95 protein-coding genes, 1 tRNA gene and 1 pseudogene (2 of these 97 only partly in view) are annotated in these 115,343 nt (G+C 46.2%); 41 read left to right on the forward strand and 56 right to left on the reverse strand.

Features of this window, described 5'->3' with window-relative positions; all coding sequences use genetic code 11:
- The 12 genes in view from F461_RS0107350 to F461_RS0107405 are tightly spaced (at most 12 nt apart) and all read left to right on the forward strand, a layout consistent with a single transcriptional unit that may run on beyond the window.
- Nucleotides 1-1,532 carry the 3' portion of an ATPase, T2SS/T4P/T4SS family gene (locus tag F461_RS0107350; RefSeq protein WP_020000509.1) on the forward strand. 55 nt of this gene lie to the left of the window's left edge, so the window shows 1,532 of its 1,587 coding nt (coding positions 56-1,587); its start codon lies off the left edge, out of view; the stop codon is at nucleotides 1,530-1,532.
- Nucleotides 1,532-2,605 carry a type II secretion system F family protein gene (locus F461_RS0107355; RefSeq protein ID WP_020000510.1) on the forward strand — a complete coding sequence of 358 codons (1,074 nt, stop codon included), beginning with the start codon at nucleotides 1,532-1,534 and terminating at the stop codon, nucleotides 2,603-2,605. Before F461_RS0107350 ends, F461_RS0107355 begins: the two co-directional genes overlap by 1 nt.
- Before the next feature lie 9 nt (nucleotides 2,606-2,614).
- On the forward strand, nucleotides 2,615-3,160 hold the full coding sequence (locus F461_RS0107360) for a type 4 pilus major pilin (RefSeq protein WP_020000511.1): 546 nt from the start codon (nucleotides 2,615-2,617) through the stop codon (nucleotides 3,158-3,160).
- Nucleotides 3,161-3,169: 9 nt separating this feature from the next.
- Nucleotides 3,170-4,441 (forward strand): ATPase, T2SS/T4P/T4SS family, encoded by a 1,272-nt coding sequence (locus F461_RS0107365; protein ID WP_020000512.1) that lies wholly within the window; start codon nucleotides 3,170-3,172, stop codon nucleotides 4,439-4,441.
- Nucleotides 4,438-4,866, forward strand: coding sequence for a type IV pilus biogenesis protein PilM (gene pilM / locus F461_RS0107370; protein WP_020000513.1), 429 nt, complete (start codon nucleotides 4,438-4,440; stop codon nucleotides 4,864-4,866). Before F461_RS0107365 ends, pilM begins: the two co-directional genes overlap by 4 nt.
- A 9-nt stretch (nucleotides 4,867-4,875) precedes the next feature.
- Nucleotides 4,876-6,045: a shufflon system plasmid conjugative transfer pilus tip adhesin PilV gene (gene pilV, locus F461_RS0107375; RefSeq protein ID WP_020000514.1), complete on the forward strand. Its 1,170-nt coding sequence runs from the start codon at nucleotides 4,876-4,878 to the stop codon at nucleotides 6,043-6,045.
- 9 nt (nucleotides 6,046-6,054) lie between these two features.
- Nucleotides 6,055-6,717, forward strand: a complete 663-nt coding sequence (locus tag F461_RS18585) for a phage tail protein (protein WP_020000515.1) — start codon at nucleotides 6,055-6,057, stop codon at nucleotides 6,715-6,717.
- 8 nt (nucleotides 6,718-6,725) lie between these two features.
- Nucleotides 6,726-7,961, forward strand: coding sequence for a TrbI/VirB10 family protein (locus F461_RS0107385; RefSeq protein WP_020000516.1), 1,236 nt, complete (start codon nucleotides 6,726-6,728; stop codon nucleotides 7,959-7,961).
- Nucleotides 7,962-7,964: 3 nt separating this feature from the next.
- A complete protein-coding gene (locus F461_RS0107390; protein ID WP_020000517.1) occupies nucleotides 7,965-10,013 on the forward strand; it encodes a type IV secretory system conjugative DNA transfer family protein in 2,049 nt (682 codons plus the stop codon).
- On the forward strand, nucleotides 10,001-10,513 hold the full coding sequence (gene traF / locus F461_RS0107395; RefSeq protein WP_020000518.1) for a conjugative transfer signal peptidase TraF: 513 nt from the start codon (nucleotides 10,001-10,003) through the stop codon (nucleotides 10,511-10,513). The genes F461_RS0107390 and traF overlap by 13 nt, the downstream gene beginning before the upstream one ends.
- A gap of 12 nt (nucleotides 10,514-10,525) precedes the next feature.
- Nucleotides 10,526-10,738 carry a hypothetical protein gene (locus tag F461_RS17355; RefSeq protein ID WP_020000519.1) on the forward strand — a complete coding sequence of 71 codons (213 nt, stop codon included), beginning with the start codon at nucleotides 10,526-10,528 and terminating at the stop codon, nucleotides 10,736-10,738.
- Nucleotides 10,739-10,744: 6 nt separating this feature from the next.
- Entirely contained in the window at nucleotides 10,745-13,072 is a 2,328-nt protein-coding gene (locus tag F461_RS0107405) for a zincin-like metallopeptidase domain-containing protein (protein ID WP_020000520.1), read from the forward strand.
- Nucleotides 13,073-13,264: 192 nt separating this feature from the next.
- Here the strand turns inward: F461_RS0107405 and F461_RS0107410 are convergent.
- The 10 genes and pseudogenes from F461_RS0107410 to F461_RS19485 form a co-directional block, all read right to left on the reverse strand.
- Nucleotides 13,265-14,427, reverse strand: a protein-coding gene (locus F461_RS0107410) for an IS3 family transposase (RefSeq protein ID WP_412779037.1) whose coding sequence is annotated in 2 segments (ribosomal slippage) — nucleotides 13,265-14,149 and nucleotides 14,152-14,427 — 1,161 coding nt in all. Because the reading frame shifts where the segments join, the coding sequence is not laid out codon by codon here.
- Between the two features lie 261 nt (nucleotides 14,428-14,688).
- Nucleotides 14,689-16,410 (reverse strand): flagellar filament capping protein FliD, encoded by a 1,722-nt coding sequence (gene fliD, locus F461_RS0107420; RefSeq protein ID WP_020000523.1) that lies wholly within the window; start codon nucleotides 16,408-16,410, stop codon nucleotides 14,689-14,691.
- A 10-nt stretch (nucleotides 16,411-16,420) separates the two neighbouring features.
- The gene (gene flgL, locus F461_RS0107425; RefSeq protein WP_020000524.1) at nucleotides 16,421-17,617 is read right to left on the reverse strand and encodes a flagellar hook-associated protein FlgL; all 1,197 of its coding nucleotides are present in this window, start codon (nucleotides 17,615-17,617) and stop codon (nucleotides 16,421-16,423) included.
- 9 nt (nucleotides 17,618-17,626) lie between these two features.
- Nucleotides 17,627-19,639 (reverse strand): flagellar hook-associated protein FlgK, encoded by a 2,013-nt coding sequence (flgK, locus tag F461_RS0107430; protein WP_020000525.1) that lies wholly within the window; start codon nucleotides 19,637-19,639, stop codon nucleotides 17,627-17,629.
- A gap of 23 nt (nucleotides 19,640-19,662) precedes the next feature.
- Nucleotides 19,663-21,264, reverse strand: a complete 1,602-nt coding sequence (locus F461_RS0107435; protein ID WP_020000526.1) for a flagellar hook protein FlgE — start codon at nucleotides 21,262-21,264, stop codon at nucleotides 19,663-19,665.
- Nucleotides 21,264-21,938, reverse strand: a complete 675-nt coding sequence (locus F461_RS0107440; protein ID WP_020000527.1) for a flagellar hook assembly protein FlgD — start codon at nucleotides 21,936-21,938, stop codon at nucleotides 21,264-21,266. Before F461_RS0107440 ends, F461_RS0107435 begins: the two co-directional genes overlap by 1 nt.
- Complete coding sequence (locus F461_RS0107445) at nucleotides 21,928-22,476, reverse strand: sigma-70 family RNA polymerase sigma factor (RefSeq protein ID WP_020000528.1); 549 nt, start codon at nucleotides 22,474-22,476, stop codon at nucleotides 21,928-21,930. Before F461_RS0107445 ends, F461_RS0107440 begins: the two co-directional genes overlap by 11 nt.
- Nucleotides 22,477-23,242: 766 nt before the next feature.
- The gene (locus F461_RS19640) at nucleotides 23,243-24,976 is read right to left on the reverse strand and encodes a flagellin N-terminal helical domain-containing protein (RefSeq protein ID WP_020000529.1); all 1,734 of its coding nucleotides are present in this window, start codon (nucleotides 24,974-24,976) and stop codon (nucleotides 23,243-23,245) included.
- Between the two features lie 333 nt (nucleotides 24,977-25,309).
- Nucleotides 25,310-26,365, reverse strand: coding sequence for a flagellin (locus F461_RS19645; RefSeq protein WP_428829647.1), 1,056 nt, complete (start codon nucleotides 26,363-26,365; stop codon nucleotides 25,310-25,312).
- Between the two features lie 111 nt (nucleotides 26,366-26,476).
- Nucleotides 26,477-27,052 (reverse strand): annotated as a pseudogene (locus F461_RS19485) (flagellin N-terminal helical domain-containing protein); the annotation flags it as partial.
- Between the two features lie 237 nt (nucleotides 27,053-27,289).
- On the opposite strand from F461_RS19485, the gene F461_RS0107465 reads away from it, so the two are divergent.
- Together F461_RS0107465 and F461_RS18600 are read left to right on the forward strand one after the other, a co-directional pair.
- On the forward strand, nucleotides 27,290-28,021 hold the full coding sequence (locus F461_RS0107465) for a response regulator transcription factor (protein WP_020000531.1): 732 nt from the start codon (nucleotides 27,290-27,292) through the stop codon (nucleotides 28,019-28,021).
- 38 nt (nucleotides 28,022-28,059) lie between these two features.
- Nucleotides 28,060-29,700 carry a sensor histidine kinase gene (locus F461_RS18600; RefSeq protein ID WP_082208190.1) on the forward strand — a complete coding sequence of 547 codons (1,641 nt, stop codon included), beginning with the start codon at nucleotides 28,060-28,062 and terminating at the stop codon, nucleotides 29,698-29,700.
- A gap of 203 nt (nucleotides 29,701-29,903) precedes the next feature.
- On the opposite strand, the gene F461_RS0107475 is transcribed toward F461_RS18600, so the two are convergent.
- The 7 genes from F461_RS0107475 to F461_RS17400 all read right to left on the reverse strand — a co-directional run bounded on the left by F461_RS0107475 (nucleotide 29,904) and on the right by F461_RS17400 (nucleotide 37,153).
- Nucleotides 29,904-30,991, reverse strand: a protein-coding gene (locus F461_RS0107475; RefSeq protein ID WP_162139290.1) for an IS3 family transposase whose coding sequence is annotated in 2 segments (ribosomal slippage) — nucleotides 29,904-30,739 and nucleotides 30,739-30,991 — 1,089 coding nt in all. Because the reading frame shifts where the segments join, the coding sequence is not laid out codon by codon here.
- A 382-nt stretch (nucleotides 30,992-31,373) separates the two neighbouring features.
- Nucleotides 31,374-32,942 (reverse strand): IS66 family transposase, encoded by a 1,569-nt coding sequence (gene tnpC, locus F461_RS0107485; RefSeq protein WP_020000535.1) that lies wholly within the window; start codon nucleotides 32,940-32,942, stop codon nucleotides 31,374-31,376.
- A 47-nt stretch (nucleotides 32,943-32,989) separates the two neighbouring features.
- A complete protein-coding gene (gene tnpB / locus F461_RS0107490; RefSeq protein ID WP_162139291.1) occupies nucleotides 32,990-33,307 on the reverse strand; it encodes an IS66 family insertion sequence element accessory protein TnpB in 318 nt (105 codons plus the stop codon).
- Nucleotides 33,308-33,342: 35 nt separating this feature from the next.
- Nucleotides 33,343-33,651, reverse strand: a complete 309-nt coding sequence (gene tnpA, locus F461_RS17385; RefSeq protein WP_020000537.1) for an IS66 family insertion sequence element accessory protein TnpA — start codon at nucleotides 33,649-33,651, stop codon at nucleotides 33,343-33,345.
- A gap of 149 nt (nucleotides 33,652-33,800) precedes the next feature.
- Complete coding sequence (gene traI, locus F461_RS18605; RefSeq protein ID WP_020000538.1) at nucleotides 33,801-35,546, reverse strand: TraI/MobA(P) family conjugative relaxase; 1,746 nt, start codon at nucleotides 35,544-35,546, stop codon at nucleotides 33,801-33,803.
- The gene (locus tag F461_RS17395) at nucleotides 35,543-35,929 is read right to left on the reverse strand and encodes a plasmid mobilization protein (RefSeq protein WP_020000539.1); all 387 of its coding nucleotides are present in this window, start codon (nucleotides 35,927-35,929) and stop codon (nucleotides 35,543-35,545) included. The genes traI and F461_RS17395 overlap by 4 nt, the downstream gene beginning before the upstream one ends.
- 327 nt (nucleotides 35,930-36,256) lie before the next feature.
- Nucleotides 36,257-37,153 carry a tyrosine-type recombinase/integrase gene (locus F461_RS17400; RefSeq protein ID WP_020000540.1) on the reverse strand — a complete coding sequence of 299 codons (897 nt, stop codon included), beginning with the start codon at nucleotides 37,151-37,153 and terminating at the stop codon, nucleotides 36,257-36,259.
- A gap of 196 nt (nucleotides 37,154-37,349) precedes the next feature.
- On the opposite strand from F461_RS17400, the gene F461_RS0107515 reads away from it, so the two are divergent.
- Nucleotides 37,350-37,426 (forward strand) — tRNA-Arg (locus F461_RS0107515).
- Between the two features lie 118 nt (nucleotides 37,427-37,544).
- Here F461_RS0107515 and F461_RS0107520 read toward each other — a convergent pair.
- Nucleotides 37,545-37,754, reverse strand: a complete 210-nt coding sequence (locus F461_RS0107520) for a hypothetical protein (protein ID WP_143154781.1) — start codon at nucleotides 37,752-37,754, stop codon at nucleotides 37,545-37,547.
- A 193-nt stretch (nucleotides 37,755-37,947) separates the two neighbouring features.
- Here F461_RS0107520 and F461_RS0107525 point away from each other — a divergent pair, with 193 nt between their 5' ends.
- A complete protein-coding gene (locus F461_RS0107525; protein WP_211211856.1) occupies nucleotides 37,948-38,757 on the forward strand; it encodes a hypothetical protein in 810 nt (269 codons plus the stop codon).
- Between the two features lie 31 nt (nucleotides 38,758-38,788).
- On the opposite strand, the gene F461_RS0107530 is transcribed toward F461_RS0107525, so the two are convergent.
- Together F461_RS0107530 and F461_RS0107535 are read right to left on the reverse strand one after the other, a co-directional pair.
- Nucleotides 38,789-39,271 carry a DUF4411 family protein gene (locus F461_RS0107530; protein ID WP_020000543.1) on the reverse strand — a complete coding sequence of 161 codons (483 nt, stop codon included), beginning with the start codon at nucleotides 39,269-39,271 and terminating at the stop codon, nucleotides 38,789-38,791.
- Nucleotides 39,272-39,274: 3 nt separating this feature from the next.
- Nucleotides 39,275-40,435 (reverse strand): ImmA/IrrE family metallo-endopeptidase, encoded by a 1,161-nt coding sequence (locus F461_RS0107535; protein WP_020000544.1) that lies wholly within the window; start codon nucleotides 40,433-40,435, stop codon nucleotides 39,275-39,277.
- A 702-nt stretch (nucleotides 40,436-41,137) separates the two neighbouring features.
- On the opposite strand from F461_RS0107535, the gene F461_RS18610 reads away from it, so the two are divergent.
- Entirely contained in the window at nucleotides 41,138-41,977 is an 840-nt protein-coding gene (locus F461_RS18610; protein WP_020000546.1) for a metallophosphoesterase, read from the forward strand.
- An 83-nt stretch (nucleotides 41,978-42,060) separates the two neighbouring features.
- Here F461_RS18610 and F461_RS0107550 read toward each other — a convergent pair whose 3' ends face one another.
- From F461_RS0107550 to F461_RS0107580, 7 genes are all read right to left on the reverse strand, one after another.
- Nucleotides 42,061-44,796, reverse strand: coding sequence for a PEP/pyruvate-binding domain-containing protein (locus F461_RS0107550; protein WP_020000547.1), 2,736 nt, complete (start codon nucleotides 44,794-44,796; stop codon nucleotides 42,061-42,063).
- A complete protein-coding gene (locus F461_RS18615) occupies nucleotides 44,793-47,669 on the reverse strand; it encodes a PEP-utilizing enzyme (protein ID WP_020000548.1) in 2,877 nt (958 codons plus the stop codon). Before F461_RS18615 ends, F461_RS0107550 begins: the two co-directional genes overlap by 4 nt.
- Nucleotides 47,670-47,733: 64 nt before the next feature.
- Nucleotides 47,734-48,141, reverse strand: coding sequence for a response regulator (locus tag F461_RS0107560; RefSeq protein WP_020000549.1), 408 nt, complete (start codon nucleotides 48,139-48,141; stop codon nucleotides 47,734-47,736).
- Nucleotides 48,089-50,710, reverse strand: coding sequence for a PEP/pyruvate-binding domain-containing protein (locus tag F461_RS0107565; protein WP_020000550.1), 2,622 nt, complete (start codon nucleotides 50,708-50,710; stop codon nucleotides 48,089-48,091). The genes F461_RS0107560 and F461_RS0107565 overlap by 53 nt, the downstream gene beginning before the upstream one ends.
- 12 nt (nucleotides 50,711-50,722) lie before the next feature.
- Nucleotides 50,723-51,502, reverse strand: a complete 780-nt coding sequence (locus tag F461_RS0107570; protein ID WP_020000551.1) for a TIGR02186 family protein — start codon at nucleotides 51,500-51,502, stop codon at nucleotides 50,723-50,725.
- A gap of 1 nt (nucleotide 51,503) precedes the next feature.
- Entirely contained in the window at nucleotides 51,504-52,439 is a 936-nt protein-coding gene (locus tag F461_RS0107575; protein ID WP_020000552.1) for a sulfite exporter TauE/SafE family protein, read from the reverse strand.
- Between the two features lie 20 nt (nucleotides 52,440-52,459).
- On the reverse strand, nucleotides 52,460-52,876 hold the full coding sequence (locus F461_RS0107580; protein WP_020000553.1) for a universal stress protein: 417 nt from the start codon (nucleotides 52,874-52,876) through the stop codon (nucleotides 52,460-52,462).
- A gap of 205 nt (nucleotides 52,877-53,081) precedes the next feature.
- Here F461_RS0107580 and F461_RS0107585 point away from each other — a divergent pair, with 205 nt between their 5' ends.
- Together F461_RS0107585 and F461_RS0107590 are read left to right on the forward strand one after the other, a co-directional pair.
- Nucleotides 53,082-54,578, forward strand: a complete 1,497-nt coding sequence (locus F461_RS0107585) for a sensor histidine kinase (protein ID WP_020000554.1) — start codon at nucleotides 53,082-53,084, stop codon at nucleotides 54,576-54,578.
- Nucleotides 54,578-55,918, forward strand: coding sequence for a sigma-54-dependent transcriptional regulator (locus F461_RS0107590; protein WP_020000555.1), 1,341 nt, complete (start codon nucleotides 54,578-54,580; stop codon nucleotides 55,916-55,918). Before F461_RS0107585 ends, F461_RS0107590 begins: the two co-directional genes overlap by 1 nt.
- Nucleotides 55,919-56,372: 454 nt before the next feature.
- Here the strand turns inward: F461_RS0107590 and F461_RS0107595 are convergent, their stop codons facing one another.
- The 3 genes from F461_RS0107595 to F461_RS18620 form a co-directional block, all read right to left on the reverse strand.
- Complete coding sequence (locus F461_RS0107595; protein ID WP_020000556.1) at nucleotides 56,373-57,173, reverse strand: EFR1 family ferrodoxin; 801 nt, start codon at nucleotides 57,171-57,173, stop codon at nucleotides 56,373-56,375.
- Between the two features lie 172 nt (nucleotides 57,174-57,345).
- Nucleotides 57,346-59,124: a sigma-54-dependent Fis family transcriptional regulator gene (locus tag F461_RS0107600; protein ID WP_020000557.1), complete on the reverse strand. Its 1,779-nt coding sequence runs from the start codon at nucleotides 59,122-59,124 to the stop codon at nucleotides 57,346-57,348.
- 18 nt (nucleotides 59,125-59,142) lie between these two features.
- Nucleotides 59,143-62,832: an ATP-binding protein gene (locus F461_RS18620; RefSeq protein ID WP_020000558.1), complete on the reverse strand. Its 3,690-nt coding sequence runs from the start codon at nucleotides 62,830-62,832 to the stop codon at nucleotides 59,143-59,145.
- Nucleotides 62,833-63,873: 1,041 nt separating this feature from the next.
- On the opposite strand from F461_RS18620, the gene F461_RS0107610 reads away from it, so the two are divergent.
- The 3 genes from F461_RS0107610 to F461_RS0107620 all read left to right on the forward strand — a co-directional run bounded on the left by F461_RS0107610 (nucleotide 63,874) and on the right by F461_RS0107620 (nucleotide 66,763).
- Nucleotides 63,874-64,872, forward strand: coding sequence for a TRAP transporter substrate-binding protein (locus F461_RS0107610; RefSeq protein WP_020000559.1), 999 nt, complete (start codon nucleotides 63,874-63,876; stop codon nucleotides 64,870-64,872).
- Between the two features lie 65 nt (nucleotides 64,873-64,937).
- Nucleotides 64,938-65,480, forward strand: a complete 543-nt coding sequence (locus tag F461_RS0107615; protein WP_020000560.1) for a TRAP transporter small permease — start codon at nucleotides 64,938-64,940, stop codon at nucleotides 65,478-65,480.
- A 2-nt stretch (nucleotides 65,481-65,482) separates the two neighbouring features.
- Nucleotides 65,483-66,763 carry a TRAP transporter large permease gene (locus F461_RS0107620; RefSeq protein ID WP_020000561.1) on the forward strand — a complete coding sequence of 427 codons (1,281 nt, stop codon included), beginning with the start codon at nucleotides 65,483-65,485 and terminating at the stop codon, nucleotides 66,761-66,763.
- Between the two features lie 334 nt (nucleotides 66,764-67,097).
- Here F461_RS0107620 and eutJ read toward each other — a convergent pair whose 3' ends face one another.
- The 10 genes from eutJ to F461_RS0107670 are packed head-to-tail and all read right to left on the reverse strand — an operon-like array spanning nucleotide 67,098 to nucleotide 74,457.
- The gene (eutJ, locus tag F461_RS0107625) at nucleotides 67,098-67,913 is read right to left on the reverse strand and encodes an ethanolamine utilization protein EutJ (RefSeq protein WP_020000562.1); all 816 of its coding nucleotides are present in this window, start codon (nucleotides 67,911-67,913) and stop codon (nucleotides 67,098-67,100) included.
- A 2-nt stretch (nucleotides 67,914-67,915) separates the two neighbouring features.
- The gene (locus F461_RS0107630; protein ID WP_020000563.1) at nucleotides 67,916-69,337 is read right to left on the reverse strand and encodes an aldehyde dehydrogenase family protein; all 1,422 of its coding nucleotides are present in this window, start codon (nucleotides 69,335-69,337) and stop codon (nucleotides 67,916-67,918) included.
- Nucleotides 69,338-69,354: 17 nt separating this feature from the next.
- A complete protein-coding gene (locus tag F461_RS0107635; protein ID WP_020000564.1) occupies nucleotides 69,355-69,639 on the reverse strand; it encodes a EutN/CcmL family microcompartment protein in 285 nt (94 codons plus the stop codon).
- 47 nt (nucleotides 69,640-69,686) lie between these two features.
- The gene (gene eutM, locus F461_RS0107640) at nucleotides 69,687-69,965 is read right to left on the reverse strand and encodes an ethanolamine utilization microcompartment protein EutM (RefSeq protein ID WP_026364683.1); all 279 of its coding nucleotides are present in this window, start codon (nucleotides 69,963-69,965) and stop codon (nucleotides 69,687-69,689) included.
- A 38-nt stretch (nucleotides 69,966-70,003) separates the two neighbouring features.
- Entirely contained in the window at nucleotides 70,004-70,357 is a 354-nt protein-coding gene (locus F461_RS0107645; protein WP_026364684.1) for a BMC domain-containing protein, read from the reverse strand.
- Between the two features lie 49 nt (nucleotides 70,358-70,406).
- Complete coding sequence (locus F461_RS0107650) at nucleotides 70,407-70,964, reverse strand: BMC domain-containing protein (protein ID WP_020000565.1); 558 nt, start codon at nucleotides 70,962-70,964, stop codon at nucleotides 70,407-70,409.
- 2 nt (nucleotides 70,965-70,966) lie between these two features.
- Nucleotides 70,967-72,304 carry a 4Fe-4S dicluster domain-containing protein gene (locus F461_RS0107655; RefSeq protein WP_020000566.1) on the reverse strand — a complete coding sequence of 446 codons (1,338 nt, stop codon included), beginning with the start codon at nucleotides 72,302-72,304 and terminating at the stop codon, nucleotides 70,967-70,969.
- 40 nt (nucleotides 72,305-72,344) lie between these two features.
- Entirely contained in the window at nucleotides 72,345-72,617 is a 273-nt protein-coding gene (gene eutM, locus F461_RS0107660) for an ethanolamine utilization microcompartment protein EutM (protein WP_020000567.1), read from the reverse strand.
- Nucleotides 72,618-72,673: 56 nt separating this feature from the next.
- The gene (pta, locus tag F461_RS0107665; RefSeq protein ID WP_020000568.1) at nucleotides 72,674-73,654 is read right to left on the reverse strand and encodes a phosphate acetyltransferase; all 981 of its coding nucleotides are present in this window, start codon (nucleotides 73,652-73,654) and stop codon (nucleotides 72,674-72,676) included.
- A gap of 14 nt (nucleotides 73,655-73,668) precedes the next feature.
- Nucleotides 73,669-74,457: a cupin domain-containing protein gene (locus F461_RS0107670; RefSeq protein ID WP_020000569.1), complete on the reverse strand. Its 789-nt coding sequence runs from the start codon at nucleotides 74,455-74,457 to the stop codon at nucleotides 73,669-73,671.
- Between the two features lie 863 nt (nucleotides 74,458-75,320).
- Between F461_RS0107670 and F461_RS0107675 the strand changes: the two genes are divergently transcribed.
- Nucleotides 75,321-76,238, forward strand: coding sequence for an amidohydrolase family protein (locus F461_RS0107675; protein WP_020000570.1), 918 nt, complete (start codon nucleotides 75,321-75,323; stop codon nucleotides 76,236-76,238).
- A 133-nt stretch (nucleotides 76,239-76,371) separates the two neighbouring features.
- Here F461_RS0107675 and F461_RS19170 read toward each other — a convergent pair whose 3' ends face one another.
- A complete protein-coding gene (locus F461_RS19170) occupies nucleotides 76,372-76,527 on the reverse strand; it encodes a hypothetical protein (protein ID WP_155881386.1) in 156 nt (51 codons plus the stop codon).
- Between the two features lie 206 nt (nucleotides 76,528-76,733).
- Complete coding sequence (locus F461_RS0107680) at nucleotides 76,734-77,921, reverse strand: iron-containing alcohol dehydrogenase (protein ID WP_020000571.1); 1,188 nt, start codon at nucleotides 77,919-77,921, stop codon at nucleotides 76,734-76,736.
- 897 nt (nucleotides 77,922-78,818) lie between these two features.
- Between F461_RS0107680 and F461_RS17420 the strand changes: the two genes are divergently transcribed.
- The 3 genes from F461_RS17420 (at nucleotide 78,819) to glpQ (ending at nucleotide 82,523) form a co-directional block, all read left to right on the forward strand.
- Nucleotides 78,819-80,090, forward strand: coding sequence for an O-antigen ligase family protein (locus F461_RS17420; RefSeq protein ID WP_020000572.1), 1,272 nt, complete (start codon nucleotides 78,819-78,821; stop codon nucleotides 80,088-80,090).
- Nucleotides 80,091-80,110: 20 nt separating this feature from the next.
- Entirely contained in the window at nucleotides 80,111-81,169 is a 1,059-nt protein-coding gene (locus F461_RS17425; protein ID WP_020000573.1) for a glycosyltransferase, read from the forward strand.
- A gap of 259 nt (nucleotides 81,170-81,428) precedes the next feature.
- On the forward strand, nucleotides 81,429-82,523 hold the full coding sequence (gene glpQ, locus F461_RS0107695) for a glycerophosphodiester phosphodiesterase (RefSeq protein ID WP_020000574.1): 1,095 nt from the start codon (nucleotides 81,429-81,431) through the stop codon (nucleotides 82,521-82,523).
- Nucleotides 82,524-82,691: 168 nt separating this feature from the next.
- Here the strand turns inward: glpQ and F461_RS0107700 are convergent, their stop codons facing one another.
- Nucleotides 82,692-83,624, reverse strand: a complete 933-nt coding sequence (locus F461_RS0107700; protein ID WP_020000575.1) for a DUF2333 family protein — start codon at nucleotides 83,622-83,624, stop codon at nucleotides 82,692-82,694.
- Nucleotides 83,625-83,860: 236 nt separating this feature from the next.
- Here F461_RS0107700 and F461_RS0107705 point away from each other — a divergent pair, with 236 nt between their 5' ends.
- Nucleotides 83,861-84,817, forward strand: coding sequence for an aldo/keto reductase (locus tag F461_RS0107705; protein WP_020000576.1), 957 nt, complete (start codon nucleotides 83,861-83,863; stop codon nucleotides 84,815-84,817).
- Here the strand turns inward: F461_RS0107705 and F461_RS0107710 are convergent.
- The 5 genes from F461_RS0107710 to F461_RS0107730 form a co-directional block, all read right to left on the reverse strand.
- Entirely contained in the window at nucleotides 84,814-85,977 is a 1,164-nt protein-coding gene (locus F461_RS0107710; RefSeq protein ID WP_026364685.1) for a metallophosphoesterase, read from the reverse strand. The two genes, F461_RS0107705 and F461_RS0107710, sit on opposite strands and share 4 nt — an antisense overlap.
- A 307-nt stretch (nucleotides 85,978-86,284) precedes the next feature.
- On the reverse strand, nucleotides 86,285-87,268 hold the full coding sequence (locus tag F461_RS0107715; protein WP_026364686.1) for a DUF2955 domain-containing protein: 984 nt from the start codon (nucleotides 87,266-87,268) through the stop codon (nucleotides 86,285-86,287).
- 10 nt (nucleotides 87,269-87,278) lie between these two features.
- Nucleotides 87,279-88,190: an efflux RND transporter periplasmic adaptor subunit gene (locus tag F461_RS17430; RefSeq protein ID WP_020000580.1), complete on the reverse strand. Its 912-nt coding sequence runs from the start codon at nucleotides 88,188-88,190 to the stop codon at nucleotides 87,279-87,281.
- Nucleotides 88,187-88,414: a hypothetical protein gene (locus F461_RS0107725; RefSeq protein WP_020000581.1), complete on the reverse strand. Its 228-nt coding sequence runs from the start codon at nucleotides 88,412-88,414 to the stop codon at nucleotides 88,187-88,189. Before F461_RS0107725 ends, F461_RS17430 begins: the two co-directional genes overlap by 4 nt.
- 236 nt (nucleotides 88,415-88,650) lie before the next feature.
- Nucleotides 88,651-90,744, reverse strand: a complete 2,094-nt coding sequence (locus F461_RS0107730; protein ID WP_020000582.1) for a methyl-accepting chemotaxis protein — start codon at nucleotides 90,742-90,744, stop codon at nucleotides 88,651-88,653.
- Between the two features lie 443 nt (nucleotides 90,745-91,187).
- On the opposite strand from F461_RS0107730, the gene F461_RS0107735 reads away from it, so the two are divergent.
- The 3 genes from F461_RS0107735 to F461_RS0107745 are packed head-to-tail and all read left to right on the forward strand — an operon-like array spanning nucleotide 91,188 to nucleotide 94,648.
- Entirely contained in the window at nucleotides 91,188-92,381 is a 1,194-nt protein-coding gene (locus F461_RS0107735) for an amidohydrolase family protein (protein WP_020000583.1), read from the forward strand.
- Nucleotides 92,382-92,426: 45 nt separating this feature from the next.
- On the forward strand, nucleotides 92,427-93,380 hold the full coding sequence (locus F461_RS0107740) for an aspartate carbamoyltransferase catalytic subunit (RefSeq protein ID WP_020000584.1): 954 nt from the start codon (nucleotides 92,427-92,429) through the stop codon (nucleotides 93,378-93,380).
- A 2-nt stretch (nucleotides 93,381-93,382) separates the two neighbouring features.
- Nucleotides 93,383-94,648, forward strand: a complete 1,266-nt coding sequence (locus F461_RS0107745) for a dihydroorotase (RefSeq protein ID WP_020000585.1) — start codon at nucleotides 93,383-93,385, stop codon at nucleotides 94,646-94,648.
- 43 nt (nucleotides 94,649-94,691) lie between these two features.
- Here F461_RS0107745 and F461_RS0107750 read toward each other — a convergent pair whose 3' ends face one another.
- The 3 genes from F461_RS0107750 to F461_RS0107760 form a co-directional block, all read right to left on the reverse strand.
- Nucleotides 94,692-95,090 (reverse strand): desulfoferrodoxin family protein, encoded by a 399-nt coding sequence (locus F461_RS0107750; protein WP_020000586.1) that lies wholly within the window; start codon nucleotides 95,088-95,090, stop codon nucleotides 94,692-94,694.
- A gap of 191 nt (nucleotides 95,091-95,281) precedes the next feature.
- On the reverse strand, nucleotides 95,282-96,598 hold the full coding sequence (locus F461_RS0107755; RefSeq protein WP_020000587.1) for a tRNA nucleotidyltransferase/poly(A) polymerase family protein: 1,317 nt from the start codon (nucleotides 96,596-96,598) through the stop codon (nucleotides 95,282-95,284).
- 288 nt (nucleotides 96,599-96,886) lie between these two features.
- Nucleotides 96,887-97,774 carry a LysR family transcriptional regulator ArgP gene (locus F461_RS0107760; protein ID WP_020000588.1) on the reverse strand — a complete coding sequence of 296 codons (888 nt, stop codon included), beginning with the start codon at nucleotides 97,772-97,774 and terminating at the stop codon, nucleotides 96,887-96,889.
- A gap of 237 nt (nucleotides 97,775-98,011) precedes the next feature.
- Between F461_RS0107760 and F461_RS0107765 the strand changes: the two genes are divergently transcribed.
- The 5 genes from F461_RS0107765 to F461_RS0107785 all read left to right on the forward strand — a co-directional run bounded on the left by F461_RS0107765 (nucleotide 98,012) and on the right by F461_RS0107785 (nucleotide 102,865).
- The gene (locus F461_RS0107765; protein ID WP_020000589.1) at nucleotides 98,012-98,629 is read left to right on the forward strand and encodes a LysE/ArgO family amino acid transporter; all 618 of its coding nucleotides are present in this window, start codon (nucleotides 98,012-98,014) and stop codon (nucleotides 98,627-98,629) included.
- 339 nt (nucleotides 98,630-98,968) lie between these two features.
- Nucleotides 98,969-100,207 (forward strand): molybdopterin molybdotransferase MoeA, encoded by a 1,239-nt coding sequence (locus tag F461_RS0107770; protein ID WP_020000590.1) that lies wholly within the window; start codon nucleotides 98,969-98,971, stop codon nucleotides 100,205-100,207.
- Between the two features lie 15 nt (nucleotides 100,208-100,222).
- The gene (locus F461_RS0107775) at nucleotides 100,223-100,996 is read left to right on the forward strand and encodes a TIGR00282 family metallophosphoesterase (RefSeq protein WP_020000591.1); all 774 of its coding nucleotides are present in this window, start codon (nucleotides 100,223-100,225) and stop codon (nucleotides 100,994-100,996) included.
- 99 nt (nucleotides 100,997-101,095) lie between these two features.
- The gene (tyrS, locus tag F461_RS0107780; RefSeq protein ID WP_026364687.1) at nucleotides 101,096-102,289 is read left to right on the forward strand and encodes a tyrosine--tRNA ligase; all 1,194 of its coding nucleotides are present in this window, start codon (nucleotides 101,096-101,098) and stop codon (nucleotides 102,287-102,289) included.
- A 213-nt stretch (nucleotides 102,290-102,502) separates the two neighbouring features.
- Nucleotides 102,503-102,865, forward strand: a complete 363-nt coding sequence (locus F461_RS0107785) for a MarR family winged helix-turn-helix transcriptional regulator (RefSeq protein WP_082208205.1) — start codon at nucleotides 102,503-102,505, stop codon at nucleotides 102,863-102,865.
- 36 nt (nucleotides 102,866-102,901) lie between these two features.
- Here the strand turns inward: F461_RS0107785 and F461_RS0107790 are convergent, their stop codons facing one another.
- Nucleotides 102,902-105,397: a glycogen/starch/alpha-glucan phosphorylase gene (locus F461_RS0107790; RefSeq protein ID WP_020000594.1), complete on the reverse strand. Its 2,496-nt coding sequence runs from the start codon at nucleotides 105,395-105,397 to the stop codon at nucleotides 102,902-102,904.
- Between the two features lie 352 nt (nucleotides 105,398-105,749).
- On the opposite strand from F461_RS0107790, the gene F461_RS17435 reads away from it, so the two are divergent.
- The gene (locus F461_RS17435) at nucleotides 105,750-107,141 is read left to right on the forward strand and encodes a DEAD/DEAH box helicase (protein ID WP_020000595.1); all 1,392 of its coding nucleotides are present in this window, start codon (nucleotides 105,750-105,752) and stop codon (nucleotides 107,139-107,141) included.
- Between the two features lie 232 nt (nucleotides 107,142-107,373).
- On the opposite strand, the gene F461_RS0107800 is transcribed toward F461_RS17435, so the two are convergent.
- A complete protein-coding gene (locus F461_RS0107800) occupies nucleotides 107,374-108,612 on the reverse strand; it encodes a peptidase U32 family protein (protein WP_020000596.1) in 1,239 nt (412 codons plus the stop codon).
- A gap of 11 nt (nucleotides 108,613-108,623) precedes the next feature.
- Nucleotides 108,624-109,490, reverse strand: a complete 867-nt coding sequence (locus F461_RS0107805) for a PHP domain-containing protein (RefSeq protein WP_020000597.1) — start codon at nucleotides 109,488-109,490, stop codon at nucleotides 108,624-108,626.
- A gap of 250 nt (nucleotides 109,491-109,740) precedes the next feature.
- On the opposite strand from F461_RS0107805, the gene F461_RS0107810 reads away from it, so the two are divergent.
- From F461_RS0107810 to F461_RS0107830, 5 genes are all read left to right on the forward strand, one after another.
- Nucleotides 109,741-109,944, forward strand: coding sequence for a Trm112 family protein (locus F461_RS0107810; protein WP_020000599.1), 204 nt, complete (start codon nucleotides 109,741-109,743; stop codon nucleotides 109,942-109,944).
- A gap of 98 nt (nucleotides 109,945-110,042) precedes the next feature.
- On the forward strand, nucleotides 110,043-110,456 hold the full coding sequence (locus tag F461_RS0107815; RefSeq protein WP_020000600.1) for an Hsp20/alpha crystallin family protein: 414 nt from the start codon (nucleotides 110,043-110,045) through the stop codon (nucleotides 110,454-110,456).
- A gap of 5 nt (nucleotides 110,457-110,461) precedes the next feature.
- A complete protein-coding gene (locus F461_RS0107820) occupies nucleotides 110,462-110,824 on the forward strand; it encodes an Hsp20/alpha crystallin family protein (RefSeq protein ID WP_020000601.1) in 363 nt (120 codons plus the stop codon).
- Between the two features lie 23 nt (nucleotides 110,825-110,847).
- On the forward strand, nucleotides 110,848-111,393 hold the full coding sequence (gene yfcE / locus F461_RS0107825) for a phosphodiesterase (protein WP_020000602.1): 546 nt from the start codon (nucleotides 110,848-110,850) through the stop codon (nucleotides 111,391-111,393).
- A gap of 8 nt (nucleotides 111,394-111,401) precedes the next feature.
- Nucleotides 111,402-112,424 (forward strand): tRNA dihydrouridine synthase, encoded by a 1,023-nt coding sequence (locus tag F461_RS0107830; RefSeq protein ID WP_020000603.1) that lies wholly within the window; start codon nucleotides 111,402-111,404, stop codon nucleotides 112,422-112,424.
- Between the two features lie 62 nt (nucleotides 112,425-112,486).
- Here the strand turns inward: F461_RS0107830 and F461_RS0107835 are convergent, their stop codons facing one another.
- Both F461_RS0107835 and F461_RS0107840 read right to left on the reverse strand, forming a co-directional pair.
- Nucleotides 112,487-114,922, reverse strand: a complete 2,436-nt coding sequence (locus F461_RS0107835; RefSeq protein ID WP_020000604.1) for an acetate--CoA ligase family protein — start codon at nucleotides 114,920-114,922, stop codon at nucleotides 112,487-112,489.
- Nucleotides 114,922-115,343, reverse strand: the 3' portion of a protein-coding gene (locus F461_RS0107840) for an IclR family transcriptional regulator (RefSeq protein ID WP_020000605.1). 358 nt of this gene lie beyond the right edge of the window; only the last 422 of its 780 coding nucleotides appear in the window; the start codon falls outside the window, past its right edge; the stop codon is at nucleotides 114,922-114,924. Before F461_RS0107840 ends, F461_RS0107835 begins: the two co-directional genes overlap by 1 nt.

A 115,343-nucleotide genomic window follows, 5' to 3' on the forward strand; every position in this document is an offset into this window, starting at 1 on the left:
TAGTGCACATTTCTGAAACACTGGCGCAGGATGACCACGAGCTGCTTTCCTATCTCAGCTTTGCAGCTCGTAAGGGATTTTCCGAAACCAAGTGGCACTCAATCAAAGAGTTTGCCGAGTTCTTCACCAAAAACAAGAAGGCCGTCAGCGAGAGCGAGGTTCAAAAAATGGCCGTTAAAATATTAGAAGATGCTCGTGAAGTCGGAGCATCCGACATTCACATTGCCGACTATGGCGCGTTTACCACCATTCAGTTCCGTAGAATGGGGATGCTCGAAGAACGTGAACAGCTTCCGGAAGGAGTTGGTCATAAACTTCTCAGTTCTATGTACACAACTATGACTGAAGGCGCGGATTCCAACTTCAGCAAAACCGAACGACAGGACGGCACACTCAAGAGTGAATATCTGCCAGCTGATGTGCAATCAGTTCGTCTCCACACAGAGCCGCTCCAAGCAGACATGGCAAAAGACAAGCAAGGCACATTCATGGCCATGCGCTTGCTCTATGACGTGACAGAAGCCACAGGCACGCTGGAAGAACGTATGCGGACCCTCGGCTACACTGAGCAACACGTTGCTCTCTTCAGATACCTTTCAACCCGTTCCGGTTGCGTGATTCTCTCCGGCCCAACCGGTTCCGGTAAAACCACGGCACTTAAACACGCAATGGAAAGTATGGCCGCTGAGAATCGCGATAAGTCGTACATGTCACTGGAAGATCCTCCAGAATTCGCCATGCATCTTGTTAAACAAATCCGCATTATCAGCGACTACACGGACGAACGGAAGCGTGCGACCGTATTCAGAGCTGCTCTTGGTGGTTTAATGCGTTCCGACATCGACGGCATCATGATCGGTGAAATGCGTTATCCTGAAGTTGTTATGGCTGTGCTGCGAGCTGCCCAGACAGGGCACAGCATTTGGACTTCCGTTCATGCTTCCAGTGCGCTGAACATCATCACGCTGCTGTCCACCATGCTCACAGATTATGGAATCCGCGAGCCTCGTAACTATCTTTGTGATCATTCCATTTGTTCCGGACTTATCAACCAGCGTCTTGTTCCTGTGCTTTGTGACCATTGCAAAAAACCGTTCACAGAAGTCGTCAAGCTTCCGGAAGATGATCCTGAACGTCTGCGTATTCTTCCACGCGGTGTCTTTAACCGCATGTTGGAAGTTATCGACACTGACAAGCTTAAGAATGTTCATTTCAAAGGAACCGGCTGCGAGCATTGCGACAATATGGGCATCATAAGTCAAACCGTTGTGGCCGAGGTAATAGCCACCGACTACACCTTACTTGAATACCTGCGGAACAACGACTTTATCAGTGCGCATAAGCATTGGATCAACGAACAGAACGGTAAAACGTATGTTGGTCACGCCATTGATCTCATCGGTGAAGGGAAAATCGATCCAACCATCGTTGAAAAGAAACTTGGTGTTCCACTCAACTATGACAAGGCGTTCGGACAATACAGCTTTAACGCTGCTGACCTTGCCCGTCTTTCAGGCTCCGGAGGCAAATAATGTTTGCCAAGGCTGACAGACTGCGCATTATCGCCGCCCTGTTCTTCTCAGGGAAAAAACGCTGCAAGTTCTACCAAAAACTTGCAGCGATGACTGAGAATGGCCTCGGGCTGAACGATGCGCTTGAATCCATGCAACGCCGTTTAGAGCGCAAGCATGACCCGCAACACCTCTTGCTGTCTGAAGCGCTAGTGCGAACACAAAGCGGGGATTCCCTTGCCGATGCATTCCACGGGTTTATTCCGGACGCTGAATACATGCTCATCAAAAGTGGTGTAGACGGCGGGGATCTGCCGAACGCTCTGGAACTGACATGCGGTTTGATCGATGCAAAAGAAAAAATCGTAAGCGCGATCGTTCAGGCATTGAGCTATCCAGTTCTACTTTGTTCTTTGCTGATGGTCTTCCTGCTTGTGCTCTCGCATTACGTCGTGCCTCAGCTTTCACTCATCGTAGATCCGGAAAGCTGGCGCGGCGGTGCTGCAATCCTCTACTCCGTGGCCGTATTTATCAGTTCACCGACTGGAGTACTGTTTTTAATCTCCACCTTCGGCGCTGTAGTTTTGTCCATGGCAACCCTTCCGCACTTTACAGGAAAACTCCGAATCAAGTGTGACAAGTTGCCACCGTGGTCGCTCTACCGTTTGATTCACGGTTCTATCTGGCTTTTCACATTGGCAACCATGCTCAAAGCGAATGTGCAGCTCTCTGTTGTCCTCGATGACATGCTTGAATCAAGCAAGCGCAACCGCTGGATGTCAGAACGTATTCAGGCAATCCGTGCGCAGCTCAATCTCGGTAAAAGTCTCGGTGAAGCGCTGGATGACAGCGGCTTTAACTTTCCGGATGAAGAGCTTGTCGAAGACATGCTGATCTACTCAACCCTTCCGGGTTTCGACTCCCGTCTATATACCATCGCCAAACAGTGGCTTGAACAAGGCATCGATCGCATCAAAGCACAGTGCAAAGCGCTCAATTTCGGGCTTCTCATTGCAATTTTAACCACTCTTTGTGGCATCGCTCTTGCCGTTTCTTCCCTGCAACAACAACTCGGTCAATCAATGACCCTCTAGGAACTTACTATGACTAAATTCCACCCTGCTAATACTGTTCAATGTCCACAAAAAGAAATTGAATTACGTAAACAAGCCGGCTGGCTTTCCATCGAAGTGCTTGGCGCGATCTTGTTTGTTCTCATTATGATTGCGGCCTCCGGTGTGAACTTCACTTCGCTCTTCTCCAGCAACAACCTTGCGGACACGGAACAGGCGCTTTCAACGCTGCGTATGCAGATTAAGCAGCTTTACACCTCATCTCCGGATTACACAGGGCTGACAAGCGCTAGTGCAATAAAATCTGCTATTATCCCTAACAAAATGATTAAAAGTAATAGGTTACGCAATGTTTGGAATGGGGCAGTAACAATTGAAGCTGGAACTAATCCAAACACCTTTGTGATCAGCCTCGCTGAAGTCCCGCAGGAGGCTTGCACCAAGCTTGCAACCTACCAGAGTGGTTCATGGGTAGATGTAAAAGTAAACGGCTCCACCCTCAGCCAGAACTCTATCGTGTCCGAAGCTGCCAACCAATGCACTGATACCAACACCCTCACGTTCACCTCAAACTAAGGAGCACGTATGCGTCTTAGTGAAATATCTTTCTCCAGCCTTCTCCTGTTCAGCACCGGACGTTTCGTACTTGTCGGTAAAAACGACTTTGTGGAAACCGATCCGGACGACGCGCAGTTCAAGGAGGACGTGGCAAAACTGACAGAATCAATTTCAGGCGTGTCCCCTTCTGGCCAGCAGGTATTCTCAGTCAATTTTGAGACCTACAAATACAACGTAATTTGTATTCCTAACCCTGCAACAGACGAGGTTCTTTACACAGTCTCAAAGGGAGATCCGATTTTAACTGATCCGGACAACATGCCGCAGACACTCAATGAACTGGAGTTCTCCGACATCCTGCTCAACAACGGCAGCACCTACCTTCGCGGTATGCGGGGTTTTGGCCGACAAGTTCTCCCGTCTCCAAGTGAGTTTCAGGAAGAAATTGACGAGCTGCGCACACAGGTCAACACGGAGTTTGAAAAACATAAGCGCCACTCCTTCCGGATCAACTTTAAGGGTCGTTCATACCGTGTGGCTGTGTTTGATGGGATTGCCTCCGGGAACGGACACGCCTTCTCACTTCGCAAAGGCATGGACACAATTCCGGACTTCTACAAGCTCGGTATGCCCGAAGGTCTTTCTGAATGGCTGACAGACGCCAATCAGCTCAAAGGGCTGATCTTGTTTTCCGGCGCTCAGGCTTCCGGAAAAACGACTTCAGCGGCCTCTTGCATATCCAAACGCCTCATAAAATTCGGCGGTCACGCCCTGAGCATTGAAATGCCGGCTGAAATGCCTCTCAGTGGAATGCACGGCGAACACGGAACATGCTGGCAGTGCGATCTTGATGGCGAAGCAGATCTTCCCGCTGTTCTTCAGGTCTCTCACCGTTCAACAGCAGACATTATCTATATTGGTGAGGTTCTGGGAAGCACGACCGCAAGCGAGCTGCTTCAAATCAGCCTCAGCTCAAGCCGTCAGCTCATTTTCAGCACCATCCACGGCACCGGAGTTGTTGCAGCACTTGATCGACTCTTAACCTGGGCAAAGGAAAGCGCTGGCGAAGCCGCAGCGCTCAACCTTTCCGAATGCCTCCTTGGAGTTATCCATCAGGAGTTAGTTCCAACTGAAAATGGCGGCTGGGAGTTGAATGTCCCTGAATTCCTGCTTTTGCCAAGTTCCCAACGCGCAAAAGCAACTCGCGCGATAATCAAGGACGGCAATCTCAAAGCGCTCAATGACGTGATCAAAGAGCAGCGCAGTATCATCGAATACCAAGGAGTACATGCACTATGAAGGCTCTGGCTGTGTTTGTAGTGCTCCTCGGTGTGATTGCAATGTATGCAACGCAAGCCCCGTTCGGCCAAAGTGACGAGTCCGCGCAATCTGTCGCAACCAACTATGTCATCTACCGAAACGCGGCCATAATGTGCGCTGTTAACACTCCCGCAATCACAGTATCACTTACTCCATCCATGCTTGGCCTGCCATCTGATTGGCGGGCCTTGCGGAACTGGAAAAACCGCATCGAAGGCAACACGCTCTACGTTTACGGCGAAGCGACCGCGCAAGAAGTCGTTGTCATAGAAAATATCCTTAAAGGCAGCTTTGCCGTGGGCGTGAACCAGCACAACCGCCTCGTCACCGCGCACGGCACAGGCGTAACGCTTCCAGCCTTTATTCCGGAAGGCAACGTTACAACCGTGATCTCCGTAAGATAGGTGGCTAACATGATAAAACCCCAAAAAGTTCCACAGCAGCAGGCACACCCTGAAGGTGGCTTTGCAACTCTCGACGTGCTCGCCGCGCTGCTCATGCTGCTGATCTTAATGCCGGTGCTCGTTCAATACATTGAAGATGGTTTGGAAAGTACCCAACAAAAGGCGATCGCAAGTCACCTTTCGACCGTCACCAAAGCCGTTTCTAAATACACCAAAGAACACCGCGCTGAGCTGCTTGCAGCGGCCACTGACTCCACAGCAAAAGAAGTAGCCTTCAACGATATCCGCTCTGCCGGCTTTCTTCCTGCATCTTTTTCGAACAAGAACGCATGGGGGCAGACATATCGAATCTTTGTCCTCGAACCTGATACTGACACGCTGCAAGCCGTTGTGCTCACCTACGGAGGTAGAACTTATACCGCGTCCAAACCGAAGTTTGCCAGCGCCACAGTGCCGGCGACTGCCGCAATGGTCGGTGCAAACGGTGGTTTCATCCCGACAGGTTTCCTTACCGGCCAAACCAATCAGGAACTTCGCGGTGCGTTCAGCGGTTGGGTACTCCCCCTCGCTGCAACCAACATCCCGATACCTCCTGCAGGACACCTTGGTTCACTCGTTTTCTATGACGATTACGACATCAGACAGGATTATCTCTACCGTTTCGCAGTACCAGGCAAGCCGGAACTGAACGAAATGCACACAGAGTTGGACATGACCACAAACGCGATCCGCAACGTAGGAGAAATCCAATTCGTCAAACACGACACAGTGCCGGTCAGCTTTTGTGATGCTCCGGAAGATGAAGGAACTGTATTCCTACACAAGGATTACGGCCTCTACATCTGCCGCGACCAAAAAGCGCAGACCATTGCAGACACCGGAAACACTGACCTCGTAAAAAACACAGCACTTGCAGCAAACGGTGACCGGTTCAAAAAGCCGAAGTGTCCAGAAGGAACTAACACCACTCCTGGTATCTTTGTCAGCCCGACAATCGTGGCAGAAGGTCCACTTGCAAAGCCGATGGTCACATTTCAATCGTGGGCGCTGGATCTAGGCGACGAATGGGAAGTGAAACTTCGTGTTAAAACAGACGAGGAAGAAGGCTACCGGTTCCCGACTGCCAATTACGCCCGAATGAATGTGCAGACATTTTGTGCCAACGATTCCAACAACTAGGAGAATATCATGCAAAATCGTTTAGTCCGAGCCTCAGCATACTTTTTAGCTTCATTAGTGATCTTTTTTGCTGTTTCCATCGCCAACGCCGGCGATTCTACAAGCTTTAATCCCACAGACGTTACCGTAGAAGTAAATTCCGTTGGCGGCATTCCTATTGGTGGTGTAATCCCTTGGTTTTCTGACACACCCCCTAAAGATTTTTTGATGTGTAACGGGCAGTCTTTTTCTACTTCAACGTATCCTAAATTAAGTTCGGCATTGAAAGGTTCTAGTAATGTTCCAGATTTACGGGGGGTATTTATTCGTGGTGCAGATGCGGGGAGGGGAATTGAGTCCGGCAGAGCTGTAAATACTTATAAGGCTGCACAAGGCTCTATGACACTTACTCGTCAAGTTGCTAATATTTCCAAGTATAAACGTCTATGGGGGAATGACGTGCCAGTCGGATCACTATACCCTGTCTACTCAACTACTTCAACGCGTGGTGACAACTGGTCTAATTGGGGAACAGTAGGCACCGTTAATCCTGCTCTAAATTGGGTGTCCGGTGGTAGCGCCGAGTATCCGAATACATCACCTTATACATATGCTGTTCGTTTTAGGGCAGCAGGTAACAACGCAGGTGGCCCTGCTAATGTGGCTGCTAATTATGTTATCCGCGCAAAATAGAGGCCGCCATGTCTGATGAAAATAATGATCCGAACGGCCTCGCACGACCGAAAGTAAAAGTAGTCAAGCTAAGCCGAAATCTGCTGTACGCAATCATTGCGGTGTTAATCGGCCTTCTCATCTTCCTCGCGATGGAAGTCGACAGGTCAACGACAAAAACAGCTGAAATCCAAGAACAGCAGGATGCTCCAGCGCCTCCGGACAACAAACTTCCGATTGAAAACCCCGGAAACTCTGCCGGCCTGTCTGTTCCTAAACCAACTCCAGAAGATCCTGATAAAAAAGCACAAGCCATCAGTTCAGAGCCGATTGTCATCGTTCCGACTTCAACCCGAAACCCTGCGCGCGAACGGAAAAACCGAGAGCTTATAAAGCTGCGCCAGTTAAAATGGCAGCAACAACAGCAAGCGTTCAACTCTCCTCTTCGTTTGAGTTCAACAAATCAAAACAACAACGGAGCTCAGCAGGCAAAAAGAGTGCAGCCTTTTAATGACAACGCGACGAATCCATTGGGTAACATGCAAATGCCGCTGCCAGTTCCGGAAGGAGCATACAACCCGGCAGACCAAAAAGACAAAGAAGCGTTCCTTTCAACACGCTCCTCCGGAACTGACGAATGGACGTTGAAACACTCACGAACTCAAGGCTCACCGTTTGAGTTGAAAACAGGTTCTGTTATTCCTGGCATCATGCTCTCCGGAATCAACTCGGACTTACCAGGGCAACTCATCGGCCAAGTCGCGCAGAACGTCTACGATTCTGCAACCGGTCAATATTTGCTGATTCCACAAGGCAGCAGAATGATCGGAATCTATGACTCGCGCGTTGTCGCCGGTCAGTCCCGAGTACTCGTTGCATGGAACCGCATCGTCTTTCAGGACGGCTCTTCCATCACGCTCGGCTCAATGCCTGGAACAGACATGGCAGGTTACAGCGGATTTTCAGATGATACCAATAACCACTACCTGCGTACCTTCGGTTCTGCCGCAATTATGAGTCTGATTTCTGGCATCGGTGCCTTTGCTTCAGACACATTCAAAAGTGACACTGCGCAAAATGATAAACCCTCCTTGCAGGACGAACTAGGCTCAGCCCTTTCAAGCCAGCTCGGCCAATCAAGTCAAAAATTGTTACAGCAAAACCTCAACATTCAGCCGACTCTCACCATTCGCCCTGGCTATCGATTCAACATGGTTGTGCGAAAGGATATTGTATTCGGCAGCCCCTATAAACCGTGGAGATAAGCCATGTCTGACAAAACGCAATATGGCCTCAACGAGTCAAAAGCCCGCTCCTACATCTGGCTCTATCCCATCATTCTCTGCCTGCTTGCAGTGGTCGCGCTCAGTGCGGCCACGCAGCAAGTAGCTGCTGCTTACGGATACCACCAAGCCCTTGAAGGCATGATCTGCAACAATTGGTACGTACCGTGGGCTATCATCAACTGGAGTCAACAATTCCCACAGGCCGCAAAAGTTATCGATGACGCGACAGTCACCGGTCAGCTCATTTTCGCCATACCGCAGTTCATCATATTCGGCCTATGGCAGCTCTTCATGCGTAACCCGAATCTGTACAAAAATCTGCATGGTTCTGCTCGATGGGCCAAAAAGAAAGATATCGAAAAAGCCGGACTTCTTGCAGACAAAGGTGTTTATGTTGGTGGCTGGCAGGACAAAAAGCAGCTTCGCTACCTTCGGCACAGCGGAGCAGAACATATTCTTGTGTTTGCTCCAACCCGTTCTGGTAAAGGTGTCGGGCTGGTCTTACCAACGCTGTTGAGCTGGAAGGAAAGCGCTCTTGTGCTCGATATCAAAGGTGAAAACTGGGCGCTGACTGCCGGCTGGAGACAGAAACAAGGGCATAGAGTCTTGCGGTTCGAACCTACTGACGAAACCGCAAGCGGCGCACGGTTCAATCCGCTCGAAGAAATCCGCTTGCACACAGCCCATGCCATTGCAGATACGCAAAACATTGCAAGTATGATTGTTGATCCGGACGGCAAAGGTCTCAAGGACTACTGGAACAAAGCAGCCTTTGCCCTTCTTGGTGGTGCTATTTTGCATTGCCTGATCGAAGTCCGGAAGAAAGAAAACAGAACTGCGAACCTGAGCGACCTTGGCTTGATGCTTGCGAATCCGGAGAAAGAAAACGACGTCCTTTTTCAGGAGATGCTTAATTCAGAACAAGCTGTCGTCCTTCAGGAGTTTCTTGGCGCAAGTAAAGAAGAGTCTCTCAGCGTTCAGCGCTTCATTGCCTCCTCTGCACGCGAGATGCTGAACAAGGCAGATAACGAACTGTCCGGTGTCGTTTCAACAGCCGTTGCCAACCTTGCGCTCTATCGAGATCCGATCGTTGCGGCCAACACTTCGCACTGTGACTTCCGCATTGACGACCTCATGAACTACGAAGCGCCAGTGTCACTTTACTTAGTTATTCGTCCTTCTGACATCGACCGCTTGAGGCCGTTGATCCGTCTTATCCTCAACCTCATTTTGCGCCGGCTGACTGAAGATATGGAATTTGAGGGTGGCCGCTCTGTTGCCAACTACAAATACCACCTGCTGCTCATGATGGATGAATTCACGTCCCTTGGCCGGCTTGAAATATTTGAACGCTCGCTTGCATTCATGGCCGGATTTGGCCTGAAGGCATACTTCATCGTGCAAGACTTAACCCAGCTCCACTCCGCGTACACCAAGGACGAGAGTATCATGAGTAACTGCCATATTCGAATAGCCTACGCACCGAACAAGGTTGAAACGGCGAAAGTCCTCTCCGACATGACCGGTAAAACAACGGTCGTAACAAAGAAAACGTCTCTCTCCGGAAGCCGTTCCGGACACTTAGGCCGCGCCAGTGTGAGTGTCGCCGAAACGGGCCGCGCTTTATTGACTCCAGACGAATGCATGAGACTTCCAGGCGCAAAAAAAGACGCCAACATGCAAATCATTGAAGCCGGTGACATGCTCGTCTTCCCTGCCGGCTTTCCGCCAGTGTACGGCAAGCAGATTCTCTATTTCCTTGACCCTGTATTCTCTGAACGCTCTCAAATTAAAACGCCTCTCAAGTCAGACAGGCTTGTTCCGGACGAACAGGAGACAACGAAAGACGATAGCCCTGCTGTCTACGCCGTTGAGCCGGAAAAGAAAGATTCTGAAGAAAAGAAACCTGACTCCGAAGTCCCTGCATATGGTGCTGAAGACGAACCTGACTTCGACGACGAGCCTGAGTATGACGGAGAGGAGCCAGACTTTGAAGAACCCGACTTCGAGGAGGAAACATGCTCAAGCTAGCCATCATCTTCTGTAACATTCTGGCAGTACTCATAACGGCTCATTGTGCCGGCTATCGGCTCAACCTCACTCGTTCAGAACCCTTAGGCTTGTACAAAATAGTTTCTGAAGCACCTAGTCGCGGGGATTTAGCAAGCTTCTGCTTCTCTCCGGAGAATGAATACAAAGATCTTACAGCTGACCGTAATTACCTTGGCACAAGTCTACTTTGCCCTTCCGGCCAGAAGCCTCTTTTAAAGGAAGTTGTTGGCGTGGCCGGCGATTCCATCACAGTCAAATTCAGCTCGATTAAGGTGAACGATACCATTTTCATACTGACGAGCCGGACTCACGACAGCAACGGGCGCAAGCTGCCGCACGAATTACGCTCAGGCACCATTCCAAGCGGCAAAGCACTCCTACTTTCTACACATCACAAAAACAGCTTTGACAGCAGATATTTCGGACTTGTGGATGCACTGGCGCTCCGCAAAGTCATCCCCGTTTTCACCTTTAACTAACAGGAGTCAATCATGACCATTACCACCAAAGAGTACTTACAAGAAGCCGCGCAACAAGCCGACGCAGACGCAACTGAGCTTGCCGAATTCAATGAAGGTGTTCCGGTTGATCCGGATGTAGCCGACCACATGGGTGCATTTGAAGAAGTCGCTTTGCGTTTCAAGAATCTTGATAAGCCGCTTAATCGCGAGTTGCTGGAAAAAACCCTCAAAGAAATGAGGTAAACACGTATGAAAGCCCAAAGGAAACCATTTCATCAGGAATTTGCAGAACAGATTATCGACGACTTGAAAAACGGCACAGCTCCTTGGCAAAAGCCGTGGAAAGCCGGCGAGTTCCATCCACCGTTCAATCCCGTCTCTGGCACAGTCTACAGCGGCGTTAACTTCGTATCGCTTGCCCGCGAGGGCATGGATGACCCGCGCTTTGTTACCTTCAACCAAGCCAATGCAGAAGGCTGGCGAATTAAGAAAGGATCTAAATCCCGCCCTGTGGTCTTCTGGCAGTTCACAAAAGAAGAAAACGTCCTCGATGACAACGGTAAACCCGTTTTAGACGACGAAGGCAAACCGCAAAAAGAAGAATTCCGGCTAGAGCGCCCTATCCTGCGCTTTGCCAGCGTCTTTCATGCAACGCAGGTCGAAGGAATTCCGGAATGGAAGGGACGGGATGTTAGCTGGAATCCACACGAACGTAGTGAAGCGATTCTCGAAGGCTCCGGCGCATCTATTACCCACGACCAGCGCGACCGCGCATTCTTTTCCTACACTTGGGATCAAATCAAACTCCCACCAAAAGACAAGTTCGAAGATCAAAACAAGTATTACGCAACCGCGCTTCATGAACTCGGACATTGGACCGGCCATGAAAAGCGCTGGAACGGCAATGAGCGCACCTTCGGCCCAAAAGGAACGCAGGAGTATGCACGCGAAGAATTGAACGCCGAAATTGGAAGCTGGATGACAGCTATGGAACTCGGCCTCGAGTATGATCGCGGCCAACACCTCTCCTATGTAGACAGCTGGATTCAGGCTCTTGAGAAAGACCCATACGAGATTATGCGTGCCTGCCAGACCGCTGAGCGCATCAAGGGCCATATGCTCGGCTTTGAAAAGGGTATTAAGATGGAAGCAACTCAAGAAGTAAAAAACGAACAGTCAAAGCCTGTAAAAGAAGACCTGACTCCAAAACAGAAAAAAGAAATTGAACGCATTAGAACAGAGTCCCTACAGTCAGTCCAACATGAAATCAAGGAGTTAAAGAAACTTGGCTTTAGCGATGAAGATATTGAGGAGCAAAAAGCAGAACTATATGACGATGCCCATGACTGGCAAAAGATGCAGATAGATAAAGTTCTGGGCGAAGAGCGATTACCTAAAGATGACCTTACTAAGCAGCGTAAATCTTCAAGCAAAAATACCGCCCAGACAAAAATCTACCTTGCGGTTCCCTACTCTCAGAAAAATGCAGCCAAAGAGCTCGGTGCCAAATGGGATGGTAAAAAGAAGAGTTGGTACGCTCCGGAAGGTGCTGACATGGCCGGACTGAACCAATGGCTCCCGAAAGAAAAACATCAAGAGAGCAAACCGCAAATGGCCCCAGAACAGGAGTTTGCTCAAGCTTTGCGCGAGGCTGGACTGATCGTGGAAGGCTTACCCATCATGGACGGCAAGCTCCACCGCGTTCAAGTTGAGGGCGGCAAGCAGAACAAAAAAGACGGCACATACACTGGCTATTTAGATGGCCGTCCTGCTGGCTTCATCGAAAATCATAAAACAGGATTTCGGACTAACTGGAAGGCGAACGGACACAAGCTTTCTCCTGAAGCTATGGCAGAGATTAAAGCCAATGCAGCAATGCGACAGGAAGCTCGCGATCTGGAACGAAAAGAAGAGCAAGATCGTGCAGCCAGGCGCGCCTACGCCAAGTGGAAAAACGCAAAGAGCTGGGCACCGGACGATCAGCAGTACCTCAAAAAAAAGGGCGTTAAAAGCCACGGAACCAAGATCGATATGCATGGAAACTTGCTTATCCCGGGACGTGACTCCAGTGGACGAATTCAGACCATACAAACGATCACTCCAGAAGGAAAACTCTTCGAATCTGGAGCAAAAAAGCAAGGCGCGTTTCACCTCATTGCGCACTATTCAGACACAAATCCAAAACAGCCAATTCTTATTGCTGAAGGCTATGCAACTGCCGCCAGTATCCATGAAGCAACGCATAAACCTGTAGCGGTTGCATTTGATGCTGGAAACCTTGAGCCGGTAGCAAAAGAGCTAAAAAAAGCGTTTCCGGACGCGCCGTTTGTTTTTGTTGCTGACGATGACCATACCCAGAAAAACAACCCTGGCATCACAAAAGCCCACGCAGCAGCACGAGCCGTTGATGGCGCTGTCCTTGAGCCGAAGCTCACTGAAGCTGAGAAAGCAAAGGGGCTGACGGACTACAATGACATCCACCAGGAGCGTGGTCTTACAGCGCTCAAGATTGAACTGAATGCCGGCATTCGCAAAGCGCTTAGCAAAAAGCAAAGCCACGAGCTGGCTCCACAGTAATAAGCAAGCGTCTCGCCCGTCCGGGCGGGACGCCCTTCCCGCCACTATCTTCCCATCAAATTTCATAGGACAAAAATATGCGACTATTCATAGCTGAAAAACCGTCTCTAGGCCGCGCTATCGCTGAAGGATGAGGTGGTCTTATTTTCTAGGACCATTATGCGGCAAAATTAAGGTGGACGAATTGATGGTTCATGCCGCTTGTTGAAGATCTTTCTGAGGGGAGGTGGACGTAGCCAATGAGCTAGAATATATGTTCATCGGCTTATCTCCGTCAAATGTAAAGTGTGGGCGGCGGTGGTTATAAAAGTCGAACCAGTCTGCGAGTGCATGCCGCACCTCTTTGCCATTCTGAAATTCTTTCAAATAGATACACTCGTACTTCAAGGAACGCCAAAGACGTTCAATCATAATATTATCCATACAGCGTCCTCGCCCATCCATTGAGATTCGAACACCTGCCGCCTTAAGCCGACTGGTAAATGCATAGCTCGTAAATTGAGCTCCTTGATCGGTATTGAAAATTTCTGGTGTCCCATATCGCATCAGCGCGTCTTCCAGCGCTTCAACACAAAAATCAGAATCCATTGTGTTGGACAGCCTCCATGACAACACAGCTCGACTATGCCAGTCCATTACAGCCACCAGATACAGAAAGCCTTTCCCTGTTGGAATATATGTTATGTCAGCACACCAAACTTGGTTAGGCCTATTGATGCAAAGCCCCCGAAGAAGATATGGATAAACTTTATGTTCAGGATGAGGAGTGCTTGTTTTGGGTTTCTGGAACACCGCCATCAGTCCCATCTTCCGCATTAAACGGCGCACCCTGCCACGCCCGACAGCATACCCAAGGTCGCGTAGCGCGTTACGCATTTGCCTGCTGCCATAAAACGGACATTCTAAAAACAGTTCATCGATCTTTCGCATTAGTTCCGTATTAAAAATGGATTCTTCTACAGGCTGAGAATAATATGCAGACCTGTTTAGCTTGAGAAGATCACACTGTTTTCTGATGCTGAGCATAGGATGTGCCTTATCGACGACACGACACCTTCGCGCTGTGCTCAAATTTTGGCGAAGGCTTGTTGCAAAAAATCTTTCTCCACTGTGAGTTGGCCAATCTTCGCATGAAGATCCTTGATTTGATCTTCAGTACATTGGACAGCCTTTTGTTGCTTGCCTGAAAAGGAGGCCACAACACCTTCCTTCGCGTGCTTCTTCCATTTGGCAATCTGATTGGCATGGACGCCATACTTACTGGCTAGTTCAGCTAGCGTCTGGTCACTTGAAAGAGCATCTAGGGCAACACGGGCTTTAAATTCTGCTGTAAAACTTCTTCTTTTTCGGGACATAGTTGAACCTCCTGTGGTTCTTGTATGTCCACCTTAACGAGTGGTCTAGTTTTTTGGGACCACCTCAACGCAACTCCTTTTTATATTTTTCTTAATGGTACCAATCAGCAAGCTCGTCAGAAGTCATATTCCTATACACATCAACTAGTTAATTAAGAAATCTTCACTAGTTCCTATAAACGGTTCTATATATCCATCCCAAACTTTTGCTCCATCTTGTACTTCCTTCCCCTCAGCCCATTTTTTAACACGACCTGCCTGCTACCCCGTCTGAGAAATCATAGCCGTTATGCTACTCTGCAAATTTGTGTAATACGACAACTGCGAATCCAACGCGGCATACTTTCTACGAAGCGATGTCTCCATCTTCGAAAGACGTTCTTCCTGATAGTAAATTTCATTCTCCAATTTTGTCGCGTCCGTATCATAGGTATCCGCAACTGCGGTAAGAGTACCGTCTTCGGCGTTTGTCCATTTATCAATTGCTGTCTGAAGTTGCGGAATAATCCCCTCTTTAACACGCAGTTCCGCAGCATGGTTTCCCTCTGCCATATCAGAAATTTCAAGCACCATACCTGCCGCAGCAGTCCCCGCCGCAGCCGTAACGGTATTACCCTTAACAGTTGCTGACTCACCGTTCACTGTTGCAGAAACAATCTCTCCCCCCACAATGGTATACTCAAAATCATAAGCGCCAGGGTCTGTAATTCCTTCAATTGTCGAAGTTACCTGCACACCTCTTGTATCGCTGATCCCGGTGTTTTTACAGCTTAGTAATTCCGCAACAGCATAAGGATTTTCGTCCAGAGCCTCATCCAACTCATCGTCATCAATCAGCAACTGGCCAAAGGTATCAGACCCTTCATCAGTGTCGGTGTACAACCCGATCTGGGACAAAGCATTGTAGGAGTCGTACTTCCCACTAAACCCCACAACCGACATAGACAATTGACTTTTAATGTCGTTGTAAACCATGTCGAGTGAATAGCTGTCGATAGTGTATGCCTCCACCGTCTCACCGGAATTTTCATCCTCAACATAGGTAACAACCCGACCGGTAAGAACCTGAATCTCGTAGACAAGAGAGTTCACTTCATCAATAAAAGATTCAATATTTTCTTTTGTCACGTCAGTATCACAAGTGACTGTAACAGTGGCAATCCCCTCGGTTGTATCTGTCAGTGTTAAATCAAGCCCCAGCACGACATCATCCACCGTATTTGAGTCTCGTTCCATCCACTCATCTGTACCCGCAGGGAATCCATCAACTTTTAACTTTGCATTCTGCGCTGTACGTACGTTTGTAAATTCCGCAGTACTGTAGTCGCTAAGCGTAGTGGAAGCGGACAACACAATAGCGTGGTCTGCACCCGTTTCTGAGCCGGAAAGTCTAAAATACAACTCATTACCGTCTGACAACAAATCAGCAGTTACAAAATCTCGAGCCACCGGATCACTATTGATCATGTCCACCAACTGCTGTGCAGTTGTGTTTGCTGCAACCTCAATAGAAATTTCTTCACCGTCACACTCAAAAGCAAATACTGCATCCACGCTAGTAATAACATCAGTAGGTTCTGAATATGTAAGGCTTGTATTCACCCATATATCATTCTGCGCCAGTTGGTTAACTTCTACAGTATGATTCCCTTCTTGAGCATCACCCGTAACCGTGCCTGTAACCCCGTCTTCAGACGAGACAATTGACATTTCTAAAAACTCGCTCATCGAGTTCATTTCGTTGAGGGTATCATCCAATTCGCTCATCGAAGAGACAAGCTCTTCCAACAAAGTAGAACATGCTTCTGTCTCTTTCAATTTGGCTTCATACGTTGTCTTTGCGTAACTTTCTGCCTCAATCTGAGCATCAATAATTTCATTAAAATCTGTCCCGTTACCAAGGCCGGTAAAGTTAACAGACCCCGAGGTACTGGCAGACTGGTAGGCTATAACATCTGATGATACAGAAGATACATATGTCACGACGTTCCTCCTACAAGTAGCTTAAGATGTTAAGCTGAAACACGCTTGTGGTCGTGGAGAGAACAGCCTCATACACATATTTTGCCTGAGCCATTTCAACAGTTAACTGTGTTGCATCCGCATCTTCAATCGAACTTATCTGAGAGACACTGCGGTCTTTTGTGATAGCAATTGCGGTTGCTGTATTTTCTGCTGTATTCTGCCGAGCCCCAACACTCGCAGCCTGTTGTAGCATATGTTCATAGGCATCGTTTATTGTTTCAATGCACGACGCAACTCCATCCGTATTCCCTGTTTCCATATATGCTACAAGGTCACCCAACGCTTCGAATAAATTCGGATCAGGATATGGTTCACCTGTTGCTGGATCAATACCGCCGAATACAGAAGAACCAGCCGAGGTCACGCCAAGGGTCGTATCTTCTCCTATGGCTAGAGAAAGCTCATCATCACTTCCCTCATATTCATAGGCAGTTCTAATATAGAGGTTGGTCCCCTCTCCACTGCCATCCTCTGCAGTTACAGCTGTACCTGTTGCCAGAGTAATAGAAGTTTCCCCTGCTACAATCTCCGTGTCACCGGCAAGCAGTGTACCTGTCGTCCACGTATCACCACCATCAGTGGAGTACTGGTAATCAAGATCTTCAGTACCACCTACAGTGCCGGATTCCGTCATCTGAATATATACGGTATAAGACGCGCTTCCCTGTACAGAAACAACATCGGCATGCGTCATAGAGGAATCATCAATTGTTACCCCCAGGCTTTTCTCATAGGCACTGTTCTCAATGTCATTCCCAGAAAACAAATAGATTTCCCCCATCTTGGTATTAGCCATCTGGAAAAGAGAATCCATCTCCTGACGCAATTCAATTGCCATGTCTTCCATCTGCACGTTTGTATATGTTTCTGTGGCGGCCTGTTCAGCAAGCTCGCTAATTGACGTCAGACGTTCACTGCACACCTGCAAAGCTCCATCCGCTGTAGCCAGATAATTCTTTCCAAGCGTGCAGTTATCTTCATATGTCAGCAACGTTGCAGAATAAGAGCGCAACTGCATACTCAATGCTGCACCGGAGGGATCATCAGAGGGGTTATTCAATTTTTTTTGCGAAGACTCCATCATCTGAAGTTCCATAACTTTATTAAGTGACGTATTAATTTGCTTTAATGAAGCTGTGTAAATTTGTGATGTTGCGATTCTCATGACGATCTCCTAGAGCATATCCAGCACTTCATCGAGCATTTCACGTGCCGTTGTAATAATTTTCGCGCATGCTTCGTACTGCTGCTGATATTTAATAAGGTTTACTTCTTCCTCATCAACGTTCACCCCACTCACGGATAACTGATAATCGTAATAGTACTCGTTTGAACCCTGTGCATATGCCTGATTCAATTCCGCAAGCTGTACCTCCGCTCCGATATCCGCGACAATCATGCTGGAAAAACTTGAAAGCGAATCCGTGTATGTCACACCGCACGCGGTTATGGTCACGTCTTTCTCAGAAAGAGCAGCAAGTTGTAACGCAGTGCTGTTATCGCCACTTGTTACAGTCCCGTCCTCGTTCACTGTACCGGCATTGATATGCTGAGAATTATTTGAAACATAGCCGTTCACAGCAATAGTCTCAGCAGATGTTCCCGTATAAAACGTATTCAGTCCCAATCCTGCCATAAGATTCGCATCGTCCTGCGCGACTTCGAACGACAAGCCTGTGGCCGAAGCAATTTCAAGAGTTCCATCCGCAGACACTGTGGCTGTGAGGTCACCGCCGGATGTTGTGTTAATCTTCGTGGCTATATCATCGAGAGAGTCAGTATCAGGATCGACAACAATAGACACAGTGGAAGCAACTGATCCGTCATCGTCATAACAAACATACTCCACATCTCCTGATTCAAGCTTATCCGCAAAAAACAGCCCGCTTTCAGAAAGTGATACAGTAGAGTCGTCCACCGCGTATGATCCGGACAGACTGGTATGATGTTCCAGTCCAGCCCCCTTGGCATGCAGCACGTTTGTTTCCCAGATAACAGACTCTGCAAGTCCGTCCATGGCATCCATACTTGGCATTACAGAGTCATCACGGGTAATGAACAATCCGGCAATAGAACCGGAGGTCGCTTTGTCTGAAGCAAGAGTTCCCTGATCGTCAGACAGTGGAGTCAAATTCAGATACGAACCATCGCTTTTTTCCAGATACAGACCGGACTTAGGGGTAATAATATATCTGTCACCTGCGGTATGTGTTCCGGAAGTTGTGGAAAACCAGACATCAACATTGGCAATAGTCTCTGCACTATCCACATCACCTGCCTCATACTCGACAGGCTTACCACTTTCGTCTGTGACCCATGTTTTTCCACCGTCAAGCGATGCGTAGTAATGGGTGTCATCAATGAACTCGAGCATAATTTCTTCGCTCGAAGTCCCTTGAAACTCCACTCCCCCTTCAAACGTTGAGGATGGCATCAACGATTCACGGGACTGTGCAGGCTGAGATAACAAATGATGTGTCTGCTGTCCTTCTACCAACGCATAACAACCTTCTGCCAATACCGTCGCTGTCCCGTCACTCTGGTATTTTACATTGACATTCATATAGGTTGAGAGTTCTCGAATAGCCTGATCTCTGGCATCAATTGCCTCATTATCTGTCGGGTTAGCAGCGACCTGTGCGTTCAATGCTGCTATGTCATCTATCAATGTATTCGCTTCCGAAACTTGAGAGGATATCTCCTGATCAATGGATTGATAAATATCCTCCATCTGCGCCACAGTATCATTATATGTAGAAGCAACAGCCTGACCGGAGCTAAGCACCTCTTCCCATGCGCCAGGCTGAGTCGGATCATTTGTCAGCGTATTCCAACCTGAAAAAAGCCCGCTTAGAGCAGCAATCAGCCCCGTAGTATCCGTCTGGCTAAGAGTACTCTCCATCTGTTTCTCATATGTGAGTTGCTGATTATACCTAGAAGCATCAGCAGAGGTAGAAAGGTATTGTTGTTCCACAAAATAATTCATGGAAGCTTCAATTCCGGCAATTTCTGCGCCGGTACCAATATGCAGCCCACTGGATTTTATTGAGATAGAGGTTTCATAAATTGGTGTCTGCTTTTTATATCCCGCCACATCCGCGTTTGAAATATTATTACTGGTGACATTAACGCTGGTCTGCGAATTCATCACCCCATTCAGCCCTGTATTATAGATAGCATTAATCATGCGTACTCCTCATAATCTAGGAACTAGTTTCGCTTCAGATTAATTGCTGTCTGCAACAATGTATCCGCAGTGGTGATGACCGTGCTGTTTGCCTGATAGGCAGATTGGAGAATAATAAGATTAGTCATCTCCTGCGCCATATCGACGTTGGAAATCTCCAATTTGTTGGACGCAATCCCCCCCATACCACCAACGCCCGGTATCCCGATGATAGCCTCTCCGGATTCTGATGTAGCGAGGAATTTATTCCCGCCCTGCGCGCTTAATCCATCCTCATTTGAAAAATCTGCAATACCGACATTATATAATTCAATTGTCTGTCCATTGGAGTATTCACCGCTAATTACGCCACTCTGGTCTACTGTTACGTCTTGTAGCGTACCTGTAGGAAATCCATCCTGATACAGCCCGAGCGTGGCTGAACTGGATTCGTAAGAAGTTGTGGCAGCATAATTAATGGATGAGGAATTAAAACTTGGGAGATCCGTGTAATCAACGTCGGCGCCGCTGTTTTGCAAATCTGCAAGAGTTACAGCGCCGTCACCATCATTATCCGTCGCACCGGCCCAACCAGTTCCGGTATCATGATCCTTGTTAACCATACCAAAGTTAAAGGATATTTCTTGATTTTCTGTGCTACCAGAAAAGTTAGTTTCCAAAACAGGGATGCCAGCAGAATCAAAATCAGCCAATGTCCAGTTTGTGGTGTCTTTGCCATCAAAGCCTGTTCCTGTAGACGCTACCGGAGTATAGGCAGTCATAGAAGACATGGTTCCAGAAGAAGAGAAGGTTATGGTTCCAGCCATAAGAAGCCCTGCGGCCTCTGTTCCTTCAAAACCTTCACGCATATCGTCACCGGGGTCACAGGCCACAGTGTATTCCCACACGGTATTACCATCTGCATCTACGGATACAGGATCCATATATACTGTCAGCTCATGTGTACCGCCTGCTTCATCATAAACAGTAATTGTAGACTGATACTCATAACGACTTTGATCAAGCGGAGGGGATGCTGTCCCGTCATACACATCAAACAACGCAGTGTAGGCGCAGCTAGTTGTATCATCCGTTGTGTCAGCAGGCGTACTATTGTCATCAACCGTTGCGACGCTATTATCGTCTGCTGAATTATTGAGATTAAGAGACATCTGAATACTATTTGTTGCTTGTGGTGGAGATTGAGAATCGTCAACTTGTATGTCACCGATGGCACCTGTCGGACTACCGTTATCCATCTCCCAGCCTTGAACACGGTTACCTTCAGGATCAACAAGATACCCTTCTTCATCAAAATCAAAGTTACCAGCGCGGGTATAGTAGACGGCCTGAGTCTTAGGGTCCTTGACCATAAAGTATCCGTCACCTGTAATCGCAAGGTCTGTATTGGATCCTGTGCTCTGGTACGACCCCTGAGTAAAGTCTGTATCAATATTAGCAACAGAAACACCGTTACCAGTCTGGCCGCCCTGCACGGTCTCATAAAAGACATCCTGAAAAACAACACTTGAGCTTTTGAAGCCTACCGTACTGGAGTTAGCAAGGTTGTTACTGACTACCAATGTGGCCTGACTTTGTGCATGCAACCCTGAAATACCATTGTACATTGAACCTGTAATACTCATTACGCGTCCTCCTCACCAAGGCTGACAGAAATAATATCTGTGTAGTTAACAACTGTTCCGTTCTTCAAAGTAAATTCCGTACCATCAGAACCGTTGACCACAGAAACAACACTATCCTTTATGGTTATTGTTGCGTCTACATCCTGCCCGCTGGCATCCAGTGCACGAACCGCTATGGTGTAGGTGCCATCCGTTGCGGTTGCACCTGTCAGCAACGTCCCGTCCCACTCAATTTTTTGTGAGCCGGCGGACATAGTACCCAAGTTCTGCATGGACACAATATTGCCGGAAGTATCATATATATCGATGATGACAGAATCTGCGTCTTCATCCAAAGACACGGTAACGTCAGAGGATTCCCCATCACTCAAAGTGAGTGTGTCGCCTTCAACAGTTACATTCTGCCCAAGATACGACACAGGATTGACTCTATTACTGACAGCATCTTCCAAATCCGTAATCTGATCTCCAATGTTTTGCAGTTCATCCAACTGTGAAAACATGCAGGTTTGCTCTGTCAACTTGTCTGTATCCATAGGGTCCGTTGGATCCTGATACTGAAGCTCTGTTGCGAGCAACAACATGTAGTCTATTTCGCTGAAAGTACTGCTACTTGTACTGTCGGTAGTCGTTGAAGTTACATTTTGACTGGAGCTAATACTGCTAATGGTCATGCTTCCCCCCGTAGGAGTTGTATTTAGTATAGTAGTTACGTAAACGTCGTAGTGCCTGATGCTTCATGCAACGGACAGCACTCTCTGATAAACACAACACAGTTGAGGCTTCTTTTGTTGAATACTCTTTTTCAATAGTGAGAAGTAAAATCTCCATTTGTCTTTCAGTTAGCAAACTTTTTGGAATGTAGTTTCTCACTGTAAAAAAATGCGTTGTCACGCCTATTGTAAAAGTTTCGTCTAATGTTTCCGTTTTATGTTTTTGTTGTTTTCTTAAATCATCAATAATTGAAGTCTCAACAATGACGTAAATCCAAGATGATAACTTTGCTTTTGCACTGTCATATTTATCTAAATAATTATTTTTGATAATCTTAAGTGCTACATTTTGAAAAAATTCATCTACTATTACTGAATCTATGCGTGAATTAAACTTCTTTAATACAGATACAATTGTTCTTTTAATTAAATTTGTATGGTTAACAAAGAAATCATTATAGATATCTGAATTTTGTCTATCTACTAAGCATTGTTTCATATTGAACTCCATAGTTTCAATAGAGCAACACACATGCCCAACAACATTATGTTTCTATAAAAATATACTAAAGTTACAGTTAACGTTTCTTTGAGAAATATTGAGAAGAAGAAAAAGCAGTTTAGATAAAGCTAGATTGCTTAACCTTTCTTTAGATTCAGGCGCATTTTTTAAGTATTTTCCCGCAAAAAAAGAGGAAAATTTTGCCTAGTGGAGGGTTTTACAGTGCATATTTGTCAGGCGGTAAATATTGCCTGGTATTCAAAAGGGGAGAGAAATTGCTGGTTGCGAAGCTGTAAACCTACGCGACGGAGAGTCTCTTGCTTCCAATAATAAGCATTTTTTGCCCATTAAGCCCAAACTAGCAGAAATTATTTTATGAAGAATGCTGTGTATGTGGTGGGGGGGGGACTGAAGACTTAGAGGCCACCCATTTGAGCAGCCTCAACTCATTCAACAATAACTAATAAAAAAAAACGGTATATTACTAAAATTCATCAGTCGTATTTTATGAACCTTCTTCCAGATCTCAAAACGCGAAAAGCCAATCTTCACATTGATCTAAGTAACTACTTTGAATCAAAACCTACCAGTTCATCTGTAACGCAAAGGTTTAAAAGAAAAGTTACAAGCAACAGATGAATCTTATACCAGAAAAAGAACACGTATTCCGTATATCAGACCACTAAAAAGCCCCCGATTCCTGCAGGAGAACCGGGGGCTTATAGCAAGCAGAAGCTGTTTACTGCTTCCGACAAATATACAGTTAGCCGCTAATTAATTTTAATGCATTTTCCGGCAAAGAGTTTGCCTGAGCTAACATTGAAGTTGCAGCGGATGAAATGGTCTGACGTAAGGTGTATTCTGTCATTTCTGTTGCTACATCAACGTCTGAAATTCGAGACTCAGCAGCCCCGAGGTTTTCTGATTGAATCTCAAGGTTAGAAATAGTTGCGCTTAGACGGTTTTCGTACGCACCAAGGTTTGCACGGTTTTTATCTTTAATTTCAATGGCTTTTTCAATAGCAGCAAGTGCCGCCTCTGCACCTTCTTGCGTTGCAATACTGGAACCTGCATATTCATCTGTTTTACCAAGTTCTTGTTCAAAACTTGTAACCTTGTCATCCGACACACTGGAAATAGTCATGTCAAAAGCTGCTGCGGCAGCGCCCGTACCAGCTGCGGCAGCAGTCAACGCATAGCCTGAACCACCTTCCTGAATAGTTACAGTACCCAATGTTGCGCTGCCGTCATCAGCAACGCTGAAGTTCTGCTCTACAACATCCCTGTCCACATTCATCACAGCGGCATCGTCCGGAATATTCTCGGAAACATCTTCAATATAGTATTGGGTTGTACCGTCAGACGCTACGGAAGTAAGGAGCTTTTTATCTTCGCCACCAACGTTAACAGTGTAATTCCCATCACTATCAACCTCTACGGCTGTGCCTGCTTCCGGAATCGGATCGCCTGCATTGGCTACGGTCTTGAATGACACCGTACCGTCTGTGCCTACTGTTGTGTAAACAGATTTTGCGGATGCGCCGGTTCCGATATTTAACTGTCCGCTGTCAGTTACCGCGATGTCTGTTGTAGCATTTGCAGTACCGTCTACGGTGTAGACAAGGTTACCATCTGCATCAATGGTACCGTGAACAGAGGAACCGTCAACTGTTGCAGCACCTGCAGTACCAAGAGCTGGAACGGATACAAGGTCTTCCAGATCAGTTTTGGCGCCACTCTCTTCTGTCGGGTCTGCAACTACCCTTTCTTTGAGTTGAACCTGAGTATACCCAACAGGACCACCTGTAACTGCAGGATTGTCACCTTCAATGTAGATCTCACCATCTTCATTTTCATAGATAGCATTACCGTCCTTGGTGGTTACAAGTCCTTCATCATTGATTTGGTAATCCAATGAACCACTACCTATACCTAAGGAGTCGGAACTTACATCTTCAATATTAATTGCATACTTATCTTCATCAGCATCGTTACCGGTACCAAAGTGAATAGTCATAGAACTACCGGTTTGAAGCTGCCCATCGTCATCCAAATATTCTACACCGTCGTTCAGCGAACCATCCAACAATTTGGTGCCGTTAAAATCTGTTGCATCTGAAATTCGAGTAATTTCTTCCGCCATTGACTGATATTCCTGATCAATAATAACGCGCTGCTCATCAGTATAGGTACCAGTAGCAGCCTGTTCTGCTAACTCATTCATTCGAATAAGTTTTTCATCAATAACAGACAATGCGCCATCTGCAGTCTGAATCATAGAGATTGCGTCGTTCGCATTTCGAATCCCCTGATTCAATGTAGTCACTTCTGCGCGCATCATTTCGCGAACAGCAAGGCCTGCGGCATCATCCGCTGCGCTATTAATACGCATTCCGGAAGAAAGACGTTCTGTAGATTTGGTTAAATCAGAATATGCGCTATTCAGATTACGAGCTGCGGTGTTTGCCATAGAGTTGTTGTTGATGATGAGAGACATAGTAAACCTCCAGGTTTGTAATTCTGCATCCATGCAATGACTTTTTCATTTTCGCTTTACGCTATGCATATAAATACGCGGAGGCTTACTGTTTCGTTTATAAAGCAATATATGATTTTACTGATTTTTCATCTAACAATGCAGCATATTAACACTTGCTTTATAGTTACTAAAAAAGCACAAACAAAACCTCACAAGCCCTTTAGAGTTCTTGCGAGATTGTTTGCGCTCTATATTTTTTGTCGTGTAAAAACCACCCCTGATCCCTGGAAAAATCAGGGGTGGTAAGTCATTATAGCGTAAAGCCGATCAAGTCAGACGGCTTCAAAGTACTTATCCGATAAGTTTCAATGCATTCTGCGGCAGGGAGTTAGCCTGTGCGAGCATTGAAGTTGCAGCGGATGAAATGGTCTGACGTAAAGTGTATTCAGTCATTTCAGTAGCTACGTCCACATCAGAGATGCGGGACTCTGCTGCTGAAAGGTTTTCACCCTGAATTTCAAGGTTAGAGATAGTGGCTTCAAGACGGTTTTCGTACGCACCAAGGTTTGCACGGTTTTTATCTTTCATCTCGATAGCTTTTTCAATAGCTGCCAAAGCTGCCTCTGCACCTTCCTGAGTAGCAATGCTGGAGCCTGCATACTCATCTGTTTTACCAAGTTCTTGTTCAAAACTGGTAACCTTGTCATCTGACACCATATCCACTCGCATATCGAAAGAGGTATCAGCAACAGTACCTGTCAAAGCAGTGCCAGTACCTGTTAAGGCATAGTTAGTACCGTTATCCTGCACAACTACACTTCCGAGCTTCGCACCACCATCTTCAGCCACTTCAAATCCCTGCTCTACTGCATCCTGAGCAATATTCATTGCAGTTGCATCAGAGGGAATATCTGTTGACTCATCTTCAACATAATACTGGGCAGAGCCGTCAGAAGCTGTCGAGGTAAGCAGTTTCTTGTCATCACCACCGACATTCACAGTCAGGTCGCCAGTAGAACTAACCTGCACAGCATACCCGGCAGTAGGTACGGTTGCACTTGAAGACTGTTTAACTGATACAGTACCGTCTGCATCAATAGTGGCATACATAGCTTTGCCATCAACAAGCAAATTGCTGGTATCTGCTTCAATAGTAGTGTTAGCAGTGCCGCCGACATCATATGTTAACTTACCATCTGCATCGATACTTGTATTCAAGCTAGCGCCGTCAAAAGTGATGGCTGTAGTTGTACCACCAGCAGCAGCAGTCTGTGCAGTACCAATGGTTGTCTCACCACGGGCCACCAAATCGTCTTTCGCTGTCTGCTCGCTAGCAGGATCAGCCACGACCTTCTCTTTCAGTTGAACCTGCGTATAGCCCTCGGCAGCAATTTTGCTTGCATCCATTGTCGGGTCAGAACCATCGATGTAAATTTCGCCACTTTCATTCTCATAAATGGCCTTACCATCCTGAGTTGTAGCAAGACCGTCATCATTGATTTTGTAATCCAAAGAATCGTTACCAACTCCCAACGCGCTTGCGCTCACGTTTTCCAGTTCAATGCTGTACTTGTCTTCATCTGCATCGTTACCACTACCGAAATGAATATTCATGGACTGGCCGGTCTGGGTGTTACCGTTTGCATCCTCGTATTCAGCACCTTCTTGAAGGGCACCGTTCAGCAAGCTCTGACCATTAAAGTCAGTTGAGTCAGAAATACGGGTAATTTCGTCAGCCATAGTCTGGTATTCCTGATCAATGATAGCACGCTGCTCATCGGTGTACGTACCGGTAGCAGCCTGTTCTGCAAGCTCATTCATACGAATCAGCTTTTCATCGATAACAGAAAGAGCACCATCAGCGGTCTGAATCATTGAGATCGCATCGTTCGCGTTACGAACACCCTGATTCAGGGTAGTCACCTCTGCACGCATCATTTCACGTACAGCAAGGCCTGCGGCGTCATCAGCTGCACTGTTAATACGCATACCGGAAGAAAGTCGTTCCGTTGATTTAGTTAAATCAGAATATGCGCTGTTCAAGTTACGAGCTGCGGTATTCGCCATTGAGTTGTTGTTAATGATGAGAGACATAGTAAACCTCCAGGTTTGTAATTTTGCATCCTTGCAATTGTCTTTCGTTAAGAGCGACATGCCCTTTGCAAATGATTACGGAGGTTGACCCCATTTTTGTTTATTAAGCGGAAAATTTTTCCTAGTTGGTGCTTTTACTCTACCCCAATATTTTTCTTAGCCCTGCTTAACATTTATTAAGTTGATGAAAAAAACATAAACACCGTATAGTTCTCTCATGTTTCCGTTGGAGGTGGTATGAAACGCATTTTATTTATCGATGACGACTTTGAATTGGGTGAACTGCTTGGCAGCTACCTGAATGGAGAAGGTTTTTCACTCCAGACAGCACATGATGCAATGAGCGGTGTTGAAAAACTGAAAGAAGATACTTTTGACATTGTGCTGCTGGACATCATGCTTCCGGACATGAATGGCTTTGATCTTCTACAAAAGATCAGAAACGAATACATGATGCCCGTTATAATGCTGACTGGACGCAGCGACGAAATCGACAAAGTTGTCGGACTGGAAATGGGGGCAGACGACTACGTTGCCAAGCCATGTCAATTGCGAGAACTGGCAGCACGCATCCGTGCAATTTTGCGCCGTACAATACCTGCAAAAGCAGCACGGGCAACTATTGCATCCCAGCGAATCGATCCTACGCATAAAATCATTATCGGAAGTATGTCGCTCACTCCTTCCGCACGCAGTGTTCAAATTGAAGACTCTCCGGTTCAACTTACAAGTGCCGAATATAATGTTCTTGAAATGCTTACCAGCAACGCCGGCGCGCTGATCACCCGGGAACAACTCCTTGAGGACGCCCTAGGACGCGATCCCTCTCTTGATGACTATGTGCTGAACGTACATATGAGTAATTTGCGCAGAAAACTTAAGCACTGCGCCACAATTAAAACTATTCGTGGAAATGGCTACTTGTTGGCCATACCGGAACAAACGCCGCAACAAATTATGCATATGTAGAATACTAACCCTATCTCCCTATTGGGGCATGTCTTATCATGACCTCGACAAGGGTTGAATTACATATGGATTTTGAGGCATCCGGTACATCCCCCCTTCCTTCCGGATGCCTCTATACGCACCCTTCAACTCTCGTGAGCACAGTAATGTTCCGCTCTTTTTTTGCGCCATTAAACCGCAGAATTATCTTCTTTATTACAGCAATGTCCGCCATCGCCATCTGTATCGTTGTCCTTGTATCCGCGTCCTGCATAATTCTTACAAGGGATTCTCGTTCAACAAGACCTCTTGAAGACTGTGCACGTAGCCTTGCGGTCAGCTTACCTCGTCCGTTCACAATAGAAACAGCACGCTCAACCATCCATAACGTTGGCAATGCAAAGCCATGGCCGTTTGTGGAATACATAGCTATCGCCAGATCTGACAGTACGCTGCTGGAAGCTTCCGGTTCTTTTACATTTAATATGGATGAGCTACTCACCAAGCGAAAAGTTAAAAGCGCCTCCGGTATCATTGTCTCGCAGCCCATCATTGAAGGTGGTGAAATCAAAGCATACATATTGATAGGTTCAAATTCTCAGTTTTTCGGCAAGGGTATCACTATGTATCTTCTGCTATCTTCTATTGCAGGGACAGGCGGAATCCTTGCAAGCTTCTTCATTGCCAGAAAGCTGTATAAAAAAATGCTTCAACCATTATATGACCTCACCGCTGCGGCTAAAGAAATAGGCGTAAGTAAAGACTACACACTACGAGTTCCTTACGCATCCAATGACGAGCTGGGTGACCTAGTCTCGCAGTTCAACGCAATGCTGGATCAAATTGAAAAGCGTGATAAGCTGCTCACCTCACACAAAAAAATGCTGGAACAAGCTGTAAAATTACGAACTGCTGAACTGGCAAAAAAAAATTCCCAGCTGGTCTTAGAAGTAGCGGAACGTAGAGAAGCGGAAATGATCCGCTGCGAAGTGGAGAGAATTAACCAGCACGACCTGAAGTCACTGCTAAACCTTGTCATCGGGTATCCTGAATTGCTGCTCTCCAAAGGCAACCTCACCGCACAGCAGGAAAACTACATCAAAAAAATTGAAATGGCAGGCTATCGTATCCTTGATATGATCAACAACAATCTGGATATTTTCAAAATGGAACAAGGTATCTACAAACTGCGTGCAACATCTGTGGAACTTGTCCATCTTCTCTTTGAAATTCAGGATGACATTACTTCCATGCTGACACGGCTCGACGTGACGTTGCGCATCACTTTCAACAACTATCCTGTTTCCACCAGCAACACTTTTTTTGTCGCCGGTGAATATCGCCTGCTTCAGACTCTATTTTCCAACCTCATTGTGAATGCGGTGGAAGCTTCCAACCCAAACGACATAGTAACAGTAGCTATCCAGACTGACGACCAGACCATCACTGTCCATAACAACACGCTCGTTCCTGAAAAAATCCAAGAAAAATTCTTCAACAAATATGCAACATATGGAAAAGAGGACGGCACAGGGTTAGGCACCTATTCGGCCAAACTTATTGCGAATGCCCATAAGGCTCACATCAGTATGACCAGTACCAAACCAAGCGGGACTCTTATCACTGTGGAATTTTCCGAACAACTGAGTCTTGCAGACAATTCCTCCCTTGAACCGGCAGTAGAACAAATGTTTATATAACTTTTCAATTGTTGTTACTTCTACATAACAAAAAATCTCCTTCATCGTTAGTGTAGGAGATTTTTTGATTTGAAAAGGAAATTTTTTTACATATCATTTTTCTTAAAAATATTGGGACTGATCCTACAACGAAAATGTGGACACCAAGTTAAGCCGTAAGCTTCGGTAATCATCCCATTTTCAATAGCCGTTAAAAGTAGAAACTAGGCAGCAAGTTGTAGTTTTTGGATAGGGGTAATTCCGCCTATCCCCATGTTTGGACGCTCATTATTATAAGCCCATAACCATGCACTAGCATAGTCTTGAGCCTGTTTGATACTGCTAAACAAATGCTGATTTAACCAGTCATATCGAACCGTCCGGTTATACCGTTCGATATATGCATTTTGCTGAGGATTGCCAGGCTGAATATAATCTAAGCGAATCCCGTGAGTGTTGGCCCACGATTTAAGCTTGTGGCTTATGTATTCTGGCCCATTGTCACAGCGAAGAGCAACTGGTTTACCACGCCATTCAATAATCTGAGTTAATGACCGAATTACGCGTTCTGCGGGTAAGGAAAAATCTATTTCAATACCTAGCCCTTCACGATTAAAGTCGTCGATCACGTTGAATAACCGGAAGCTTCTACCATCTTCAAGCTGGTCGTGCATAAAATCCATAGACCATATCTGATTCGGGGCTTCGGGAACGGCCAAGGGTTCTGGTCTTTCGCGCTTAATCCGTTTTTTGGGTTTGATACGTAAGTTTAGCTCTAACCCACAGTAAATTCTGTAGACGCGCTTATGGTTCCATTTAAAGCCTCTTACATTTCGCAAATGCAAAAAGCATAAACCAAAACCCCAATTCTTTTCCTTCAGGGTTAGTTTTAACAGCCACTTCGCAATGAGAGTATTTTCATCTGCAAGCTTCGGCTGATAGCGATAACATGCCTGACTTATGCAAAAAGCTACACACGCTTGACGTATATTTAGCTTTGAGCTGGATACATATTTCTTGGCCATCTCTCGACGGCAGGATGGCCGTTTTACTTTTTTTCAAGCACCTCACGCAACACTTCTGCCATCATTTGAGATTCAGCATACATCTTCTTTAAGCGACTATTTTCATGCTCTAATTCTTTAAGCCTCGCCATCATAGATGCATCCATCCCACCATATTTTGCACGCCATTTATAAAATGAGGCGCTACTCATGCCATGTTCTCGACAAAGCTCTGGAACAGGTGTGCCGTTTTCTGCCTGTTTGAGAATATTCATGATCTGGCTATCAGTGTAACGTGATCTTTTCATGTAGAATCTCCTATGGTTGCCCTAGCGGATAATTCTACTTTTGAGGACTATTATTTTGCGGGGGGATTACCCTTCCCCGTTGGAACCCTCAATGTCTGGCGCTGTCGCAAACAAGGTCCGCGCTATGTAAAGTTCCCACGAGGCGTATTCTACAGGCCGGACACGCTCAAAAAGTATTTCGAATCGTGTGAAGTTCGGACGGTTGATATGTAGAAAGAAAAGCTCCCCAGTTGGGGAGTTTTTTGACTTTAAAAGTTCTTTTCTAGATGAGAGGCCACAACAGATCGCTAACGTTGACGCCACAGCAAAGACTACTCGACAACTAAGTACTGAGGAATGAAGATATGTAAGCGTCCAGACAGCCCCACCTTCCGCTAGTTAACTATTCCGTTGTAAGCAGCATTCCCCGAACAGGAAGTAGCTTTTCAATATCATCAGGTGTTGTAGCGTTAGGCATCTTTTCGAAAACATGGAGTAAATATTCGTATGGATTTAGATCGGCAGCCTTTGCAGATTCAACAAGGCTGTAGAGGAAGGCGCTGGCATGGGCACCAGCTGGCGAGCCGGAGAACAGCCAGTTCTTTCGGCCTACGGCGAAAGGGCGTATAGCATTTTCTGCGATGTTGTTGTCGGGTGCGAGGCGGGGATCTTTTACGTAATTCTCAACATACGGAAGCTGCTTCATGGTGTAGCTGATGGCAATGCCGAGCAAACTTTTAGGAGGCGTGCGCAACACCGCATCAGTGCAAAGCTCTTTTAGTTTCGCCAATAATAGAGTCACTTTTTCTTCACGCAACGCTTGTATAGCATCTGAGGAAAACTTTTTCTTTTGGGCGGCAGACTCCAGTTTGTAAATGTCTTTAATCAGCGCAACAGCACGTGATGCAACGCCTTTTTTCTTGTTAGAACCTGCCTTCAAAACATCCATGAACTTACGGCGCACATGCGCGAGACATCCCACTCGTGTGATATGGTCATTCTCACCAAGTGCGTTATAGCCTACATATCCGTCAACTTGCAGATATCCTTTAAAATCGCCCAACATCTGCGTTGCTACTTCACCAGCACGGCTCGGCGAATAGCGGAACAGCACCACGGGCGTATCAGAGCTGCCACCACGGCAGACCCACATATACGACTTTGACGTGTTCTTCCGGTCATGTTCGTCCAGAACCTGCACCGTCGTTTCATCCATATTAATGATATCGCTTTGATGAAGCCGTGCATACATAGCATCCTGTAGCGGCGCGCATGCTTTCGCTGCCAGCATCGCCCAGTTCGACATGGTTGAGCGTGGAATATCAATGCCCAGCCGTGCGAACATTGAAGTCTGCCGGTAGAACGGAAGCCCGTCGCAAAACTTGTTGACGAGGATGTATGCAAGCAGCCCCGGTGTCGCGATCCCTTGTTTGAAAAGCTGTGGCGGCATCGGGGCGATCTTCACTGTGGGGGATAAACCTTCTGAGGTTGCCCCCTCGCACTCCTTGCAGGCATACTTAGGTCTGATATGTCGGATGACTTGTATCTTTTGCGGGATAATATCCAGTTTTTCGCTGATTTCCTCTCCAATTCTCGTCAACGTGCAACCGCACGGGCATGTCTTTTTTTCTTCCGGGATGTCATGGACGATATCAACTCGCGGAATATTCGCAGGGATCGGCTTGCGTCCACGTTTTGCACGGGTGTGGGAAGGGACTTCAATCTGCTCAGGTTCAGCAGGCTTGTCGTCGGAGGCAGCGAACTCTGCTTCATCAAACAGGCAGTACTGGTCTTCGTCTTTGGCAGGTTTCTTCTGCTGCTCACTGGATTTTGTGAACTGCATGGCCTTGAGAAGGCGAACCTGTTCTTGAAGTATTTCGATGAGAGAATTTTGCTCTGCCAAACGTGTTTGAAATGAAACAACAAGTTGCTTCAACTCTTCTGGGTCATGTGGCAAAGCTGATATATTCATGTGATAAACATACACCAAAACTTGCCCAAAGTCCCGTAAAACAAGGCTTAAAATAATTTTTCAAAGTACAGATCTGGATGTGCTTTTAGTTGCCCCGGGGTAAGTCCGTCCAGCAGCCACCGGAGTTCTCGCTGGCTAAATTCAAGAACCTCTTCTGCCTGTTCAGGCCATGCGAAGCGATGTTTTTCAAGACGCTTCTGCCAGAGACAGAAACCATTGCGTTCCCAGTAAAGAATTTTGATGATTGTTCGCGAACGATTGCAGAACACAAAGAAATTGCCTGTGAAGATATCAAGATCAAGATGGTCAGCAACCAGCATGGACAACCCGTTCACAGCCTTACGCATATCTGTGGCACCTAGCACAATGAACACCTGTGTTTTTGAATCGATGGGCAGCATCAGGCACCGATTACGTCAAGAATGCGTCTTAAAGTCTGCTGGCAGAACCCCGGCTCGATATTGAGCATCAGATTGTCACAAACATACAATTTTATCGCGATGCCGCCAGCATTAAGCGATGCTGGCGGCATCGCGATATTCGGAACCGCAACAATTTCTTGCAGTTCAGAAGCTGAGGCAAGCTTTCGCTTGTAATACCCGAAGGCCTTGCTCGAAATATCATGCCCCCGACAATACGCCGCCTGTGACAGTCCGCTGTTTTGCCAATCTGCAATATGTTTTTTCCAACAACGCTGTTTTCTCGTCATACAAATCCTCCTTAGATAAAAGAGGATTATGACATGAATGGGATATGTTGGAAGATGGGGTTGTTTGGACGGTTACATTTATTGTCATAACCTTGCTTGTGATAACGAACATAAATCAACTCGACTTCTTTCTTAACAACTAGCATGGGCTACCTTCCTTTCCCTTGCGACTTATTTTTCCCAAACCGCCTAAGTTTCAACTTCTCAGCAAATTCTCTTGCTTCATTATCCTTGCTCGCAATAATCTCTTTTCGAGTATCCCGTACCACCCCACCATCTTTAAGCTTGTAAGTAATATTCCCCTCATTATCGACGGTGTAGGTCATACCTTCCAACAACTTCACCACAGGGCGTTCTTTATAGGCCTTCTTCTCTTTCGTCTTTGATGACTGAAGCACGGACAGCGCTACCGTGTTACCAGCTTCGGCCTGTTGACGGAGGAAGTCGTTCCAGTTGCCGTATGGAATTTCTTCTTTGATCTTCGTACGCTGCCCTGCGTACTTTTTCTTCAGCAGCTCTTCATGGCGTAGTTGTTCGGCCTTGGCCGCATTGACCAAGTATCGCTTTTCTTTCCAGCTCAAGGTGCTATCAATTCGATATTTCTTGATCTTAATCTTCCATTTAAGCTTCTGCTCTCGGGTCTCTTGTTCCCTTCGCTCCTTTTGTTCTTTGAACAAGCGCTTACGCCTTTCAATGCCGACTTTATATTTCTGATACAGGTCACCACGCTCCGGATCACGATGAAGAGGCTTGCTGCTGTACTGACGTTTCGGCTTGGCCCGTCTCCCCTCTTCAAGTTTTTTAAGCGTGCCGAACTCAGCTTCAAGCTTAGCCCGTGAATATCCTTGTCCAAGGCTGCTAAGTTTTGCATGAGGCTGATTCTTGCCCCTAACGGTAAGATCTGCGATCACAGCCCCTCTGCCGCGCTCTTTAATTGTGATGTTCAGTTCGTCCTGTAAAACAGCTTGAAACTCTTGCCAGGAAGATGATGACTCACGAGCCCTATTGATGATCTTTTCATTGCGCTTCAAATATCCGTCAAAACTTTCCTGACCAGTGTATGCCTCCAGAGCCTCAGCCTTTTCGTTCTTCAGAGCCACCTCTCTCTTTTCGCTTGGAGCAAACGAATCCATAGTTGGATAAAACCCTTTTTTATCCTGAAATGAGCCAAGGCGAGCCTCTAAGACCTCCTTGCTAAATGAGGTATGAAGTTCGTAACCTTTCAAGCGGTAGGCCAATCCTGAACGATCAAATGGGATAATTGAAATCTCTTTCTTACACGAAACCTGAAGGCCATACGCTGCCATCGCTCCATGTACATCTTCCCATGATTTTGCGTTCCCGACTGCGGGTACCAACTCCTTATTTCTACCAGATACGTACTGGTAAAACTCACGGCGCTGCTTCCGACCAGGATCAAGCTCAAGCTTATACTTCTGCTCAAGTTCACGACACAATTCATCTCGCTTCCAATAATCGCGATACGGCTCATGTCTCGTTCTCTTCTTTGGGTGAATCATATTATAGGCAACATGCATATGGAGATTGTTGGTATTGGTGTGCACACCGCAATGACGCTGGTGCTCTTCAAAGCCAAGCACCTCAGCAAAATGCTGCTCAATATCTTTGAAATCTTGTTCGGTAAGTTTGTCCTGGTCTTCAGGGCGGAGGGAAACAATTAGGTGGTAGGTCTTTTCTTTCTTGGTGCGCTCATTACACGCCTGAGTGGCCAGAACTTCTGATATGCCTAGCTGGAAGTCATCTCCGGCCATGCAGCCGGCACTCCATACCGCCATGCATTTTTCACCCTTATGTGAGGCATCAGCAATATAGTTTGCCAGACGCGCGTAATTATCGTTCTTGGGAGATGGAGAAGGCTGTTTCTTGGAAATCATGAGGCAGAGCCTTTTGAACTTCGATTAAGCACGGCCTGTTCAGTCGAACGGATCAGCTGCCTTAATTCTTCTTGCCGATCTTCTATTTCATGCAGGATCCTTCGCACCTTTCTGTGACTTGTCACCTTTCTGGCATTCTCTGTTAATGCCAACTTAAATAAGCCTCCAAGACGACCAAGATCAGCATTTACCTTCAGTAGATCTAAAAAAGCCTCCTTATCCACTTTGGAGTTAAGCTCATGCCCCAACGCAAGACGACGCAGAAGCTCTGAAATAGAGATCCCGCATTGCTTTGCTAGCGCAACTACTTTCTCGTGCTCGGCCCTTGTAATGTAGGATTCGATACGAACTTTTCTAACTTTTTCTGATGGCTTTTTATTCATGAATATTCTCCGGTCGGAGACAGTGTGAGATGGGCAGCGTGTAGTGAGCTGCATAGAGTGAATCGACTCAGAAATGAGTCCTCTTTTTTTGTACGTTGAGCCGATAGGCGAATAAGTTCTTCTCCACCTTTACGGTGGCAGGCAGTAAACTCCCCCACTTGAAAAGTGGGGGTAGTTTACCTGTCCTGCCTTCGGACTCCGATCAAAAGGATTAACACAACATTATCTTTTTTATAACAAGATGTTTGCATTCTACACTCTTTTACTGTCTGCTACACTTTGACAACACTCTGCTATGCTTTTTTACGTGATATAAACCTATAATAATTAGAAAAATACAGTTGACCTATTAACATTAACAATATAATTGTTTAAAGAAGTTACAGCCTTTCTTCCTTGTTCGGGAGACAAATGAGCATAGCGCATAGTCATTTTGATATCACTATGCCCTAACAAATGACTGACAACAGCTATGGGATATCCTTCAAGAACTAACCATGAGGCAAAGGTGTGACGCAAGGAATGAAACACAACTTTATTGCGCCGATCCGTTACTCCTTCATTTAAACCACACGCTTTGACGGCACTTTTGAATGGTTTTCCAGCCATTGGGATTTTATTTCCAAAAATAGTTGTGAATAGATATTTGTCTTTGCAGTTCACTTTTGAAGAATATTTTTTTGCGATAATCAATGCAGTAGGATTCAGAGCAACATTCCGGTCTTTGGATTTTCCTCCGACGACATGGACGTGCTCTGTAGCAAGATTAATGTGCTCTGGCTTTAAACTAAAAATCTCACCGGCACGCAATCCTGTACTTAATGCAAATACAGAAATATCGTGCCACAATGGAGATCGTTGCTGTAAGTCATAAAGCAGTAGATTTGCTTCTTTCTTACTTAGAAATCTCGTACGTTCATTCTGAACTTGAGGCATCTCAAAAAAAGGAAGAGGGCCATCATATAGATCCCATTGAATCGCTTTTTTTAACACTCGCCTTAACAGGCCAAGTACATGCTTTACTGTTTGCGGACTCAATTTTTTTGCTTCAATGAGAACCCGCAATTGCATAATATGAATGTTTTTTATTTCAAAAAGTTGCATATGCGCCATATAAGGTTCAATATGCATTTGCCAATTTCTTTTGTCATTTTTGGCATTTCGAATTGATGGTAGCTTGAGTTCTGCGTAAAGATCCCAAGCATGTTTCAGTGTGTTGCTCATAACATTTCCCCATTATTCATTTTTTCATTGATTAATGGGTAAACAATAATTATGACTTCTGCATTCGTTTTAACCATAGTAAGCCTTCACGGAGTGAGGACTTATCTTTAAAAAATGAAGCGCTCCAACGTGTCAAATAATTACATATTTGACTTGACCATTGTTCGCGTATTCGATAGACAACGTCTCTCAACGCGCGCCAGTAGCTCAGTTGGATAGAGCAACGGCCTTCTAAGCCGTTGGCCGAGGGTTCGAATCCTTCCTGGCGCACCATATTTCCTTAGAAAACCCCGACAGTTACATAACTGTCGGGGTTTTCTTTTATCTTCTGAAAGTACTTGGGGGCAACAGTGTGTCACACTCTTTACTTTTAAGGTACAGAAACACCAGCTTATTCTAACCACCATTGCACAGGTATTCTTCCCACCTTTTTCTTTCTCTGCTCCCCGATAATACCCACATCCAATCTACCAGCAAGAGCAAGGTAAAACAGATTCTCTTCGAATATAGTCGCTTCTGGATAGTGCTGTTTGATTTCATCAACCTGCGTGTTCGTATCTTGTCCAGTACTTAAAACGCGGCAGTGAGCAAGTGTCTTCATGATAAGCCCGCAGGTTGATTCATTAGGATTTAGCCCCATCACCCTAAGATAGGTTCATAATTCCGTTTCCACCCCTAATAGCCCCTTTTGAACTAGGGTCAATAGGGTATAGTTAAAAAAAACATCCAGATAATAACGTTATTACTTTTAATCTATTGATATGAGGAAAGTGAAATGAAGTATGGAGGTTATCGTGAGTGATAGTAAAAATTATCCAGATGTTCCTAAGCATAATAACTTTAACAAACACGCTCGATCTGCCTTGCAAGGTTTGAGCGGAGCAATTCCTTTTGCTGGTGGGCTATTAGCAGCAGCTGCTAGCGGGTGGGGAGAGCGTGAGCAGCAAGAGTGGTTTGATTTTTTGAAACAGTGGAAAGAGATGATTGAAGACGAATTGCAAGAAAAGCAAAGAACAATTGTGGAAATTGCGATGCGTCTGGATTTACATGACGAGGAAATTAAGAAAAGAATTTCAAGCGATGAGTATAAGTCACTGCTGCGGAAAGCGTTTAGAGAATGGGGGGGCACAGAGAGCGAGCAAAAAAGGGAATATGTACGAAATATACTTTCGAATGCTGCTGCTACTCGGCTTGCATCTGATGATGTTGTTCGATTGTTTTTAGATTGGATTTCTAAGTACTCTGAAATGCACTTCACGGTTATTGCCGTCATATATAAACATTCGGAAGGGATCTCTCGTGGTGAAATATGGAATTTGGTGGGCACTGGAGGAGTGAGAGAGGATTCAGCAGAAGCAGATTTATTCAAGCTACTTTTTCATGACTTGTCCACTGGGCATGTGGCAAGACAACATCGACCGGTAGATTATGCGGGAAACTATATTAAGCAAACAGCAAGGAAGCGTACTAAATTGTCAACATTAACTTCTGCTTTTGATTACGAAAAGTTATATGTGCTAACTGCATTGGGAAAACAATTTGTGCACTATGCTATGACGGATGTTGCGCCACAAATTGATTCTGATGAAATGAATTCAGCTTAGCGCTGACCATACTGCAATATTGAATTATTGCTTAGAATTGAGCGTTGAGCGTCTCAAGAAGGTCAAATGTATCTATGTATTGCACTCCATATTGGATGCATACGTCTGGAATAAATATTTTTTTCTTGCTTTGAGGGACTGATTTTTCGTGTGTGACGATGGTTGCATTAATTGATTTTGCTTTTGCAATTAACCATGGGTCGCCACACGATAGGAATTCGTTCTTTGCTGTTTGGTGAAATTGTTGGTGAGTGATTACCCAGTGCGCAATGCTAGAAAAATTCTGCTGCGTTTGTATGTCGCTTTCTTGCAGAAACCAATTAGAGGAAGCTGCCTTTGCCCAACTTGCCAACGTATCGTTACCATTTGCAAGTTCTTGTTTTATGAAGTTGATGCTTGCAAGTTGTCCATTGGTATTACACTCGTCTAACCAGCTCCAAAAACATGGAAAAGTTGGGAAACGATAATGCAAGTTTTTAGCTTGAATAAAGACGTTAGCGTCTAACAGATACATTGCTTACCGTGCTCCCATCTCAGTAGCCAATTTTTTAATTTTGGCAGGTTTTATGTTGAGCAACTTTCCAGCATCACGAAGTAAGATGTTATTAGCTCTGGCAGAACTAATTACAGCAGAAGTAAAGGTTTTGCTGTTTTTGGCTGGTAGGGTGTTATAGTAGTTTCCCCCAGAGGAGTTTTTCTTGTTATTCCATTTAACAGATTGCATTGCATAGTAGTCACTATATGCCTTCCATGGAATTAATTGGCAGCTGTAGGCTCTTCTGGCGATAACAACAGAGCTAACTCTGAAAAATGGTGCTAAATTTTCTGCGTTATCAGAGACAGTCAGATGCTTGCTCCACTTAGCAATGAGATAGTTTCGGGGAACTAAAACTTCAGCAGCAACCTCGTTACATAATTGCTCTGTTTTTTTAGAATGAGAAGTAGCAGGGCGCTCAATTGCAGGGTCAGAAATTCCACTCTGACCTATCCAGAGGTGTACGAGTTCATGAATGAGGGTAAATGTTTGAGCTGCTTTTGCGTCCCGACCATTAATGAAGATAAGTGGCGCGTAGGGATCGAAGAGAGCAATACCTCTAAATTCATCAATATCTAATATTTTTTGATTGTTGCTGCCAACAACACCACTTCGCATTACGAGAATTCCAAGAGATTCAATCTTTTGGATTAACAACGTAAAGTAAGCCTCCCAGCTTTTTGCAATCTTTCTGTCTTCAATGGAAAGCTCTAATGTCTTTGTTATGTCGTTCGCTATAACAGAAGCTGGGGTATTGCTGTTAAAACGCCCAATGTATTTAATTGGTTCACCAGTATGCTCTTGAACATAGTCTCGGTACCAATCTTGTTTCATGAGGAGGCTCATGAGGAGTTCTCTTAGGTTGAGACTTAACTTTGTGGTTACATGGCTTCCAATCGTGCGAAGATCTGGAACTGCGGGATCCATTTCTGGCGGAGTGGTGAGAAACAGGTAGCCAAAAGGAATTCTAAGTTTTTGTGCAAGAGTTTGAGCTTGGTTGAAGGTTGGTTTTGTTTCACCTTTCTCCCATTGCTCAAGCTTATCTAACTTGAATTTTGTTTGTGCAGAAAGAATCTCTAAATCAATAGAGGCACGCTGAATTGCCCAATTGAGCATTTTGTGATTGATATGTGCTTCTGCCATGTTAAAATCTCGTTAGCCATATTTGGTTAGTGGCGTTGTTTTTCAGATTTTGATCACACATTGTTTAATCTGTCTATTACTTACGAATAAAAAAAATACGCATAACAATAGCATGTTGTGTCTTTTTTTAAAAGATTATTGATCAAAGAATGGATATCCCCAATAAATAGAGATTACTTGCTTTTGGGTGATTGATGGGGCACATTGCCAACAATCACTTGCAACGAAGCGTCAGTTTATTCGAGTGATTCCTGTTGTAAAACAATGGGTTAACGCTTCTTGATTTCGGACGGCATGGGTGATCCAATGGGCTTCCCTCCCTCTCCGCCATTAAAGATATAAGCTCTTAGCCTCCAAGGCTAAGAGCTTTTTATTACCTACAGGATAAGACACACCGCCGTAGCTCCAATATCCTTTAAAAGATCCACAACTCGCCTGAACGGCAAGCTTATCAGCTCGTTCATTCCATGTGTTCCCAGCATGTCCCTTCGTAGGCTTATCAGTTTCTTTTACAGAAGGAACTGAGGGGCAACGGAGTTGCCACCCCTTTGCAGGATAAAATGCAAAGCAGCCCAACCTGACAGGCTGCTTATGATTTAAGCAGATAGAATTGGTATCAACTTTCATGACGCTTATTCTATGACCGAAATATCTGAACACACTTGCATGGATTTCACTCACTAAAAATGCTAAAAAAGCCCCATGCAGCACTCAGATAAAAGCATATTCGCCATTGGTGACATACATGGGGACAACGACGCTCTAACGCGCCTGTTGAGGCGTCTTCCTGTACGGCCCGACACCGACCAGCTCGTATTTATGGGAGATTACATAAACCGTGGAGAAGACACGCGCGCTGTGCTGGAAACACTTATTGAAGTAAAAAAACAATACGCGCATACCGTATTTTTGATGGGAAACCACGAGCACCTGCTGCTGGAATATGCCTCGCATCCGGATGTAGAAATTTTACGCACCCTACGAAAAATGGGGATAGAAACAACGCTCGCCAGTTACGACGCAACCGTGCGGGAGCTACAGGGACTCTCCTTCATGCCGGAATCTCACAGAAAATTTTTGCAGTCACTTGTTCTTTCATATTCCTGTGATCCCTATCTCTTTGTTCATGCAGACACAGAGGAAGCTGATATTGCAGCCTCCATGACCGCCTCGGAGATTTCCAATCCGCATAGGGCTGTGCTGGTGGACAAAGCGCTTTCAAACAGACGCTTGATACGGGAGTACGTTAAAGACGAATCACGCCAAAACATTACCAGCAAAACAGAGCAAGAAAACGGTGAGCCTGCCTCTGCAGGTGCATCAAATTCCGGATCATCCACAATATGCGCTTTCAACGCGTCTGACGCAGGAGGCGTAACAGTCACAACTCCATACAAACAAGAGCGCCTTGTTGTATTCGCCCATGTATCGTTTGAGATGCCGCTCGTCATGCCGGACAGGATATGTGTGGACACCGGCTCTGTTTACGGAAATATGCTGACGGCACTTGAATTACCTGCGATGCGGTTTCATCACGCCTGATGTTTCCTTAGGTAATTCGCAACCCAAGAGCCTCTCCGCCCCCAAAAAACAATCCCCAGCATGCTCCGTTCAACAACGCGCAACTATGCTACGCCCTCCTCGAGATCACGGGAGTCGAAGTGCCCTTTCAGAAAACTTTCGGCAAGTTTCTTAGGCGCATCATCATCGGTCATATTACCATCCAGAAAACGGCTGAAGCCTAGCAACCGTCCCAACATAACAAGCTGCTCGCGGACAACACTTCGGGATGCCCCGGTCAGTGAAGCCGTGATGAGGTCTCCGATGACGCTGGTAACAAATCCGTGTCCTTCCAACACCAGTTTGAGAAAGACTGCACGCCTATGACCTCGTACGAGACCGGCACCACCACCCTTGAAACGGAAACGGATATAATTAGCCTGTGCATCGCCGCCGCAAACCGCATCCAGCATAGCAAAATGAAACTCAACGCGGGCATTAAGATTTAGATAGTCACGTGCCGCCAGAGCATAGTTAAACGAGCCGGCGGGTCGCACCCCTCGCCCGTCAAGCATAGTGCGGGAAACAATGCCGGAGAAAGCCTCGGCATCCGGTTTGGAGTGCCAGTTCAATTCAGGAGTAAGCAGACCTTCACACAGAGCAACAAGAGGTACGGACAGTACGTCATCTTTGCACAAAGGATTCCGGATAGCGCGTTTCAGAAACGATCCACATGCAGATGCCTCATGCCGACGGGTAGCCCCGCCCAGATCAATGACAAGAAAATGAAAGGGGATGCCCAAATCAAGCGGACGCAACAGCCCGCCGGCCTCCTCCATAACGGAATCACCGGCATCGAACATGGCAAGCACAGCCAATTCGTGCGTATAACGCACAAGATCATGCACAGAACGGCACTCCTGCCACGAAAACGTGGGGCCGTATGCCTCGGTCAGATTCAAAGGAACCAACAGTTCCCATAACGCCTTACGGGCCTCTGGCATCCCTATTATTTTTATAGAAGACGATGACGTTTCCAGAGAGGGGGCAACAATTTGGGCAGCAGATTTACCAGCACCAGATGCGCCGGAGACATTTTGTGCAAAGGAATTCCAAAGATGCTCGGAGGCTGGCTGTACCAGCCCGTTATCTGCATCCAGCACAATCCATTGGCCGGTTTGCAACACCTCGCAGCCGTTACGTACTGACGTAACAAGGGGAATACCATATTCACGGGCAATGCAAGAAAGATGATCCGTAGGGTTTCCAGAATCAATAATGACACCGGCATACGAATGCAGACTGCGGGCCGCATCGACCAACGCCTGCGGCAGTACAAGAATACGAGGCTCTATGTCTTGCGTCATTTCCGCCCCCTGCAACTCATCAACATTACGGACAAGATATGCCCTGCCGACAGCTTTGCCTGATGAAGCGCAGATACCTGTGACCAGCGGCTCGGCGCTGCTAGGCGCAGGAAGTGAGTGCCCTGAGCGGGTGGTGAGCCGCAAAGGTCGAGCTTGCAACAACTGGATCGTGCCATCATGGGTAACGGCCCACTCCACGTCCTGTGCTACACCCTCAATATTCTCAATCATTTCACCATAGTTAACCAATCGCTGCAATGTATCCACGGAAAGAAGTGGTGCGTCCGATTCCGATTCCGGCACAGCCTCCGTCGTCACCCCTCCTGCCTGAGCGGAGACCTCACGGATAGTCTTTCGAGCGATCTCTGCACCATCCATCAAGCGCAACCGTGGTTCTTTCTGGTGTGCAGTGGAGACTCCATCGCTGTCCGAACGCCATGGATAGTATATATCAACGGGAGCGAGTCCCCCTACCGCCAGTGTTCCCAGTCCCGGAGCCGCGCTAATGAGCAGTCTGTTGCTATCAGGACGGGCGGGGTCACGAGTCATCATTACCCCTGCGCACTGCGCATCCACCATGCGTTGGCACAGCACGGCCAAATCGAAGTCGACCGGAGACAACCCTGCATTAATACGGTAGGCAATAGCCCGTGCGCTGAACCCGCTGGCAATAACCTCTTTGTACGCATCACACAAAGCATCAAACGTAGTAACATTCAATACAGAAGTGAACTGCCCTGCAAAGGAATGATCAGGCCTGTCTTCCGCTACACCGCTGCTTCGGACAGAAATAGCAAAACGTCCGTTGCCCCCTTCCTTGGAGTTGCCTGTCTTTCCCAGAGCAGTGTATGCGTCTCGCAATTCCTGCATGAAAACTTGCGGCAAGGAAGCCTTAAATATGGATTCGCGTATTAGCTGCGCTGCTGCAGAAATCTCCAAATCCCCCTGCTCCACCTCGCGCATCAGATTACGGATACTCGACACAAGATCGTTATCCGCCAAAAAATCTCTACAGCAACGTGTGGTACAAACAAATCCGTCCGGAACCGGCAAATGTATGCGCTGCAGTTGCGCAAGGTTGGCCGCCTTGTTACCGGCAAGGGGATACAGCGAAGGTTCCAGCGAATCCAAGGCGATGCAGCAACGCGGCGTTGCTGCTTGCGTGGTGAGAGTACGCAGAGCCTCCTGAATTCTTTCTCCCATCGTGCCGTGCAACACAAATAAATTTGTATAAGCTTCGCCGGAAAGCAGGTTCAGACCGTCCACAAGCTCCCCTGTAACGGACAGCAGCCTGTCGGTTGTAGTCTGCAGGACTTCGTATTCACCATGGTTCATGGCGGTATCCGCCTCAACAAGCAGTTCAAGAGCGCGACCATTATTTTCCAAGAAGATACGAAACGCATGGTAGCGTGCCTTCAGTTCATGCAATGCCAGCTGTTCGCGCCGCCGCTGACGGTTAGCTATAGCGGTACGTATTTCTGAAAAGACACTCATTGTACCATCGCTCCTTCTGCTCCCGTTGTCTCATCCGCAACCGTATCAGCCATGGCATTCGCACATGCATCCATTCTCGCTATCATGTCATATGCCGGGGAAAACCGGTCGTAATGGCACAAAAACAGTCGTTGGAAGGCATCATATAAAGCATGCATGTCCGCATCACTATGGAGGCCTGTATCCCGTTGCCGTGAAAAAGCAGTCAGTCCGCCCAACACAAATAAAGCTGAACGCATGGCCTGCATGTCTTCCCCTTTAAGGCTGCCCACTACCAGATCCCCCTTACGTACAACCTTAAATCCCATATCCTCCAGCACAGAGCGGATAAGTCGTGCCCTGCGTTTACGCCGTTCGGGGTCAGCGAGTCCTCCAGCAAAACGGAAATATACATGATTGCGGTGTGTATCCGGCCCTAGATAGGCATCTACCACGCTAAAGTGGTACCCAAGACGCAGACTTATATTCACGTAATCTTTTGAAACAATGGCTAAATTCTCGCCCAAAGTGTTACCTGAAGAAGAAAGCATAGTCATACTATGCGGCATGCTGGAAATGACATCGCGAATGCCGAGTGAAACAGGCGAGAGATCCCACCCTTCTTTGCGCAAAAAGCCGTCCAGAAAAGCTGAGAACGGAAGAGAACGAACATCCTCAGGTACCGGACGAGTTGAGGCATCAGATGCAAGTCCACCTGCGATATCCAGCACGCGCAGATCCATAGGCCGACTTAACTGCATACTGCGGGTGCGGATGGCACCAAGTCCCGGCCTGCGTTCCTGAAAGTAGGCAAGTTCTTCCACGGATTTTTCATGGCAATAATGAATCAGGTCATGAAAGGTACGGCACCCCGAAGGGGCAAAATCAGGGGATTCCGGATTCACAAGATGAAGGGGGGAAATAAACCTCAGCAGCCTGCGCAGAGTATGGTACTCAGGAGAGGTCGGATACAGATCATCTCCGGCCATTGAAAATTGTAGCAGAAAAGGAAGCACACCTGCATACAGAGTCGTTTCCCCTGCGTCTAATGTAATTTCAGAACCTTCCGGAATGCGTTCCATGACATCCGCAATCCCGAACACAGTAGGCAACCGTAATTCTCGGGCAACAGTGGCAAGATGCCCTGCAACGGTACCGTTTTCGCATATGATAGCTGATGCCCGCTGAAGGATGGGCGTCAGGCGAGGCGAGGCCACCTGCGCCACAGCAATGGCTCCGACAGGAAAATCTTCCGTGCGCATGTTCTCAGCTACATGCACCGCCCTGCCTGCGACTACACCGGATTGCACCATATGGCCACCGCGAGCCAATATAGTGGCGTTATGCAACTCTTCTGCAAGAGCATCAGCTAACTGTGTCTGTGCTTCGGACGAGTCTTCCTGAGCAGACGGACGGTAGGGAGTAGCCCGTAAAATACGGCATCTACCGCTGGCATCAAATTCCCAGTCCAACGAAACAGGAAGCCCCAGCATACGCTCCATAGTCATGGCAGTTTCAGCGAGAGCCTGCATATCCTGTCTACGCAACAAAGCAGAGCCACGGAAGCTGCCCCCCTCCATTACGGAAGTGGCGCGCTTGCCATCAGGAAACCGAAAACCCGGTTGCCGCGCAGCAATCTCTGACTGTATGGGAATAAAAGGGTAGGTGCGTTGCAACAGGTAGCAGTCAGCCGTGGCTGTCTGCCCGTTTGCCCCGTCCGATGCCGTATCGCCCGAATGAATCGCGGTGATAGACAACGCATCCTGCCATGCCAAAGCATTGTGTGGATTTTCACAGCCAATACGGCTTGTCACGGAACCGCGTGCTGTTGTCATTTTTGACCGCACTAACAGGACAGATAAACGAGGGGCTTTAGTATCCCCCCACGAAGAGAACTCAAGAATATTGTGTAGAATAGATTCAAGCAGAACAACATAAGACTCAGGCGCGGCAGTGTCAGTGCGCAAAGCAAGCAATCGGGAAATTGCCAGTTGGTCGGGGGGGATTTCACTTCCTGATTCGCCACGCAAATCAGGTGCTCCGTCTTCAACAACAACGCTCAGTCCACCATCTTTGTGTTGCTGCAGGCGCAGGACGGCACGACAATCACTATCCTCGTCAGCCCACGCATCGTCATCCACCAGTGCATTCACTCTGGAGATTACAACACGCAGACCAGAAAACTCCTGATCCGATTTTGAATTCGCCTGCAAAAGTTCGGCAATGTGCTCTGCCAGTTGTTCCCTCAACTGATCTGCATCTGCGTCCCTGTCTTTATCGCTGTTTCCTAAAGGCTCAGTCATGCTGTGTACAGACTGTATTCCATGCAGATATCGTTGGGAGAGGTTTTCGTCAGAAGAAATAACAGAACACCTGTTCTTCGTTAACTTCAGCAGAATGTCCACACCTTCGGTGGTCAGCACACAGCCTCCGGCAACGGGAAGCCCTGTATGATTATGCAACTCAGCAAGACAAACAGCGTCTATTCCCGCCAAGGGCTCCAGTTCCCATCCCACCTTCTGCAAAGGCAACACAGGGGCTCCGGCCAGTGCGCGTACATCACCAGCCAAAATGTCGTCCAGTATGGTACGGATGTCCTGATACCGATCATATAATGGCACATACGCATTACCGGTCAGGGCATTCAGGCTGTAGACCACATGGTGTACATCTGAAGCCACACGCCGAACCGACTGTTCGAGAAAAGCACGGTCAAAAATATATTCGCCACCAAGGGCCCGATCCATGTTGGCAACAGTTTCCAGAATCTTGTTATTCAACTCCAGAATACGGCGAAAATTATTAAACATGGATTGCAAACGCCAGAAAGCGATATCCGGCTCTGCCGTATCCTGCTTGCATCGTATTCGTTCAAGAAAGCGCTGCCACCACATAGATCGCTCCTGTACATGGAAGTTTGGAAATCCATTTCCGCACCATCAGTCCAGCTAGTTGCTGTTATTGTGTTTCGCCCCGAAGCTCCTGCTCAATTTTTCGCACGCAATCCAGAATATCACCCAACTTGAACGGCTTGGCCACAAAGTCAAATGCACCCTTACGGTACGACTCCTTGGCAGTTTCCAATGTAGCAAAACCAGTTATGATAATCACACGAGTTTCCGGTGCAACAGCTTTAGCTGCGGAAAGTACTTGCATGCCGTCCGCACCTTCCATCTTTAAATCGGTGATAATTATATCGAATGCAGTATCTTTGAGTCGAGCCAAAGCTGAAGCGCTTTCGGTGAAGGTTTCCACTTCATAGCCCTGCTTCTGAAACGCGGGTTTGAGGCGTTTACAAACGATGGGTTCATCATCAAGAATCAGTATTCGAAAACGCTTGCCGTTTCCGTTGCTCTCTTCCGTCATATCTGGCTCCTAAAAAATGCTTCATGGCCGTTATGAATGCTTCTGCATGCTCCTGAATATCCTTATCGGTATGCATCCGTGCATCAAGCTGTCTGGTATAACCTACCAAGCTGCCTAGCATTCGCATGCGTAAAGACATCCGCTCACATGACAGCTTCTTCAACCTGCCTACCACAAGGTCCCCATGTACCTCTACCCGAAAATCGAAATGCTCCAGAACCGTTGCAATAAACTGCGCCCTTCGGGAGCGGCGGACGAATTCGGTAACACCGCCCAGAAACCGGAAATAAATGTAGTTATCATTTATGATATCAGAAATATAGGCATCGATGATGTTAAAATGATACCCCAACCGCATGTTGATGTTCATATAGTGCTTCAACACCACCGCGAGATTGCGCCCCACCTCGTCCGGACTGGCAAGCAATGTAGGAAACGTACGCGTGAAGCTGGACATAAAGCTGCCCAGATTCACTGAAACAGGATCCATGCACCACATGTCTGCGCATTCCATACCCTTAAGAAATTCCTGTAGAGGGATAGAAGCAATTTGCTCTGGAGTAGCAGTACGAACCTCAGGCCGGCAAGTGGTTCCCTCTCCCGCATCAATAAGCATAAGCCCCAAAGGATACTTTGTTTCCAACCTCTTAGGGGCGGAAAGATGCTGCACTTCCTGCCGCTCGCTGAGTCGAATGAGGTACTCAACGGCCTTTTCATGAATATAACGGGTAATATCGTGGTATGTACGGCAAGCGGAAGGTTTAAAGTTTTCCGCATGCGGGTCGAGCAAGTTCAATGGACTGGTATGCTTAATAACTCTTCGTAATAGACGATATTCATAAGAGTCTTCAAACACATCTTCTTCTGTCAGTGTAAAGCGATCCAAAGCGCAGATGCTGCCACGATACGCCACATTCTGTGTAGCATCGAGAGTGATTTCATCACCCGAGCGAAGCAAGGATGTGGCTACCTCAGTATTGACGACAGTTGGAACCCTGTATTCACGGGCAATGGTAGCCATATGCCCCGTTGGCGATCCCACATCGGTGATGATCCCCTGCGCCTTGTGCATCACACGCGAAAAACGTGGCGAAGTGTATCGGGACACCAGAATAGCCCCGTACGGGAATGTTGTCAGATCAGTGTTGTGATCGACCAGAAAAACTTTACCTACTGCCACACCGCGCTGTGCCACTACTCCTTTACCGGAAAAAACAATCTCAGCGTTGCGGGTCACGTCCTCAAGTTGCGGCTCAGAGTTCAACGGAGCGGCCCAAAAACGTAGAGGGCGCGACTGCAGAATCTGCAACGCCCCGCTAGCATCATAGCCCCATTCAATATCCTGCGGACGTTTGTAGTACCGTTCTATACTCATGGCGGCCTGTGCCAGATGCTCTAACTGCTCAAGCGTAAGGCTTGGGACCAAATGTAACCCTTCTGGAATATCCTTCCATTCCGTACCGCCTCCCGGTGCAAGCACAAGTCGCCTTTGCTTATCTGCTATGGACAAAGATCGCAAAGAATACGGAGCTGCCCTGTCCAGCACAAGAGTGTCCGAGGGAGCATCACCATCAACAACGGGAGAACAAAGTCCCCATACGGCGTTGGCTACCATGACACCATCAGCAACGTGCGGGGCATATGTATGCAACACGCCACCGACCACACTTTCCACCATCAACTGGCACCCCACCGCCATAGCTATTTCATGTTCATGAAAGCCTTTTACTAGGCGATATTTCCAAGCTTTATAGGAGTATGTACTAGCTATAACTTTACGGTAGGCATCCATTATCTGTCCGCGGGGCACATTCAGAACAGTTTCATACTGTCCGGCAAAGCTGGCATCGCCATCTTCACCCCACGCGCTGCTGCGCAAGGCTACACGGATATTCCGTATCCCCTGAGCCCGCGCCAAGTCATCCAAAGCAGCCAAGACCTGTGAGGTCAGGCTGCGTGGCAGGGGAGCGCTCATAATACGCTCTTGTATGGTGTCGGCAAGCTGTTCAAGAGCGGCTTCATCCTGCCCGTCCCACGCCTCTATACCCTCTCTGGCCAACGCAAGTAAGCCGTTCTGTTGCATAAAGTCATAGAACGCACGGGTGCTGATGACAAATCCGTCCGGTGTGGAAAGCCCCAGCCGGTTTCGGATATCTCCCATGTTGGACATTTTTCCGCCGGCCTGCTCACTCAGATCATGCCCAAGTTCTCGCAAAGGGAGAATGTAGCTTTTCCCTGAGGGAGCATGTGTTCCGTCCAATTCTTCCTGAATGGCCTGACGAATATGCTCAAAGGCCAGAAAGAGTTCGACGTTCTTACTCTGAGTCAAAATACTGAGATCGGAAATCAGCTTGAACACCATGTCATCAAGCTGCTCCGCCGTATCTAATATGTACTGACGATCAAAGACGTACTCGCCTCCCGACTTGTCTCCCATGTCAGCCATGAGTTCCAAGATGCGGTTGTTCCTTTCCAGAATACTCTGGAATTTTTTAAAATGCACTCCGAACGGAAGTACACGTTTTTTGGATCGCCAGGAGGCGAGAACGTCTTTGAATTTACGTAACATTAAGATTCCTTGTTAGTGAGCACCCTTGCTCTGGAAAACCATACCAATGATCAAGCCGCTGAATATAGCAATAATGGTTGCCAACACGCCATAAAGCAGAGAGTTGTCAAATGCCATGGAGCTAAGCCATTTCGGGAAACCTACCAAAGCAGCCTCTACAGGAGCTGTGTTTTTCCCGATTATGATGCCGTCACGAAGGACTGCGGCCTCCACAAGGTATTTTCCAGGAGAAAGCGCGGAAGGGATATGCAGCTTAGCCGTGTACGACTGCATGCCGTCAACAACTTTGCCAAACACAATACCACCTTCGGACTCATGGTACATACCGTCCTGTTCTTTCAACAGGATCAGTTCATGAGCAACGTCTATCTTAGGCAACTCGGTCGTCTTTTCCACTTCAACGGCATCCCGCAGTCCTTCCAGACGGTAGGAAGCAACAGCAGCCCCGAGCTGGTCAAAAGGACGACTTGAATCCACAAGACAAACGTTAGGGACGTTTTTAACGGCAACTTTTCCTACGTTCATCCAAAGCAGACCGAAAAGTTTGCCTTTTTCACGCAGATGCATGTCGGCAGGAGGGCCGGTAAAACGCAAAACAACGTCACTGCCTTCCGGTACGGTACCATGAACGGTAAGATCTATACCGTCATACTGTGCCCCCATAGCAATAGATTCTGGAGCAGCCTTTATAGCACTGATGTCTGTTTCTGCATGTGCAGGCACGGAAACAGCACTCACGACAAACAAACAGAATGCTGCCATTGCAAGGCGAAAGAAGGTAACAGTCTTCATATTAATGACCTCCCATGTATGCCAACAGCACGTCAGGACGAGCCAGCAGGTCGTACAGCATCTTTACCATCACAACAAGAACCAACGAGGCGAGACAAATCTTAAGCTGTTCGCCACCCAATTTTTTGCCTACCTTGGTACCAACCTGTGCCCCGATAGAGGAGCCGAGCAGAAGCAAAAGCGCCAGCACGAAGTCTACAGTATGGTTTTGCCATGATTGCATGATAGTAACGTTCACGCAGGTAAAGAGGATCTGGAACAGACTTGTACCAACAACTACATGCATCGGCATACGTAGCAAATAAACCATAACCGGCACCATAATGAATCCGCCGCCCACACCCATAATTGCAGCGAGAACACCTACAAGCACACCGAGTAACAACGGCATAAGCACCGATAACTGTACTCCGGAACGCGGAAAGTCCATCTGGAACGGCAAGGCGCCTATCGCCCGCGCATAACGTGATTCCTGTTTAGGTGCTTCCTCCACCTTGGTAGCTGTTGGCTTACGCATAGCTTGCAGGCTTTCCAAAAACATGAAACCGCCAACAAACCCGAGCATCAGCACGTACGTGATGCTAATAAGAAAATCGGCATTGCCGAGTTGACGCAGGATCTTGATGAGCTGCACCCCGAGACTGCCGCCGCCGACACCACCTAGAAGCAGCAGCATGCCCATTTTAAAATCCACATTGCCCAGCTTAAAGTGAGCAAAAGTACCGGATGTGGATGCACCCACAATCTGGTTGGAGTCCGACGCCGCTGCCACGGTCGGCGGAATGCCAAGCATAATAAGAAGCGGTGTCATCAAAAAGCCGCCTCCGACACCAAAAATGCCGGAAAGCAAACCAACCACGCCGCCAAGCCCAAGAATTGCGAGACAATTCACGCTATTGCCCGCTATGGGAAGATATAGATTTAAATCCAGACTCATATAACCTCTCCTACAATTCGTTATACGCCTTTTTTAGGGACCAAGATCTCCACTCTGCACGAAACCCGATGCCGGATTGAATGCAACGTGGAGTAGTATCTCTCTGGTGATCGCGCATCTTCTTCAGGTATTTCATGCACCAACAAAGAGATCTTGTTATTATTAATGAATTCAATGACTTCATTATCGTAACTACCCTCAGCCAAGAAATAGTTGATGCAAATACCTTCTGACTTTGCCGCTTCGATGTTCAGCCCAAGACGTACACGTACATCTTCCTCCACCTGCTGTTCCGCACGCGAAAGCGCACGTTCTACAGGCGGGACTACGAGCAGGACATTAAGCTTCACATCCATGCGTTTTGCCAGTGCACATGCTCTGGATAGAGCTCCCCAAGCCCCGTGTTTTCCATCAATTGCGACAAGTATACTTTCCATGAGAGTCCTCTACGGATAGTGCATAGCAATGAAGATGCCGAAATAAGATGTACTTTTTTATTTAAATAATTCAGACAGATAAGAGTATGGGCAGATTTTTAAAATATATTTTATTTCATTTTGAAACAAAAAAAGGGTATCCTAAACACCTCATGTTTCATTTTGAAATACAAATATCCTCGCTGTCGCAATTATGGAGACTGAGATGGAAGTGAAAGAATCTATTAGCGGATCAAATCTGGGACGATGGATTGTCCAGCATACACGGCTGGACTCCATCAAAGGGAAAATCTTTGTCATCTTTATTATGACGTTCCTTTTCATTGGAGGCCTCTCCGCCCTGCATTTTTGGAACCTGGATACCGTCAAAGAGCGCATGATCCTTAGTCAACAGTACGACGACCTTCTGAATAACATTCTTGAACTCCGACGCATGGAGAAAAATTTCTTCATTTACGGAGGCAGAGAAAGCCTGAAAGAATCACGTCAGTACATCGAGCATATAAATAAACTGGTAGACAGTCTGGCGGATGACTTACCAGTCCTTGTAGGTCAGAAAGTTTTTCTTCGTTTCCAATCCACGCTAAACAGGTACAACAAGCAGGTGGAACTAGTCCTCAGTGGAGAGCCCCTCACTCGCAAGGCGCTACGGGTTCTAGGGAAAGAACTTACGGACTCTGCTGAACAATTCCGCCACATCAAGCGGGAACGTATACATAAAGCCATCTCTCGCTCATCTATCCTGCCTTTCGCTTTTCTTGGCATTTTCCTGTTCCTTATGATTCTCGTCATCAAGATTATCGCTCTGGGACTATTACGCCCACTGGATGTAGTAAAAGCCACCACTCAACAAGTTGCACGGGGGGACTTCAGCCCCATCCGTTATAAAGGCAAACGTCTCGAAGAAATTTATGCCCTGATCGAAGCCTTCAACCGTATGGCGCAAGAATTAGAAACGAATCATGAAGATCTGGTTCAGACGCGCAAAATCGCGGCTATAGGCACGCTTACAGCCGGAGTTGCACACGAGTTGAACAACCCGATCAACAACATCTCGCTAACAGCGGAAGCTTTTGGTGAAATATACGGCGATGCCGTAGACGAGGAAGGACAGGACATGTTGCGCGACATTCTGAGCCAGACAGCCCGCGCGGCAGATATCGTAAAGAATTTACTGGACTTCTCCCGGACGGAAAGGCCTGTTTTTGCCCATCTCGCCCCGGCAAATGTCATGGACAGTTCCATTGCGCTAGTGAAAAATCAATTCCGTATCGCCGGAGTATATCTGGAAACGTCCATTACCGACGATCTTCCACCTATTGCGGGCAATCTACGCAACCTGCAACAAGTATTTACAAACCTGTTGCTCAATGCCGTTCAGGCAAGCCCTCAGGAAGGTACAGTTAAAGTCTGCGTTGAGCTCGCAGACGATCAACAACATATTCGCTTTTCTGTTAAAGACAGCGGCCCCGGCATCGCTCCTGAAATCCGGCAACAGATTTTCGAACCCTTTTTCTCCACAAAGCAAGTTGGGAAAGGTACAGGACTGGGGTTAGCCGTCAGCTTCTCAATCATCAAGCGCCACTACGGACGCATTGATGTGAAAGGCAAAGAAGGGGAAGGCGCTGAATTTATAGTCTTACTCCCCTGTGTTTCAGAACAAAACAATGTGTTCAGTAACAGTTTAAGGAGTAAAGCCTGATGCTGCGTGTCGCTATTGTTGATGATGAAGAAATAGTATGTAAACGACTTAGTCTGGTTCTTGGACGTGAAGACTTTGAAGTGGAGGCATTCATTATGGCGCGTTCCTTTTTGGAACGTGCAGTGCAGCAGCCCTTTGACATCGTCTTTTTGGACATGCGGTTGCCCGACCAAAATGGTCTGGAGGTGCTCTCACGCATTAAGTCGCTGCATCAGCAGACAGAAGTGATTATCGTAACCGGACACGGATGTATGGAGACGGCTATTGAGGCCATCCGTAATGGCGCCTATCATTATATTACGAAACCGGTAAACCTGACCGAAATACGACTGCTGGCAAAACAGGTACAGGACAAAATTTCCATGCGTCTGGAAAATATAAGGCTGCGTGAAACACTCAAAGGAGATTCCGGCCTTACGTCAATCATCGGGAACAGCCCTGCCATCCAAAAACTGTTTACGTTAATCCGCAAAGTGGCTCCCGTGGACTGCAACGTGCTCATTCAAGGAGGCAGCGGCACCGGCAAGGCGCTAGTCGCCCGTGCAATCCATCAGCTCAGTCCTAAACGGGATTTTCCTTTTGTAGCCTTTAACTGTGGCGGATTTTCAGACGAGTTAATCAACAGTGAACTCTTCGGGCATGAACGAGGCGCATTCACAGGAGCAACGGCGACCAAAATTGGCCTGCTGGAAGCAGCATCCGGTGGCACGGTTTTTCTCGATGAAATAGGAGAAATGCCACTTGCTATGCAGGTGAAGCTGCTCCATGTAATACAGGAACGGCAAATCAGGCGTGTGGGCGGTACAACCCCCATCGATCTGGACATCCGCGTTATTGCCGCTACCAACAAGGATCTGAAGCATGAGGTGGAACATGGAACCTTCCGTGAAGATTTATTTTTCCGCCTGAACGTGGTTTCCATCTCCCTGCCCCATCTTTCCGAACGACGCGAAGACATTCCGCTGCTGGTACGTCATTTCATCGAAAAATACAGCCTAGCCTTCCACAAAGAAGTTATCGGCATTCGTCCGCAGGCCATGCAAATTCTTAATAACTACAGTTACCCCGGGAACGTGCGTGAACTGGAAAATATTATTGAACGAGCCGTGGCCCTGACAGAAGGTGAAGAAATTCACGCCAGTGACTTGCCGGGAGACATGCAACAATTGGAGTTTGACACCATGGAAGGCGACGGCCTTCCTACGTTGGAAGAAATGGAGCGACGGTATGTTATCAAAGTACTTGAAAAAACAGGATATAACAAAGGCATGACGGCACAAATTCTGGCAATTCCCCGAACCACCTTATGGCGTAAACTCAAAGCCTACGGTGTTGAATAGAAGCAGAGGGATCGTGGTGAGCTACCCGCCGCAACAGCCTCTATTGCTGACTTATGCACACATAACTACAAAAATCGTTTGGACTCTGGCACGTGTACTGAATGCATCAGCCACGCACATACTATCGTGCAAAAATCAAATACATCTATTCCAAGCCGTTAAAAGAGAGAACAAAACCTTTCCGGCACTACGCATAAAAAAATATGACTTACGAGTAAAATCGTAAGTCATATTTTTTGTCTGTTTTATGTTTCCACAGCTCTTGCACGTTCTCTAATATCTGACTTTATATCATCCCGACACGTATCTCTTTAACGCTCTTCATCAAATCTTAAAAAGCAAATTTTAAAATGAAAAACGAGAGGCTAATACTTCGCAGCTTACCGCCAAATGCTATAGGCCAGATAGATTTTTATACGTTATGGAGAGCCTGCAAGTGAACAGATAGTTCGTATTATAAAAAACATTCCGGCTGCTTGGGTTCTTTACAAAGATTATTAAGCCGTTCTGAGGCATCTTTTACCGGACTGGGTTTCATTGTTCTAGCGCCTTGAGGACAACTCTTTATACATGCACAACACGTAATGCATTTTTCATGATTAATTATCGAGCTATGTTGCGAATCAATAGCACCTACAGGGCATACGTCTGCACAACTTCCGCATTGTGTGCATGTGCTATTCACAGCGATAAAATCAACACTCCATAATTCCGTACGTCCCCCATAAGGATAACTGCCAGGCACTGCTACATCGGAGAGTTGAGAGAGTGATGAAACAGCTTGCAGTTTTTCACAAATCTTACGCCCGAATTCTTCCGCATGAGTTACATCGGCTTTGTCGGGACGTCCTTCAGCTATTGGCGTATCTGAATTTGAAAATGAATGTTCACCAACGTATGCCCCGCATGCAATAGGAATACATCCACATTTTTCTACAGTATCTTTTAATTCAAGCAAGGCATCATCATAAGCACGGTTACCATAGACAACAACGCAAACCGCGGGAGTATTATCAGCTTTAATTGTCTTAAGCCATTCAGTTGCCAAAGCCGGAACTCTTCCCATGTAGACAGGAACTGCGACCACAAGCAATTCATCCTTTGCAGCTAGCAAAGACTGTTCTCTTCCGCTTGGTGTGGTTAGATCTACAAGTTCGATTGACGAAGAATCAATGCCATGAGCAATGCCATGAGCGACCGCTTTTGTTGTTTCTGTTGGTGAAAAGTATACTAATTTTACAGGATCTATTTCCATTCCATTTGCTCCATCAATTTAATTGGGAAGTTATCCCTAGCCTCTTACTGGACAAGATCTAAAACATCACGCCAATAAAGCTAAAGAACGTATCGCACAAAAAGCTCCCCCGCAATTTTTTCTACAGGGGAGCGTTTTATTCTATTCATTGCATGCGAACTACGTAATATCCTTAATCGATATTATACTGTTTCATCTTGCGGAATAAGGTTCGTCTGTCGACCTGTAAAGTACGGGCTGTATGAGATCGATGCCAATCATTCGCCTTGAGAATATCCATAATATACTGACGTTCGAAACGTGACATCGCAGTTTCAAGCGGCTCCTGAAGAACTTGCATCCCGGTCCTGTCGCTTCCGGTTATAATGCGCTCCCCACCCAAGGTGAGTGTCCCGAGATTCAGGTACTGATGCAGAGCATTCTGCATCTCCCTGATGTTACCCGGCCAATGATATGCCATAAAAGCATTAAGCACTTCTGTTGTAACCGGAGGGCGGTTATCGAGCTCTGGTAATATACGGAGAAAATGATCGATAAGCAAAGGAATGTCTTCCTTACGGTCACGCAAAGGAGGAATATAAATCGGCACAACGTGGATACGGTAATAGAAGTCACTCCGCATCTGTCCCTGTTGTACCAGCTCCATCAAATCTCTGTTTGTTGCTGCCACAATACGCGGACGCGTATGCACAAGTTCTGTGCCCCCTACCGGAATAAATCCCCCGCCTTCTATGGCACGCAACAGCTTGATCTGCCCCATAAGGCTTATCTCGCCTAATTCATCAAGAAATAGTGTACCATTATCTGCCTGCTCCAAATACCCTTTGCGGTTTGTAACAGCTCCGGTAAAGGCCCCCTTCTTATGCCCAAAAAACTCGCTTTCAAAAAGCTGCTCAGGAATGGCACCACAGTTAACCGGAACATAGTTACGATCAAATCGGGAACTATGGTCATGCACGGCGCGGGATACAAGCTCCTTACCTGTGCCGGACTCGCCGTACACAATCACGTTATCATCGGTTGCGCCAGCCTTCAGAATCATTTCATAGATGTTCTGCATCGGATCAGAATTACCAACAATGTTACCGAAGTAGTGTGCTTTCATTTTACTTTTCAGCAAACGGTTTTCTTCGCAAATGCCCAATTCCTGCATTTTGCTTTCGGTGACATCAGAAATAAACCCCTCGATGGCAAACGGGGTTCCATCATCGTCATACAGACCTACTGCCTGCTCTCGAACCCATCTGGCATCACCGGATTTTGTTTGAATACGATAGACATGTTCAAACCGAAGCTGCGCAGCTAAAGCGGCCTGTAATCGTTCGGTAAGCTCCGCCTTATCTTCTTCTACAACAACAGAGATAAAGGGTTCCCTGCCGCCTTCAGTAAAATATGTGTGAGAAAATCCGGTAATCTCATAGGTACCGACACTCATAAACAGCATGGTGCGCTGATCATCCACTTCGCTCCGGTATGCAATCCCCGGCAAATTATCCATCAGCGTATTCAGCTGGCGACGGTTTTCGATAAGCTCCTGTTTGACGAGTACGTTTTTTTCTTCAAGACGTTCACGCATCCCCTTTAAGAGTAGGTGAGTATGAACTCTGGCAACCACTTCCGCCTGATGAAACGGTTTGGTTACATAGTCTACCCCTCCAACACTGAAAGCACGGGTTTTGCACTCTGGATCCTGCATATTAGAAATAAATATTACAGGAATACTGCGGGTAGCATCCTGCTGTTGCAACTCCTCACAAACAGCAAAACCGTCCATATCCGGTAACACAATATCCAGCAGAATAAGATCCGGCCGTTGTACAACAGCATGTTCCAACGCTTTTTCACCGGTTTTTGCCACAATCAGTGCATACTTTTCTTGTAGATTGTCCACAAGAATACGAAGGTTTACCGGATTATCGTCGACAACAAGAATTAACGGCTTTGTTCTCACAGTGTTTATCCTCCTTGCCTATGCGTCTCTAAAAGAGGAAACCTGCCTGCAAGCAAGCAGATGGTCACGCGCTTTTTCATAGTCATACTGGAAGACCAATGACTCAAGGGCGACAGAGTCTTCCGGTTGTAAAAATACAGCAGTTTGAGGGAGTAATTCTTCAATTTTTACAGGATCTGCGGCTTTGAGTGCAACCGCAAGGTTCTTTGCAATGGCAAATTCAGAAGCCGTCAGCGGTTTTCCAGTTGCATCAACAACAGGCTTCTTCAAGGCTTCCTGCTTAACTGCGATCTCTTCAAGCAATGGTGTTAACTCTCGCTCGAGTGATAGAATGAGATCATCCACCCCTAACGGTGTACAGTCGCCATTTACAACGCCTTCAGCCTGCACCTCAATCTGCTTGGCAATTGCCCCGCTCTGCGCTGCACCAATATTAGAAGCTGCGCCGGAAATGGTATGTGCCATCTTCATTACACGCTCGTACTCATGATTAACGCAAGCAGCACGCAAATGCTCTATAGCTTCGGCATGTTCCTGTGCAAAAAGTTTGAGTAACGTATCGAAAGATTCCTGCGTAACCCCCAATCGCTTTGCGACCTCAGGACAAACACCATACGGCACCGATAGTGTCTGAGTCTTCTCTGAATAATCCTGCACAGAAGCCTCCACGTCTCCCTTCGAAGTTAACGCACTTGCAATAGTTGAATACAATGACTCTTTGCCAAACGGCTTGGATAGATAAAACTCCATACCGGCATCCTTAGCTCGCTGCCTGCTGCCTTTGATAGCGTGCGCAGTTAACGCAATTATAGGAGGCGCTGCCGACCCAAGCTCTTTAGTAATCAACGTTGCAGCTTCGTATCCGTCCATTTCCGGCATTTGAATATCCATAAGTACAACGTCATACATAATTTTACGTACAGCCTCCACCGCTTCACGGCCGTTGGTTACAAACGTAAGCAACCCGCCAGTCGGCTCAAGCAGCATGGTAACTATTTCCCGGTTTGTCTGTGTGTCTTCCGCAATAAGGATTCGTTTCCCTTTAAACCTGTCTTCATCCGCTATCCCCAACGGCTTCATCTCTGTATTCGCAAGCACCGAGCCATCTGCCCCGAGCATGGTACAAAGGGAACTCAGCAGCACACGCATAGTCAAAATATCTGTTACCAGATGTACGTTAGCAGGGAGTTTTGCACTCGAAAGCACCAGCTTGCCATGCTTAGCAGCCATCAGCAAAACAGGAATTGGTTCACCGTCATTGGTAAAATTAAATAGAAGTTCCGGGCGCTCTGCCAGTGGAATATTATGACCTATGCAGATAACGTTTGGCTTCACCACGCCCGACTCAAGCTTCAGCACGGCATCATCGACGCCATACGCAATTGAAGTCATCATATTAATGGCATTAAAATGAGAACGGACAACTCTACCGGACTGCTCAGACTTAGTAACTACAAGCGCCGTAATGTCGGCCAGTTCTTCCGGCAATTCCCAAATATCACAACATGACTCTTCAAGTTCAAACGGAATTGAGAAAGCAAACAGACTTCCCTGCCCCAGTTCTGACTCAACCCATATTTCTCCGCCCATGTGTTCCACAAGTTGCTTACAGATACTCAGTCCTAAGCCGGTACCACCATAACTACGTAATTCCGGAGCACTCAGCTGCTGGAACGGAATAAACAATTGTTCCATAGAACCGGACGGAACCCCGATGCCAGAGTCCTGAACAAAACACTGTAACAATATATTACTGTCGCTAGTCTGATGATAACGGAATGACAGAGAAATAGTCCCCCCGGGAGGAGTAAACTTCAATGCGTTGCTGGTAAGGTTTAACATAACCTGCTGCAACTTTCCGGAATCTCCACACAGTCTGGTAGGCACACTTGATGGAAGATCAACAATAAACTCGAGGTCCTTTGCGGCAGCCCTGCCTAGGACAAGATTGCAGACTCGTTGGACAGTGCTGTCCAGATGAAACGGCATGTTTTCTACTGCAACATGGCCTGCTTCAATTTTGGAGAAGTCCAGCAGCTCATTAATGATGTCGAGCAAGGTAAAAGAGGAATCCAAAATGTTTCTCAAGTACTTGTGTACAGGTGCAGATGCTTCGAGCATACGAACCTGCTCCGCAAATGAGATGATTCCATGCAGGGGGGTTCTAATTTCATGGCTGATACTTGCAAGGAATTGACTTTTTGCCTGTGTTGCGGCATCCGCAGCCTCTTTTGAACGCTGCAGTTCTTTGTTCATTTCTCTCAGATCACGGGTACGTTCTTCAACACGGGATTCAAGCTCAAGGTTAGCCTTACTCAACATTTTTTCATATTCAACACGCGTCGTAACATTACGTACTGAACCAACAAATTCCGCAGGATTGCCCTTTGTATCATACAGCATTTTACCCGTTACGGAACAATGCATTGCATGCTCGCCTGTACCAAAAACAAAAGCAAAGTCTTCCAGCTTCCCGCGCTTACGCAATTCTTTTTTCAGCATCAGAACCACATCCGGTTCCATAAAAGCGTAAACAGAAGCACGTTGCGCCTCTTCAGGTGTCCAGCCGAACACCTGCTGAACAGAAGGGCTTACCTCCCGAATGCGCCCGTCGGGAAGCGCCTGAAAGTACACATCCTGAATATTTTCAAAAATTCTTCGATAGCGAACTTCACTATTCCGCAACGCAGCCTCAACTGAGTCCCGTTTAACAAGCTCCGCATTAAGTTCACTTGTTTTCTTCTCTACAAGTTTTTTTAGAGAAAGGTTCCACAAGACAATGATGCACGTGGCACCAATAAGAAATGTAAAACACATTAAGATAAGAACGATAGCACGCGTAGAAACAGGATCTCCTTCCTCCATACGCACCCATTTTCCGACAATAGCGCTATGCTCTTCCGAAGTAATATTATTCAGTGCCTTGTTAAGAATGCTTAGCAACAGCGGTAAATCTTTGCTTATACCAACAGATAGGCTTGCGGTTAGCCCCACAACGCCCCCGACCTGCAAATCAAGTACGCCGCTTTTTTTAATCTGATGAGTGATACTGAACTGATAATCTACAAGTGCGTCTGACTGCCCGAACGCTACGCGTTGCAGTCCCTCTTCGCTATTTTCCACCACATCAATGATGATATCCTTATAATAGTCCTCAAGATAATCATGCCATGCGTAACGGCGGACAACAGCAACACGCTTACCACTTAAATCGTCCAGTGTAAGATCTTTCCAATCCCCTTTTCGGACAACAATGATGCCGGGCATTTTAATAAACGGAGTACTGAAATTAAGAAAATCATCACGACTTGGAGTTCGCATCAACGCCGCGATCATATCCAACTTACCGTCGCGCATATCTTGCATTACCTGCGTCCACTCGCCCACGGCTGAAATTTTAAATTTCAACCCAGTAAGCTTTTCAAGAATACGCAAGTAGTCGCTCGTCATACCAACATGATGACCATCTTCAGTTCTGGCCTCAATTGGGAAAAAATTGTTATCAATACCGACCTGAACAGTACTATGCGTTGAAAGCCAATTACGTTCTTCCGGCGAGAAGTTCGCCCATACAAACTCTTTGTTCTCGATCAACCGCTCAACAGTGTTATCCCGAGAATCCAAAGAAGAGAGCACGGTCTTATATATTGCCCCCATTCCTAGAAGCAACATTCCGCACACAAGAAGAGTCAACATTTTCAAGCGCATTCAGCCTACTCCTGCAAACCATACGGACAGCATCCGTCAAGTTTACCTAATGATAATTCCATAACATATGCACTCTGCTGCCAACTGAACGCATAGTCTTCCTTATCCCCGCTCTATCTATAACTACACAAAGGGCGATGCCTGACTGCATTGCGCTGCATCAGCATCTATTCCTTACATGGGGGCAAAAAGACTCACCATGTATGTCCTTCTCTTTGCAACATTCATTCTCAATTGATTGTTATCTAAGGCACAAACCTACAGCATGGGCAGGCAAAGCCCGCACCACTCTCTCATCCTGCTAATATTGCATATCATTTTCACATCTAAGAAAATTTAAAACTACTCTCGCGCAATATTGGACTTCATACTGAGGCATCTTCGTCCTATTTGTCCTGTTGAATTCAACGAGGTATTCGAACCAGCATTAATACGGGGTAATTTTGCCTCAAATAAAGAGAATACAGACCCTAGCACATCCAATCTGTTACTCAAAACATCAAAAAAATGTTGCATTTTTGCACAAAACTACATCTTAACCAGACACTTTACTGATTTTTGGGACTTTTTTGTCACATTCAATCACCCCACTTTCGCGCTTTTTTTCACAAACCCTCTTTGCGGGACATATGCACCCCATTATTTATTCCATTATTTTTAGTTAGTTAGTTTAAATGAAGAAAAAATGGGACATCCATACCCCATTTTTTTCACCCGCCCAACCTCTTCAAATGACGCCCTGATCAACAATTCATTAACTATTACTGAATGATATCTGCAAATACCCTTAGGCCTGCATTTTTTGGTCTCTTCTTTGCTTTACACGCTGCATATGGTTTATGCCCCCGGGAAACGACATGACCTGTCCCACCAGTTAAAGACATGTCGTTTCCCTCCGGACAATAAATTTCTTCAGCATAAGAAATAGTGCCTCTACCAACTTTCGGCCAGTTGATGAGGGCGAATAACAACATTCCATAACGGCAAGCTACACGCTCTGATTTGAGACGTATCTAGTATGGAATACATTCAGGAGGAAGTATGTTTAGGAAAGCATTAGTGCTGGTTGCACTGGTAGCAATGATGGCAGTTTCGTCTGTGTCATTTGCTCAGGACCCAACGATTCTTCGCATCGGTATGGGCGACCCTATTGATTCCGAAATGGGTGCTATCGCAACCCGCTTCAAGGAAATCGTAGAAGGTCGTACCGACGGAAAAGTAGAAGTACAGATTTTCCCAAGTGGTCAGCTCGGTGATGAAACCGAAATGATTCAGAACGTTCGCCGCGGAAACCTCGACATGGCAGTAGTAGGTATCGCGAACACCGTTCCTTTCGTTAAAAAACTCGGCATTCTTACCCTGCCGTACCTCTTCGAAAACATGTACGACGTAGTACGCGGTGCTACTGGCCCTGCTCACGAAATGCTTAACGAATTTGCAGTGAAAGAAGGCGGATTCCGTGTTCTTGGCTGGACCTACACTGACTACCGTTACCTTTCCAACTCTCAGCACCCGATTAAAAAACTTGCTGACGTTAAGGACATGAAATTCCGTGTTCCACAGTCCGCAGTTATTCTTGAAACTTACCGTTCATGGGGCGCAAACCCAGTACCTATCTCCTGGGCAGAAACCTTCACAGCTCTCCAGCAGGGAGTAGTAGATGGTCAGTGCTACGGTTACATCACGTTCCAGGCTGCTAAATTCAACGAAGTACAGAAGTACATCACTGAAGTTCATTACACTTACCAGCTCCAGCCAATGATGATTTCTGAACGTCTTTACAAAAAGCTCACTCCAGAAATGCAGCAGCTCGTAGTAGACGCTGGCCGTGAAGCTCAGGAATATTGCCTTGCATTCCAGCTCGTAGACGCTGGCCGCGCTAAAGCAGAACTCATCGCGTCCGGTATCCAGATTGATACTCTCGAAGATGAAGCTGAATGGAAAAAACTCGCAGTCGATAATGTATGGCCTAAAATGACCGACTTTGTTGGCGGCCAGAAAGTGCTTGATCGTTACCTCGGTTACATCGGCAAAAAATAATCTAGCAGATACTACAGAGCCGGTGGTACCCACCGGCTCATTTCATTTTAATTAGGGGACACCTGATGTTCAAAAAAATCCTTTTTAATACTCTCGACCATGTTGAGAGTTACATCTGCCAAGCACTCCTTGCATTCTTTGTTGTGGTTCTTTTCTTACAGATTATTCTGCGTGAAATCGGCACACCATTGTACTGGAGTGAGGAAGTCGCCCGCTTCTCTTTTGTTTGGTTTGTATTTTTTGGCGCTTCCTACGCGGCAAGACTCGCTGCTCACAACCGTGTAACGCTTCAGTTCAAACTATTCCCGCCTATCGTGGGTGAAATTTCCATGCTTCTCATGGATGTTGTCTGGATCGTTTTTAACAGCGTGATGACTTGGAAAGGCATCCAGACCATTCAGGACCTGATCGAATTTCCGTACTCCACCCCTGCTCTCGATTGGCAGCTCAGCTGGGTATATCTGATCTTCCCAATCAGCTTCACACTTATGTCTCTGCGTATTTTGCAGGTTAACTACATTAAATGGATTCTGAAGCAGGAAATTGAAGACCCTGACAAAGCTGATATTGAAAAGAGTAAAAATGCTCTGAAGGGTGAGGAGGGTTAGTCATGGGTGTTGCAGAAGTTTTATTTCTAACATTTCTGGTGCTCATGCTTTTGGGAGCACCAATCACAGTAGCACTTGGTGTGTCTGCCATGTTCTCATTCATGGTTGTAGGTCAGGATCTGAGCACACTCATCCAGATCGCATTCACCTCAGTTAACAGCTTTCCTATCATGGCACTGCCGGCATTTGTACTTGCAGGGGCCTTGATGGAATGTGCCGGCGTATCAAAACGCTTAGTTCTCATTGCTGAAAACCTCGTTGGCCCTGTTCGTGGCGGACTTGCAATTTCTACCGCTCTTGCTTGTGTATTCTTCGGCGCCATTTCCGGCTCCGGTCCGGCTACCACTGCTGCGGTTGGCATGCTGATGATTCCTGCAATGATTAAAAGGGATTACGAGCCAGGATACGCTGCAGCAGCAACTGCTACTGCGGGTGGCGTAGGTATCATTATTCCACCTTCTATTCCTATGGTTATCTACGGCGTTGCAGCACAGGAATCCATTACAAAGATGTTCCTTGGTGGTGTTATTCCAGGCCTCTTAATTGCTGTCGGTCTTATTTGCATGCACTTATTTAAGTGTCGTAAAATGGAAGTACATGAAGATATGGCGGCATGGTCTGCATCCACTCTTCTTACATCCATGAAAGAAGGTATCTGGGCGATGATGGCACCTATCGTTATTCTGGGTGGTATCTACTCTGGATTCTTTACACCGACAGAAGCTGCTATTGTAGCAATTTTCTACACATTGTTTGTCGGCTTCTTCATCTACAAAGAACTTTCAATCAAAGCTTTGATGAAGTCTCTTGAGACAACCTCATGGCTTACCGGACGCGTACTCATCATTATGTTTACCGCATATGCATTCGGTAGACTTCTTGTACAGTACCGCATTCCAGACCAGATCGTTGAGATGCTCCTCAACTTTACATCTGACGTAATGGTAGTTTGGATCTTTGTAGTGCTTATTCTTCTGTTCCTTGGCATGTTCATGGAAACTCTGGCAATCATCCTTCTCGTTACCCCGGTACTGCTTCCAGTTATGAAAGCATTCGGCGTGGATCCAATTCACTTCGGTATCGTTCTTGTGTGTTGCTGTGGCGTAGGCTTCTCTACTCCACCACTGGGAGAAAACATGTTTATCGCCTCAGGTATTGCAGACGTCTCGCTTGAAGAAATATCTGCAAAAGCAATTCCTTTCTGCTGCATCACTATCGGTGTTATCTTCCTGCTCGTGATGTTCCCGCAGCTTATTCTCTTCTTGCCAAAAATGCTCATGTAATACCTTTAAGCTTAAAACCTTACTCGAAAATTGCGGAGCCCCCAAAAGGGCTCCGCTTTTTTATGCTTTTTAGCCTCCGACAAACGGGCACCGCTTCTGCATCCTGTTTCGGATAAAAACATTCTGACTCAAGCCTGCAGTATCCAATCGACAGCAACCATACCCACGATTCTAACGAGGCTCTCCTAAGCATCATCGTTCTCGGGCAAAACGTTTCCTAAACGTCATGCCGGTCAGGAGGGTCCTTGCGGGTGAAGAGCTGCCCCCAAAAGGAACAAGAAAAAAACCGGCTGTCCTTTCGGACAGCCGGTTTAGTATTTCTAATCGCTTCAGTCTAACGCAGAGCTAACGACGCAATAGATAACGGGGTTAGCATAAGCGGCTGACTTGGAAGATGTACAGGAAGCTTAAGCTCTTTTTCAAAGATAGTCTCAATTCCCGGCAGGCAGCAAGTACCACCTGAAAGAAGAACTGAATCAACCTCGTGCCCTGCCATATGAGCCGAAACGATGTCACTAACACGCTCAAGAGTCGGCTTTGCAATGGAGAGAATTTTGTATTCCTCCGCTTTGCGTTTGTACTCTTCAGCTTTTTCAAGAGCGACATCATAGTGCCCAGCAATGGTAAGCGTAATATGCTTACCACCAGTCGGCTCATCATCACTGAAAACAATCTCGCCGCCTTTAACGATTGCAGTACCAGTGGTACCACCGCCGATATCAACAACTGCTGCTTTATCCAACTCAAGAAGGGATGCAACACAGCTTGGTTCGTCTTCAACATAGGTCACATCGAGACCTGCGGTTTCCAAAATATTTGTGGAAAGACGCGCATCAGTCCCCGGAGGAAAAGAGGTGGAAGCTTCGGTGATTTCGATACCAAGGCGTTCTTCCGCCATGGCTACAAATTTGCGAACAACATCGCAGGCACCGACAAAGTCTACCACAACTCCGTCACGTACAACTTCTGTCCATTCCAGGAAGACAGCAACAGGCTCGCCTTCGCCATCAACAGCCATAAGCACAACATCCGCTGTACCTAAGTCAATGCCAATGTGAATCGGGCCTTCAACCGAAACAGGGTCGGTGTCATTCATCATGGCGGCGGCGCGATCAAGTCGCTCGCATGCTAACTCCCAAGAAATGGCCATAACTAAACGATCCTAAAGCAATCAACGAGGGCACAACGACGGATACGGGTAAATGTAGCCGCGTTAGTAACACCTTCACCGGTAGGGGTGGAAATGGTCATGGAAGTCCAACCTTCACCACCAGCACCAAGACCGGCTACGTGAGGGCCGTTTTTAACAAAAAGGCTGGTATTAGTAGCACGAGCCATTGCTTCCATATTGTTAACGTTGGTGGAATGCAGACCAGCGGTGTGGCTGAGACCACGCTCAAGTTTAAGTGCCCACTCAAGTGCTTCTGCAAAGTTGTGCGCACGAAGTACAGGCACGAGAGGCATCATCTGCTCTACTTTTGCGAAAACGTAATCAGAATCACGGCCAGCATCTACGATAAGAAGCTTACAGGTATCCGGAACAGTTACGCCTGCAATTGCAGCGAGTTTTTTAGCGTCACGACCAACCCATTTTGGATTAGCACGAGCTTTATCAGTGCCGTAATCAAGAATAACGGTCTGAGCGATGGTGTTAGCCTGCTCAAGAGTCAACTCGTACGCACCAACTTTTTTCATCTCAGCTTTAAGCTGATCAGCAATAGAATCAACTGCAATAACTTCTTTTTCGTCAGCGCAGATGAGGTTGTTATCGAAAGATGCGCCAATGTAAATGGATTCAGCGGCACGGGCGATGTCAGCAGTTTCGTCAACAACTACAGGAGGGTTACCAGCACCAGCAGCCATAAGGCGTTTGTTGGTAGTTTTACGTGCAGCTTCAACTACAGCTTCACCACCTGTTACTACGAGGAGGTTAATTCCGTCGTAAGTAAAGAGGCGCTTAGCAGCATCGATGGAAGGTTCCTTAACTGCAACGAGAAGGTTAGCAATACCGGTTTCAGCAACAACAGCTTTGTTGATGATCTTGATTGCTTCCTGAGTAATACGTTTAGCAGCAGGATGCGGAGCAAATACAACAGAGTTACCGGCGGCAATCATGCTGATACCGTTGTTGATAACAGTAGAGCCAGGGTTGGTGGAAGGAGTTACAGATGCGATAACGCCCCAAGGAGCTTTTTCGATCATGGTAAAACCGTTGTCACCAGTAATTGCTTCAGCAGATACTACTTCAGTACCCGGGGTGCGGTCTGCAACAAGAAGAGTTTTCGCGATCTTGTCTTCAACATTACCCATGCCAGTTTCTTCAACAGCCATTTCAGAAAGACGACGGGCATTGTTACGTGCAGCGCGGCGGATAATATCGATAATTTTATTGCGCATTGCAATAGTACCGATTTTAGTCTGTGCTACTTTTGCTGCAGCTACAGCGTCATCCAATTCGTCAAAAATACCCCAGTCACCTGCGGTAGGAGCAGCAACAGAAGTCTGTGCGACACCGTTCAGCTGAGTAAGAACTTCAGAAACAATAGACTCTATCTGTTCACGTGCGATAGCCATGTTATCTCCAAACTATATTATTTATTGTAAACCGTTTCGCCCTGTGAGGTAATCTGATCAATTATTGCGATTACACTCAGGTCAAGAGGAGGTCTATCTGTCATAGTAAAACGCGCGGAACTACCACGGACTAACAGGACAATTTCCCCTTCTCCGGCACCAAGGGTGTCAGCTGCGACCTGGCCAGAACGAACAACTTCACCGTCAGCGGTAACAAGATCCACCAGCAGCAACGTTACGGGAGGCACGCCGGGATCACGAACAGTAGAAACTACCTGTCCTCGTACTCTTCCTAATTCCATGTTGTATCTCCTTTTCGTACGCCACCAAGCAATCTTCCGTTGGCAGTTTACTTAGTTTTAATAGGGAACACTTCCTCAAGATCAGCATGAGGACGCGGGATAACGTGAGTTGCTACAACTTCACCAACTCGCTGTGCTGCAGCAGCACCAGCATCGATAGCAGCTTTGCAAGCAGCAACATCGCCACGGATAAGAGCAGAAACAAGTGCCCCGCCGATGCGCTCGTAACCTACGAGTTCAACGCGTGCAGACTTAGTCATAGCATCAGCTGCTTCAACAAGAGCAGTCATGCCTTTTACTTCAATAATACCAAGAGCATCGCCCATGTGTATCTCCTGTTTATATAAGACCGGAATAAGCCGGTTTATTTTTTCTTCTGAGCTGGCTTAGCAGGCTTATCGTCAACTTTTGCTGGCTTTGCCTTTGACTCATCAAAGATAGAACCAATTTTATTGGCAATCATGTCACCAAGACCATCACCCGGACGTGCGATAACGTTGGTACCGACGCATTCACCAAGACGGGCAGCAGCAGCTTTACCAGCATCAACAGCGGCACCAACTGCAGCAAGGTCCCCCTCGCAGATAACAGTCAGTAATCCTGAATCAGCGTTAGCTACGCTTCGTACGTGTACGCGAGCTGCTTTGGACATAGCATCCGCAGCTTCAACAGCAGCTACGAGACCTACAACTTCAACTAAACCTAAAGAGTCGTTCATAACGATACGTTCCTTTCGTTCTTCAAACGACGCAACCTAAAGGATGCGTCTACAAAATATTACGCAAAACTTCCGGAGCTGCGCTTGGGATTACGACTTTGCGAACCAGCATAGCACTCCGGGAAACAACATTGGCTGCTGCTTCAACTGCCATGCTGACTGCTGCAACGTCACCTGTGAGGATACAGAACGCCTTACCGCCGAGCCCCATTGCAATGCGTACTTCCGCGATATCAACATCAGCAGTTTTTGCAGCAGTATCAGCTGCAAGAATTGAAGATGCTGCGGAGAAAGTTTCGATAACACCAAGTGCGGAGCCGGTAGGTTCCGGAGTAGCACATGCCATTGCGGAAACAACGGCATCATTGATGTTAGGAATTACAAAATGATCAGCTACAGTACCGTCAGAGCTGCTCATACCTGCATCTACTGCAGACTGCACTGCTGCAACATCACCATGCACAGCAACAACAAATTTACCCGGACAGATGGTTTTAAGCATGAGAGGTTCTACGAGAGAGGCTTTCATCATGCGATCTGCTGCTTCAATACCTGCCGCAATGGAAGTGAATTCAATCATTCCGACAGACTGGAGTTGAGTTACCACAACTATGCTCCTTTAATGACGATGTTGTTGCCAACTTCTACTACAGTACCTGCAATCGAAGCATGAACGGTTGCACCAAGAGCGCCTTCAGGCACGGCACCGATAAGCTGACCAACAGTTACGGTATCTCCTACTTTCACCTGAGCAACAGAAGGTGCTCCAATGTGCATGCGAAGCGGGAGGCTAACCTGAGCTGGTTTGTAATCGCCTTCAAAATCAGGATGAATATTCATGTAATCAGCAATGCCGATTTTAGATGCAAGGCGCGGTACTGGAATCTTACGGTACGGACGCATTGCAGACTGCTCAGAACGGACTTCACGCGGGCCAGTGTACTGAACACCTTTTTCACGGAACTGCCCTTTCAAAGCGCTGTTGATACGACGCGGGGAAAGCCCCATTGGACAACTGAAGAGTTCGCAAACACCACATTCACAGCACATAGCTGCCTGCGTGGCTCCCATTGCTACATCCTGCCCGCCACCGAAGGCACGCATCACTTTGTGAGTTTCAAAGCTGTGTCCTACGAGATAGCGCGGGCACAACTCAGTACACATGCGGCACTGAATACAGGCGGTTGCAGCACGACGCTGCATGGTGTGAAGGTCGACCGTCGCCTGCTTATGCAGGTAGTGCCCACGAGGAAGTACAATAAGGCCACCACTGGTTTTAGTGATTACTTCATTCTCAAAAGCTGCCTGTGAATCACACATACGTCCCATCATCGGGCCGCCAAGAATGTACACAGGGTCTGAGTTGGTTGCACCACCACAGAACTCGAGGCATTCTTTAAGGCTTGTACCAAGCGGTACACGGATAACAGAAGGTTTGGCGACATCACCGGTGACAGTTAGCACCTTGTGGGTAAGCGGCTTGCCGTCCATAGCTGCTGCAACTGTGTGCAGAGTACCAACGTTAGCAACTACAGCGCCTACATCTTTAGGCAATCCCAAAGGTGGAATAGTTTTTCCGGTTATTTCATGAACCAGAATCTGCTCATCACCAGCAGGGTAGAAGTTATCGAGCTGTGCAAGCTCAAGGCCAGTACCCTCAATACCCTTAGCAAAAATTTCTGCAATTTCAGTGTATTTGCGCTTTATGCCAATAACACCACGTGTAGCCCCTGTAGCTGTAACAACAGCCTGCATGGCACGAATGATGTCAGAAGCATGGGACTTCATGATGTACTGATCTGTATGGAGCAATGGTTCACATTCACAACCATTGGCAATGACCGTATCTACTTGTGTATCGTATTTGACGTGGGCCGGAAAACCGGCCCCGCCTTCTCCGACAACACCAGCATTCTGGATCGAACGGATAAGTGTTACTTTGTCCATGACATTCTTCTTTGTGCGTTAAGGGCTACAAAGAGCGCGACTAGCGCTTAAATGGAAAAACGTCTTCCAGATCGCCGTGAGGACGAGGAATTACGTGAACCGCTACAACTTCACCGATACGCTGTGCAGCTGCTGCACCTGCGTCGGTAGCAGCTTTACAAGCAGCTACGTCACCACGAACGATTGCAGTAACAAGACCAGCACCAATCTGCTTGTAACCAACGAGCTGTACACGTGCAGCTTTTACCATTGCGTCAGAAGCTTCGATAAGAGCGGTAAGACCTTTAGTTTCGATCATTCCTAATGCGTCCATTGTATCCTCCAATTAATTAGTCAGTAACTGACGTATGTTTTACTTTGTTTGCCGGGCTAGAGGCACTGGCCTACTACAGCAACTTTATAAATATCATCTGCACTACAGCCACGGGAAAGGTCATGCCAACCAGCAGCAAACCCCTGCAAAAGCGGCCCTAATGCGGTGTACCCACCAAGCCGCTGTGCAAGCTTGTATGCAATGTTTCCAGCTTCAAGAGATGGAAATACCAATACGTTTGCCTCACCCTTAACAGGACTGTCAGGAGCCTTGGATGCTGCAACACTTGGTACAATCGCAGCATCAAGCTGCAATTCGCCATCAATAAGAAGATCAGATTCACGTTCACGGACATTTGCCAAAGCTTCCTGAACAAGAGTTACGCGATCATGCTTTGCGCTACCTTTGGTAGAGAAAGACAACATAGCAACTCTAGGTTCTTCACTAAGAAGTTTTCGGGCTTTATCCGCAGAAGCAATGGCAATATCTGCAAGTGTAGCTGCATTAGGAGCAGGTACAACACCACAGTCCGCGAATATGTAGTCCTTACCGCCTTCAGGCGCGATCATGAAAAAGAAACTAGAAACAGTTTTAAGACCTTTCTGTTTAGGCAAAATATGCAACCCTGCACGAATAACATCCCCGGTAGAGGAGAGGTTACCGGCAACACCCAGCTGTGCTTCATCGCGACGAACCAGCATCGCAGCACCAGCAAGAGGACAACGCATGGCTTTAACAGCAGCATCCATTGTCACTGGTTTGCCTTTCTTTTCGCGCATTGCGAAAAATTCGGTTGCATTTTTTTCAAGCAATGTAGGACTGGTGTGATCCACTACGGTAATACCTGTAGTGCGGATTTTTGCTTCACGCATCTTATTACGCACTGCAAAAGGAGACTGAACAAGTACAGGCTCACAAAGTCCGTCTGCCTTCAGGCGGGTGACTGCTTCGAGTACTCGTTCATCAAGACAATCCGGAAACACAACAGTCTTTGGATTCTGTCTACATGCTTCTTTACAACGTTCCAGAATACTCACATCAATCTCCGCGATTACTGGATGTTGTTTACGCAAGCGATGCGTACAGAAGAAGGGGTACTGTATGTAATATCAATACCTTCAGGGAAGTACATCATGTCGCCAGCCTTACCGATTTTGGTTTCACTGCCGATAGTAAGATGCAATTCACCATCAAGGATGATGCCAATCTCAGGAGATTCTACAGTACGGGTAAAGGAAGCACGTTCCCATTCCATGTAACCAGCCGCAAGCTTAGCATCATCACATACGCCAATAGCGTCTGCGATAAACACCTGCTCATCGAGTGGAACTGGACTGGAACCCTGCTTTTGCAAACGCTGCCCATCAATAAAGCAAACACCGTTGCTGCAAGTTGCATCCTCTACAACAGTGGCAGCTGCAGGATCACTAGTTGCGCATGCTGTTTCGCCAAGCTTTGCGGAAACAACACGACGAACAATAGCTTCAAGTACATCACTACTTGTTCCTGCCGGAAGCTTATCTCGAAGCAGCGTACAAACCTGCAGCGCTACGTCAGCTGCTTCAGAGCACTCTGGTGCTGGTGCAGCTGACGCTGCAGGAGCAACCGGAGCTTCGGCTTGTACAGGCACTGCAGCACATGCTTCAGAAGCAGGAGCACTGCAAACCTGTGCAGACGCAGCATCTTCAAGAGAAGATTCAATGAAAGTTACTCCCAGTTCCTCAGCTTTATCCTGAGCCTGTGGAGTAATAATGCATTCACAAAGAGTAAGTCTAAGGGTCTTAGTGCCATTATCAATTGCTTTGTGAACATCAGCCTCGGTGACTATCCGTTTTCCCATGCAGTACCTCCAGTGTTGGCTGTTCGTGTATGGGGCTTTCAGTCATTCGCTCAGGTTTTTCCAGGCTAAGAAAACCTGCGCTTACATATATAGAGACCTGCAAAATGAAAGCAGGCACTACGCTCTCTTGCAACAACTGTGCACAAAGAAACGCACGTCTCTACATAGTGTTAAACGGCATTTAATTACCGTGGCTGGTTAAAAATAAAGTGTTGTTTTCTGCATGTTGGAAGAGAATATACAAAGAAAAATAGTCAGGCAGAGTTTATTGTGATTTTTCGCACAAACTAAAAGCAAAACAAATTTATTTTATTTGACTTCGCACAAGATGCAAAAGCGCAGCATCTTACTATAAATATTAATGATTACTATTAGTTTGATTAAATCATTCAATTTCATACAGTTAGATTGTTCAATTTAACTAACCATTAGCAACAATCCAACTTACGCTGCACAGTTGCAACATAGCTCTATTTCGCGCAAGGCATTGCATTCCGTACAATTAAATTATTGTCTCCCACCAATGCTGCATGAACGCATCAATTTTTAACCAAAAGAAAAGCTGCACCACATCGCTAGTCAGGTGTTTTTTCATGAAAAACTTTGATTAACTAATCAATCTGCTTTGCGGAATAATTGTCGCTTTATCAATGATTCATCTGGTTACTCCCTCGCATTCAAGCATTTTCACCGTTGAGAATGCGCTTAAATATTCTTTTCACAAAGCCGCGCACACCCATTCTGGCATTCTACTTGCTGTTGCACTGTCGGCAGTATGTTACATTCTACCAATTATTTAATAACGCCATGAAGCATACTACGTATGCATCTGGCGATGGATGAAAACCCATAGGGGATTTGCAATGAACGTGATTGACTTCCGTTTCCGTCCAAACACCGCGGAAACTCTGAGCGGAATCCAGAACAGCTCTATGTTCAAAGGTCTCTGCCAGCACATCGACTTTTCAAAAATGAAAGCTCAGACCGTAGCTGAGTGTGTTCAGGATCTTACTGCTAACAACGTTGTGCGCGCTGTTATCACTGGTCGTGACTGTGAAACCACCTACGGCTCCAAAGCTAACAACCAGAGTGTTATTGACTTTGTTCAGGCTCATCCAGAGAAGTTTATCGGCTTCTTCGGTATGGATCCACACAAAGGCATGCAGGGCATCCGTGACTTGAACCACGCGGTTCAGACTTTCGGCCTTCGCGGTGCAGCTGTTGACCCGTACCTTGCTCAGCTCTACCCTAACGATGCTAAGTACTACCCAATTTATGCAAAATGTTGTGAACTCGAAATTCCTCTCGTATTCACAACTGGTCCTGCTACCCTCGTTCCTGCAGCGGTAGTTGACCACGTTGCACCTCGTTACATCGACTTTGTTGCTCGCGACTTCCCTGAGCTCAAAATCGTAATCAGTCACGGTGGCTACCCATGGGTTAACGAAGCGATCATTGTTGCTGAACGTAACAAAAACGTATTCATCGAAATTTCTGAATACGAACGTTCCCCAATGTCTGAAGCATACATTCAGGCTGCAAACACAATGATTTCTGACAAGTTGCTTTATGCTTCTGCTCACCCATTCATTGATTTCCGTCAGGCACTTCAGACCTACAGTGAACTTCCATTCACTCCTGAAGTTCGCCAGAAAGTAATGCACGACAACGCTGCTAAATTGCTTGGTCTCGAAACTGCTCCTGCAGTTGCTCCAAGTGCAGCATCTGCTGACCTCGTAAGAGATATCGTTTCCGAAGTTCTCGCACGACTCGGCAAATAGTCGTACAACGTACATTGCTTCCATATTTCCAGTCTGTGCACACCCTGTGTGCACAGACTGGAAAGTACGCTACAGCCGCACACCACATTTTTTTTAACCGGAGAGTTGGCCAGCTCCTCCTTTGATCATGCCTCTAAGGCTGTTCACCTGCTCCGGTTACATTACGGAACACTCCATTCCGAACCCTGCTGAGGTGACATAAGCGCAGGTACCACGCACGGCTATTAAGATTCTCCCCGCTTCTTCTAGCCAACATTGTCCCCTCTTCTTTCAAGCCTTGTCTGGGCACGGGAACACACTCCCTGCAAATGCCCTGATTTCCCTTGCCAGGAAATCAGGGCATTTTGTTATTCAACAAAGTTAATTCATACCTCTGCGCATACCTCACACCAGACTGCATGTAATCCAGCAGACTGACATTAATATTAATAAGCACAAAAAAAAGCACCTGACAGGAACTGCCAAGTGCTTTGCTATTCAATATCTATCTAACAGCTATAAAATTTTACGGTAGATTGCGATGATGTCTTCTTTACGCATACCGCGAGGGTTTGTAGCTGCACAAGCATCTTTCATTGCGCTTTCTGCCATAACTTCGAAGTCTTCAGGATTCACAGTTTTGCCGTATTTTTTGGCGAGCAGTGTAAGGCTGGCTGGAATACCAACGTCCTGCATGAGGTCGCGTATTGCCTGAATTACATTACTTGCAGCTTCGCGCTGAGTACGTGCAGAACCTTGCACCCCAAAAAATTCTGCCATTTCTGCAAAGCGATCCATAGCTGCAAGCATGTTAAATTCACATACATGCGGCAAGAGAATTGCGTTACATTCACCATGAGGCAGGTTCAGGTAACCACCAAGCTGGTGCGCCATCGCATGGACGTATCCAAGGCCAGCGTTATTGAAGGCCATGCCTGCCTGATACTGTGCATAGCACATTGCTTCACGAGCTTCGAGGTTGCGACCGTTGCCTACTGCACGGCGCAAGTACTTAGAAATAAGCTTAATAGCTTTTTCAGCGTTTGCATCAGTCATATGAGTTGCACCGGTAGAAACGTAAGCTTCCACTGCATGTGTGAGCGCATCAAGACCTGTCGCAGCAGTAAGACTTGGCGGCATGCCCATCATCAACTCCGGATCATCCAAGGCAATACCGGGAGTCACGCGCCAATCAACAAGAGCCATTTTAACTTTACGAGCAGTATCAGTAATGATGCAAAAACGAGTCATTTCAGATGCAGTGCCTGCGGTTGTGTTGACTGCAAGGAATGGTGGCATAGCCACGCGCGCCTTATTTACACCTTCATACTGATGAATTGTCCCACCGTTAGTTGCCACGATCCCGATACCTTTACCACAATCATGAGCGCTGCCGCCACCGAGAGTAATAATACAGTCACAACCATTAGCGACGTACTGTGCAAGCCCATCACTGACGTTTTTATCAGTCGGGTTAGGCACAGTCTCATCATAAACTGCGCACTGCATGCCGGCAGCCTGCATAAGCTGTACGATAGAAGCGGTAACTCCAAGCTGTGTCATTCCTTTATCTGTTACGAGCAAAGGCTTGGAACCTCCTAGAGACGCAAGTCTTGCTGGGATCTCTTTAACTGCGCCAGAACCGATAACTGTAACTGGCGGCATATAAAACTCGACAGGTGTGGCTGTCTGCTGAAAGCTCATCTCAAATCCTTCCGGTGATGAAAGTTGCTGTTTGCACCAAATAAAATTCAGTAAACCCTAAAAAACTTTTTATTGCTTTGCCAGAACGAGCCACTACCCCAGTGACTCATCACGCTCTTCATTCCGTTTGTTCCAGCAAGCTAAAAACAGCGATCACGCTGCATGCTTGTAATTTTGTCCGGCCAAGAGACCTTGTTCAAAATTTAACAAGCATCTTTATTAAGCAATAAATGTGCAAACAACCAACCATCGGATATGCCAATAAGTATTCGTCAGAACATAAAACATTTTACACATTGATATCAAACCCTTAGTGTGCTCAAAAAATAATATTTTTTTTCCTCCCTTCATTCTGGCACTGTGTACGTAAACAACACACTAACTTATCGGGGAATTACTTCTTCTCTATTCCCTTGTGAAACCGTTATCTCCGCCTCATTTATGCAACATGCAACACATGAGTTGCAATTATGCACCAACCTGTCTCATAAAAAGGCTCTCTGGTTCGCATCACTTTATCACCCTTATTTGTTATCTTTAAAAAAAAACGGTTACCGTACCTGGTTATCAAATTTTCTTCAAAAGAAGAGACAGCTTGTGCAATATCGCAACTATCAAAATATCAGCTCTATACGTGAAAAACTAAATACCCCAGACATGGTAGAGAGTCCTGCTCCAGTATTATCTCAAATCCACAACTCGATTTTGACAATATGATAATTTAAATTCCGGCATGTTATGCTTACTGTCTAAATAATTTGACATAGATGATTTGACCAACTAATTTTGTTAAAATTTTTATCAAATCAGCGGTGCTAACTCACTTATGCTGAGCTAGCACTTCGTTCTTCTTATGGCATAAGAGAATTCTATCCCAGCTACGGACAATCATACAAAATGAATTACAAAACCAACCTGCTCTCAGTATGGCATAATATCTCACAAGAACAAATCCACTCAGTACTTGTGGCCTTTTTTTGCCTCTACATGCTCCTTTTTGCCTTTGGCAGAATCATTATTAACATCGGCCAACTAGGCTCTCTTGTACTTCTTTGTGCGTACTATGCTAAAGGCTTTAATAACAGCAACTTAAAAAAATTCGGTGGAAAAAAGTTCTTTGCAATATTCTTTGCATACTTAGTTCTCAATGTCATATTGTCTCAATTTCCGGAAAAATCTTTTCGTGCAATTTCCGTAAACTGGTGGAAAAGCTTCGTAGTTCCATTCATTGCTATGGAACTTGTTAAATCTGAAAAGGACTTACGCAAACTAATTTTAGCATTTGCCGGTGCCGCATTTCTTCAAGGGGTAGATGGGGTTTGGCAATATTTTTCAGGAATGGATCTCATTCATCAAACCCTTTTTAATGGTAAAAGACTAACTGGCTCTATGAAAACACCTCGTGTTGGCAACTATATGGCAATCATTTTACCAGCAGCATTTGGCATACTCTATTTTGTAAAACAGCAAGGATATAGATGGGGTAAAGTCGTCTGTAGTCTTTTACTTGCTCCGGCAATTTTCTTATGGATATTCAGCCTAACACGAAGTGGATATGCAGGTGCTGGCATAGCTCTGTTCACACTTTGGGCTTTTGTCTGGCCACCCTTCCGCATTTACAGACTTGCACTCCCTGCATCTGCAGTGGGTGCCCTACTTCTATTCGGCCCTTCAAGAATATCTTTTGAACGCCTTATGCAGGATCCACGTTGGGAAATATGGTCCTACGCACTAAAAATATTTGAACATTTTCCCATATTCGGCGCAGGGTTAAAAACCTACGCCCCAGCGCGAGACTTTTTAGGACTTAAACAACACATTGCACATGCCGGCATTCCACATCCCCACAATATGTACCTGCAATTCCTTTCAGATGGTGGAGTAGTTGGTTTTACAGTGAGTGTTCTTTTTCTTTTTGGACTCCTTTATTTCGCGTTCAAAACAATCCGCCCACACATCATCAATGAAATTCAGACAAAATCTTCAGACTATTTTTGGAGATACACAGCCCTGTTCTGGGCCAGCTATCTTGCCTATTTAGGAACGGGGATATCTGCTCATGACTTTTTCCGTCCGTGGTGGCTTACCATGGGCATGGCAATGCTCGGAATTACACTTGGTGCATGCACTGCCGGGAAAAAGCAGCCGGCCTCCCGTACTTCCATTTAAATTTTAGCTAAGGATTGGTAATGAAAATAGCATTTTTCAATGCTACTACCGGTTGGGGTGGTGTAAAGACGTGGACGATTGATGTAGCTGAGGAGCTTCAAAATCTAGGGCACGACGTTGTTCTCATTGGTAAAGATGATCGATTCCGCAACCGTGCTGTTTCTAAAAATATACGAGCTTTCAACGTAAAATTTGGGGCAGACTTCAGCCCTATCAGTATTATCAAGTTTCTTTTATTTCTCCAAAAAGAACAACCTGATGCCATTATAGTTAACGTAAGCAAAGAACTCAGGACTGTTGGCATTGCCGCAAAACTACTCGGCATTCCACTTATACAAAGAATTGGCCTTCCCAAAGACATGAAACGTTGCGCGAAGGTCCAGTTGTTAGACAAAATTCTTAGGCCTCACTACTTATTCCCGTGCAACTATAACCTCGACGGAATGCTGGAGCACCTACCTTTTGTTAAAAAAGATAGAACATCCACAGTCTACACAGGTAAACCGACTCGCCCAAACCTTCTTTCTACCTCTTCTGATACGATTCAATTTGTCACAACAAGTCAGTTAAATAGAAAAAAAGGACATGCAGAACTCATGGAAGCCATGAGCCTTCTAGCTAAACAGGGCTCCCCATTCCATTGGCACATTGTAGGAACAGGCACAGAAGAAGAATTACTTAAAAAAAGATGCAGTGAATTAAACCTCTCTGAACACGTCACATGGCATGGTTGGGTTCAAAATGTTTTTCCACTCCTTGAAAAAGCTGACTGTTTTGTTCTTCCATCTTTTTTCGAAGGCCTTCCAAATACATTATTAGAGGCCATGTCTTGTGGGCTTATCCCAATAGCAAGAGATGTTGGAGGAATACATGAAGCCTGGCCACAAGGTTTTGAAGATCTGCTCATTGCAAAAGCAGAAAAAGCCAGCACATGGGCATCTCGTTTACAGGAAATTATCGAACTCCCAAAAGAGACGCTATTTCAGAAAAAACTCTCTGTTAAGCAGCACATGGAAACTAACTTTAATATTACAACTCAGGCAGCTATGCTAGCTGAAGAGATAAAACGTATCTCATAAGCAATATTCCAGTAACACAAACAACATAAAGCTACGTATACATATCACAACGTATACGTAGCTTTTCTTTTGCATGCTAACCTAAAATAGCTGAAAAAGCTTACTGCAATAAACCGTTACCCATCGTTATTTCTTTAACAAACACAATACAGCTTTTTCACGTAAAAAATCAGTTTTCTTTTAATTGTAAACGCTATCACCCTTGTATTTATAACTTTTTGTGATATGTAACCGTATAATATTTTATGAGGAGTTTATTATGAAAAAGTTGCTGTCATTTTTACTTCTTGCCCTGATGGTATTAGGCGCAAGCACTGCCTTTGCCGGTGGTAACAAAATCGTAATTGCACACCGCGGTGCTTCCGGCTATTTGCCCGAGCACACTCTTGAAGCTAAAGCTGCTGCGTATTTTATGGGAGCTGACTACCTTGAGCAGGACCTTGTTATGACCAAGGATGACCAGCTTGTAGTACTTCACGATCATTATCTTGACCGTATCACAGACGTTATGGACAAATTTCCAAATCGTTTCCGTATGGTTGACGGCGAAAAACGCTGGTTCGCAATCGACTTTACGTTAGCTGAAATTAAAACCCTTAACGTGACTGAAGGTTTTACAGTCAAAGACGGTAAAAAAGTTCAGGGATTCGGAGCCCGTTTCCCGATGTTCACATCTTCATTTGAAGTACCAACTTTTGAAGAAGAACTTCAACTCATTCAAGGCTTAAATAAATCTACCGGTAAAAATGTTGGTATTTACCCTGAAATCAAGGCTCCTTGGTTCCACCGTGCCGAAGGCAAAGACATCAGTTTGGCTGCTTTGAACATGCTTAAAAAATATGGCTACACAACTAAAGGGGATAAAGTATACCTACAGTGCTTCGATCCAAATGAGACCCGTCGCATCAGTAAAGAACTTCTTCCTAAACTTGGTATGAACATTAAAGTTGTTCAACTGATAGCTGAAACCAGTTGGAACGAAACCATGGAAAAGAAAAACGGCAAGTTCGTTCCTTACAACTACGACTGGATGTTTAAAAAAGGTGCAATGCAGCGAATTGCTGAATACGCAGACGGCATCGGCCCTTGGAAGCCAATGCTCGTGAAAGATGAATCCACCCGTAACCATCTTGTTATTACAGATATGGTTAAAGAAGCTCATGCAAACGGCATGGAAGTTCATCCTTACACCTTCCGTCTTGATAACGGTCGTATTCCTGCATATGCTGCAAGCTTTGAAGACATGCTCGACATTTTCTACTACACAGTAGATGTAGACGGTGTCTTCACTGACTACGCAGACCGTGCTGTCAACTTCTTGCGCCGCGCTGAATACCAGCGTCAGGGATTATAAGTTTGTCGTAAAGGCAAACACTCTCCCAAAGACAATAGCATAAATAAAGCCCGCCTCAATTGAGGCGGGCTTTTCTATTCCATTATAATGCAATATGGTTAACTCACGAAGCAGCGTTCTGCTTTACAACAAAACCTCCCCCCATAAGAACCACGCACCAAATATCTATTACTTATCCAATGCCAGTTTGATATCACGCAATCTATTTGCTGTAATATCAAGCTTAGATGCCAATGCCTGCACCTGATTCGGAAGCATTGAATCACCATTTTTATTACCGCCAGCAAATACATACAAAGGATTAAAGCTGGCAATAGTATCAAGCGTCTCCAAAGCAACGGCAACATTCTGCTCACCACCGCGATTCATCAACTCAGGGTATGCCAGAGTTACAGTATTCAGCACGTCACGCACAACCAGACAGACCCCCTTAGCGAAGTAGATAGCATCATCAGCTTCAAAATGAGAATCAACACCAGTTTTTAAACGAGACTGCGGCATTTCAATAAGTGATTCCAGAGTGTCAATAAGAGTATACAGATCATCAGTCTTAACATTGAACACAGCCTTGCCGTTTTCAACATCTTCCAAGTATGAATTAATAGACTGAATACCTTCCTTGTATCTGCTCTCTGATGATGCAAACATCCAAACGTCTTCAGCATACGGGAAGGATGATGTCTGTGCTTTCAGTAAATGTTTATTTATTTCTTCACCGGAACCACTACGTGCGAAATGAGTGGTGTAGACATTAATAACACCGCGAGTCGCAAAAATAATCCCTCGCTGAAGATTCTTTTTATTATCGAACCACGAAGTAGGAGAAATCATTAAGTCGTTAGGCACCCAGCCAATAGCCGAATTATTCAGTTCTCTGTCCAACGAGAAATAAGCAGCCTTAAAAACTAACGGCGCAATATCTGCATCGCTTTTAATTTCGCCTGTAACCGGCATTACAGGCTGTTCTGCTACCTGAGCACGAATTCCAAGAATGCTGACACCTATACCAAAAATCAAAAAAATCAGTACTACTATTAAAGACCTTGAACCACTTTTACTGTGAAAAAGCTGTTTCAAGGAGGCAATTCCTATGCGTGACATTTAGGGTCTCCTCGTATGACTATTTAAAAACTTTGCGTTCAATTTCTATATGCTAAGTTAAATTATTACTTCTTGTCCACAAGATCTAAATATACCAAAAAGCACAGCGTCCCTTTATCTGGTGCATATGATTGGGCCTCATCTCTTCTAACATCGTATTTACATACACAACATCTCTGTTATGCTAAATCAGATACCTTTCTACCCGACGTATAGATGCATAGTGGAGGCATCCTATGAAGCATTTCCAATTACCGACTGGAGAAAAAATACCAGCGTTAGGACTTGGCACCTACCTTAGTCCACCAGAAAAAATAGAGCGCGCTATCCTGTCGGCTCTTGATGCTGGGTACAGACACATAGATTGTGCCGCAATTTACGGTAATGAAAAGCACATTGGTGCCGTATTAAAAAAAGCATTCAACCAATATCCACGTAAAGATTTATGGATCACCTCAAAACTCTGGTGTGACGCTCATAAACCGGAAGATGTACTTCCTGCTCTCACACGGACTCTTGAAGATCTCGGACTGGACTATCTGGATTTGTACCTCATACATTGGCCGGTCGCATTAAAACGCGGAGTAGAACTTCCTGAAACAAAAGAAGATTACCTTACGCTGGAAGAAGTACCGCTACGTACTACATGGCGCGCCATGGAAGATTGCGCTGATCGAGGGATTGTCCGAAATATCGGCGTAAGCAATTTCAGCACAAAAAAACTTACAACACTACTCTCCACTGCCGCCATTCCTCCTGCTGTCAACCAAATCGAAATGCATCCTTACCAGCAACAACGGGTACAAGTTGCCTTTGCTAAAAAGCACGACATTACCCTCACAGCATATTGCCCACTCGGCTCCGTGGGAGAGGCTAGGACAACACGAAAAGGCTGCACGCCTCCGCCTCTGCTCAAACATCCCCTCATTATGACGATTGCAAAAAAGCATGGAAGTACTGCGGCTCAAGTACTGATCGCCTGGCTTTTGAAACAAGACATTGTTGCAATTCCAAAATCTGTTACTCCGGAAAGAATCCAAGAAAACTTCAAAGGCTCAGAATTATCTTTAGACGCGAATGACATGAGAGTTATCGCAGAGCTAGACATGGGAGCACGTATTATCGACGGAAAAGTGTTCACACTCCACAACTCGCCGTACACCTTTGAAAACTTGTGGGATGGAGAATGCTAAGCCCTAATGCCTGTAACCGTATGCACAGTAACCTCCGGAGGAACTGTAAGACGCATCGGCGGCCCCCAGAATCCGGTTCCCGTGCTCACATACAACCTGCTTCCATCAACACAGTGCATCCCTTTTACATAGGGCTGGAATAAATGCACCGCGTACGTCCATGGAAAGTATTGTCCACCATGTGTATGACCTGAAAGCTGTATATCAAATTTTGCCTTACTAGCTTCAAAAATACTTTTAGGCTGGTGTGCCAGCAGGATAGAAAGATCATGTTCCGGTGCACCGGCTTTTGCAGCAAACGGATCAGAAACATATTGTTCACCAAATCGTTCGCCATGATAATCCCAGACACCTGCCATTAAAAGCTTACCTTCTCCTTTGCGTACAAGAGTATGCTCATTATTCAGCACAGTAAAATTAAGTGCCCGCAGTTGTTCGACCCAACCATCAACACCGGAATAAAATTCATGATTACCGGTCACAAAAAAATTCCCTAATGGTGCTTCAAACTTGAGCAATGCATCGAGTTCTTTTCCAACACGAGAGACTCTGCCATCTATAGCATCTCCAGTAAGTACAAATACGTCAGGACGTAACGCTTCAATCTGTACCATCAATGCATTAAGCCATTTCCCATCCAATATCGATCCAACATGTAAATCGGAAATTTGGACAATTCGCAACCCTTCCAAATCAGAGTGCAATCCTGCAATTCGTAATACGTTTTGTTTCACAAGAGGAGTCGCAAACGCCTCCTTTACGGAAAGTGACATTGTAGGAAGCACAGCCGCCATGACAACCGCATTGCCTGCGTTGTGCAAAAAAGCGCGACGGGCTCCATCAACAGGTCTTCTCTTGCTTGTTACAATACGCCCTCCCAACTGCACCACCTCTTTTACAAAAAGGAATGGGATAGTAAGAGATATAAACCCTAACGATAAATAGCCTACCCATCGCAATGTATCGTGAATCTCAACAGGAAGCCCTTCTTCACGAACAACTGCCCGGGTAACGTAATAAATAACCAAGGCAATAAACAAACCAACAGCAAGCACAATCTTGGTAGACCGACGTACAGTAAGCGGAACAATCATTCGCCAACAAACAATTGCCCAAAGAACAAACAGAACTGATGTCATCACTATTGAAAAATACGTCATTTGATCTTTCACCCTACCCCCAGCGATACCTGTGTAGCAGCACTCGCTGCTAACACCTTTTGAATCTAGGCAATTCGTACAGAGACACAAAAACATCGTACATACGGCTGTTAGGAAAAACTACATGAACGACTTTGAACTTTCTAGAGCCTTGTTTCTTGCAAAGAGTTTATCATCGCATATTATCTACTATTTCTATGGAATATCCAGCAAAAAAACAGGCTCCTTCTTGCTAAAAAAAGAGCCTGTTTTTTGCTGAATAACCACGTACCGTTTATAGCGGTGTCTAGCTTTAAGATTCTGCGCATCAGGTTCGGGCTAACTGATTTTTCCCCAACATGATAGCAACACAATAAACTACCCCCAAAGCAAGCACGAGCTCTACAGTTCGCAACGCAATCAAATCTAAGCCAAAATTATTTCCATATTTACCAATGTACAATTGAAAAGGAACCAGAATTCCCAACACGGCATCGTTGTGTATTGAACGTTCCACAGGATCAGGACACTCACACCATTTCATCAAGGTAAATACCAACCCAAACGAGACAAGAAAGAACGTTGCAACATTAATTTCAGTCCCCATAAATAGAATAGAAAGAAACATTGCACTACAGCAGCCACCAACCTGTGTAATAATTCTTTTTTCCACTTCTTTCTTCATATGCCCATATGTTGGTTGCATAACGGATGTTATAACAGGGACTAAACAAAATGTTGCACTAGTCACTTCATTGAGCATTAAAAATGCGAGGCCGCCCCCTACAAGAATCAATATTTTAAGACGCTCCGCACCTGAAACAGGTAACGTCACAACAGGCGTTTGTATTTTCTTCAATTTAATGGGCAATAGTAGATTCACCAAATACGCAATAGCAGAAGCCAAAAAAATGCTCACAAGAAGATCACGTATGAGATCTGGCACAACCAGAACGAAGTCACTACTGTTAGCAAAGGTATCAATAAAAATAACATTAAATAGCGGAAAGATAGCTGATCTTGCTTTTACGCTAGTGTCAGTCTTTTTTCTAATATGATCAAAATATACAACCGACAATGTCCAGATAATAAATGGATGCGCAGAGAAAATTTGGTTAACAAAGGAAGCCCCAACCGCAGCCAAAAAAGAAGGGGCTAATATTCTTAGCATGACCGGTAATCTGTTAACAGGACAATTATTCGCTATAATTATCCCGTATAATACCAAAAAAATTCCAACTTGCAGGTGTAAAACTTTGCTCAGAACAAGACACAACGCGATTATAAGTGTTTTTCTTATTATTTCAAACACATAAATACCATCAATACACAAATCTAAACAAGCTCAAAAGTCTCATCCACGCATCAGAAACAACCGTAGCTCCCCCGCTTCCTCTCACCATAAGACTCGCACGACTGCCTGCAATAATGTGTATGTCAAACGTATCGGGAACAATACGGACTCGTATTTTTTGCTGAGGACGTATCCATCTTGTTTCATTTCCTATTTCACCTAATCGACTGCGCTGACTGATACCTGAACTGATAGCGTGATCGATAGATATGATTCTGCCCCTGAACACCTTATTAGGAATTGCATCATACACAATATTTACTTGTTCATTAACAGCCAAGGCAGACAAGCCTTTCTCTGCAAAATCCCCTTCGATCCACTGTACCCCCTTCACCAGATGCACTATCGGTGCTGTTGTAGACGCGTACATCCCTTTGGAAAAAGTAAGGTTTGTCACTATTCCGGAATCGTTAGCCCGGACTTTTGTCCTTTCTAAATTCAAAGAAGCCATTTTAACATCTGACCTTGCAGACAGCACTGCGGCACGGGTAATGGCCTCTTTGCTCATCGCATTATCCAACTCTTCTTCGCTAACAAATGCACGCGCCGCTAATGGTTTGATACGGTTAACATGCTGTACCGCCTCATCATATTCACTTTGTCTTTGAAAAAGCACAGCTTCTGCTTTTTCTTTTGCAATTTCATATTGCTCAGGATCAATACAAACAAGTACATCCCCGCGTTTTACAAACTCCCCCTCTTGTATCTCTATACTTTTTATGTACCCGTTCACTTCCGGCATCACATCAATGGAAATCGTTTTTACCGTGGCCTGTGTCGTAAACGGCAACATGTTATCACTAACCACAAAAAATACGCTCAATGCCAAAGCTAAAAACAATGTAATTCTAGTTATATGCGCATATACTGAATCTTTCATCGTTCCACACTCATCACTGAATCGATTATTTTCTTTGTTTCATCATCATGGAATACTCTAGTATATTTTTTTGCCTCAGCGCATCCCAGAATAATCACGATGGTACGAGTACGAGTTTTAGGGTCATTCCACCAATTAAACAGGGTGCTTCTCCCAAATCCACTCATACGTATTACTTCGGTCAGCTTAATATGGTGCCGTTTGGCAAACTCACTAGCTTTCATAAGTCCTCATATTGGATGTTTATTGCTTTTAAAGTCCCCCTGATAGACTTGTTGACTTTCAAATGTCAACCTGTCCCATGCCACATATGATTTTCTACAAGCAGGAAAAGACATCCTATAATCAGCTCATATGGTATGAACTTAGCGACTAGGCACTGAGAATGAACACAAAAAAAGAGGCTCTTTCCAAAAGAAAAGAACCTCTTTTTCAGGTATTATTGACAGGTTACATACAATTAATCCTGTTTCAAAGTCTGAATAACACCATTCAATTCATCAGACAGACGAGCCAACGTTGCCATTGTCCTCGCAGAATCACTGGCCGAGGAGGCCATTTGGCCAGCCAACGTTGTTACTTCCTCTACACTTGCATTAATTTCTTCACTGCTAGCGGACTGCTCTTCCGATGCCGTGGCGATAACACGTACCATGTCAGTGGAGCTTTCAATCATTGTAGTCATGTTCACCAATGAATCGCCTGCTTCCTTCGCAAGACTGGTACAGTTCACAACCACATCTGTTGTCTGCTTCATGGCTTCAATATTCTGACTTGTTCCCTGCTGAATAGCTGAAACAGCCTGTTCAACTTCTGATGTGGCGTGCATCGTTTTTTCTGCAAGCTTGCGGACTTCATCAGCAACAACTGCAAATCCACGTCCTGCCTCTCCTGCACGGGCAGCTTCAATAGCTGCATTTAATGCAAGCAAGTTTGTCTGGTCTGCAATGTCCGAAATCACGTCCATAATCTGACCAATACCCTGTGCTTTTTCGCCGAGTGAGCCAAGGCTGTTCATCATTTTTTCAGATCGACTTGCCACATCATCAATAGCTTTCACAACCTCCATTACAGAGTCAGCCTCATGTATCACGCTTTCACGCATTACTTCAGAGTGCTGAGCTGCATCAGATGCATTACGAGCAACTTCCATTACAGCAGTATTCATCTGCACCATAGCCGTTGCAGTTTCTCCGCTGCGTGCAGCCTGCCGTTCTGTCCCAAGTCTGGTCTGTTCAACAAGCGCTGTTAATTCCTCTGAGACAGAACCAATATTCTCAACAATAGACTCGAGCTGCCCAGCTGCGTGGTTCAGCCCTTCTTTACGGGCAACTTCAGCCTGAGCTTGAGCCTCGGCAGCCGTTTGCAGAGCTTCATTTGCTCGTGCTGTCTGTTTTTCAGCCTCTTCTGTTTTACTATCTGCCATCTGAATAGAGCTCACAAGACTAGCTACCATTTCCTTCAGCGCAAGATGCAGATCCAAAATTTCACCTGAGAATTCAGCATCAGGTTGAACATTTGAATACTCACCCTTGCTTACTTCTTTTGCAAAGTGAATAACTCTGTAAAGAGGCTTTACCGTACGCAAAACAAACAAATATGCTATTAATCCAATAAGTAATGTCACACACACACCTGAAACAACAGTAACCATCAGGCTATATTTGGCCGCTTCAAGGACTTCACTTTCATTTTTTATAACAAGTAATTTATGGCCGGTTGCAGGTACAGAATGCATACGAACAAGCTGCGTACCGCTCTCAGCTTCAATCTCGTACATGCCATCCTGTTTTGCCGCTAATGAGTCTAACGCCTTGTTCCCGGTAGAGCCAATGCGTTTCATAATAAGATGTTCATCCCCAGGGGCTGCAAGCACAGTTCCATCATTTTCAAGCAACAGTACCCGACCTGTTTCACCAATTTTAATATCCTTCATCAGTGTTACAAGCATAGAAAGCTGAACATCAACAGCAATGACACCAAGTACTTTCCCTTGTTGATTACGCACAACAGTCATGGTGCTTGCCACAGGCATACCGGAAGTACTCTGATAAGCCTTAGAAATAGCCGAACCGGAAGAAGAGGCTACTGCTGTTTTATACCAAGGACGCTGGCGAGGATCATATTGCGCCGGCAACACTGTTGGCTCGGACATAATAAAGCCACCAGTGTTACTGCCATAATATACTAACTCATAACTTGTATGTGAGGCTTGTGCATTGGAGAATGCTCCTGCCAGACGATGTTCAGATTGTGTCAGATCGTTAAAGGCAAAATGAATTTCAGACTGAATCGTATTGTTATAGGTAAATGTTCCTGTAACGTCTTGCAGATCCTTAAGTAACGCCAATTCTTTCGTTGTATTAATCGCATCGGCGAAAAAACTGGTTACGATATGCTCAACAAGGGTCGCATCTGTTTTTGACGACAGTTCATACGATTTAATAGCGTCCTCGCGCACAATAACATTTGAAAAAATAAGAACCAACGCAACCGACACTAACGAAGCTGTCATCACTAAAGCCGTGACCTTGGCTTTGATACTTTTAAACATATCCCCCCCATAAAAATTGCATACATGAACAATAAAAAGATAATTTTAGCATATAAGATCAACTTACCATTCTAATTTTACTTTTTTCACAAGCAAAGCGTTCTCCACATTACTCTAAATAAAATTTTATATGATACTTGTCTCTTCAACTATTTCGGCAATACGGGGTGAAAACTTAATTTAAAAAAGAAAACAACAGCCAATACATACCTACTGACGTGTCTTGACACTCAAAAATTAAAAAACATCAATCGCAACTCCATCAACAAGAGAAAAGTTCATCTCTCAGAAAAAGTTATAATCAACTGGCTGTATCCAAAGTACAAAAAACTTTTTGATCATATTCAACCTCATTCTCTTCTTTACAAAGGCAGGAACATGTGTGATTTAAATGTGTGGCGGTACGCCAAAAACTTAACCACATATAACCAACATATTTTTCAATGCTCAATGCCATCCGCGCTCGTCGCATCCTACCTATGGAAGGCCATAACACTTCCTCCCGAACAGATTCGGGATATTACTCTTTTCCAGATGTCATTGAAGACGGCGTTATCGTCCACAACAGTTCAACTATTGTGGACGTTCTTTCGTTCAATGCCTTTTCAAAAAAGTACACTCTCAAAGCGGAAGATCTGGGCGATGTAACACTGGCACCAGCTCTCATTAACTGCCATAACCATCTGGAGCTTGCCCATCTAAAAGGTAAAGCAACATTTGGTGAAGGGTTTGAGACATGGATTGATTCAGCTCTGCCACACATGGCAACTCCAGTTACTGCTCTAAGCCTTGAATCCGCCGTGTCTGAAATGGCAAAAACTGGCACTGCTCATATCGCAGATGTTAACGGACGCGCACCTAAAGCTGTGTACGATGCCGTTACTGCATATAACCTCAGCTGCCATATTCAGTTTGAAGTGTTCGGCTATAATTTTCCCAATATTGCCACCGGAACCTTATGTCCCGAGGACTTATTCTCCTCCACTGCTGCGACATTGCCAAACGAAGCCAAAAAACGATGGATGACTCTTTCCGGTCACGCTCTCTATTCAACCAGTCCTGATGCATTGGTTGTTGCTAAACAATGGTGCCGCTCTCATGAGCGGTATTTTTCTATCCATCTTTCAGAGCATCTAGGTGAAGATGAGTTGCTAACCAAGGGAACCGGCCGCTTTAGAGAACAACTTTCACGCCGAGTTCTCCCCAAGGACTTTACTCCGCCTAAAATGCGTGCAGTACCATATGCGAAGCATCTTGGGTTACTTGATGAATCTACTCTTGCCGTCCACTGCGTCCACTGCACACAGGAAGACATCAATATTCTTCAGGAAAGCGGGACAACTGTGTGCCTGTGCCCACGCTCCAATGAACTTATCGGAGTAGGCACCGCACCAGTACGCAATTTTCTAGAAGCAGGCCTTCAACTGACCCTCGGTACAGACAGCCTTGCTTCAAACCATGACCTCAACCTTTGGAATGAAGCGCGCTACCTGCGCGATAATTTCGATATACCTACCGGTGCATTGTTACGCATGCTTACTATTGCAGGCGCCAAAGCACTGGGCATTACGAATGAATTAGGAACATTGTCGAAAGGCAAACGGTTCCACTACGCTATTTTGCCGGAAGACTTTTAGTCTTCCAATCATCATGGGCTTTGCCCGCAAACCAGAGAAAATGAAATGCCACAAGAAAAACACTTCATCTGGCCGCACAAGGACCTTTTGGACGTTAGTCAGCTGTCACTCGAAGAAGTCTCTCATCTTCTCGATACAGCCGAGCAATTTCACGAAATCAACCAGCGCCCTGTCAAAAAGGTTCCGACCCTTAAGGGTAAAAGCGTTGTGCTCTTCTTTGCTGAGCCGAGTACGCGGACAAAGACCTCATTCGACGTTGCAGGCAAGCGCTTGTCTGCTGACACTTTTTCACTGTCCAGCAGCAGTTCCAGTCTGACAAAAGGCGAAAGTCTTAAAGACACTGCACTCACACTTGAAGCCATGAACCCTGATGTTATCGTTTTGCGCCACAAGGCAAACGGTGCCGCGCAGTTTATCGCGGAACGTCTGGACTGCGCAGTAGTCAACGCAGGTGATGGCTGTCACGCACATCCGACTCAAGCACTTCTGGATAACTTTACCCTGCGCAGGGCATGGAATAACGAGTACAAGGGTAAAACAATCCTTATCCTCGGCGACATCAAACACAGCCGTGTAGCACGTTCCAACATCAACCTGCTCACACGTCAGGGTGTTAAGGTTAGATTATGCGCCCCGCGCACATTGTTGCCTCACACTGTACACACATGGCCTGTAGAAATATTCCAGGACCTAAACAAAGCTATGGAAGGTGTTGACGCTGTTATGTGTCTGCGCCTTCAACTGGAACGTCAACAGTCAGGTCTGTTACCTGACCTAAGTGAATACGCACGCATGTACTGTCTTACTGCAAATCACATGGATATGGCGGTTGAGGGTGCTAAGATTCTTCATCCGGGGCCTATGAACAGAGGACTTGAGATTGCTTCAGACCTCGCCGACTGCAAAAACAGTCGCGTTCTTAATCAGGTTTCCGCAGGCGTAGCCACTCGCATGGCAATCCTGTACCTTCACGCAACCCGTAAGGACAAAGGAGTATAGCCATGAAAAATCTGTTTATCTTCAATGGGCTGCTTCGTAAAAAAGCCGTAGATATTCTTGTTTCCGGTTCAACTATTGTCTCAGTCACACCGCACGGTGAAGTGCCAGCACCGGAAGATGCTGAAATAATAGATGCTACAGGTCTCATCGTATTCCCAAGCTTCTATGACTGCCACGTACACTTGCGTGAACCGGGCTTCGAATACAAAGAAGACATTGAATCCGGCCTTGAAGCTGCTGCTCACGGAGGCTTTGGTGGTGTTATGGCAATGGCCAACACCAAACCGACTAACGACTCTGCATCCGTTACTGAAGCAATGCTCCAACGCGCACAGCAGACATGGCCCAACGGCCCTTATCTCTACCCTATCGGTGCAGCTACTATCGGCCTCAAGGGTGAAGAACTTGCCCCGATGGGTGAACTTGCAGAGGCAGGTTGTGTGGCAATTTCAAACGATGGAGTCCCAGTAGGCGGCGCAGAAATGTTTCGTCACTGCATGGAATACGCTGCCACCTTCGGACTGACCATCATTGACCATTGCGAAGATCCGACCCTTGCCAAAGACTGCCACATGAATGAAGGCGAAATAAGCGAAGCAATCGGTGTAAAAGGCCAGCCTGTTGTTGCTGAATCCATGCAGGTTGCCCGCGATATTCTGCTTGCTGAATTTCTTAATCTGCCAGTTCATTTGGCACACATAAGTTGCAAACAGTCCGTAGACCTCATTCGCTGGGCAAAGGCCAGAGGCGTAAAAGTAACGGCTGAAACATGCCCCCACTACCTGCTTCTTACTGAAAAAATTCTCAACAACTACTCCACCGCAGCAAAAGTAAATCCTCCATTACGCAGCGAAGAGGATCGCTTAGCCATGAAGGAAGCGATAAAAGACGGCACAATCGATATATTTGTGACCGACCATGCACCGCATGCCGATCATGAAAAAGAACACCCTATTGAAGGTGCTCCGAATGGCATCTCCGGTTTGGACAGCGCTGTAGCACTCACATGGACACAGGTAGAAGACGGCACTATTTCAGAAGATGATTTCATCAAACTGTGGGCTGAAAAGCCAGCAGCTATCTTCAAGCTTCCACTCAATACTTTTGCAGAAGGCGACATTGCAGACTTCTTCCTCTTCGACCCAAAAGAAGAATGGAAGCTGACAGAAGACGCCATGCATTCCAAAGGAAAAAATACACCGTTCCTGAACACAACGCTCAAGGGCCGTGTCAAAGCTCACTGGCTTGGCGGTACGCGTATTGTTTAACCAGTAATTGCCTCCGGCGGAGACCCGCCGGAGGCAATAATACTCACAACATAAATTCCTTAACCCACATATCATGTAAGTTACAGAAGCTTGTCGCCACGTATTTACCTTTTTTCTTTAGCACAGCTTTAGAAACGGGATCGTCTTTCCAGTTGAACGTTTTAGCATGCACTACTTCACCGTCTTCTGCCACGATGGTATGCCTTACAATATAATGCTGCTCGCTCATCGGATGCGGCGTCGTCACAACAACGTCCAGCCCCTTTGTGTCCACAATCGGCACATGACTATTCTGTTTTCCTTTCCACATACCAGGCTGATCATCAGTATAGATAACACCTTTCTCCATGGCAAAATGCCAGGCATACGCTGGAACAGCTCTAACCACAGAAATACCGGCAACCATTGCTGTACCAGCTAAAAACTGTCTCCGAGTAGTCATTACATACCTTCCTGTCTTAATTTTCCGCTTCCTGAATTAATAAAGCGGACAGTCCTGATATAAAATCTGACAACTCGTTCGTAAGTTAAATGATATGTTGCGGGCATAAAAAAAGGCCGAACAACAAAGTTGTCCGGCCTGAATAGCACGTTGCGCAACACAGCTATATGCTGAATTGCCTCAGTGTTAGCTTACATTTTGTAGCCACGCACAAAATCGATAGCTTCTTCAACTGAATTAACTTTTCCTTCAATCTGAGCTTTAAGAAGCTCATCACGCAGAAGGCCTACATGAGGACCAGGTTTAAGACTGGTAGCTTCCATAATTTCGTTACCGTTCAGGAACGGCTCGATCATCTGCTCAGGAGTATCTGCGCGCTCAATCCACTTCATGTTATGGTTAAAGGCGGTAAAGGCAATGCCGCGGCCTTTAACATCTGCCCGAGCCATTTCAATAAGACGCGGATATTCGTCAAGAGCACGGAAACGACGGATGCCTCTATCTGTAAGCAGGTTGTGGAAGAACTGCTGATGCTTAACAAGATGGCAAACAAGGTCAATGTCCTGCGGCAGGAATGACAAGCGCCCCATAATTTTTCTGGTAACTTTAGCACCAACACGACAGGACTGATTGAACGTCCACGTGTCGTTGCTAAATTCTGCTGTATACAATTTACCTACATTACTGCAAAGAACCGCAAAAGTACCGAACCAGTCGTACGGCAATTCTTCAGGGTAGTGGCGCATGGTATCAATGGTATGCTGGAATACAGTCTGCTCTTCACCAGTGTCTTCATTTTTAATCTGAATACAACGGGAAAGGGCCGCAAGCTCAGGAACAAGACCATGAAGAATCATGGAGTCGAACAACAGCTCAACAAAGCGCCACATATTTTCGGCTTCAACTTTGCGCCATTCTTCCATAATGCTATGGGAAGGTACGTAATCGAGGATACGGGAGGTAGCTTTTACGATGGAAATCCAGGTATTCTTTTCGACTGGCAAATCATAGTTTGCAGCAAAACGTAATGCGCGAATACCAAGCAGGTAATTGCGTCGTAAAGTTTGATCTGGAATGCCTGAAAATTTAATAACACCAGTAGCGATGTCTTCGAAGCCTTCATATGTTCCAGAACCTGGAACATATGGGCATGCGTACTGTGGAGGGATGCTACCATACTTCTCTTCCATGCGTTTAAGCAGATGAGGAGTAATACGGGCAATACTTTCTTCAGGATGAGACGCATCCTCTACATCTATAGGGTAAAAACGATACGTAACATCAGCTTCTTTCAGCAGAGCAATAACTCCGCGTTCACTTCCTTCACTAACATTAGGGAACATGCGCTGAATTTCGTCGAAGGGGGCTTCGCATGCAAGATCCAATTCAATATCGGTTGAATCTTCAAGCAATTCGCGCTGAAGCTGAGCGTTTACAACATACGCATCAAAACCATTACGCATAATAGTCTTACACATGCCGACGGCATCTTTAAAAGGCTGAGTCATTCATCCTCCCATTGTAGAACCGGCGAAGAACCGGAACACAGAGTCTCATATAGTATGCTATAGTAAGAACATAGCGTTTTGATAATCTAAACAAGTCAACTACATTGTGAAATATAACACATGCTCAATAGACACGCAAATAAGCTTTGGCACTCTAATGTGACAATATGTATCCGTTACTGGTAATAACGAATGCCTTGTTTGTACAGAGATGTATTAGCACTTTTCTTTTTTTCAGCCCCTGAGAACTGGTCGGGTATCCATCAAAAAAATCTGCACAAGCAATGCTTACCGTGAAAGATGTAGCTTTGCGACTTTCTCAAAGGCATCCGTAAGCATCATAATGTGCCTCGTCTGCAAATTCCAGCAATGCCAGTACAGCCTAACTGTTACTGAATATTTTTCCACAATTGGGATTAATTGCTTACTCCTGAGCTCTTCCTCAATCTGTAAACTCGGGATCATGCCATAGCCTAACCCCTTCTTACACATATCAACGAACATGTGAGAATCCGGCACATAGTGCGTCGGAAATTCACCGGCACGGATTCCACACCGGGTAAGCATTTCATTATTCATTTCATCAGTACGATCATATGTAAGGATAGGAGCCTTCCGAACGGCATCGGGTATGAACCCGTCCGGAAACCATTTTTCAGCAAAGTCCGGTGTAGCGCAACACACATAGATCATCTTACCGAGGTATACTGTTTTACACCCCTGCATGGGGCCAGGTTGTGAGCTGACACAGCCTACTACTTCCCCGTTTTTAAGCATGTCATGCGTTTTATCCTGATCTCCTAGCCGAATATCCACAAGAATATTCGTAGTAGTCAGAAGTTCCTGCAACGTGTCCGGTATCCATGTAGCAAGACTATCTGCGTTAATACCGACAGGTACTGTTATATACTCTTCAACTGTTTTACCCAGCGTATCTTCGAACAAGTCCTGCTCCATCAGACTTACCTGCTTATAGTGACCAAGCAGTTTTTGCCCCATAGCTGTGGGTTGAACCGGAGTAGAACGTACAATAAGCATTGCACCAATTCTATCTTCAAGCAGCCGGATACGCTGTGAAACAGCAGACTGCGTAATGTGCAATACTGTTGCTGCTTTTTCAAAACCACCATTTTCAACCACTGCGGCAAAGGCTTCGAGCTGTTTGTAATCGATCATGCATTTATATTAGCAAAACTTATGCAACATCAAAACAATGAATTTCACTTCTACATTTTTTTCTTTTAGATAAGTGTTCGCAAACAAGTTCCAGATGTAATGGCGGGGTGTTGAGCGTACCCCGCTGTTGCAGCGCTCACTGAACTTCCCATGTGTCTGCTGAAGGGACGCCTTCTGCATTTACCTGAAAAACAATGATCTTATACTTACGATGCAGTTAAGGATTGGGAAAAAACTATGCTCGCTCCATTCTTTCAAGGATTTGGTACTTGCGGTGGGTTAATCATGGCGATCGGGGCTCAAAATGCCTTTTTACTCTCTCAGAGTGTTCGCAAAAACCACCATCTCACTATCGCTCTCATGTGCATTTTGTCCGACATGCTACTTATCGGACTTGGCGTTTTCAGTATCGGACGAATTGTCGCCTCCTCACCAGAGGTAAAGGTGTTTGCCACTTTTTTTGGCGCGGCTTTTTTACTCTGGTACGGTTTTTGTGCTTTCAGGTCTGCCTGCAAGCCGGGAGTACTGACAACATCATCAGATGCGACACGCTCTTTGCGAAATGTTGTGTTAACAACACTGGCGGTTACTTTTTTAAACCCGCACACCTATCTGGACACAGTTGTTCTGATGGGATCACTCAGCGGACAATTTATTGGTAACGGCAAAATTTACTTCTGGATCGGTGGCGTCTGCGCCTCCGCAATCTGGTTCTGCGCTCTCGCTTTTGGAGGACAGGCTCTTGCACCACTATTTCGCAAACCTTCTTCATGGCGAATTCTTGATGGCAGTGTGTGTCTGATCATGTGGTTTATCGCCGCAGGACTTATTAGCCAAGGAATAGCGCTTTTATAATCTGTCCCCTAAGGACGCTGGTAGCTTCCCGTACCGGTATTAAGCAATACACCGCGTATTCCCTTACGCTTCCAGAGAAAAAATTTGTTTAATACACGTCCTATCCCATATTAAACGCCCCTTTTCCCGAAGGGGCGTTTAAAAAGCACCGCACATCCGTTTGAACCCGGAGAAAAAGAACTTCGTACCTTCCTTTTCCTCCAGGTCCAGACGGATGTTTTTTTACGCCCGACATTAAGTATTTCTTTAGCCGCAAGCCCTCCCACCGCAGCCTTGCACCACATACCGTTACAGGCTACTCTGCTTGCTAGCTATTCAATATTGATTCGAGGATACAATATGAAAAAAGATTTCTTCAATGTACTAAGCGTGCAGGAGTTTATCCAGAAACTCCATGCATTCACCCCACTACACACCCACACTGTTTCTATTGATGCAGCAGACGGGTACGTACTCGCGGAAAACATTATAGCAGCAGAAAATTTACCTCTGGCCAGCCGTTCATGCATGGATGGATACGCAATTAATGCGGCAAATGTGTTCGGTGCATCTGAAGCAAATCCAGCATACCTCGAATCAGTCGGTGACATTGACATTGAACAGCCTGCGTCATTCACCTTGAAGGATGGCGAATGTGCCGGAATCGTAACCGGCGGTATTCTGCCGGAAGGCGCTGACGCAGTCGTCATGATAGAACATACCGAATCTCTCGGTGCAGGAACTGTAGAAATCCGCAAGTCTCTTGCTCCATATGAAAATGTCATGCTAAAAGGGGAAGATGCGGCTACGGGCAAAGACGTCTTTACAGCAGGGACTCTCATTCGTCCGCAGGAAATCGGTATGCTGGCAGCTCTCGGTATTCAGGAAGTATCTGTATACAGCCCCCCGCGTGTCGGCATTATCTCAACGGGTGATGAGCTTATTCCAATCAATGAAAAGCCTGTAGTAGGCCAAGTGCGTGACGTTAACAGCTATACACTTGCAGCGTGCGCACGACGCGCAGGTGCAGCCGCAACAACATACGGCCTTGTGGAAGACAAGCTTGACGCCCTAAAGTCAGCCCTTGAAAACGCCCTTTCCGAAAACGACGTTGTATTTCTTTCAGGCGGCAGTTCTGTCGGAGTTCGTGACCTTACAGTCGGAGCCATCGATAAAATCGAAGACGCAGAAATTATCAACCACGGTGTCGCAATCAGTCCCGGCAAGCCGCTTATTCTTGCTAAATGCGGCAACAAAGCCATCTGGGGACTTCCGGGCCAAGTTGCATCCGCACAGGTCGTCATGTTTGTTCTCGGCATGCCGTTTTTACGTTACCTTGGTGGCAATTCAAAAGCCTTTGACCAATCCCGTTGGCCTTCCAAACAGGCTATTATCAGCCGCAACGTGGCATCAAAACCGGGACGTGAAGACTATGTCCGAGTCAGCGTTACGGTAAAAGATGGAAACACTATCGCAACCCCTGTGCTCGGTAAATCCGGTTTACTGAAAACCATGCTTCAGGCCGACGGAGTCACGCGCATTGGCGCAGACAGCGAAGGTATCTACGAAGGCACAGCTGTTGACGTACTCTTTTTTTAAATTATAGGAAGCGTCATGCGAATTTTATTCTTCGGTGACATTGTAGGCAAACCGGGCAGACTTGTTCTGCGTAAGCGCCTTCCTTCTCTCAGAGAAGAACACAGGGCAGATCTCGTTATTGCTAACGGGGAAAATGCCTCCGGCGGCATTGGTCTTTCAGGAGACACAATGCGCGAACTTTTTAGTGCAGGCATAGACATTCTTACTTCCGGAAACCATATCTGGAAGCATAAGGAAATGTATAACCTGCTTAACAATGAACCACGCCTTATCCGCCCTGCGAATTACCCGCAGGGAGCACCGGGGAGCGGACTGGTCATTTTTGAGCCTAAGCACGGCAGCAAAGTCGCGATCATAAACCTGCTAGGACGAACATTCATGGATAACATCGACTGCCCGTTTAAAAAAGTGGACGAACTGCTCGCATCCATTCCAGACGATGTGCGTATCCGCATTATAGACTTTCATGCTGAAGCAACGAGTGAAAAGAAAGCCCTCTCCTTCTATGTAGACGGCAGAGTTTCCACTGTTATCGGCACACACACCCATGTACAGACAGCAGATGCCATGATTTTAGAAAAGGGAACCGGCTATCTTACTGATGCCGGTATGTGCGGTGTCGAAGAATCCTGCCTCGGAATGGAACCCAAAGTTATTATTGAGCGATTCATAACAGGACTGCCTCAGCGTTTCAAAGTCGCTAAAGGCGCTGCACACATCAACGGCCTGTTCATGAACATTAATGATGAAACAGGGCTATGCTCAGATATTAAGCTTATTCGCGAATAAATTCACGCCTACAAATTTTACATTTTCGTAAGGTTTGACAATTCGCTATTTCTTTGTAAGAGACACCAAGCTACAACATATTTTTTTGTAAAAGAGAGAATTATGGATATTCAAAAACAGCTCGAAATCATTCAGCGTGGCTGTGCTGAACTTATTGATGCTGACGAGCTCAAAAAGAAGCTCGAAAAAGGCAAACCGCTGCGCGTAAAAATGGGTTTTGACCCTACAGCTCCGGATTTGCACCTTGGTCATAGTGTTGCAATTCACAAGTTGCGTCATTTTCAGGAACTCGGCCACACTGTTATCTTCCTTATCGGTGACTTTACCGGAATGATTGGAGATCCATCCGGTCGTTCCGACACCCGTCCTCCGCTCACTCGTGAAGATGTTCTTGCTAACGCAGAAACATATAAAGAACAGGTGTTCAAGATCCTTGATCCTGAAAAAACAGAAGTTCGTTTCAACTCCGAATGGTTCGACAAATTCGGTGCAGCTGACTTTATCCGCCTTGCATCCCGCTATACCGTAGCGCGCATGCTTGAACGCAACGATTTTGAACAGCGCTATAAAAGCAATACTCCAATAGCTATCCATGAATTCTTATATCCGCTTGTGCAGGGTTATGACTCTGTAGCACTCGAAGCTGACATCGAACTCGGTGGTACCGACCAGAAGTTCAACCTGCTTATGGGAAGGACTCTCCAGTCTCAGGAAGGTCAGGAACCGCAGTGTGTCATGACCATGCCTATTCTTGAAGGTCTCGACGGTGTTCGTAAGATGTCTAAATCCTACGGGAACTATGTAGGCATTGACGAAGCTCCTACTGATATGTTCGGCAAACTCATGTCAATTTCTGATGAACTTATGTGGCGCTATTACGAACTCATTTCTCTCAAAACTCTTGAAGAAATTGCCGAGCTTAAAGCTAAGGTAGAATCCGGAGAACTTCATCCGAAGACTGCTAAAGAAGAGCTCGCAGAAGATATCGTAACCCAGTACCACGGTGCAGAAGAAGCAGCAAAAGCACGTGCAGGATTCAACTCTGTATTTGCTAAAGGCCAGCTTCCAGATGAAATGCCTGAACACACCTGTGAATCCGGTGACGCATCCATGCCTCCTGTATTCCTTACAGACGCAAAGCTCACCAAATCCCGAGGTGAAGCACGTCGCCTTATGAAACAGGGTGCACTCTCCATTGATGGAGAAAAATGCAACTCTGAAGACGCTCTCCCTGCTGGTGAATACGTCATCAAGCTTGGGAAAAAACGCTTCCTCAGATTATTCGTTAAGTAGCGTTTTGCAAAAAGTACTAGATCAAAGCCCCGTAGCAATTGCTACGGGGCTTTTTTAATTATACGGATGGACTTTTTTTAACGATCAAGATAATTACTTGCTAGATACTTCACAAGTCAACAATCTAGCAAATAAAAAGCAAGGTCAACAATGTCACAACCATCTCAAACAGCACATAGTATTTTTTCCATTTCTGCACTGCATGCACACTGTATGAAACAGCTCAATGCCCAACTCAGTGTCCATGGGATTAACTTCACGGAATTTATGATACTTCAATCTCTTGAAAACGCAGCAGAAAACACCATGCGCCGTATAGAGCTTGCAAACGCCGTCAACCTCACTGCTTCCGGCGTAACAAGAGTCCTGCACCCGATGGAACGGATACATCTTATCGAAAAACGTTCGAATCCTCGAGATGCACGCATCAGTTTAGTAAAGCTCACTTCCGCAGGCAAAACCATTTATGCAGACGCGCTCATAACCGTAGAATCGTGTGCTGAGTCATTAATGGCTCCCCTGACTTCTAACCAGATTGAAACCCTAACCGGGCTGATAAAAAAACTTTCCGTATGAAAAAAGGCACCCGCAATGCGGGTGCCTTACTTTGACTTAAACATCCGGCGCTATATCCCAGATACCCTCACTATATTCCTTTATGGCTCGGTCACTGGAAAAGAACCCCATACCTGCAGTGTTCATAATAGATTTTTTTATCCATAACTCACGATCAACATATTCATGGGCAATACGCTTATGTGCTTCCACATACGCACGGTAATCTGCCAGAATCATAAAGGGGTCACCACCACTCAACAACGAATTGAAAATTGAACTGAAGGCAGTCGGATCACCAGGTGTAAACTGATCGGAATTAATCATATCCAAGACTTCACGCAGTTCACTGTCATTTTTATAGATATCCCAGGGATCGTATCCTCGTCTCCGGAGATCTATAACTTCCTGCTCGCACAACCCAAAGAGATAGATGTTCCCATCTCCAACACGCTCAGCAATCTCTATATTCGAACCATCTCTCGTTCCAAGGGTCAACGCTCCATTAAGTGCAAACTTCATATTACCAGTACCGGACGCCTCATACCCTGCTGTAGAAATTTGCTCAGAAACATCTGTTGCCGGAACAAGAAGCTGCGCCAACGATACATTATAGTTCGCAAGAAAAATGACTTTCAAAAAGTTACGGGTATGCGGATCAGAATTAACCCGCCGTGCTACGCAATTAATGAGATATATTATATCCTTTGCCATCCGGTAACTTGGTGCCGCCTTTCCGCCGAAGATAAATGTACAGGGCTGCATTTTCACTTCAGGTTTCTTCCGGATATTATTGTAAAGCGAAATTATGTGCAGAATATTCAATAGCTGACGCTTGTATTCATGGAAACGCTTCACTTGCACATCGAATATGCTATGCGGGTTAACCGTAATGCCATTCATTTTTTCAATGTAATCTGCAAGACGTTTTTTATTTGTTAAACGGCACTGCTCCCAGTCATGCCGAAATTCCTCAACATCTACCAGTTCGCGAAGCTTCTCCAGCTGATTGAGGTCTGTTACCCAGCCACATCCTAAATGTTCACTCAACAACCACGACAACGGCACGTTACACTGACGCAACCATCTGCGCGGTGTAACCCCGTTGGTTTTATTATTGAACCTGTCTGGAAAAATTCTAATGAAATCATGAAATACACGATCCCGCAAAATTTGTGTGTGTAACGCAGATACGCCGTTAACGCTAAAGCTTCCGACAATGGCTAAATGACTCATCCGCACTCTTGGTTCCGGCCCGGCGGTAATGAGAGACACTCGAGATGGTAAGTCCGGTTCATCACGAAAATGCAATCGCACATCTTCAAGAAAACGGCGATTAATTTCATAAATAATCTGCATATGCCGCGGAAGCAGCTTCTCCATCAGCTCTACAGTCCAAGTCTCCAGCGCTTCCGGTAAAACGGTGTGGTTAGTATACGCAAAAAGTTTCTGACAAATATACCAAGCCTCTTCCCACGATAGGAGTTCTTCATCCAGCAAAATGCGCATCAGCTCCGGAATAGCAATGGAAGGATGCGTCTCATTAAGCTGTACGACATTTTTTTCCGGTAACTGATCCCAAGGCTTGTTGAGCTTTTTAAAACGGCGCACCATATCGTGCATAGTTGCAGCTACAAAAAAATACTGCTGCTTTAAGCGAAGAGTTTTTCCTTCTGGAGCATCATCGCTGGGATACAGCACCATGGAAATATTCTCATCCGATATTTTTTCCTGAACAGAGCCTATATAGTCGCCAGCATTAAACGAACTCAGCACAAATTCTTTATGCGGACGAGCTTCCCATAACCGGACGCTGTTCACGTGCCCGTTGCGGTAGCCCGGAACAAGCACATCATTCGCCATGGCCATAACAAGATCACCGCCACGCCAGTCATGACGCAATATGCCATTATCATCCAACCACTCATAAACTGTCCCGTAAAAGCGAACAGGATACAACTTGTAAGGACGGGGAATAAGCCAATGAGTGCCTTCATGTAACCAGTTGTCCGGCTGTTCCACTTGCTGCCCATTGCGAATTTCCTGCCTGAACAAGCCATACGAATAGCGAATGCCATACCCATAAGCGGGCAACCCATACGTTGCCATCGAATCCATATAACACGAGGCCAGACGACCCAAACCGCCATTGCCCAACCCCGGCTCGCATTCTTTCGCAATAATTTCATCTAACGAAAAGCCACGCTCCCGTAAAAATTCATGCGCTTCGTTTTCCAACCCTAATGCCAATAAATTCCCACGCAAAAATTTACCGGGCAAAAACTCAAGCGAAAGATAGTACAACCGCTTATCATCGTTTTTATAATATCGTCTCTGTACTTCCGACCATTTTTCCAGCATACGATCACGCACAGCCAACACAAGTCCCCAATAACATTTTCGTTCGGTGAGGTGCGTATTATCCTGCCCTAGTGAATACAAAACATGCCACAGAGCATCTTCTCCGAGTGCGGAGTTGCGCGCTTCCGGAGCTTCTGATTCATCCAGTGGTTTATCCAGCAATCTGAGATAATCTTTAACTTCTTTCGGCATGGGCCCCCCGTGCTCTCTATATAACAAAACATAAAATATCATTATTTCGCAGCACAATGGTGCTAACGTTGTATGATACGGGGATGCCTACAATGCAAACATGATAAGGTCACTGGGCCTGTGCACTTTCAATTTTCAAATTTTTCATTTGCGGGTGGCCTATGTTTCTTATACTACGATGACCATCAGAATGAGATATTGCCACGAGCCTCAAAAGCACATTGCCCCAACATGGCTCAAAAAAATATGCAGCCTCTGTGTTGCATCTCGCCATACACTCTCAAAACAGGGCTCACAGAAGCTTCACTTGTCTCACTCTGAAAAAAAGTCGCGATAACCATAAAGGAATCCCATGACCACGCCCGAAACAAACGCCAACGAACTTGAAAAAGAAACTGAAACCGCAGAGACAGAACAAGTCTCGTTTGATCAGTTTTCTTTTGACCAGCGAATCCGTTCCGGTATAGCTGCCTGCAAATTTTCTACACCGACTCCGGTTCAACAGGCTGTTATTCCTGCCTTGCTGAACAGACAGGATACTATCGCTCTTGCAAACACAGGCACCGGAAAAACCGCGGCGTTCCTTCTTCCATTGCTTCAGCACTTAGCAACAGAAGAAGCCCTCAAGCGTGGCCCTGTACGTGCACTCATTCTTGCCCCGACACGGGAGCTTGCGCTGCAGATTCAGAAAACCTGCATCGCGCTTGGGCAGCAAACCGGCTACCGTTGCGGAGCTGTCTACGGTGGCGCGGGTGCCGCACCACAAAAAAAAGCCGCTGCTGCGTCTACAATTATTGTAGCAACCCCAGGGCGACTACTTGATTTTATTAATCAAAAAGAAATCCGTCTCGGAGGCATCGACACGCTCATTATTGATGAAGCTGACCGTATGTTCGACCTCGGTTTTTTACCGGAAATCCAGAAAATTTTGGATCATGTTCCGTCCAAGCGTGTCACAGCTTTCTTTTCTGCGACCATGCCAAAACCTATTGAGCATCTGGCATGCACCTATACTAAAGACCCAAAAGTCATTGATGTACGCACAGAAGAAGCAAAGCCGGACATTACACATGAACTCTTCACTGTGCCGCCGCATCTTAAAAAAAAGCTGCTCCTTGCACTCATGCCATTGCTTCTGAGTGACTCTGACGACCTTGTCCACAAACAAAAAAGAGCAGAGCACAGCCCGCATTCAAAAGAAGATGGTGGTATAATCATCTTTGCCAATACAAAAGAAACATGCCGTGAACTTGAACGAATGCTATCGGGAAAATTTGGTGAAGTTGCCGCACTGCACAGTGATCTTTCACAGTCAAAGCGCAACAAAATGCTTGAGAAAATGCAAACAGGTGAAGCTCGAATCCTCGTAGCTACCGACCTTGTTGCACGCGGTATTGATCTCGATCACATCACGCATATTATTCAGTTCGACACCCCTGACAGTCCGGATAAATACATCCACCGAGTGGGACGAACAGCACGCGCGTATCGCAAAGGCACCGCCATCACCCTGATAGGTGAAAAAGAACTCATGACTATGCTTCAAATGGAGCAAGAGATCGGCAAGTCCTTCGCGTTGCGCAAACTCGGCAATTTCAATTATAACGAGCCTTCCGGTAACAACAAAACTGACAGCCGCAGCGACTCACGACGTAAGCCTAGCTTTAAACGCAAACCGCAAGGCAAGCCTCAGGGTAAAAAGCCAAACGCCTCGCGTAGCCAAAAGCCACGACGCAAACGCTAGTACTTTTCAGTATATTGGTTACATAACATAACGGCTTAGGCTCCACTGTATTTCATAAACAACAAAAAGGCTGTCCTGCACAAGCAGGACAGCCTTTTTTATTAGTTATTTCGTGAGATATAGGGCGCGTAAAAGTATATTTAACGGGCCAACCTCACCAGACTCCGGGGGGGAAACCTTTCCAAAGGGAAGTTTCACTCAGCCGTCAAAGCCCCGCCGAAGCCAACAAGTTCTAGCCGCGAAGGAAAAGACCTTCTGCGAAGTCTGGGCTTTCGCAACGGATAAATCCGAACATGCCCGGATGCACAACATCGACGGCTTCGCCGCGATGATTTTCAAGCTGGAAGCTACCTACCGGCAACACAGGACGTTTAAGCCCGGGGACCATGACTTGCACAGGTCTGTCAGCTCTGAAAGGAGAACGCACGGCGATTTGCCATTTGCTATCATCTTCTTTTTGCACGAGCTTTGCGACGATTGGAGTACAGTCCTTCTTCGGCAATGGAGACACAGATTTTCTGTGACCTTTTGGCAGGAAGAAGCCTGTACTTAAATTTCTTGATGCAGTGTTCTGCAATTCCCGGATGTACTCATCGTAACGGAACTGTTTGGAGGCTACGTCATTAATGGCGGTTCTATAAACATCCACTACGTGTGCCACGTAGCTTGGAGTTTTCATACGCCCTTCTATTTTAAGTGACGCAACATTATTTTGGCAGAACCAGCGCATGTATTTAACAAGACAGAGATCTTCCGGTGCCCAGAATGCACTATGAGGGCCTTCATGGGTAATATCCCATGTCGGGCCTTCGCGCATACCTTCTTCAACGGTCAAACGCATATCCTGTATTTCAATGCCCTTGTATTCAAACCGGCACGGATGCGTGCATTCCCCGAGGTTCGCAGGACGCTGGTTCATCCATGAAGACAGAAGGCAGCGACCGGAGAGTGCAAGACACATGGCACCATGCACAAACACTTCAAACTCCATTGCGGGATATGCTTTAGTCAGCTTACTGATAGCATGTGCACCAAGTTCTCGTGCAACGTTAACACGCTCGATTCCGAGATCATGCCAGAAGCCCACGGCTTCGCTGTTGGAAGTGTTAGCTTGCGTGCTGAGATGGATAGACTTCTGCGGAGCAATACGACGTGCCATACGAAGCACACCGGGATCAGCGATAATGAGCCCATCTACGCTGGATTCCGCAAGATGTTCGAGAGATTCTTCCACACCGGCAAGATGCTGTTCATGTGGCAGAATATTAAGGGTATAATAAATGGAAGCATTTTTTGCATGCGCTTTAGAACAAGCAGTTTCCAGTTCTTCCCAGTCAAAACCGCCGGAGCTCGCGCGCAGGCTATGTTTCTTTCCACCAAGGTAGCAGGCATCAGCACCGTAAAGCAGTGCTGAATCAAGTCTGTCCATATCTCCTGCCGGACAAAGCAGTTCAGGCAATTTTTTCGTCATAATATTCTTAGCTAAACAGGGAGCCCCTGCTTGCGGCGTAGTTCTTTTAAGTTATCAAGCACACTGTGCGGCACGTACAATCCACCCTTACCACGTCCTAGCGCAATATTGGGCTTCACCGCGCCGTGATAGTCCGAACCGCCGGTGAGTGCAAGTCCATGAACGGCTGCAAGTTCAACTACCAGTCTTGTAGAAGCATCACCGTGTTCACTGTGGTACGCTTCCAACGCATCCAGTCCATACGGCTTCAACGTTGCGATCATATCGCTGAGGTATTCGGTAGATTGACCGTGAATACACATATGCGCCCATGATACTGTGGCTCCTTCCTCTTTCAACAGCTTAACACCATCGATAGGACTGAGCACTTTTTTAGGCGCATATGCTTTGCCCCCATCGCACAACATTTCTTCAAAAACATTTTTTACGCTTTTAAAATATTTTTTATTCACGAGAACCTGTGCAATATGCGGACGCCCGACAGACCCATCGCCTGCTGCTTCCAAAACTTCTCCGTAGGTAATATCCATACCGAGCGCTTGCAGCTTTTCGACAATAATTTTATTACGGCTTGCTCTATATTCGCGTAATTCGCCCATTACTTTTTGTAATCTTGAAGCCTTGGGATCAAGCCACAAACCAAGAAGGTGAATTTCGCCGAAATCCGTCTTCACCCCCAGTTCACAACCGGGAATAACATCCACTCCAAGCTCATTACCTGTCTCAACAGCTTCTTCAACACCGGCAACAGTATCATGGTCTGTTAAGGCGAGTGTAGTTACGTTACTTTTTTTAGCCAGCTTGATCAGCTCTTCAGGAGAATCACTTCCGTCAGAGGCTGTGGAATGCGTATGTAAGTCTATGTATGTCCGCGTCATAATTCCTTCCATTCGTAGAACTATGTAATAATGTGTATGGTTATTTCTTTCACCATACCGAATACGCCCGCGCTTTGCGGGTTGTCAAATGGCGAATCTGTGACACTCTGCACCCTGAAGGTTTCATATATTCTGTTAAACGTTATTTCAAAATTATACCACGCCGCTTCCTGTTGCTGTACATACAGTAACTGCGTATACTGTTTCTTCTGCACACTACACGTGCATATACTTTTTAAGGAGTCGCCCTGTGACTGTACAAGCTGATTTATTGAAGATACTTGCCTGCCCTAAGTGCAAAAATTCTCTTAAACTTACTGAAGAAAAAGACGGGCTGTCCTGCTCAAAATGCAATGTTGTATACCCTATTCGCGAAGATATTCCTGTAATGCTGGTTGAAGAAGCCATTTCTCAGGAAGATTGGGACAACGGAACACGCGACGCACGTAAATAGCTTTTCTCTGCTCGCTCAGTCGTTGTCTTGCGTACAGTTGCATATCTTGACGGATTGCTGTCCCTGCTTATGATATATGCTGAAAGGAGAGCCGGATTATGGTTATTAATTATGGATCGTTTTACGACTTCCCCCATCTGTTTGATCAACTGATGGACGACTTGCACGACCCGCAGCTTACTGCCCCGCGACGCGCCACGTATCCTCCGCTATACATCAGCGAGGATGATACACACGTGTTTGTTCGGGCGCTGCTTCCGGGTGCTGCAATGGAAGACGTTGAGTTGATTATTGAAGACAATACGCTAGTCCTTCGGGGCGAGCTTAAACCGATTCAAGGAAAATACCATCAACAGGAACGCCCGACTGGAGCCTTCCAACGACTGGTAAAAATCAACGTTCCTATCCATAAAGATGGCATCACAGCCACCATGAAATCCGGCATGCTGTTTGTTCAGCTCCCTAAATCCACGGCAATGCAGCCGCGCACAATCCATATTCAACCAAGGTAGTAGCTATGCAGCAGATGCCTAAGAGAATGGGAAAACGCCCAAGAGTACAGCCCCCCGCAGATTTTGTTGAACGTGCAGACGGATTTTATCTCTACCTTGACATGCCGGGAGTAGATAAAGAAAAACTGCTGTTGGACATCGAAAACGATAAGCTTTCGGTTCATGCAAAATCCAACTTCGGTCTCACCGCCGGAGAACGTGTGCACTCTATGGAATTCGGGGAAGTGGAGTACTACGCACGTTTTGAAGTAAGCGAGCTGGTAGACAAAGAAAAAGTGAGCGCCAAATTTGAAAACGGCGTATTGACGATTTATCTTCCCAAACGGGAAGAAGTGCCGCCCAAGCGCATACAAATCGAAGTTTTATAATTTTTTAAAGACACACACACTTAATGAAAATTTTATTTATCTCAGATTTGCACGGTTCATACGACCGTGCAAAAACTGTTTTGGACAAGGCTGAAAAATTCAATCCGGACTGCATCGTACTGCTTGGAGACCTGCTTTACCATGGCCCCCGGAACCCTCTTCCTGTAGGACACGACCCTAAAGCCACTGTCGTTCTGCTGAATGAATATAAGGACAAAATTATTGCAGTTCGCGGTAACTGTGATGCAGAAGTCGACCAGATGGTGCTTGAGTTCCCTATCATGTCAGACTTCTCCTGGCTGGTCGCAGATGGTCGGCGTATTTTCCTGACCCACGGACACCTGTGGAATCCGGAGAACATGCCTCCACTTTCTGCCGGTGACACCTTTGTCTACGGACATGTTCATCGCCCTAAAGCATATACAAATGAAAACGGAATCAACATCTGGAACCCGGGTTCCTGCTCGCTTCCTAAACAAAGCGACTGCCCAACGTATGCGACATACGAAAACAATACGTTCCGCGTTTTTGAATTAGACGATACCTGTATTCTTGAACAAACCTTGTAGGGGCGCACATGCACGCTGCTGAATCTTTCTCTGCGCCTATCACACTACGTGGCAGAACCATCGAGAATCGCTTATGTCTTGCGCCCATGGCAGGACTTGGCCACATTGCCTACCGTGCTATGGCGGCACATTACGGGGGATACGGTCTATTGTTTACGGGCATGTGCAGTGCCCGTGCTGTACCTACTGAAAACCGCCATAAGTCCCCCGTGTTCAACTGGCAGGATGAAGAACTGCCAACGCTTGTCTGTCAGCTTTTTGGTGCTGCACCTGATGACATGGCTATTGCGGCAGAACGAATTCAGGAAGAAAATTTCTTCGGTGTTGATATCAATATGGGCTGCTCTGTTTCCCCAATCGTAGACAAACAGTGCGGCGCAGATCTTATGCGCGATGTCGACCGCGCCTGCGAGATGGTTGAAAAGATGCGTAAAGTTATTGATATTCCGCTGTTCGTAAAATTCAGAACAGGTTGGCAGAATGAACCGGAACCAGCTGTTGCCTTTGCCCGAATGCTTGAACAAGCCGGAGCTGATGCTTTAACGTTCCACCCGCGCGTTGCACCGGACAGACGTACAAGACGTCCTCGCATTGATGACATCAGGCTTGTAAAAGAAGCTGTATCTATTCCTGTTTTCGGGAACGGTGACGTATGGGATGCGGCATCCGCACAATCCATGGTTGAGCGTACTGGCTGCGATGGCCTTGCCATCGGTCGCGCGGCAATCTCAAAACCGTGGATATTTGCAGAATTGACCAGAGGGTTTGAACCGACACCAGAAACCTACAAAGAAACGCTCTTTATGTTTCTGGATCAAATTGAAAAATGGTATGACCCCACCCGTGCGATTAAGCTCTATAAAAAATACTGCATGTTTTTTGCGGCAAATTTCTCATACGGCAACCGCCTGTTCGGACAATTAATTGCAGGAAACTCCATGGAAAAAATGCGTGAAAATGCAGAACGCTGCTTCGGCGATAAAATCCCGCAGATTTCCAAGAGCCTCAATTCGCTGATGATGAACCGATAAGATTAAGACATAAAAAAAAGCCTGCGAATTTTAATTCGCAGGCTTTTTCCGTTAATCATTATCTATCGAATCCCACACCCGCCGCAGCGAATAGACTTAGCATGTAAACGGGACTGAACATAGCGCGCCAAAGCTGCCACGGCTCTATCTGCTGTCTGAAAAACAGGCACACCTGCTTTATTCAATGCTTCTCGCATCGGCTCAAACAACATACCTCCATCAGAAGCACACACAAGCGGCTTATTCGATTGCTTTGCCAATTCCAGCACACGGGTCAATATGCTTGTTTCATTATGCATACTAAAAGGGTCTCCCCTGTCAGTATCCAAGGACTGCATCATTGGACTGAGCGGTGTCAGGGCAAGCACAACCGCATCCACAGTCGGCTCATCCAACATAATTTTTGCTAGCTCCACATGCAGCTCATCATCCCCTGCCGGAGTTACATCCATAGGGTTCGAAACTGTCACGAGGGATTCCAGATGCTTTTCTTTCAACAATGTACGCATTCCACTGGCCGCTTTTTCAGAAAACGGAGCAAGCTTCATAGTAAATGTACCCACATCAATACTGTCTGCCATGCTTACGGCTTCAAAGCCGGCGCCGCTAATAGCACCGAGCCGATTACCATCCACTCTTTTAGAATGCAGCGTTTCCGCAAGAACAAAAAGATCTTGGAATTGCTCAACAGTCTGAGCAACAACGGCACCAGCCTGTCGGACACAGCTCTCTGCTACCATATAGTCACCAGCGAGTGACGCAGTGTGGCCACTGGTCGCCGACTTGCCTTCCGGCGTACGTCCGGCTTTATAGAACACAACTTCCTTGCCTGCCAAAACAGCTTCGCGCACGGAACGACAAAAAGCTAAGCCATCAAGATCATTAAATCCTTCAGCATATACAGCAATCACATCAACATTGTCATCATCTTTAAGATAGGTGACCATATCGCCCAAAGTAAGGTCCGTTTGATTGCCCATTGAGATCATGTAGTTTGGAGAAAGATGCGGATAACGGCTAAGCCCGAAAAGCATAAACGCCCCACTCTGGCTGACCAGGGCAGCTCTGCGAGGTGTTCCAAGCCCGTTCTGTGGAAACTTGTTTTCCGGAATAAACCAAGTGTTGTATCCTCCCGGGCGAGATACAATCCCCATGCAGTTTGCTCCGATAAAGACCGGCCCACCATCGTCGGATTCGTGCGCCTTATTAATTTTTGCAATAACCTGCTGTGCACGTTCATGGCTATCCTGAGTTTCCCCAAGACCGCCGGCAATCAGCATCACACTGTTCGCTGCATCCTTCTGAATAACCTCGTCCACAACAGCCGGAATATGTTTAGCTGGAACAGCCACAACGAGCATATCAAGTTTGCCTTCTGTGCTCACTGAAGGAATACAACGCACGCCGTCAATTTCATCACAACCTTCACGGACAATACGAACCTGTTCCTTCGGAAACCCTTCTGCAAGGATGTTATGAAGGATGATACGACCAAAATTTTCACGAGAAGCAGAGACTCCGATGATGCCGATGGTATCTGGATGCAGCAGTTTTTTAATTTTTGCGACAGGTCGAGGCGTCACCGTCTTCTGCGGCAGGGAAAATCTGCACAGTCCATCCAGCGGAACCATAAGAAAATCCGTGAAGGCAAATGGATTGATCTCAAACTCATCAATAATAAAAGGAGCGTCAGGATTTGTCGGCGAGTAGTAGTTCGCAAGCAAAATACAAGCATCAAAACATTCTAATAGCTGATCATCCGAGACAATTCGCTCCTGACCACGGGTACGGCCAGCCAATTTCTCAAAGGAAATTGTCTGCCTGAAATGACTAAAGAACGTTTCGCCATCAGTCAGCTTAGTGGATGCGGCAACAATAGCCTGACTTTTCTTAAAGCGCTCCGCATACAATTCGGCATCAGTACCACCAAGCCCCGCACTCAGAACCATACCGAATTCACGGGTTCGCCTGATGCCGACAATCAGCTCATTACCGAACGTGTCCGAATCCGGCGGCATAAACTGCACAAGCAATACACCTTTCAAGTCCATGGAAATAGCTTCTTCAAGCGCAGTGCCGGATAACCCTGCATATTCTTTTGGAGAAGCATCTGCATGCCGCTCAATCCAACGGGCATACTTCTCAGGGACTTCATACATCATACGACGCCATGCAGAACGAATCTTACTTGGCTCACACTCTACAATACGGACACCGCCCACCTCGGTTTTGTGCACAATGGTAGGCGATACAATTTTAAGCACAACTTTTTTACCGGGAATGCTCATCAGTTCATCATCAGAAGGACGAGTTCCCCGCGGGATCAATTTAACCTGCGGCGGAGTTTCAGAGCCAATGCTCTCCATAACTCGATATACCTCGTGTTCATACAAGGAAGCTCGTCCGTCATTATGTGTCTGTGTGAAAATCTCAGTGATTGCGTCAAAATCAATGTGAGCTGTAGTCTTCGCGTGTGAAAATGCGCCGTAATTTTGCATTATATTTCATCCACAAATTTTGGCTGTGCTCTATACCCCATCTGCACCGAAATCTCTGATGCGACGTCTAAGAGCCGGTTTGCAAACCCTGCAATATCAGTTTCCGTGCCAATAATATCACTGGTGCCACTTACGCTGATGGCACCGATTACTTTACCTTCTGCACCAAAAACTGGCGCACCAATCGTATTTAAATGAATGAGAGTTTCACCGAAAACCAATGAATACCCCCGATCACGGGTTGCGCTAATTTCTTCATGCAACTCTACAGGATCAGTAAGAGTTTTAGGTGTATACGGGAGCAAACGCACAGTCGCCAAATGCTCCACAAGCTCTCTCATAGGGAGTTGAGCCAAAATGGCCCTCCCCATACCCGTACAATACGCCGGAACAGTGGGGCCGATATATGATGAAGGGTGCC

Source organism: Halodesulfovibrio aestuarii DSM 17919 = ATCC 29578 (assembly GCF_000384815.1).
Lineage (GTDB): Bacteria > Desulfobacterota > Desulfovibrionia > Desulfovibrionales > Desulfovibrionaceae > Halodesulfovibrio > Halodesulfovibrio aestuarii.

Coding starts and splice junctions, on each gene's coding strand:
- F461_RS0107735 (WP_020000583.1), top strand. CDS start 91,188: ATGCTCAATGCCATCCGCGCTCGTCGCATCCTACCTATGGAAGGCCAT.
- F461_RS0107580 (WP_020000553.1), bottom strand. CDS start 52,876: ATGGAAAGTATACTTGTCGCAATTGATGGAAAACACGGGGCTTGGGGA.
- eutJ (WP_020000562.1), bottom strand. CDS start 67,913: ATGGCCATTTCTTGGGAGTTAGCATGCGAGCGACTTGATCGCGCCGCC.
- F461_RS0107595 (WP_020000556.1), bottom strand. CDS start 57,173: ATGGAAATAGATCCTGTAAAATTAGTATACTTTTCACCAACAGAAACA.
- F461_RS0107550 (WP_020000547.1), bottom strand. CDS start 44,796: ATGAGTGTCTTTTCAGAAATACGTACCGCTATAGCTAACCGTCAGCGG.
- F461_RS19645 (WP_428829647.1), bottom strand. CDS start 26,365: ATGGATGCAAGCAAAATTGCTGCCGAGGGCTATACGCAGGTTCAACTG.
- F461_RS0107730 (WP_020000582.1), bottom strand. CDS start 90,744: ATGTTTAAAAGTATCAAAGCCAAGGTCACGGCTTTAGTGATGACAGCT.
- F461_RS0107785 (WP_082208205.1), top strand. CDS start 102,503: ATGAAACAGCTCAATGCCCAACTCAGTGTCCATGGGATTAACTTCACG.
- flgK (WP_020000525.1), bottom strand. CDS start 19,639: ATGATTAATGCTATCTATAATACAGGGCTGAATGGGGTGATGAATTCG.
- F461_RS17430 (WP_020000580.1), bottom strand. CDS start 88,190: ATGAAAGATTCAGTATATGCGCATATAACTAGAATTACATTGTTTTTA.
- F461_RS0107765 (WP_020000589.1), top strand. CDS start 98,012: ATGCTCGCTCCATTCTTTCAAGGATTTGGTACTTGCGGTGGGTTAATC.
- F461_RS0107630 (WP_020000563.1), bottom strand. CDS start 69,337: ATGGCTATCGCACGTGAACAGATAGAGTCTATTGTTTCTGAAGTTCTT.
- F461_RS0107700 (WP_020000575.1), bottom strand. CDS start 83,624: ATGTCACGCATAGGAATTGCCTCCTTGAAACAGCTTTTTCACAGTAAA.
- F461_RS0107440 (WP_020000527.1), bottom strand. CDS start 21,938: ATGACCATTAGCAGTATTAGCTCCAGTCAAAATGTAACTTCAACGACT.
- F461_RS0107390 (WP_020000517.1), top strand. CDS start 7,965: ATGTCTGACAAAACGCAATATGGCCTCAACGAGTCAAAAGCCCGCTCC.
- tnpA (WP_020000537.1), bottom strand. CDS start 33,651: ATGACGAGAAAACAGCGTTGTTGGAAAAAACATATTGCAGATTGGCAA.
- F461_RS0107755 (WP_020000587.1), bottom strand. CDS start 96,598: ATGACTCAGCCTTTTAAAGATGCCGTCGGCATGTGTAAGACTATTATG.
- F461_RS17435 (WP_020000595.1), top strand. CDS start 105,750: ATGACCACGCCCGAAACAAACGCCAACGAACTTGAAAAAGAAACTGAA.
- F461_RS0107365 (WP_020000512.1), top strand. CDS start 3,170: ATGCGTCTTAGTGAAATATCTTTCTCCAGCCTTCTCCTGTTCAGCACC.
- F461_RS0107405 (WP_020000520.1), top strand. CDS start 10,745: ATGAAAGCCCAAAGGAAACCATTTCATCAGGAATTTGCAGAACAGATT.
- F461_RS0107680 (WP_020000571.1), bottom strand. CDS start 77,921: ATGAGCTTTCAGCAGACAGCCACACCTGTCGAGTTTTATATGCCGCCA.
- F461_RS0107710 (WP_026364685.1), bottom strand. CDS start 85,977: ATGACGTATTTTTCAATAGTGATGACATCAGTTCTGTTTGTTCTTTGG.
- F461_RS0107750 (WP_020000586.1), bottom strand. CDS start 95,090: ATGACTACTCGGAGACAGTTTTTAGCTGGTACAGCAATGGTTGCCGGT.
- F461_RS0107790 (WP_020000594.1), bottom strand. CDS start 105,397: ATGCCGAAAGAAGTTAAAGATTATCTCAGATTGCTGGATAAACCACTG.
- F461_RS0107610 (WP_020000559.1), top strand. CDS start 63,874: ATGTTTAGGAAAGCATTAGTGCTGGTTGCACTGGTAGCAATGATGGCA.
- glpQ (WP_020000574.1), top strand. CDS start 81,429: ATGAAAAAGTTGCTGTCATTTTTACTTCTTGCCCTGATGGTATTAGGC.
- eutM (WP_026364683.1), bottom strand. CDS start 69,965: ATGGGCGATGCTCTTGGTATTATTGAAGTAAAAGGCATGACTGCTCTT.
- flgL (WP_020000524.1), bottom strand. CDS start 17,617: ATGAGAATCGCAACATCACAAATTTACACAGCTTCATTAAAGCAAATT.
- F461_RS0107575 (WP_020000552.1), bottom strand. CDS start 52,439: ATGAGTCTGGATTTAAATCTATATCTTCCCATAGCGGGCAATAGCGTG.
- F461_RS0107385 (WP_020000516.1), top strand. CDS start 6,726: ATGTCTGATGAAAATAATGATCCGAACGGCCTCGCACGACCGAAAGTA.
- pilV (WP_020000514.1), top strand. CDS start 4,876: ATGATAAAACCCCAAAAAGTTCCACAGCAGCAGGCACACCCTGAAGGT.
- F461_RS0107655 (WP_020000566.1), bottom strand. CDS start 72,304: ATGGACAAAGTAACACTTATCCGTTCGATCCAGAATGCTGGTGTTGTC.
- F461_RS0107670 (WP_020000569.1), bottom strand. CDS start 74,457: ATGGGAAAACGGATAGTCACCGAGGCTGATGTTCACAAAGCAATTGAT.
- F461_RS0107705 (WP_020000576.1), top strand. CDS start 83,861: ATGAAGCATTTCCAATTACCGACTGGAGAAAAAATACCAGCGTTAGGA.
- F461_RS17355 (WP_020000519.1), top strand. CDS start 10,526: ATGACCATTACCACCAAAGAGTACTTACAAGAAGCCGCGCAACAAGCC.
- F461_RS0107745 (WP_020000585.1), top strand. CDS start 93,383: ATGAAAAATCTGTTTATCTTCAATGGGCTGCTTCGTAAAAAAGCCGTA.
- F461_RS0107465 (WP_020000531.1), top strand. CDS start 27,290: ATGAAACGCATTTTATTTATCGATGACGACTTTGAATTGGGTGAACTG.
- F461_RS0107740 (WP_020000584.1), top strand. CDS start 92,427: ATGCCACAAGAAAAACACTTCATCTGGCCGCACAAGGACCTTTTGGAC.
- F461_RS18600 (WP_082208190.1), top strand. CDS start 28,060: ATGACCTCGACAAGGGTTGAATTACATATGGATTTTGAGGCATCCGGT.
- F461_RS18585 (WP_020000515.1), top strand. CDS start 6,055: ATGCAAAATCGTTTAGTCCGAGCCTCAGCATACTTTTTAGCTTCATTA.
- F461_RS0107805 (WP_020000597.1), bottom strand. CDS start 109,490: ATGACGCGGACATACATAGACTTACATACGCATTCCACAGCCTCTGAC.
- F461_RS0107725 (WP_020000581.1), bottom strand. CDS start 88,414: ATGAAAGCTAGTGAGTTTGCCAAACGGCACCATATTAAGCTGACCGAA.
- F461_RS0107775 (WP_020000591.1), top strand. CDS start 100,223: ATGCGAATTTTATTCTTCGGTGACATTGTAGGCAAACCGGGCAGACTT.
- F461_RS0107355 (WP_020000510.1), top strand. CDS start 1,532: ATGTTTGCCAAGGCTGACAGACTGCGCATTATCGCCGCCCTGTTCTTC.
- pilM (WP_020000513.1), top strand. CDS start 4,438: ATGAAGGCTCTGGCTGTGTTTGTAGTGCTCCTCGGTGTGATTGCAATG.
- F461_RS0107615 (WP_020000560.1), top strand. CDS start 64,938: ATGTTCAAAAAAATCCTTTTTAATACTCTCGACCATGTTGAGAGTTAC.
- F461_RS0107635 (WP_020000564.1), bottom strand. CDS start 69,639: ATGGAATTAGGAAGAGTACGAGGACAGGTAGTTTCTACTGTTCGTGAT.
- F461_RS0107815 (WP_020000600.1), top strand. CDS start 110,043: ATGGTTATTAATTATGGATCGTTTTACGACTTCCCCCATCTGTTTGAT.
- F461_RS17420 (WP_020000572.1), top strand. CDS start 78,819: ATGAATTACAAAACCAACCTGCTCTCAGTATGGCATAATATCTCACAA.
- F461_RS0107675 (WP_020000570.1), top strand. CDS start 75,321: ATGAACGTGATTGACTTCCGTTTCCGTCCAAACACCGCGGAAACTCTG.
- F461_RS0107760 (WP_020000588.1), bottom strand. CDS start 97,774: ATGATCGATTACAAACAGCTCGAAGCCTTTGCCGCAGTGGTTGAAAAT.
- F461_RS17395 (WP_020000539.1), bottom strand. CDS start 35,929: ATGAATAAAAAGCCATCAGAAAAAGTTAGAAAAGTTCGTATCGAATCC.
- tnpC (WP_020000535.1), bottom strand. CDS start 32,942: ATGAATATATCAGCTTTGCCACATGACCCAGAAGAGTTGAAGCAACTT.
- F461_RS0107435 (WP_020000526.1), bottom strand. CDS start 21,264: ATGAGTATTACAGGTTCAATGTACAATGGTATTTCAGGGTTGCATGCA.
- F461_RS0107645 (WP_026364684.1), bottom strand. CDS start 70,357: ATGAACGACTCTTTAGGTTTAGTTGAAGTTGTAGGTCTCGTAGCTGCT.
- F461_RS0107565 (WP_020000550.1), bottom strand. CDS start 50,710: ATGTTACGTAAATTCAAAGACGTTCTCGCCTCCTGGCGATCCAAAAAA.
- F461_RS0107520 (WP_143154781.1), bottom strand. CDS start 37,754: ATGAAGACACTTGCTCACTGCCGCGTTTTAAGTACTGGACAAGATACG.
- F461_RS0107820 (WP_020000601.1), top strand. CDS start 110,462: ATGCAGCAGATGCCTAAGAGAATGGGAAAACGCCCAAGAGTACAGCCC.
- yfcE (WP_020000602.1), top strand. CDS start 110,848: ATGAAAATTTTATTTATCTCAGATTTGCACGGTTCATACGACCGTGCA.
- F461_RS0107570 (WP_020000551.1), bottom strand. CDS start 51,502: ATGAAGACTGTTACCTTCTTTCGCCTTGCAATGGCAGCATTCTGTTTG.
- F461_RS17425 (WP_020000573.1), top strand. CDS start 80,111: ATGAAAATAGCATTTTTCAATGCTACTACCGGTTGGGGTGGTGTAAAG.
- F461_RS18610 (WP_020000546.1), top strand. CDS start 41,138: ATGCAGCACTCAGATAAAAGCATATTCGCCATTGGTGACATACATGGG.
- traF (WP_020000518.1), top strand. CDS start 10,001: ATGCTCAAGCTAGCCATCATCTTCTGTAACATTCTGGCAGTACTCATA.
- F461_RS0107360 (WP_020000511.1), top strand. CDS start 2,615: ATGACTAAATTCCACCCTGCTAATACTGTTCAATGTCCACAAAAAGAA.
- F461_RS0107835 (WP_020000604.1), bottom strand. CDS start 114,922: ATGCAAAATTACGGCGCATTTTCACACGCGAAGACTACAGCTCACATT.
- F461_RS0107530 (WP_020000543.1), bottom strand. CDS start 39,271: ATGTATCTGTTAGACGCTAACGTCTTTATTCAAGCTAAAAACTTGCAT.
- F461_RS0107770 (WP_020000590.1), top strand. CDS start 98,969: ATGAAAAAAGATTTCTTCAATGTACTAAGCGTGCAGGAGTTTATCCAG.
- F461_RS19640 (WP_020000529.1), bottom strand. CDS start 24,976: ATGTCTCTCATCATCAACAACAACTCTATGGCAAACACCGCAGCTCGT.
- F461_RS0107590 (WP_020000555.1), top strand. CDS start 54,578: ATGCTGCGTGTCGCTATTGTTGATGATGAAGAAATAGTATGTAAACGA.
- F461_RS0107560 (WP_020000549.1), bottom strand. CDS start 48,141: ATGACGGAAGAGAGCAACGGAAACGGCAAGCGTTTTCGAATACTGATT.
- F461_RS0107620 (WP_020000561.1), top strand. CDS start 65,483: ATGGGTGTTGCAGAAGTTTTATTTCTAACATTTCTGGTGCTCATGCTT.
- traI (WP_020000538.1), bottom strand. CDS start 35,546: ATGATTTCCAAGAAACAGCCTTCTCCATCTCCCAAGAACGATAATTAC.
- F461_RS0107445 (WP_020000528.1), bottom strand. CDS start 22,476: ATGAAACAATGCTTAGTAGATAGACAAAATTCAGATATCTATAATGAT.
- eutM (WP_020000567.1), bottom strand. CDS start 72,617: ATGGACGCATTAGGAATGATCGAAACTAAAGGTCTTACCGCTCTTATC.
- F461_RS18615 (WP_020000548.1), bottom strand. CDS start 47,669: ATGTGGTGGCAGCGCTTTCTTGAACGAATACGATGCAAGCAGGATACG.
- F461_RS0107535 (WP_020000544.1), bottom strand. CDS start 40,435: ATGGCAGAAGCACATATCAATCACAAAATGCTCAATTGGGCAATTCAG.
- F461_RS17400 (WP_020000540.1), bottom strand. CDS start 37,153: ATGAGCAACACACTGAAACATGCTTGGGATCTTTACGCAGAACTCAAG.
- F461_RS18620 (WP_020000558.1), bottom strand. CDS start 62,832: ATGCGCTTGAAAATGTTGACTCTTCTTGTGTGCGGAATGTTGCTTCTA.
- F461_RS0107830 (WP_020000603.1), top strand. CDS start 111,402: ATGCACGCTGCTGAATCTTTCTCTGCGCCTATCACACTACGTGGCAGA.
- F461_RS0107585 (WP_020000554.1), top strand. CDS start 53,082: ATGGAAGTGAAAGAATCTATTAGCGGATCAAATCTGGGACGATGGATT.
- F461_RS0107800 (WP_020000596.1), bottom strand. CDS start 108,612: ATGACGAAAAAATTGCCTGAACTGCTTTGTCCGGCAGGAGATATGGAC.